This is a genomic window from Frigoribacterium sp. UYMn621 (assembly GCF_040549525.1).
Lineage (GTDB): Bacteria > Actinomycetota > Actinomycetes > Actinomycetales > Microbacteriaceae > Lacisediminihabitans.
On the sequence record NZ_JBEPTM010000003.1, the window covers coordinates 227,652 to 339,395 of the forward strand.

Sequence of the window (111,744 nt, forward strand, 5' to 3'; positions counted from 1 at the left end):
TCGCCAGAATCCTCGCGTCGTGAGCGTCGATTCGGCACGGAAGCCCCGACTGTCCCGCGATGTGATCGTGCTCGGGGTCATCGCCTTCTTCGTGATGGTGGGCTTCGGCGTCGTTGTGCCGGTGCTGCCCGTCTACGTGCGCAGCTTCGGCGTGGGCAACGCGGAGGTGGGGGCCGTCGTCTCGGCCTTCGCTCTGATGCGTTTCGTCTCCAGTCCCTTCTGCGGTCGGATGATCGACTGGGCGGGGGAGAGGGCGATCCTCTCGATCGGGATCGGAATCGTCGCGCTCTCGAGCGGCCTCGTCGGCCTCGCCCAGAACTACCCGCAGTTGCTGATCCTTCGGGGCATCGGCGGCATCGGTTCGGCGATGTTCACCGTGTCGGCGATGACCCTGCTGATCGGATCGACCTCCACCGCGATGCGGGCACGGTCGATCGGGTTCTACCAGGGTGGGTTCCTCATCGGCGGGATGACCGGCCCGGCCCTCGGTGGACTGCTCGCGACGATCTCGCTCACCGCCCCGTTCTTCTTCTACGCCGGCACCCTCGCGGTCGCGGGCATCGTCGGCGTGCTGTTGCTGAAGCCCCGCACGGTCGCCGTGACCACGGACTCCGGGGCTGCCGTCAGCATCCCCTTCCGGGAGGTGTTGCGCGACCGCGGATACCGCGCCGCCTGCATCGCGAACTTCGCCCAGGGCTGGACCTCCTTCGGCGTGCGCAATTCGCTGGTGCCCGTATTGATCGTCGAGGTGCTTCGGGGGCCGAGCGCCTGGACCGGCATCGCCTTCGCCTTCTCCGCGGTCGCCCAGACCGTCGCGCTCGCGCCGGCAGCGCGGTTCATCGATGTGGTCGGCCGCAAGCCCGCGATCGTCGGATCCTTCGCGGTCGCCGCCGTGACCATCGCCGCAGTCCCCTTCGTCACGAACTTCCTCGCCCTCACCGCCCTCCTCTGCCTCTATGGCGTGGCGGCGGCGTTCATGGGCACGGCCCCTGCCGCGGCGGTCGGGGACGCCGCCGGTGCCGCTGGCGGTCGACCGGTCGCCGTATTCTCGATGTTCTCCGACTTCGGCGCCATCATCGGCCCGCTCGTCGCCGGCTTTCTCGCCGACACCGTCTCGTATCCGGTGGCCTTCGCGGTCGGCGCGGTCTTCTTCGCCGGAGCCTCTGCCTATGCCCTGCGGATGCCCGGCAGAACACGCACCCCCGTCACCACGTGACCCTCCCCGCACCCGCCTTTCGAGGTCGGTGCGGTCAGGGCGTCTCCCCGCGGCTGAGCAGGGCGACCACGTTCTCGATCTTCGCCGATCGCGTTGCCGCGCGCGTGACCGCGCCGATGCGGAAGAGGATCGCGAACCGGTTCTGTGAGGAGAGCGCGGCGAACGCGGCGGCGGCGACGGGTTCCGCCGCGAGAGCCGACCGCAGGTCTTCGGGAACTTCGGCGCCCTTCTGGCGATAGGCGGCGTCCCAGCGGCCATCGGCCCGGGCGCGCTCCACCTCGGCGAGGCCACCCGGTCGCATGCGTCCCTCGGTCATCAGGCGCGCGATGTGATCACGATTGACCTGCGACCACATGCTCCTGGCGCGACGGTGGGTGAAGGAGACCAGAGAGAAGTCGGCGTCGAAGGCATTGGTCTGCCCGTCGATCCAGCCGTGGCAGAGGGCCACGTCCAGCGCTTCGGCGTAGACGATCCCCGGCATCGTGGACCCTTTCTTGCGCAGTCTGAGACGCACGCCCGAGGACTCCGATCCCTCCGCCTCCAGCCAGGCCTCCCATTCCGCGGAGGTCGCGAAATGCATGACCGGCTTCGACGCGTGGGCCACCATGCGCCCATGGTATTGCGCGGTCGTCCCGTTTCGCGAGGAAGAGATACGAGGAGCAGACTGGGACCATGGAATACACCTCTCTCGGAAACAGCGGCCTCGAGATCTCGGCCGTCACCCTCGGCTGCATGAGCTACGGCGAGCCGGATCGCGGTAATCATTCGTGGAGCCTGCCGGAGGAACAGAGCCGTCCGTTCATCCGCCGCGCTCTCGAACTGGGCATCACCACCTTCGACACGGCCAATGTGTATTCGAACGGCTCGAGTGAGGAGATCGTCGGCCGCGCCCTCCAGGACTTCGCGACTCGAGAAGAGGTCGTGATCGCCACCAAGGTGCACGGGAAGATGCGCCCCGGTCCCAATGGGGGCGGACTGTCCCGCGGGCACATCATGGAGCAGATCGACGCGAGCCTCCGTCGCCTCGGCACGGACTATGTGGACCTTTACCAGATTCACCGCTGGGACCCCCGGGTGCCGATCGAGGAGACCATGGAGGCACTGCACGACGTCGTCAAGTCGGGCAAGGCCCGGTACATCGGGGCATCCTCTATGTTCGCCTGGCAGTTCGCCACCGCCCAGCACGCGGCAGATCTGAACGGCTGGACCCGCTTCGTGTCGATGCAGGACCACTACAACCTCATCAATCGCGAAGAGGAGCGGGAGATGCATCCCTACTGCCTCGACCAGGGAGTCGGAGTGCTGCCGTGGAGCCCGCTCGCCCGGGGAAAGCTGACCCGGGACTGGGATGCCTCCTCCTCACGCTCGGAGACCGATGAGTTCGGAAAGACGCTCTACTCCCAGTCCGAGGACTCCGACCGTCGGGTCGCGGATGCCGTGGCATCCGTCGCGGAGGCGCGCGGGGTCGCGCGCGCGCAGGTGGCTCTCGCGTGGGTGGCCCAGCAGCCGGCGGTGTCCTCGCCGATCGTCGGGGCGACGAAACTCTCGCATCTCGATGACGCGGTCGCCGCAGTCGAGCTCGATCTCACGGATGCCGAGCTCGCGGTGCTGACCGAGCACTACATCCCGCACTCCGTCGCGGGGTTCTAGTCCCTCAGCGGGCGTCGCGTCCGGTGAGGGCGAGCAGGCGAACCTGCAGGGAGGCATCGGCAGGCAGCGGCACCGGTGCGGCGAACAGGCCGCTCGCCGCGAGGGTGTCGCGTTGCGGTTCGAAGACCGTCCAGACCGCGGCGACGAGATCGTCGTCGAGGGTCTCGTCGGCGCCGACCGCCCGTGCCAGGTCCCAGGAGTGGATGGTGACGTCGCTCACCTGCTCTCGCAGGTACTCGTGGGCCGCGACGGTGTCGAAGGAGAGGCTCACCGGCGCGTCCGGTGCTGCGGCGTCCCAGGCCGAGGTGGCGGCGAGGGAGTACAGCCGCCACTCCGCGCGAAGATCGTCACCGAGAGGCTGGATGCGACGCTGTGCCTCCGCGACGGAACTGCCGGCGAGCAGATGCGGCACCCACTGCTGCTCCTCCACCACGTGGCCGACCAGGTCGCGCACACTCCAGTCGGTGTCGGGAGTGGGAGCATCCCAATCCGTCACCTGGCCGAGACGCACACCGAATTCGCGGTGGGCCTGTTTCTGCAGGGAGAGCCAGTCGTAGCTCGGGGCTGTCGATTCGCGCGGTTCCATGCTGGTGTCAACGCAGCGCCCGGGAATGAATTCCCCGGCGGCGCATCACTAGGTGCCGTCGCCGACAGCGAAGGTGCGGCTATTGGACGACATGCTCAGAGATCCGTCATTCACCCAGTAGTACTCGTAATACACCGGTTCGGCGACGCCCTGGTCGTCGGGGGACGGTACCGTCTCCGCAGTACTCAGCCGCAGGCGCAGGCCCTCGGCGGAGAAGCGCGATTCTGAGACGCAGGTCAGGCTGTTGGTGTGGTCGGGGAGCACCACCGCAAGGCAGACCAAGCCGGAGACGGTGCGCGCGACGTAGGTGAGGGCGTCGCGGGGGGTGGAACCGAAGTTGCCGAAGGATCGGATCGTGGATGGTGCGATACCGGAGCCGAGCAAGACTGCCGGTACATCTTCTGGGGTTTGCGTTGAGTCGAGCACCGCGAGTCCTGGCGAGGGGCTGGGGGCCGCGCTGGCGCTCGTCGCGGCGGGCCCCGGTGGGCCCTCCGGTGGTTGCACGCGCCCGAGAATGAATCCTCCCGCCGCAAGCAGGAGCCCGACGACGGATGCCGCCGCGATGAGCCCAATCGGCCGCGACGGCCGCGTGAACGGCTCCGCTGTCTCGTGCGGGAGGATCTCGGAGCGCGGTTCTTCTTGCCGAGCGTCAGTGATGACCGCGGCGACGCGGGGCTCGGGGATGTCGTTCGGCTGGGTCAGGTTGCGCAGCTGGCGTTCGGCATCCCGGAGTTCGAGTTCATTGGCGCGCAGGCGCAGGGATGCTCCGGAGTCCGGGTCGACGGCGTCGACCAAGGGGGGACTCCGCACCCTCGCGAGAGTAGACCTGGCGTCGGAGAAGTGCGATCCGCGCTCGCAGCGGAGCGGCATCCGTATCGTCGTCCATGAGCGATAGTCCTCATCGGTGGTGCAGGGTGAGTACCACCGTACGCCCCGCCGTAGGCTGGAAAGCGGAAAGGCCCTACTCGATGAGCACAGATTCCGGCAGCACCCCTATCGATCGATCGCGGACGGTGACCTGGGAGGATCCGCTGGTCGGGGCCGCTCTCGCCAAGACGATGTCCGGTCTCGAATACATGCAGGGACTCCTCGATGGCAGCATCCCCGCACCGCCGATCGTGAACCTCATGAAGATGAGGCCGGTGGGGGTCGAGGTGGGCAAGGTCACCTTCACCTGCGACCCCGACGAATCGCACTACAACCCCATCGGCACGGTTCACGGCGGACTGGTCTGCACCCTGCTCGACTCGGTGCTCGGATGCGCCGTTCAGACGACGTTGCCGAAGGGCCAGGGCTACACCTCGCTCGAGATCAAGATCAGCTACCTTCGTCCGGTCACCGCGGACACCGGCGAGCTCACCGCTGTCGGCATCGTCACGAAGCCGGGAAGCCGGGCCGCCTTCGCCGATGGCACTGTTCACGACTCGAACGGTAAGCTCATCGCCACCGCGAGCAGCACCCTTCTGGTGTTCCCCGTCTGAACGGGGTAGTGACCGCTCTGACAGCCGTGACTTCTTAGACTGGCAGTGTGAGCGACACGCACGGGCACAGCCACTCGCACGGCCTGGATCCTCAGGCCGGCCGAGCGAATCGCGCGCGCCTGCTGATCACCATCGGCATCGTCGCCGTCGTCCTCGTGGCGGAGGTGATCGGCGGCATCCTCTCCGGCTCGCTCGCGCTGTTCGCCGACGCCGGTCACATGCTCTCCGACCTCACCGGGCTGCTCGTCGCGCTGGTCGCCCTGACCATGGCGGCTCGTCCGGCCACGGATGCCCGCACCTTCGGTCACCGGCGCGCAGAGGTGTTCGGGGCGCTCGCCAACGGGCTCATCCTGCTGGTGGTAGTGGGTTTCGTGGTCGTTGAGGCGGTGACGCGGCTTGTCGAGCCGACGGTTGCGGCCGTGCAGGCTCCCCTGATGCTGGGGGTGGCCGTGCTCGGGGCGATTGCGAACACCGCCGGGCTTCTCGTGCTGCGCGGCGGAGCGAAGGATTCGATCAACATGCGCGGCGCCTATCTCGAGGTGCTCGGCGACCTGGTCGGATCCGTCGCCGTGATCCTGGCAGCCATCGTCATCCTGCTCACCGGGTTCGAGCGTGCCGATGCGATCGCCTCCCTCGCCATCGCCGCGCTGATCGTGCCACGGGCGCTCGGCCTGCTTCGGGACGTGATCCGCGTGCTCAGCCAGGGCACCCCCCGCGGAACGGATGTCGCGCTCATCCGCGAACACGTGCTGTCCAAGCCGGGCGTGGTGTCGGTGCACGACGTGCATGTCTGGTCGATCACGCCCGGGGCCGACGTGTTCTCCGCGCATGTCGTGGTGGATCGGGTGGTCTTCAGCGAGAACCGCACCGACCAGCTCCTCGACGCCCTCACCGAATGCCTCGCCGATCATTTCGACGTCGCACACTCCACCTTCCAGCTGGAACCGGAGGAGCACGCCGACCACGAGGCGGACCAGCACCGCTGACCTCGTCTGCGCGGCCCGGCCCGGTGCGCGAGCGCGGGCGCGAAAAAGGGCCCCCGCGATGCGGGGGCCCTTCCGAGGGAATGGGGACTACGCGGCCTGCAGAACGAACTGCAGCTCGAAGTTGATGCTGACGTCGTCGCCGAGGGTGAATCCGCCGGCCTCGAGGGCGGCGTTCCAGCTCACGCCGAAGTCGTGGCGGTTGATCTTGGTCGACGCGGCGAAGCCGGCCTTGGTCTGGCCGTAGCCGTCGGTGACGATTCCGCCGAATTCACCCTTGAGGGTGACGGGCTTGGTGACGCCACGGAGGGTGAGGTCGCCGGCGACGGTGATGTCGTCCCCGTCGAGAACCACGCTCGTGGAGACGAAGGTCATGTTCGGGAACTCGTCGGCCTTGAAGAAGTCGTTGGTGCGGAGGTGGTTGTCGCGGTCCTTCTGGTTCGTGTTGACCGAGGCGACCTCGATGCTGGCCTCTACCGTCGAATTCGCCGGGTCCTCGGCGGTGACGATGGTTGCGGTGAAGCGCTCGAAGGAGCCGCGCACCTTGCTGATGGCGAGGTGCTTCACCGAGAAGGTGACCTCGGAGTGGGTGGGGTCGAGCACCCAGGTGCCGGCGACGTAGGAGGGATGAGTGTCAGTGATGGTTGTCATAGTTCTATGCAAGTGCATGCACCTGTGTGTTATTCCCGAATTGTGTGTCAATTCACAGCAGTTCACGGACTGTTCCTTCGCCCGCCGTCTTCGTTAGCCTCGAACCATGCCCCGAAGCGTCGCACTCCTCCGCGGAATCAACGTCGGCCGGGCGAAGGCGATTCCGATGGCGCAACTCGCGTCGGTGTTCGACGCCCTCGGATTCTCGGATGTCCACACCGTACTGCGCAGCGGAAACGTGGTGTTCGGCTCGTCCGAGCCCCTGACCGAGGATGTTGCCGCCCGGATCGAGGCCGCTGTGCTCGCATCGACCGGGGTGCAATCGAGCGTGCTGATCCTTGGATCCGCGGCGTTTTGCGAGGTTCTCGATGCCAATCCGCTTGTCGACATCGCGACCGACGGCTCCAAGAGTTTCGTCACCTTCGTCTCGTCGATGCCGCCTTCGCTGTCCCTCCCGGATGCCGCCTCCCTCGCCCCCGAAGTGCTCGCCGTCGGCCCCGCAGCGGTGTACCAGTGGATGCCAGAGGGGAGCCTCCAAACCCGGGTGCCCCGGTCGTTCTGGAAGCAGTTCGACGCACCCGTCACAGCCCGTAACTGGAACACGGTCCTCAAACTTCGGGCCATCCTTCACAGCTGATCGCGCCACGCGCGGACACGCGCCTGACCCCTCCTTCACAGGGAACGTGGAGTTTTGTACCGAACAGTTGAACGCGGTATCGACGAGTAGTGCGGTCCGACGGTGAGAGCATTCCACCTGTCATGGATCCCGTCGAGAGCCCGTTTCCCACCCGTTTCGGGAAGCAACCACCGCCACGCGACGCCTCGTGTGTCGCCGCCTGTTGCCGCGCTGTCACCCTAGCGATTGCGCTGCTGCGGACAATCGGAGATCCTCATTTGCTGAAAAAACCCCTCGCCGCTTCTGCGCGCGCCCACATCCGTGCAGTCCCGGCGGTCCCCGCCGAACACAGTCCAGAACTCCCAGCCCTCAACGGTCGGTCCGTGCGCAACCTCCGTCATGTGCGTGCCGTGAAGGCGGTGCGCGGGGGAGTGGCCGCGGCCGCGGCATCCTTCGCGGTGGTCATCGCCCTCGGTTTCGGTGTGCCGGCCTACGCGGCGGCGACCGCGGCTCCGCCGGTGCACACGCTCCCGCTGCAGAGCCTCACCGTCGCCGCGGTGACCGCCTCGGTCGCCGTGGTGCGGGATGCCTACGGGGTCACCGTTCCGCCGCCACTGCAGTGGCCCGTCGATCCCTCGAGCCCGATCAGTGACGGCTTCGGCCCGCGGGTGTCTCCGTGCGCGGGCTGCTCGTCCCATCACGAGGGAGTGGACTACGACGCCGGCACCGGCGCACCCGTGCATGCGATCGCGGCCGGGACCGTGGTCGAGACCAATAATCCGGGGTGGGCTGCCCTCGGCATCCACGTGGCCATCCAGCATGTGATCGACGGGCAGACGATCACGAGCGCCTACGGTCACATGCAGGTGGGATCGATGCCTCTTCACGTGGGCGATACGGTCTTCGCGGGCGAGCTCATCGGGCGCGTCGGCAGCACCGGCGCAAGCACCGGGGCGCACCTCCACTTCGAGATCCGTCTCGGCGGCACGACGCCGGTCGATCCGGTGGCCTGGATGCACGCAAGGCTGGGCTAGTTCCGAGCGATCGGCGCACTCGCACAATTAGTCAGCTAGCTGAACGTCACTCCCAGACTCCTTGGATAGCGTGCACGGGTGACCCCTCTCACCGCCCCGTTCCGGTCTCGACTGCTTTCGGCATTCACCGGCGACGCGAGCGGACGACCGGACTGGGTCAGCCAGATCGAGGAGGGCGATGACGCCGGATTCTTCGGTGTCGGCTCAGCCGCGTGGGCGGTTCACGGCGGCATGGCGACCCTCGTCGCCGGCATCCGCGCCCTGCTGATGCAGACCCTCCACCCCGGCGCGATGGCGGGCGTTCACGACTGGTCGAGGTACAAGGAGGATCCGCTCGGTCGGCTCTCCGGAACCATCCAGTGGCTCATCGGCGTCACCTTCTCCGACACGACGATGGCGGTTCGAGAGTCCAACCGGGTGGGGCGCTTCCACGACCGGGTCGTCGGCACCTACCTCGATGCCCAGGGCGTGGAACGCCAGTATGCCGCGGGCGACCCCGAGCTCTTGTCCTGGGTGCACGTCGTCTTCACCGACGCGTTCCTCGGGAGCCACCTCGTCTGGGGCTCGGCGATTCCGGGAGGGCCCGACCAGTACGTCAGCGAGTGGACGAAGGCGGGCGAGCTCGTCGGCGTCGTCGACCCTCCTGCGTCGCAGGCCGAACTCCACTCGCAGCTCGAGGCCTTCCGCACTGCCGGCATCCTCAAGAGCGACGATCGGGTCGCCGAGGCCGTGCGGTTCATCCGCAAGCCGGGGCTGCCCCCCGGAATGCTGCCGTTCTACAACATCCTCTTCGCCGGAGCGGTCGCCTCCATCCCGCTCGAATACCGGCGGATGCTCGGCCTCCGCCGCGCGTGGTGGCCGGCGATCACGGCCACGCGCCTGATCCTGGTGCTCGTCGGCTCGTTGCTCGGTCGGAGTTCCACGAGCGAGGACGCGGCCCGCCGCCGGCTCGCCCGACTCGGGTTGCTCTGACCACTGTTGCGTCGACCACTGCCGCTGTCGCCGGCCGGGGGTAGATTCGGTCGTGCCATGAGACAGAGCAGACCGAACCGATGAGCAAGCAGGACGGCCGCGACCGTCAGGTCAGCGCGAGTTCGGTCGACAGCAGCACCGCGACGATCCTCCACGTCGACCTCGATGCCTTCTTCGCCTCCGTGGAGCTGCTCGACCGCCCGGAACTCGCGCACCTGCCCGTGATCGTCGCCGGAAAGTCGATGCGCTCGGTGGTGACGGCGGCCAACTATCCGGCGCGCAAGTACGGGGTGCGCTCGGCGATCCCGCTTTCGCAGGCTCTGCGGCTGTGCCCCAAAGCGATCGTTCTCGAGCCGCACTTCGAAAAGTACCGGCACTATTCGCAGCTCGTGATGGAGATCTTCGATGACGTGACACCCCTGGTCGAGCGGCTCGGAATCGACGAGGCATTCCTCGACGTGTCCGGGGCCGCACTGATCGGGAACCCCGCGGAGGTCGCGGCGGTGATCCGCCGGCGGGTGCACCAGGAGACCGGGCTCACCTGTTCGGTGGGGGCTGCATCCACCAAATTCGTGGCGAAGCTGGCATCGGGGCGTGCCAAGCCCGATGGCGTGCTCGTCGTGCCAGCGCACCAGACGCTGTCGTTCCTCCACCCGCTGCCCGTCGGCGCGCTGTGGGGGGTTGGAGCGGTCACCGAGGAGGCTCTCACGCGACGCGGCCTGCGTACGATCGGCGATATCGCGCGAGCCCCGCTCGCCGCACTGCAGCGCGCGGTCGGGGATGCCTCCGGCCTCAAGCTGCACGATCTCGCCAACGGGCGCGACCCCCGCTCGGTGACCACGGCATCCGTGGAGAAGAGCGTCGGCCACGAGGTGACCTTCGAGCAGGACACCGTCGACGCCGACGAGCTCCGCAGGGAGCTCCTGCGCCAGGCGAACGCCGTCGCGGTGCGGATGCGCACGGCCGGCTGGGTGGGGCGCACCGTCGTGCTCAAATTACGGTACGACGACTTCACCACGATCACCCGCTCGCGCACCCTCGCGGAGTCGACGGATGTCGGCCGCCGCATCTATGAGGAGGTCCGGTCGATCTACGACGCTCTCGGCCGCCATAACCCCGTCCGACTGATCGGGGTGCGCATGGAACAGTTGACGGAGGGTGACGGGCAGCAGCTCGGCCTCTGGGACGAAGACGAGGACTGGCGCGAGGCCGAGGACACCATCGACGCGGTGACCGCGCGATTCGGTCGTGGCATGCTGCGCCCTGCCTCGCTGCTGAAGGCCAGGGCACCGCGGGGCGACGCTCAGAACGCGCACCGCATCGACTACGAGCCGCCGCGCTGAGCCTGACGCACAGAGAGCGGGCGTCCCAACGCTCGGTGCAGAATGACGGGATCCGGGGTCGAACCCCGATCGAACCGCACCCCGTCAGCGTGCAGTCTTCTCCCGCCCCGGCTTAGCCGGCGTCAATAGGTGTTCTTGATCACAAAGTAGGAGCCGCGGATCACGCCCGCGAGTTTCGACTTCTGTCGCGCGAACTTGAATCTCGTGCCGAGTTCTTCGGGAACGTCCATCCCCTCCGAGAGTTTGAACCCGACCGCCCGCTTCCCTCCCTCATCCAGCGCGTACATCACATTGATCGACAGGCCGGACTCATAGAAGACATAGACCATGCGGTAGCCGCCGACCTCGAAAGAGGTCGCTTCCAGCGGGGGCGAGGAGATGACGATGTCGCGCTCTTCGGCGAGGATGCGAGTCGCCCACTCGAGGGCCTCGGCCTCCTCGTGCGCCGGGCCGACGCTGAAGACATGATCGTACTTGTTGCTGTAGTAGCGAGCCTCATTGGCCCGAAGGCCCGCCAGCGCAGACGCGACCGGACTCGACTCCAGCCCGGATGTCGATACGTTCTCGAAATCAACGTTGTGACGCATGCGAACTCCCTCTTCGATCATGCGAGTGTATTCCGCTGGTCGCGCGCTGGGCGCCCACTCCATCGAGAACCCGTGCCGCAAGCCCCCGTTACCTGGTGGCGGGGGAGCTCAGCGGGCGAGGATCGCGGCCGATCGCGCCCCGAGCAGGATTTCGGCGGAGGATGCCGCAACCGTGTCCGTGGTCGCCAACAGCACGGAACCGCCGTAGGGCAGCGCCACCGGGAAGTCGGCGAAGTTCACGAGGATGCTCGTGCCAGCGCCATCCGTATCGGTGCGGTGCAGGGCGAACCACTTCGCCTCGTCGTCGAATTCGGCAGAGAGTCGCGACATCCGCGGGTCGGTGAGATCCGGGCGGTCGCGGCGCAGGGCCGCCAGCGAGCGGTACAACTGCAGAAGGCGGGCGTGGTCGCCATCGGCCGGTTCGTCCCAGTCGAGCTTCGAACGCCGGAAGGTCTCGGCATCCTGCGGGTCCGGCACGACGGTCGGATCCCACCCCATCTTCGCGAACTCCGCGATGCGCCCCTCTGCGGTGGCCTTTCCGAGCTCGGGCTCCGGATGCGCCGTGAAGAACTGCCACGGAGTGCTCGCGCCCCACTCCTCGCCCATGAAGAGCATCGGGGTGAACGGGCCGGCGAGAGTGAGCACTGCCGCGATGGCCAGCTGGTCCGCATCGAGTTGGGCCGACAGGCGGTCACCGACGGCGCGGTTGCCGATCTGGTCGTGATTCTGGTTGGCGACGACGAGCCGCCAGGCCGGCATGTGCTCCGTGTCGATCGGATGACCGTGATCGCGCTCGCGGAACGACGAGTAGGTGCCGTCGTGGAAGAAGCCGTGGGTCATCACCTTGGCGAGGGAGTCCAGCCGGGCGAAGTCGGCGTAGTACCCGGTGGTCTCCCCAGTGAGGGCCACGTGGACGGCGTGGTGGAAGTCGTCGCTCCACTGGGCTTGCAGGCCGTACCCGCCGCTTCCGCCCTCGCGGGGGGTGATCAGCTTCGGATCGTTGAGGTCGGACTCGGCGATGAGGCTGAGCGGCCGGCCGAGGAAGGCGGACAGGGCATCGGTGCGCTCGGACAGCTCCTGCAGGAGGTGCTTCGGTGACTCGTCGACGAGGGCGTGCACCGCATCCAGTCGCAGGCCGTCCACGTGGAAGTCACGGAACCAGCCCAGCGCGTTATCGACGATGTACGACCGAACGGCCGGCTCATCGAGGTTGATCGAATCGCCCCAGGTGTTCGAGGAACCGGTGCGAAGGTAAGGGCCGAACCGGGGCAGGTAGTTGCCGCTCGGGCCGAGGTGGTTGTAGACGACGTCCTGGATCACCCCGAGACCGCGCGCGTGCGCGGCATCCACGAACCGCTCGTAGGCGGCGGGCCCACCATAGGTCTCGTCGACGGTGTACCAGAGCACCCCGTCGTAGCCCCAGTTGTGGTCGCCGTTGAAGCCGTTCACCGGCAGCAGTTCCACGAAATCGACCCCGATGGAGACGAGGTGATCGAGTTTCTCGATCGCGGAATCGAGGGTCCCCTGCGGGGTGAATGTGCCGAGGTGCAACTCGTAGATCACACCGCCGGCCAACTGCCGGCCGGTCCAGGAGGTGTCGCTCCACTCGAAGTCACTGGTGAAGGTGCGCGAGAGGCCGTGGACGGATTCGGGCTGGCGCCGGCTGCGCGGATCGGGCAGCGGCGTCTCTTCTCCGTCCACCAGATAGCCGTAGTCCGTGCCCGACACCCCCTCTGGCGCGGTCCACCAGCCTCCGGAAGTCGCCGTCATCTCGTGGCGCTCCCCGTCGAGCAACAGGGTGAGGCTCGAGGCCGCGGGAGCCCAGATGTCGAATGTCATCGCTTCAGTGGTCATCATCGTCCGCCTACTCGCTTGGGACCAGCAGTGCTACAGGGTACCGCTCGAGCACCTCGGAGAGCAGCAGGGTTCCGCCCTCGAATTGCCGGCCGGTGAAGACATCGGTCACGGGACGCCCGGCGACGATCACCGAGGTGTCGCCCCAACCGCCCTCGCGGTCGAGCCCGATCGGCAGGCGGGTCGCGATGGTGATCGCTTCGCCCCGGTCGAAGGCGACGACGTGCTTCGCCGCGGACCCGTAGGCCTCGATCGCGGCGTAGCGGGTGAAGAATTCCGGATGATCGCGCCGCAGCCGCAGGGAGCGAGAGGTCACGAGCAGCTTCGCGGCTCCCGACTCGTCGATCGGCGGGTGGGCTCCGGCGTCGATGGCGGCGAGGTAGAGCCGCCGTTCGTCGAAGTCGACCGGGCGCCGGTTGTCGGGGTCGACGAGGGAGGTCTCCCAGAGTTCACTGCCCTGGTAGACATCGGGCACGCCAGGCGCCGTGAGCTGGATCACCTTGGCCGACAGCGAATTGGACCAGCCCGGCTGCCGCACGGTGTCGAGCACGCCGTCGAGGATGCCGATGACGCGCTCGTCATCGAAGGCGGAGTCGATGAGCCGGTGCATCCGTGCCTCGAATTCCTCTCTCGGCGCGGTCCACTTCGTGGAGTTGCCGGCCTCTCGGGCCGCCTTCTCTGCATAGGCGTGCAACCGCTCCCGACTTGCGGGCCAGGCTCCGACGATCGCCTCCCAGAGGAGGGACTCGAGCGGGCCGTCCCCGAGGGGAACCGCGACACGCAACCGGTCGAGGGCCGCCTCCCAGTCCGCGGGGATCTCGGCCAGCACGCTGATGCGTGCCCGTACGTCTTCCCCCCGCTTGGTGTCGTGGGTGGAGAGGGTGGTGAGGGAGGCGGGGAAGCTCGCCTGCCGCAGCTGGTGGCGGCGGTGGAACTCGTCGATGCCGATCGAGAATTCGGACGGGTCTGCACCCACCTCGGTGAGTGATCCGAGCCGGGTGTAGCGATAGAACGCGGTGTCCTCCACGCCCTTGGCCATCACCATTCCCGAGGTCTGCTGGAAGCGCACGGCGGCCGGATGAGCCGGATCGCTGAGCGTCGGCAGCAGGGCATCGATGCGCTCCGAGAGTTCCGGCCGGTACTCCTTCGCCAGCCTCACCGCCTCGTGCAGGTGCTCGATTCCGAGCGGAAGGTAGGAGCGGTAGACCGGGAAGCAGGCGAGGAGTTCGGCGAGGGCATCCGCGGTCTGCTCGCTTGCGCCATCGGCACCGAGGTCGCGTTCGATGCGCAGCACCTCCGAACGCAGGATGCCGTCGGCGATCGCGCGCTTGGTGCCGTGGATGAGGCGGGTCCAGGACACGGGTTCGGTCGAGTCACGCAGCGTGGAGTCGAGCGCGTCGAGAGCCTTGCGGCCCGCGGGATCGACGAGCACCCGGTCGACATCGGCGAGGGCGTCATAGCCGGTCGTGCCGGAAGCCGCCCAGGAGGTCGGCAGTTGTTCGTCGCCCTCGAGGATCTTCTCCACGAGCACATACGCGCCGTCGGTGGCCGCGGCGAGCGCATCCAGATACCCGGCCGGGTCGGCGAGGCCGTCGGGATGGTCTACCCGCAGTCCGTCGGCGAGGCCCTCGGTGATCCAGCGGATGATCTCCCCGTGCGACTCGTCGAACACCCAGGGCGTCTCCACGCGGATGCCGGCGAGGGTGTTCACGGCGAAGAAGCGGCGGTAGTTGAGTTCGGCATCCGCCCGCCGCCAGTTCATCAGCTCGTAGTTCTGGCGGGAGTGGATCTCCGCCGGCGAGGCTCCGTCGTCGGCGGTGCCGGGAGCCAACGGGAAGCGATTGTCGTAGTAAGCGAGTTCGCCGTCGATGATCTGGAACTCGGGATCGGCTTCGTCTCCGAGCACCGGTATGCGCACCTTGCCTCCGCCGAAGACCCAGTCGACGTCGAAGGCCTCCGCATAGCGGGACTGGCGCCCGTTGGTGAGCAGATCCCACCACCAGACGCTCTGCTTCGGTGTGGCGACGCCCACGTGGTTCGGCACGATGTCGATGAGCACGCCGAGGCCGAGCGCTCGCGCGGCCGCGGAGGCGGCATCCAGTCCGTCCCTGCCGCCGCGCGCCGGGTCGACGAGGGAGTGGTCGACAACGTCGTAACCGTGGTCGGAGCCCTCCTCCGCCTTCAGGAGAGGGGAGAGGTAGAGCCAGTCGGCACCGAGATCGTGGACGTAGCCGGCGATGGTCGCCGCGGCGTTCAGGTCGAAGGACTCGCGGATCTGCAGTCGATAGGTGGAGGCCGGTATGCGCATCAGTGGGACTCCGGGATCCGCGGTGCGGCCGCTTGGGTTCCCGCCTGGGCGCTCAGCGAGGCCGCGACCGAGTGATCGATCTCCACCTCTGGGGCAATCCACGCCCGCAGCACGACGAGGGACTTCGCCACGACGGGCAGCACGTCCTTCGCCTTGCGCGGCTCGGTGTCGGCGAGCTCGCCGGAACTGTCGATCACGATCTCCCACGAGCCGGAGAATTCCTCGGAGGGCAGCGTGAAGTCCACCGATTCGTCACCCGCGTTGAAGAAGATGGCGAAGTTGAGGTCGGTGATGCGCTGTCCACGCAGGTCGCGCCCCTGGATGCCGTTTCCGTTGAGGAACACACCGATGGCGCGGCCGAATCCCGAGTCCCAGTTCCCGGGCTCCATCTCCTCGCCTCCGGGGGTGAGCCAGACGATGTCCGCGAGCGGTTCGCCCGCCCCTCTCTTGACCGGTCGCCCGTCGAAGAAGCTCTTGCGCCGGAAGGTGGGGTGGTCCTTGCGCAGCCGGGTGACCGCCGCGACGAACTCGGTGAGCGGGGCATCCGCCGCGTCCCAGTGCACCCAGGAGATCTCGGAGTCCTGGGCATAGGTGTTGTTGTTGCCCTGCTGGGTGCGGCCGAGTTCGTCGCCGTGCAGGATCATCGGAACGCCCTGCGACAGCAGCAGCGTCGCCAGGAAATTGCGCTGCTGGCGCGCGCGCAGGCCGAGCACCTCCGGGTCATCCGTCGGGCCCTCCACGCCGGAGTTCCAGGAACGGTTCTCCGACTCCCCGTCGTTGTTGTCTTCACCGTTCGAGTCGTTGTGCTTCTCGTTGTACGACACGAGGTCGGCGAGGGTGAAGCCGTCGTGCGCGGTGACGAAGTTGATGGATGCCACGGGGCGCCGCCCATCGCCCTCGTACAGGTCTGCGGAGCCGGTGAGTCGCGACGCGAATTCGCCGAGAGTCGCGGGCTCTCCGCGCCAGAAGTCGCGCACGGTGTCGCGGTACTTTCCGTTCCACTCCGTCCACTGCGGGGGGAAGTTGCCCACCTGGTACCCGCCGGGACCCACGTCCCAGGGCTCCGCGATGAGCTTCACCTGCGAGACGATCGGGTCTTGTTGCACCAGCTCGAAGAAGGTGGAGAGCTTGTCGACGTCGTAGAACTCGCGGGCGAGCGTTGAGGCGAGGTCGAAGCGGAATCCATCGACATGCATCTCGGTCACCCAGTAGCGCAGGCTGTCCATGATGAGCTGCAGGGAGTGCGGGTGACGCACGTTGAAGGAGTTGCCGGTGCCGGTGTAGTCCATGTAGAACTGCTGGTCGTCTTCGACGAGGCGGTAGTAGGCCTCGTTGTCGATGCCCTTGAACGAGATCGTCGGGCCGAGGTGGTTGCCCTCCGCCGTGTGGTTGTAGACCACGTCGAGCACGACCTCGATGCCGGCGTCGTGCATCGAGCGCACCATGCTCTTGAATTCCTGCACCTGCTGGCCGCGATCCCCGGTCGAGGAATAGCTGTTCTGCGGAGCGAAGAAACCGATGGTGTTGTAGCCCCAGTAGTTGCGCAGGCCCTTGTCGAGCAGGGTCGAATCCTGCACGAACTGGTGCACGGGCATGAGCTCGAGAGTCGTGATGCCGAGCTTCTGCAGGTGCTCGATCACGGCAGGGTGCGAGAGCCCGGAATACGTGCCGCGCTGCTCCGCCGGAACATCGGGGTGGAGCTCGGTGAGGCCCTTGACGTGGGCCTCGTAGATGACCGTGTCGTTGTAGGGGACGCGCGGATGACGATCGCCCGCCCAGTCGAAGAAGGGGTTGATGACGATGCCCATCATCGTGTGGCTGGCCGAATCCTCGTCGTTGCGAGACAGCGGGTCGCCGAAGTTGTAGGCGAACAGCGACTGGTCCCAGTCGAAGTCGCCGCAGGTCGCCTTGGCGTAGGGGTCGAGGAGAAGCTTGTTGGGGTTGCAGCGCTTGCCGGACTCCGGGTCGTATTCACCGTAGACGCGATAGCCGTAGCGCTGGCCCGGCTGCACCTGCGGCAGGTAGGCGTGCCAGACGTAGGCGTCGATCTCGAAAAGTTCGACCCGGGTCTCGACACCGTCGTCATCGAACAGGCAGAGTTCGATTCTCTCGGCCACTTCGCTGAAGAGTGCGAAATTGGTGCCGCTGCCGTCAAAGGTGGCGCCGAGGGGGTAGGCAGATCCGGGCCAGGTTTCCATGGGTTTTTCTCAATTCGATCAGGCTCGTTCAGCGGGGGCTTTCACCGTATCCTGCGGGCGCGGCGAAGGTCGAACCCTCGGGGAGCCTTGACAAGACGGGCCGAGAGTGAGTGGGGGTGCCGCGGGGGCGAAATTCCCCGATGGCGCGCGGCCAATCCGCAAGGATCCGGCAGCCTGACCGCGTTCGGATTGATGGTGCGAGGGTCGGTTTTCGAGCACAGCACCCGCGCGCGGCGCTAAGCTGGTTGTGAACACGGGAGTCCGGTGATGCCGGGCTGAGAGGGAGCTTCTCCAAGCTCCGACCGTCGAACCTGATCTGGATCATGCCAGCGCAGGGAGGCAGATTTTCTCTCCGGGTTGCAGCATCCGCGCGCAGCCCATACCCGTGCCCTCACTCACGATTGGGGCACGACAATGAACGCAACCGCAACATCCTCTCGGCCGACCGCTCGACGCATCGACCCGCGCTGGCGGGTGGTGGACATCGTCGTCGCGAGCGTGCTCGGCGTGGCCAGCGCCCTGGTCTTCTTCGCCTGGAACCAGGTCTATGCCCCGGTGACCGCACCGCTCGAGGCAGTGCTTCCTGGATCCCAGGCCCTCTTCTACGGCCTCTGGCTCTTCGCCGGGGTGCTCGGCGGGCTGGTCATCCGCAAGCCCGGCGCCGCGCTGTTCACCGAAATCGTCGCCGCCGTCGTCTCCGCACTCCTCGGCGCGCAGTGGGGCGGTTTCGCCACGATCGAGGCCGGCCTCGTGCAGGGTCTGGGGGCGGAACTGATCTTCCTGGTGTTCCTGTACCACCGCTGGAATGTGGTGGTAGCCATGCTGGCGGGAGCCGCGGCGGGACTCGCCATGGCCGTCAACGACATCGTCGGCTACTACCTGGCCTCCGGTTCCGCATTCCAGGCGATCTATACCGTTTCCGGCATCCTCTCCGGCGCAGTGATCGCCGGACTCGGCTCGTGGTTCATCGTGAGGGGGCTCGCGCGAACCGGTGCGCTCAGCCGCTTCGCGTCGGGCCGCGTCGCTGCTCGCTGACCAGAGCCATGTCATCACCACCCCTCACCCCGGCGACGCCGCTCGCTGTCGACGCCCGGGGGTGGGGATGGCGCCATGCCGGTCGTGAGGACTGGGCGGTGCGCGCCCTCGACCTGCGCATCGAGCCGGGCGAGCGGGTGCTGCTGCTCGGGGCGTCGGGGGCGGGCAAGTCCACTCTTCTGCAGGCGCTCGCCGGAGTACTCGGAGGCGATGAAGAGGGCGAATCGATGGGGGAGCTGCTCATCGGGGGAAGCGCTGCCACCCACGCCAGGGGACGGGTCGGGCTGGTGCTGCAGGATCCGGATTCGCAGGTCGTTCTCGCCCGGGTCGGCGATGATGTCGCCTTCGGCTGCGAGAACATGGGTGTTCCCCGAGAGGAGATCTGGCTCCGGGTGGAGCAGTCCCTGCGGGCGGTCGGATTGCCCCTTCCGCTGCGTCATCCCACGAGCGGACTCTCCGGTGGGCAGAAACAACGGCTCGCGCTCGCCGGGGTGATCGCGATGCGACCGGGTCTCCTGCTGCTCGACGAGCCGACGGCGAATCTCGACCCCGAGGGGGTGATCGAGGTTCGGGACGCGGTTGCTCGTGTGCTCGACGCATCCGGCAGCACTCTCGTGGTGGTCGAACACCGCGTGGACGTGTGGTGGCCCCTGGTGGATCGCGTGATCGTGCTCTCGCCGGGCGGGGGAGTCCTGGCCGATGGCACGCCGGAGCACGTCCTGCGCCGGGAAGGCGCGGCCCTTGCCGCCTCGGGAGTGTGGGTTCCCGGCCACCTGCCGCAGCCTCCGAAGCGCAGTCGCCGGCCGGGCGAGCAGCTGCTGCACACCGACGCCCTCGCGATCGGGCGTGGCCCGGTGCTTCAGACCGGCCTCGACCTGGTCGTGAGAGCGGGGGAATGTCTCGCGATCACCGGCCCGAACGGAGCGGGCAAGACCACTCTCGGGCTCACTCTCGGAGGGCTGCTGCCCGCCATCGACGGTCGCGTTGCCGCCGATGGTCTCGCCGGAGGTCTCGGCACCGATCCGCTGCGCTGGAAGTCCCGGGAGCTGGTCACCCGCATCGGCAGCGTGTTCCAGGATCCGGAGCACCAGTTCGTGAGTGGCACTGTCGCCGGCGAACTCGCGGTCGGGGCGCGAGCGACCGGACTCTCCGTCGCGGAGACGGCTCGACGCATCGATCCCCTGCTCGAACGACTCCGACTCGGGCACCTCACCGCGGCGAATCCGTTCACGCTCTCCGGCGGCGAGAAGCGTCGGCTGTCCGTCGCGACGGTTCTCGTCACCCGACCGCCGCTCCTCGTGCTGGATGAGCCGAGCTTCGGGCAGGATGCGCGCACCTGGGCCGAACTCGTCGCATTCCTCGCCGAACTCCTCGACGAGGGCAGCAGCGTCGTCGCTGTCACCCACGATGCCCACCTGGTCGACGCCCTCGCCGACACGGAACTGCGGATGTCGCGGGCCGGTCACCTGCTCGAGTCGAGGGTGCCCCGATGACGACCGCCGACATCCTCACCCCTCCGGCCGGAACGCGCGCGATCCATCGCATCAATCCGGTGGCCAAGCTCGCCGCGACCGCGGTCATCGGCATCGCTCTCGTGCTGTCGATCGACTGGGTCTCGGCATCCGTCGCGCTCACCTGCGAGGCGGTGCTGTTCTTCTTCGCCGGGCTCGGACCGCGGCAGTTCGTGCGCCGAACGCTGCCGGTGGCGGTGGCGGCGCTCTTCGCGGCGGCCACGATCCTGCTCTACGGGCGCGCCTCCGGCACCAGCCATTGGCGCTTCCTGCTGGTGAACGTGACCGACGGGTCGATCGAACTGTCTGTGGCCACCCTGCTGAGAGTGCTCGCCATCGGCCTTCCGGCCGTGGTGCTCTTCGTCACTGTCGATCCGACCGATCTCGCGGACGGTCTCGCCCAGGTAGTGCGCTTGCCCTCCCGGTTTGTGCTCGGCGCTCTCGGCGGACTACGTCTAGTCGGTCTGTTCGCCGAGGATTGGAAGTCCCTCGAACTCGCGCGCCGCGCCCGGGGGATCGCCGACCGGGGACGGTTGCGCCGTTTCGCCGGCCAGGCCTTCGCGCTCCTCGTGCTGTCGATCCGGCGGGGGAGCAAGCTCGCCACCGCGATGGAGGCCAGGGGCTTCGGCTCGTCGATACCGCGGAGCTGGGCGCGGGAGTCGAGGTTCGGCTGGCGGGAGGGGATGCTCGTTGCGCTGGCTTTCCTGATCGCGCTCGCCGCGGTCGGCACCTCGGTCCTCACCGGCCACTGGAACTTCCTTGCCGGGGCCTGACGGCCCGGGCACACCAGCCCTCCTGGCGCGCCTCCGGCAGGCAGCCCGCCCGGTCGTGCTCATCGACGGCGGTTCCGGCTCCGGTAAGACCACTCTCGCCGAAGCCCTCGCCCCCGCTCTCGTCGCCCAGCTCGTGCGACTCGACGACATCTATCCGGGTTGGGACGGGCTGGACTCCGCGACCCTCGCGGTTCACGACGACGTGCTCGCCCCGCTCGGTCCCGGCTGGCGTCGCTGGGACTGGGTCACCGGCGCCGCGGCGGAATGGCATGCTCTGGACGCCACACTCCCGCTGGTGATCGAAGGCTCCGGATGCCTCAGCCGCGCCAATCGGGCCAGCGCCACCTTCGGCATCTGGGTCGAACTCGATGCCCCGACCCGCAAGCGACGGGCGCTTGCGCGGGACGGCGACTCCTACGCGCCGCACTGGGATCGCTGGGCAGCGCAGGAACGCTCCTTCGGCCTTCGTGAGCATCCCTGGGTCGTGGCCGACGTCGTTCTCAGCGACAAAGACGTCATGGGACTGGTCGACGAGCTAGCGTCATCGGTATGACTTCGCCTTTCATCACCGCCGTCCAACTCTCCGCCCTGCTCGATTCCCCGGTTCCGCCGGTCGTCCTCGACGCGAGCTGTGTGCTGCATCCGGCTCAGTTCGATGGCGACTATCGGCGTGACTCCGGGCGCCCCCGCTGGCTCGAGGCGCATATCCCGGGATCGCAGCATGTTGACGTGCCGAGTCAGTTCTCTGACAGTGCGGCGACCCTGCACTACACCCACCCCGAACCGGCGGCGATCGCGCGCGAACTGGCGGTCATCGGTGTGGGCGCCGCCGATTCCGTGGTGGTCTACGACACGACCGGCGGGCTCTTCGCTGCACGCCTCTGGTACCTCCTGCGCTGGATCGGTGTCGACGTGCGGGTGCTGGATGGGGGCCTCGCGGCCTGGACGGCGGCGGGTAATCCCACAGCGACGGGAGAGGAGCCCGTGCCGCTGCCCGCGCCCGCGTGGACCCCCTCGGCGACCCTCGAGTCGTGGGTGACCAAGAACGAGCTGGTCGAGCGATCCGAATCGGATGCTCGCCCCCTGGTCTGCGGGCTGCCCGCGGGCAGCTTCACCGGCTCCGACCCCTCCCGCTACTCCCGTCGCGGCCGGATCCCCGGCAGCGTGAATGTCTCCTCGCGTGACCTGTTCGCCACCGGCGGCACGGTGAAGAGCGACGAGTCCCTGCGGGAGGCCTATGCGGCCGAAGGCGTGACCGGCGACGAGGAAGTGCTGCTCTACTGCGGCGGAGGCATCTCGGCATCCGCCAACGCCCTCACCCTCGTCGAACTCGGCATCTCCGCCGTGCGCATCTACGACGGCTCACTGGAGGAGTGGTCAGCCGACGAGTCGCTTCCGCTCGCGCTCGGCTGAGCCTCGGCGGATGGGTCAGGTACCGGCTCGCTTGAGTGCCGACTCCAGCAGTTCGATGTCGATCTTCGCGTGCTCCCGCCCGATCGTGCTGGCTTCGTCGGCATTCCCGGCGGCGATGGCGTCGACGAGATTGATGTGATCGACGAGCGCGCGCGCCTCCATGGTCCTCATGCCCTCTGGCGATCCCCAGAGGTGCGCGGGGGCGGCGATACTGACACGCGATTCGAGTTCGATGACCACATCGCGCAGGGTCGCGTTGCCTGCCGCGTCAATGATGGCGAGGTGAAGCAGTTCGTCGGCTTTTTGTGACGGAAGCCCCGAACCCGCGTTGCGAAACGCGTTCAACCGCTCGTAGAGCACGGAGACATCCCTGTCACTCCGGTTCTCCGCGGCGGCACCGGAGATCACCCCGTACAGCCGGCTGAGCGCTTCGCTCGTGTCGCGGAGCGATTCCCACCGGGCCGACAGCGTACGGTGCACTGAAGCGCTCGACGAGGTCGGCCATTGTTCACGAACGAACGAACCGCCCTCGCGGCCGCGTTGGGTTTCGAGCAGTCCCCGCTCGACGAGCCGGGCGAGGGCCGCCCTCACCGTCATCCTCCCCACCCGGAGGGATTCGGCGAGCGCCCGCTCCGATGGCAGTCGAGACCCGGGAAGATACTCACCGATGGCGATCGCGGTGATCAGCCGGTCGGTAATCTCGTCGATCCGGGAGGCCGTAGCGATCGGTCGTTCGAGTGCGCCCGCTCTGTCGTCTCCCACCCATCCACCGTATCTCCGATCAGAGCGGATGTCTGTGCAGGGAGAGCAGCGCCACTGTAAAAAACCCCTCTCGTGTTACAACCGTATTAACTCCTTCGAAATGGTCTTCTCGTAAGACCATTGCGGCTTCACAATGATCAACAGCGTTTCCGTTCCCGGTAATTCATCGAAGAATCACCCCTCGTTCTGCAAGGAGCCACCTGAATGTCGACAGTGTCCAACCGACTTGTCCCGTTCCGCGAGTGGCAGACCTGGGTGCGCGTGACGACGCCGGATCGGCCTCGCGCCGGAACAATTCCGTTGGTGGTTCTCCACGGCGGTCCGGGTATGGCCCACGACTATGTGCGTAACCTGGCGGCGCTGGCCGATGAGACGGGTCGTACCGTCATCCACTACGACCAGCTGGGATGTGGACGAAGCACTCACCTCCCCGATGCCGCGACCGAATTCTGGACTCCGCAACTCTTCGTCGATGAGTTCGAGAACCTGCTGAGCCACTTCGGCTCGGGAAGCGTGCACGTGCTCGGTCAATCCTGGGGTGGGATGCTCGGGGCGGAGATAGCCGTGCGTCGGATTGGCCAGGTACAGAGCCTGGCGATCTGCAACTCGCCGGCGTCGATGCGCCTCTGGGCGGAGGGGGCTGCCGCACTGAGGGCACTGCTTCCCCGCGAGGTGCAAGATACCCTCGACCGCCATGAAGCGGATGGCACGGTCAGCGATCCCGACTACCTGGACGCCGCGGAGGTCTTCTATTCCCGACACGTCTGCCGGGTCATTCCGACACCACAGGATTTCGTGGACAGCGAGCTCCAGATGGAGGCCGAACCAACGGTCTACCACACGATGAACGGCCCGAACGAGTTCCACGTGATCGGCACCCTCCGCGACTGGAGTGTCATCGATCGCCTTGCCCGGGTGAACGTTCCGACGCTCGTGGTGGCCGGTGAATTCGACGAAGCGACGCCCGCGACCTGGCAGCCGTTCCTCGACCTGATCCCGGGATCCATCGGGCACGTATTTGCCGGGGCGAGCCACTGCACCCACCTGGAACAGCCTGCCGAGTTCCGGGCGGTCATCGCGCGCTTTCTCGACGCACACGACCCGCAGCACGACACGCAATAGCGCCCCATCCGCAGTTCCCCTTCACACCCGCTTGAGAAAGAGAGTCATCCATGTCGATCCGCAGTGATTCCCCGGGAGCCTCCGAGCTCAGCTCGCAGGAGCAGCTCGAGTCCTATGGCTACAAACAGGAGCTGAAGAGATCCGTTTCCACGGTCGACCTGCTCATCTACGGGCTGATCTTCATGGTGCCCATCGCACCATGGGCGATTTTCGGAACCGTCTACAACGCCTCCGCGGGTATGGTGCCGCTGGTCTACATCATCGGTCTCGTCGCCATGATCTTCACCGCGCTGGCCTACGCGCAGATGGCCAAGTCCATCCCCCTGGCCGGATCGGTGTTCTCCTATGTCGGCCGGGGCATCAACCCCACCTTCGGGTTCTTCGCCGGCTGGGCTATCCTGCTCGACTACCTCCTCGTGCCGACCCTGCTCTACGTGTTCGCGGCCGAGTCGATGATCGGTATCTTCCCCGGATCAGCGCGCTGGATCTGGGCCCTGATCTTCGTGGCCATTAACACTGTGGTGAACCTTCTCGGTATCTCTTCGCTCAAGCTGCTCAACCGCATCTTTCTGGCCATCGAGGTCGTGTTCATCGTGATCTTCGTGATCATTGCGGTGATCGCCCTCAACAACGGCACCATTCCCGGCGCCGAATTCACCACGGCCTCGGTCTGGGACTCGAGCAAGGTCACCGGCCCGCTCATCGCCTCTGCCCTCTCGATCGCCGTTCTCAGCTTTCTCGGCTTCGACGGAATCTCGACCCTCGCCGAAGAGTCGACGGGACGCCGCAACTCGGCGGGGAAGGCCATGATCATCGCCCTGTTCATCGTGGCGTTCTTCTTCGTACTCGAGACTTGGCTGGCGAGCGCCCTCGCGGCCGGCCGGCAGTCCTTCCCCGACAACGAGGTGGGAAACGCCTTCTTCAACCTCGTACGGGATGCCTCCAACAGTGGCTGGGCGACGGCATTCTTCGTCGTGAACGTGCTCGCCGTGGGTATTGCGAACGCCATGGCGGCGCAGGCCGCGACCTCTCGATTGCTCTACTCGATGAGCAGGGACCGCCAGCTTCCGAAGTTCTTGAGCAAGATCAACAGCCGCCAGGTTCCGCAGGCCGCGATCCTCACCGTCTCTGCGCTGTCGGCCATCCTGGTGCTCTTCTTCGTCGGGCAGATCGACGTGATCTCGTCGCTCGTGAACTTCGGCGCCCTCTTCGGCTTCATGCTCCTGCACGTGTCCGTCATCGTGCACTACATCGTGCGGAAGAAGTCGAAGAACTACCTGCTGCACCTTGTGGTCCCGGTCGTTGGATTCCTCATCATCGGCTACGTGCTGCTGAATGCCAACGCGGCCGCGAAGATCGGTGGGATCGTCTGGTTGGTTGTCGGACTCGGCGTCTATCTCTATTACCGGTGGTCGGGACGCAAGACACCGACCCTCGGCGAGGAGAACAACGAATTCGTGCCGGCTACCGGAGAGCGTGGGGAACTGTAGACCATGGATCATTTCCTCGACAAGAGTCACGGTAAGCCCGGGTTTTCCGCCTCCGAGTCACCGGCACTTCGTATCGCACCGGGCACCGGCGAGCGAATCGGCTTCGAGACCAGCGATGCTGTCTACGCGGAGCTTCACGAGCACCACGATATGGCTCGCCTGACGGCACAGATCAACCCCGTGACCGGGCCGGTCTGGGTCGAGGGCGCGATACCGGGCGACGCACTCAAGGTGACCATCCACGAGATCAGGCTGAAGGATTACGGCTGGTCGGTGAGCATCCCCGGGTCCGGAGCCTTGCAGCATGTGATGGGCGAGGAGATGTTCACCCGTAAGGTGCCGATCGACTCCGCGGGGGTCCACGTGACCAGCCGGCACGTGTTCGACGCCCGTCCCATGATCGGATGCATCGGCACAGCGCCCGCGCAGGGCTCGAACTCCACCCTCATGCCCTCCTACCCGCAGGGTGGCAACATGGATGTCACTGAGGTTCGCCCGGGTTCGGTGGTGTATCTGCCCGTGATGACCGAGGGCGCCCTCCTCTCGATCGGCGATATCCACGCGATCATGGCGGAGGGAGAGTCGTCATTCGTCGCGATCGAAGCCGAGGGCATCGCGGTAGTGAGCGTCGAACTCGTGAGCGGTATGAGTCTGCGCGCTCCACGAATCGAGACCGCCGACGAGTGGATCTTCGTCGGCCTCGGGGAGCCCGTGCAGGAGAGCATCCGCCGCGGCTACGAAGACCTGTTCGGCTTTCTGGTCGATGATCTCGACTGGGATCGCGGCGACGCGTACGCCGTATTGAGCGCCGTGGGTCACTCGCGGCTTGGCGGGCCGACCGGTGCGGTGGCACCCGACCCACTGCATCCCTTCGACGCGGTCGGGGCGGTGACACTGCACCGACTGCCCAAGAGCGTGCTGTGACCCTCAGCCCCACCCGAGCTCGTGCAGCTCGTCGTCGTCGATTCCGTAGTAGTGCGCGATCTCGTGCACGAGGGTCACGTGGATCTGATCCCTCAGTTCCTCGAGGTCTGCGGCGACGGCGAGCAGCGGCTCACGGTAGAGGATGATGCGGTCAGGCAGCTCCCCGAAACCGTAGTTGCCGCGTCGGGTGAGGTCGACGCCGTCGTAGAGCCCCAGGAGGTCGAGCGAGCCGTCCTCCGGGCGGTCCTCTGTCACGAAGACGACATTCTCGAGCCCGTCGACCATCTCGTCCGGCAACAGGTCGAGTTCATCGACCACCAGCCGCTCGAACTCTTCCGCCCCCAGCGCCTGCATCAGTGGTCCAGGCAGTCGACGAGAGATCCCTGCACGAAGCCCAGCCAGTCGTAGAGATCGAGCAGCGCCGGATCCTCCGACCCGAGATCGCCGTCCGCCTCGATACCCAACCGCGCCGCGATCGTGAGTCGGATATCCGTGAGCGACCGCACCCAGGCCTGGGCCGATTGCGCATCGACCTTCACCGCGGTCGGCGAGCTCGCCCGGGCTGCGGTGGCGAGGTCGGCGACGATGCGATGCGCGTTCGCACTCTTTCGGGAGGCCAGGTCGTCGGCGGTGAAGCGGCGGAATTCTGCGGATGCCTCCACGTCGTTCGGGTAGGCGTCCGGAAGCAGGCGCTCCAATGCCGGGTCGGTGTCGTGGTCGGCGCGAGAGTCGATCAGCTCGGACAGCTGGCTGGCAAGGAGCGAGAGTGTTCCAGCCTCGACCGGTTCGAAGACCGCGACGAACTGGTGGCGGGAGCGGCGAAAGGCCTTCACTCGTCCGCCTTGGCGAGTGTGGCCCACAGCCCGAAGTCGTGCATCGCTTCCACGTGGCGCTCCATCTCCTCGCGGCTGCCGGTGGCGACCACCGCGCGTCCGTCGTTGTGCACCTGCAGCATCCGCAGATCCGCTTCGGCCCGCGTGAAACCGAAATAGCTGCGGAACACCCAGGACACGTAATTCATGAGGTTCACCGGGTCGTTCCAGACGATGGTGACCCAGGGCGAGTCGAGCACGGTCGACTCGACCAACTCGGTCTGCTCGAGGACATCGGTCATAGGTCAACCCTCACACATGCAGAATGGCCCCGCGTTTCCGCGGGGCCATTCTCTTGACACACTGTTCTGCTGCACACCGTGCAACTCCCTGGGTGACCGACGGGGCTCGAACCCGCGACATCCGGCTCCACAAGCCAGCGCTCTACCAACTGAGCTACGACCACCATGCGTGCCGTCCACGATGATTCGCGACCGACACAACTCCACAAGCTTATTACAACCGAAGAGGTTTTGCTGCCGCGTCATCGTGGCGGGGTCGCGACTCGACTGCCGCTAGGAGAGGTGGGGCAGGAACTTCTCGACGACGGCGGCGGAAACCGCCTGGACGTCGTCGGTGGTGGGTCCCGGTTCGGCCACGAACACGGCCTTGCGGTAGTAGTCGAGCTCGCGGATCGATTCGAGGATGTCGGCGAGCGCACGGTGCCCCCCGTTCTTGGCCGGGGCGTTGAAGTACACGCGCGGGAACCAGCGTCGGGAGAGCTCCTTGATCGACGAGACATCCACATTGCGGTAGTGGAGATGGTTGTCGACGCGCGGCATGTACTTGGCGAGGAAGGTGCGGTCGGTGCCGATGGTGTTGCCGGCCAGCGGTGCGTGTTGCTCCGCGGGGATGAACTTCAGGATGTATTCGATCACGGCGAACTCGGCGTCCGCGAGGCTCACACCGTGGGGGATCGCCTCGATCAGACCCGACTTGGTGTGCATATCGCGCACGAACTCGCCCATGTTGTCCCAGGCGGCCTGGTCGGGCTTGATCACGATTTCGAAGCCGGGATCGATGATGTTGAGGTCGAAGTCGGTGATGACCACCGCGACCTCCACGAGCTCGTCGATGGTGACGTCGAGCCCGGTCATTTCGCAATCGATCCAGACGAGACGGTCGGTGTTTGCTGGCATCCGTGAATTCTATCGTCGGGCACCGATGCCGGCGGCTCGGGGCCGGGCCGGCATCGGCAGCGGGGGAGATCAGGCGGGTTCGCCGACGCCGATCGATTCTGCCTCGGCGAGAAGCGATTCCGGGCCGTTGTTCACGCGGCCGAGGAAGCGCACCCCCGAGAGCACCAGGATGGCGGCGATGAGCACGGATCCACCGGCGACGTAATACGGCACCGAGGGGCTGAACCAAATCGCGAGCTGAGCGGCGAGCGGCGGAGCGGCGGCCCCTCCGAGGAACCGAACGCCGGAGTAGGCGGATGACGCGACCGAGCGCGGCAATTCGGTCGCCTCCATCACGGATTCGGTGAGCACGGTGTTGAGGATGCCGAGCAGCAGACCACCGAGAACGACGCAGACGATGAGTCCGAGCGTGCTTCCCGCGAAGACGCCCGCCGCCACGAGGTCGAGGGTGAGCAGGGGAAGTACGAGCGTGAGTGCGGTGGTGCGCTTCATCCGGGCCGTGAGCAATGGTGCGATCCACACCGACGCGATGGCGACACAGAGTCCCCAGCCGAAGAAGATGAGCCCGAGCTGGAGGGCTGCGCTCTCCTTGGGTAGATCGAGCGCGAAGGGGGTCCAGGCCAGCAGCGTGAAGAATCCCATGTTGTAGAACAGCGCGGCACCGGCGAGTATCGCGAGGGCGGGGTTCCCCAGCGCCCGGAACGGGGCCGAGAACTTCGTGGCCACCCGGGCGGACCTGTCTTCCTTGCCGAGCAGCACGACGATCGCGACGAAGGCGATCGCCATGAGTGCCGCGGTGCCGAAGAACGGTCCGCGCCAGCTCACGCTGCCGAGCAGGCCGCCGAGGAGCGGACCGATCGCGATGCCGAGGCCGAGGGCGGCTTCGTAGAGGATGATCGCCGATGAGGTGCCGCCGCTCGCGGCACCGACGATGGTCGCGAGCGCCGTCGAGATGAAGAGCGCGTTACCGAGACCCCAGCCGGCGCGGAAGCCGATCACGGCCTCGACGCTGCCGCTGAGTGCGGCGAGCAGCGCGAACACGACGATGAAGGCCAGACCGATCATGAGCGTCTTCTTCGCTCCGATGCGGCTGGAGATCCAGCTGGTGAAGAACATCATCACGCCGGTGATCAGCAGGTAGCTCGTGAACAGCAGTTCGGTCTGGGCCGCGGTCGCGGAGAGCTCGTGGGCGATCGCCGGGAGGATCGGGTCGACGAGGCCGATACCCATGAAGGCGACGACACAGGCGAAGGCGACGGCCCACACCTCCTTTGGCTGCTTCAGGATGCTCGTTCCGGAGGGTTGTTCGTTGGCCATGTCAGGCCCCCTTTCGTGCGGGGTTGGTGAGGGATTCGAGGATGGTGACGGCGCGTTCGAGAATGTCGGTCTCGTCGGCGCTCAGCTCGGCGAACATCGGCTCGAGGGCCTTGCCGAGTTCGATGCGCCAGGCGGCGAGGGCATTCGTGCCCTTCTCGGTGATGGCGATCAGCCACGCGCGCGAGTCCGCGACGTCCGCGATCCGGTAGATCAGCTCGTCCTCCGCGAGGTTCTGGACGAGTTTGGTGATCGTCGGCTGGGTGACGCGGCTGGCCTTGGCGAGATCGCCGATGCGGTATGAGCCGTCGCTGGCGAGGATCGACAGGGTGCGCCACACGGCGGCGGGAGTCGTGCTCCCCGTCGCTTGCGCGGCGACCCTGGTGAGGCGGTTGGCCTCGACGATCAGTTTCTCGACGAGGGGGCGTTGTGTTTCAAGCATCCACCAAGTATATAGCCAAACTATATAGCTTGTCTATGTGTGGCTGTGGCTGTGGCCGCGAGACGGGTGAGGGCGCGGATGCACGGGTGCAGCGGGTGCAGCGGGTGCAGCGTGTGCGGGTACAGCGGACTTGCCGCGGTTCACTGCGTCCGAGAGCGGAGATCCCGCGCGACACGCCGCCTGGCGAGCGTGACACGCCGCGGTCGGTGAGGATGTCCGCTCTGGGCCCTGCGAGCCGGCATCCGTCACGACCCTAGGCTGGAGGCTGTGACCCTCCTCGCCATCCTGCTCCTCGTCAACGCCGCCTTCGCCGTGATCGTCTGGCCCACCTTCTACCGGAGGGTGGCGAAAGACAGCCGGGCACGGGATGCGTCGGGCGCGGCGACCCGGTTTCTCACCGTGCATCGGGTGATCGTGGGCATCGCCTACCTGATCGCGGCGGCCTCGGCCGTCGCCGCGATCGCCTCATTCTTCTGAGGTTGCCACCCGGTCGTGGTACTAATGGAACATGACTGACGCGCAACCGACCCTTTCCCACGGCGACACCTATATCGCCATCTACTCGGGCGGTCCCAATGACGGGCAGATCGACACCCGCATCTCCACCGACGGGGGATTCGACACCGAGATCACGGTGCTCACCGCTGTCGGAGGCAAAGAGACTCTCACGGACTACACCCTGGTCGACTTCACCGAGGTCGGTGGCCAGTACCACGTGAACTACACCTTCGACGCGAAGGACAGCGAGCCCTTCGATGCCCCGGAGGACCGCGGCGACCGCCAGTAGCCGATTCGCGCCGTGCAGCTCCTCTTCTTCTCTTCGGCCTTCTGCGATCCATGCATCCAGACCAGGGCCGTGCTCGACCAGGCGTCGAAGCTCGTTCCGGCGCTGAAGATCGCTGAGCTGGATGTCGCCGCTCACGGCGACGAGGCGGAGCGGGCGGGCATCCGCTCGACTCCGACGGTGATCGTGCTCGACGCGGATGGCGCGGAGGTCTTCCGCGCCGAGGGCGCCCCCAGCCTCGACCAGGTGCTCGTCGCCCTGGCGAAAGCGGTCTGAGTACGACTCAGTCGCCCGCGGGGATGGCCCCCCGGAACACTCCGATGACCTCGGAGAGGAATCGGGTCACCACTGCGCTCTCCTCCGCGGGGAGGGCTGAGGTCACCCGCGTCACCCCGGCGATCATGGGCTCCAGTGTTGCGAAGGCCTCCTGGACCGATGCCGGCGTCGGCACCACGACGACCTTTCGCCGGTCGTGGGCGTGCGGTTCGCGATGCACATGCCCGAGAGCGGTGAGCCGGTCGACCATGACCGTGGTGGCCGCGGTCGAGATGCCGAGGCGATGGGAGAGGTCCGTGGGGGTGAGGGGTCCGCTCGTCATCAGGTGTTCCATCGCGGACAGATCCGTGTCGTTGATGGACAGCGAGTGACCGACGTGCTTCTGAAAACGGGTCGAGAGAGCGGAGATCTCGCGGAGCTGCTCCGCGATGACCCGGGACGCGACGACGGGAGCGCTGACGTCTTCGGACACCTCGGGCGCAATCGGCTCCCTGGACTTGCGCAAATCTTCCATAACGGACATGCTAAACGATGTGATAGCTAAATAAACTAGCTACCAATCGATGTGGAGGAATCGTGACCGCGATCTGGCGTTTCATCAGCGGCCGACGGACGGCCTGGATCGTGCTGGTCGGCACCATCGTGGCCGTCGGCCTGCTCTTCTCCCTGCTGCCGAGGAATTCCGGCGACAGCTTCCCCAGCACCGGCCTCCCGTCGAGCAGCCAGGCCGCGCAGGTGGATGCCGCGCTGGCGAAGTTCCCCTCGGCGGAGCAGACCGCCGCGATCCTCGTCTGGAGCCGGGGCGACGCGACGCTCACCGCCTCCGATCGTGCAGCAATCGCCTCCCGGGCTACCGCCCTCGGCGAGCTCTCGACAGCTCCCCGGGCCACCGCCCCGCAATTCAGCGATGACGGGAAGGCCGCGATCTCGGTCGTGCCCCTCAGCGTGAAGGCCGTGGACAAGGATGTCGCGGGCACCGCCGACTCGCTCCGCACTGCGGCGGCCAAAGACCTGCCGGCCGGGCTCGACAGCTACCTCACCGGAGGCGTCGGATTCCAGGCCGACATCACCAACGCATTCGCCGGCGCCGACTTCAAACTCCTGCTCGTCACGGTGATCGTCGTCGCCGTCTTGCTCATCGTCACCTACCGCAGCCCCGTGCTCTGGATCGTGCCGCTCGCCGTCGTCGGCACCGCGGACGGTCTCGCCGGAGCCGTCGTCACTGCTCTGGCCAAGCCATTCGGCATCACGCTGGATGCCTCGGTCAGCGGCATCCTCTCGGTGCTGGTCTTCGGCGCGGGCACGAACTACGCCCTCCTGCTCGTCGCCCGCTACCGGGAGGAGCTGCTGAAGACCGAGGACCGCTCGGTCGCGATGCTCACCGCGGTGAAGAGCGCGGGACCGGCGATCGCGGCCAGCGGCGGCACCGTTGCTCTGAGCCTCATCACCCTGCTCTTCGCGGAGCTCGCCGGCAACCGCGCCCTCGGCTTCGCCTGCGCCATCGGCGTGGTCGTGGCGATCCTCTTCGCCCTCATCGTGCTTCCCGCAGCGCTCGTCGTGTGCGGCCGCGGACTGTTCTGGCCCTTCGTGCCGCGCGTGCGCGAGGCATCCGCTGTGGTCAAGGACGGCTTCTGGATCCGCCTGGGCCGCGGGGTCTCGCACCGACCGGTGATCATCACGGTGCTCTCCGTGGCCGTCGTGGGGGTGTTGACCCTCGGGCTGTCCGGCTTCTCGGTCGGCTTGTCCCAGACCGAACAGCTGCTCGGCAACCCCGAGTCGGTGGTCGCCCAGAAGATCGTCGACAAGTCCTTCTCGGCCGGTCTCACCAGCCAGACGACCGTGCTCGCCCCCGAGGATGCCGCGACAGATGCCACCGCGATTGCGAAGGGCGTCTCCGGCGTCGACTCCGTCACCCCGGGGGAGAGCGCCAACGGGCTGACCCAGCTCAACGTGTCCCTCACCAGCGCGCCGGGAAGCGATGCCGCATTCGCCACCATCACGAAGCTCCGCTCCGCCTACGCCGACCAATCCGGAGCGGTGGGCACCACCATCGTCGGGGGACGGGATGCCACGGCGCTCGACAGCCTCACCACCTCACAGCACGACCAGGACCTCATCATCCCGATCATCCTGGCGATCGTGTTCGCCATCCTCGCCATCCTGCTCCGGTCGCTCATCGCCCCCGTGCTCTTGATCGCGAGCGTGCTCGCGACCTTCTTCGCGAGCCTCGGCGCGGCGAACTGGATCTTCACCCACCTGCTCGGCTTCCCCGCCTTCAACACCAATGTGATCCTGTTCGCCTTCCTGTTCCTGGTGGCCCTCGGCGTGGACTACAACATCTTCCTCACCACCAGGGCGCGGGAGGAACGAGTACTGCACGGCACCTCGGAGGGGATGATCCGGGCGCTGTCGTCGACGGGTGCGGTGATCACGAGCGCCGGCATCCTCCTCGCGGCGGTGTTCGCGGTGCTGGGGGTGCTGCCGGTGGTGGCGCTCACCCAGATCGGCGTGATCGTCTGCATCGGGGTGCTCTTCGACACCCTGGTGATCCGCACCGTGCTCGTGCCGGCGATGGTGTTCATCACGAAGGACTTCTTCTGGTGGCCGTCGCACCGTCGTGCGCACAAGCACACATCATCGACGGACCCCGGCGCCCCCACGGAGACTAAAGTCGCGGTGGCACAGCGCTGAGCGATGCTCTTCGCGAGGTCAGCCGGAAGATGATCTCGATGGCGATACACCCCATAGCCGCCACGCCGAACGCCACAGCCAACAGCGGGCCGGTCGGCAGTGTGAACGCAAGGAAGGTGCGCACCAGCGGCACGAGGAAGCAGGCTGCCTGCACGGTCGCCATGGTGAGCAACAGCGCGTAGCGCCGTGCGGTCAGGGGGCGTGCCGACACCACGAGCACCCAGAATCCCACGATCGACAGCGCGATCGCCGCGGCGGTGGACATCTCGCTGTTCGAATACCCTCCGGAGAGTCGGGCGAATGCGAGCACCACCACGATCACCGTCGCGGTCACTGCTCCGGCCGGGAGCGAGAACGTCAGCGAGCGGTGCAGGAAACCCGGCCGATACGGCCTCTGTTGCGCCGCGAGCGCCAGAAGCAGCGCCGGGATGCCGATGGTGAGGCCGTCGGTCGGAGCGAACTGGCGGGGCAGGAAGGGGAACTTCCAGAGCAGCACCCCCACGACGATCGACAGCAGGATCGCGTAGGTGGTCTTGGTGAGGAACAGTTTCGACACTCGCTCGATGTTCAGGATCACGCGTCGCCCCTCCGCGACCACCTTGGGGAGCCGGGAGAACTGCCCATCGAGCAGGATCATGCGGGCCACGGCTTTCGTGGCCGATGCCCCCGATCCCATCGCGATGCCGATGTCGGCGGCCTTGAGGGCCAGCGCATCGTTCACGCCGTCACCGGTCATCGCCACCACGTGTCCGCGCTGCTGCAGGGCCCGAACCATCTGCCGCTTCTGCGCCGGCGTCACTCGGCCGAAGACCGAGTTCGTTTCGAGGACCTCGCCCATCGCCGCGAGATCTGCGGGGAGCTCACTCGCGTCATAACCGGAACCCTCGAACTGGATGCCCACCGCGCGGGCGATGGTGGCGACGGTGTGCGGGTTGTCCCCGGAGATCACCTTCAACTCGACTCCCTGCGCTCGGAAGTAGGCGACGGTCTCCGCCGCATCCGGCCTGACGGTCTCGGCGAAGGTGACGAGAGTGACCGGTTGCAGAGATCCGGGCAGGCGGTGTCCGGCGATAGCGGCGTCGTCCAGGTGATCGATGCTGTGGGCGAGCACCAGGGTGCGGAGCCCGCGGGCGAGGAGGTCGGAGAGCTGCTCCTGCAGGGCGGGATGCGTATCGGGGAGGTGCGCGAAGACCATCTCCGGCGCTCCCAAGACCCAGGTGCCCCGTGACGCCCCGTGCGAGATGCCGAGCGCGCTCCACTTGCGATCCGACGAGAACGGCGCGTATCCGCTCGGCCGCAGGTCTCCGGCCGAGAAGGCGGCCCGCAGGCAGCGCGCGGTCGCATTCGCATCGTCGTCGGCACCGAAGCAGCCCAAGACGGCCCTCCAGTCCGCCGACTCGGCACCAGCCAGCTCGGTGTCAGCCTCGATCGGATGGGCACCATCGAAGGCGATGGCGCCGTCGGTCAGCGTGCCCGTCTTGTCGAAGCAGAGGGTGTCGACCCTGGCGAGGATCTCGATGGCCGCGATCTCCTGCACCAGAACCTGGGATTGCGCGAGCTTCGCCGCCGCAAGGGCGAATGAGATGCTGATCATGAGGATCAGGCCCTGTGGGATGACACTGGAGGCGCTGGCCACTGTGCCGATCAGGGCCTCTCGCCAGTGCCCGGACCGGATCGCCGCATCCCATCCGCCCGCGGCCTGCATCTGCGCGTTCATGACGAGGATGATCAGGGGAGCCAAGCCCCAGCTCACCCACCGGACGATGCGATTGGCCGCATTGCGGAGCTCGGAATTGACCAGGGAGAAGCGCTTCGCCTCCGCGGTGAGTCGGCTCGTGTAGGAATCCGCGCCGACCCGCACCACGCGTGCCGTGCCGTGCCCGGCGGCGACGGCGGATCCCGAGAGCACCGTGTCGTCCGCCCGCTTTCCCACCGGGACTGTCTCACCGGTCAATTGCGACTCGTCGATCTCGAGACCGACCTCGCTCACGATCACCGCATCGGCCGGCACCTGGTCTCCCACCCGGAGCACGAGCAGATCATCGAGCACGACCAGTTCGGTGGCGATCTCGTGGATTTCGCCCCCGCGAAGCACCCGGGCCGGTGTCGCGTTGAGAAGGGCGAGGGAGTCCAGGAGTCGTTTGGCGCGGAACTCCTGAAACACCCCGATCAGCACGTTGGCCAGGGCGGTGAGCCCGAAAAGGCCGTCCTGCCAGTCGCCGAAGAGAATGAGCACCACGGTGCCGGCACCGACGACCGCGTTGAAGAGGGTGAACAGATTGGCGCGAAGGATGTGCCCGAAGCTGCGGCTGGATCCGGTTGGCACGATGTTGGTCACCCCCGCGCGGACGCGGACAGCCACCTCGGTGTGATTCAGTCCGCTGTCGGCCAGCCGCGTGGGATCGACCGTGGGGAGGGAGGGCCGCTGCGGGGCAGCGAACGGATCGGTACCGGGGAGGGACTGCGGTGAGGGCTCGATCGCCTCAATCTACTCGATGGCTCATTCCGGGGATGGCCGCTCGCACGGTTCTGTGCCCGCCCCTAGCGATATCCGTCCGGCAGGTCCAGACTCGGTGACCAGAGGACTGCAGCGCTGCGGACATTGCCTCAGACCCGTCGGGCAAGGGTCAGGCGAGAACTGGTGCGCGGCGCTGCAGCGACGGGCGACGCACGACCGCGTAGTAATCTGGGGACCGTCCTCCCCCCGTAGCTCAGCGGAAGAGCGTGTGGTTTCTACCCACTTGGCCGGGGGTTCGAATCCCTCCGGGGGGACCCAGCGTGAGTGCGTGCGTTGTTCTTCGGGCCCGATTCGGGTCAGCCGCGCCACTCGTCGTGCTGGTGCTCGTCGTGATGGTTCTCGTGGCTCTGGTGCTCGTCGTGCTGGTGCTCGTCGTGCTGGTGCTCGTCGTGATTGTTCTCGTGGTCACCATGATGGTCATCGTCGGAGCCGGAGTTCTGGTCCGCTCCAGAGTCGTGCGTCGCGTCCCCGTGCTCGGCATCCGACTCGACGAATTCACCGTCGATGATGTGCGATTCGGACGGGGAAGATTCGTTCTGCTCGGGCCGGGTGAGGTCGGGCTCCGTGTGCTCGGGCTCCGTGTGCTCTGGCGTGTTGCTCTGCGACTCTGCGGCTCCCTGCGGCGGAATTCCCCCGAAGATGGATGCCTCAGAGACATCGTGCGAGGAGGTGTCAGCCGGCTCCACCAGAGGATGCGGCTCGTCGCTCACGGGCACGGTGGCCTGAGCGGGCACGGTGGCTTCTGGGGAGCTGAAAGTCGGTTCGATCGGGTCCGTCGCGGGCGCCTCGGGCGTGGCGGTGGCTCCGTCGACCCGAGCGGCGTCGACGGCTGGCGCTTCGGCAGGCGACGGAACTACCCCGCGAGGAGGATCGACCTCTGTCTCGATGGTGGCCGGGACGGGGGCAGCCGCGGCAGCGAGGCCGGCGGCAGTGACTCCGGCGGCAGCTCCGGCGGCAGCTCCGGCGGCAGCGGCGTTGGTGGCAGCGGCGCCAGTGGTGGCGGCCGCGGTGGACTCGACCAGCGGAGCCTGGATCGGCGCGGGCGACGGCGGCCGGGTGAACGGGGTCGTTGTGACGGTGGTGATCGGGCCCGTCTCCGTGACCTGCTGCGCGGCCCATTTCTGCTGCTGGTGCACGAGCTCCTGCTCACTCGCGGAGGAGTCATACGCCCAGGAGTCGAGGTCGTTTTTGAAGAGCTTCTTGGCGCGGTTCGGGCGTCCCTGCCATTCGATCAGGCGGTCGCGGAAGACGAGCAGGGACTGCTCGGCCTGGAAGCTGAACGAGATGGCGTTGCGCTTCATCCCCGCGATCTCGTGGCGCGACCAGTCGGCGGCGAGCGCGGTTCCCGCGATCGGCAGAAGGCGCAAGCGGATCTCGGCGTCGCCGATCAGGTGGTCGATGTGCTGCTGCTCGGGCGCCGGGAGGGTGTTCCAGACCGCCGCCTTACGGGCCGCGCTGATGAGAGCGGTGACCGCGGATGCCCGCACCTCCCGCTCGCTCAGCTCGATCACCTTGCGGGCCGACGCGCGACCGATCGCGGCAGCGACGATGCCCGCCACCACGATGGCGACGAACGGGATGACCGCCGTCGACACGATGCGCCACCCGTCGTCGGAGTTGAGCCATTCGAGAAAGTCGGTCCACCATTGCATGGACGAACTTTAACCCGGCCACAGGCGACATTCAGCAATCGCTCGTGGCGAGTCTCCAACTGGTCTCGGACCGGTTCACCCGCGGCGACAACGGGGGCGAGCGGGATTCAGAAGCCGAAACAATCCACCGCGTCATCCATGCTCCAGAATTCGCCCATCTCCACGAAGCGGCGCTGGCGCGCGATGAACCGTTTGGCGCGGAAACGGAGTCCCGCGCGAACGCGGAACTGCTCGACATAGCCGAGCACGTCGCCCGAGGGGCGCGTCACCCGCCAGAGCTCGTCGTGCAATTGCACGAGGTGGAGCCCGGGGCGGGTGACGGCCTGGGAGCCGGTGAAAGCGAGAGTGGTCATGCGCGTTCCTTCAGGTCTCGAGGGTGCCCTCGAGTGTCAGCCGGCCCGGTTGTCTGTGTGGTGTTCACCGTAGGTGGGGCCGCCGACATCCGCGCCGCTACCGGTCGCTCGTACCGTCCACCGCGAAGGGCTCGATCGCGGCGACCTCATCGTCGGTGAGCGGAGCGCTCGACAGCGCCGAGATGTTGTTCTCCAACTGGGCGACGCTCGACGCCCCGATGAGAGCCGAGGTCACCTGCGGATGGCGCAGCACCCAGGTCAGCGCGAGTTGCGCGAGGCTCTGGCCGCGGCCCTTCGCGATCTCGTTGAGCGCGTTCGCCCGCTCGAGGTACAGCTCGCTGATGTCGTCGGAGTTGATCCAGCGACCCTCGGCTGCCCGCGAATCCGCCGGGATGCCTCTGAGGTACCGGTCGGTGAGCATGCCCTGGGCGAGGGGCGAGAAGACGATGCTGCCCATGCCGAGCTCATCCAGAACCGGAAGGAGACCCTCGGTCTCGATGTGACGGTCGAACATGTTGAAGCGCGGCTGGTGGATGAGCAACGGGATCTTGTGCTCGGCGAGAGCTCTGTAGGCGGCGACGGTCTGCTCGGTGTTGTAGTTCGAGATGCCGGCGTAGAGCGCGCGACCAGAGGTGACGGCGGTAGCGAGCGCGCCCATCGTCTCCTCGATCGGGGTCTCCGGGTCGGGGCGGTGGGAGTAGAAGATGTCCACATAGTCGAGTCCCATCCGACCGAGGCTGGCGTCGAGCGAGGAGAGCATGTACTTGCGCGATCCCCACTCGCCGTAGGGACCGTCCCACATGTCGTAGCCGGCCTTGGTGGAGATGATGAGCTCGTCGCGGTGCGGGCGGAAGTCGTCGGCGAAGATGCGGCCGAAGTTGGTCTCGGCGCTTCCCGCGGGCGGTCCGTAGTTGTTCGCAAGGTCGAAGTGGGTGACGCCGAGATCGAAAGCACGGCGCAGGATGGCGCGCTGGGTCTCGATCGGGCGGTCGAAACCGAAATTGTTCCACAGTCCGAGAGAGACGGCGGGGAGCTTCAGGCCGCTACGCCCGACGCGGTGGTAGTCGATGGACTGGTAACGGTCTTCGTGTGCGACATAGGTCATGCTCCAAGCCTAGAGGCGGCTGTGAACGCGGAATTGCGGGGCGGCGGTGGATGTTGGATAGAGAGGCAGCGATGCTGCCATCCCCACCCACGGAAAGTAGGCTCCTCGCATGCACACATTCGTTCTCGCCGGTGGCTGTTTCTGGTGCCTCGACGCCGTCTATCGCACCCTCCGCGGTGTGAGTGACGTCGTCTCGGGTTACACCGGAGGCAGCACCAAGAACCCGGACTACGACGCCGTCTGCACCGGGATGACCGGTCACGCCGAGGCCGTCGCTGTCACCTTCGACCCGGAGATCATCCCCGCGGATGTCATCCTCGACGTCTTCTTCTCGCTGCACGACCCGCGCCAGCTCAACCGGCAGGGCAACGACGTCGGCACGCAGTACCGGTCCGCGATGTTCTATGCGGACGACGCGCAGAAGCTGCAGTTCGAGACGGCGCGCGACCGGGCATCCGAGTACTGGGATGGCGGCCTCGTCACCGAGATCTCGCCGCTCGGCACCTGGTACGAGGCCGAGAAGTACCACCAGGACTTCTTCGCGAAGAACCCGGGCCAGGGCTACTGCATGGCGGTCGCACTGCCCAAGGTCAACAAGATCCGCAAGTCCTTCGCGGAGTACGTGCTCGCGTCCTGATCGCTAGCCCAGGATGGCGCGGAGTGCCTCGATCTGCTCGATGCGCTCTGACCGCGAAGGCGCAAGCGGCTTCACCGAGATCGTCGTGACCCCGGAGGCGAGGAGCGCGTGCACGCGAGCGCGCACCTCGCCTTCGGTGCCGATGAGTGCCGTGCCCGAGACGAGCTGCTCCGGCAGGGCCGCCGCCGCCTCGGCTTTGCGGCCGGTGAGGTACAGCTCCTGAACCTTCGCCGCCTCGTCGTCGAAGCCGTACCCGACGGCGAGATCGTTGTAGAAATTCGCCCCCCGCGCACCCATTCCCCCGACGTAGAGCGCGACGTTCTGCCGGTACGCCTCCACGGCCCGGTCGGGATGGTCGCCGAGGTAGAAGGGCATCTGGGCCGTGACGTCGAGAGGCCCGAGATCGGGAGAGCGTCGAGCCCTTCCCTCCGCGAGGGCGGCGCCCCACGCGGCATCCGCCTTCTCCGGCAGGTAGAAGAGCGGAAGCCAGCCGTCCGCGATCTCGGCAGCCTGTGCAACGGCCTTCGGGGTGAGGGCGGCGATCGAGATCGGGATGGCCTCGCGCACCGGCTGGTTGATGATCTTGAGCGGCTTGCCGAGACCGCGGCCCTGGCTCGCGGGCAGCGGAATCGTGTAGTGCGCGCCGTGGAAGTCCAGGCGTTCGCGTCGCCAGATGGCGCGACAGATCTCGACGTTCTCGCGGATGCGGCCGAGGGGCGCGCTGAACGGCACGCCGTGGAATCCCTCGATCACCTGGGCTCCGGAGGACCCGATCCCCAGTTCGAACCGGCCGCGGGAGACCGAATCGAGTCCCGCAGCCGTCATCGCGAGCAGCGCGGGCGTGCGGGAGAAGATCGGCAGGATTCCGGAGGCGAGGGTCATGGTCGAGGTGATCGCGGCGAGGTACCCGAGCTGGCTCACCGCGTCGAAGGAGTAGGCCTCCGCCACTGTGACGAGGTCAACCCCGACCCGCTCGAATTCGGTGACCTCGGCCGCGTTGGTGGTGAAATCATCGGCATAGTCGAAGACGACTCCGAGTCGGGTGGAGGGCATCGGTGGTCTCCCAGAGTTCATGAAATTGACAGTTCGCGCATCGTGACGTTCGCGGCACGCAGACTTAGGCTATTCCTGCCGACATGGATCGGCAGATGTGAACAAAAGGAGCTCAATGATGAGCAACACAATGCAGTCAACATCCGATTCCCACATCCTGACGGGCAACCGCTGGGTGGCGATGGGCCCGGCCGGCGCGGTGGGGTCCGTGCACAGCGTCGAGGGTGGCTTCACGTTCAAACTGATGACGGATGCCGGCTACCGCGGCATCTATCCGACACTGGATGTCGCCAAGAGCGCGCTCTACGCGAGCCTGCTCCCAGGCTCGGAGTGGCCGGAGTTCCGAGAGCACTGAGCACTCGGTAATTTCCTGTTGGCGTGTCGCGCCGCGGTCACTTACAGTCGACTATCGAACAAAGTTTCGAATGTCGGAGGTGGGAAAGATGACGCTGGTTGGCGCGACCGTGACTGTGTGGACCGGAGCCGAGGGCATTCCGGAGCAATTCGTGTGGGCTGGCAGCCGTTTTCGCGTGACGGACACTCCCACTCCTCTCGATGTCGACTACGCGGCCATCACCCATCCCGGCGCTATGCCGCTCGGGTGGCGTTTCCAGGGCACCTCCGACAGCGGGGATTGCCGCATGTTCGACGTGCTCTACGACGCGGCCCGGGGAGAATGGCAGCTCCTCCACACCTACCTCTGAGGCCGGATTCTCCCCGTGCCCGGGGGGATGAGTCGGCCGGGGTTCGATACCGGACCACACTTGCCGCATGACCGACACCATCACACTCACCGGCTTTGTGGCCACCGTCCCGAATCACCTCGTCACCGGCGAGGGGCTTCCCATCACCAGCTTCCGGCTGGCCTCCACTCAGCGTCGTTTCGACCGCTCCCGCAACCTGTGGGTCGACAACGGCACCAACTGGTACACCGTCACGTCGTTCCGGCAGCTCGCGCTCAATGCCAACAGCTCGATCAAGAAGGGCGAGCGGGTGATCGTCACCGGCCGCCTTCGCATCCGGGACTGGGCCGCCGGTGACAAAGCGGGCACGTCCATCGAAATCGATGCGGATTCGATCGGTCACGACCTCACCTGGGGCACGGCGTCGTTCACCCGCGGCCTGTCGGGCGCCTCCGTCGATTCCTCCACGCGGGCGGAGGCGGGCTCTGCGGCACCCGATCCGTCCGCCGCAACCGGTGCGGTCTCCCTCGACAACGGCTGGCCGACCGCGACCCCGGGCGCTCCTGAGGAGGCGGAGACGCACGATGTCGATGATCTGGTCGGCGCAGCGGTGCCGGGCACGGAGGCGCCGTTCTAAGCGCCCTCAACCGCGACGTGCGGCACGACCGTCGCCAGCAGTTGGTCGCGCGCGACCTGGGTCCCGACCGTGGCCTGCAACTCGACCCGTCCGGCGGTCGTCGCCCGCAGAACGTGCTCCATTTTCATGGCCTCCACGACGATGATGGCCGCACCCTCCTCGACGAGGTCGCCGTCGTTCACCGTGATCGCCACCACGGCACCGGGCATCGGAGAGCGCAGTTCGGGCACGGCTATCGTGTCGGCGGCAGCGCGTGGAGCCGTCGACACCCGGCGGACTGTCCACGACCGGCCGTCTTCGACGAGGGAGAGAAGGTCATCGCAGAGGGACCAGTGCGATTCGACCGACCGGCCTCCGATGGTCGTGCGGGTGACCGGGCCGTCCGCCGCTTCGGTGAGTCGGACGACCGCGGGGAGCGGGGGCTGTTCGTTCACGCTCACCGAGGCCAGCTGGGGCGTGCCCCACACCGCGACAACCTGCTCGGCCTCTCTGCCCGAAACCCGGAGGCGGAAGACGGTCGGAGCGTGAGCGCCGATCCTCCATCCGTCCCTGGCCTGCCACGGCGACTCCGGGGCCTCATGGCCGGCCACCGCGAACAGGATGAGGGCGGCGCGCGCGAGCAACCCGTCGTCGACGGTGGCGAAGTCGAGGGTGGCGAGACGGCGGCCGATGAGTTCCGTGTCGAGTCGCCCCGCCGCGACATCCGCGTCCGCGAGCAGCAGCCCGAGGAACTCGATGTTGGTGGTGACGCCGACGATCGCCGTCTGCCGCAGCGCGCCACGCAGGCGAGCAATGGCACCGGCACGGTCGGGAGCCCACGCGATCACCTTCGACAGCATCGGATCGTAGTCCGCCGACACCTCGAGTCCCTCGATGAGGGAGCTGTCCACCCGGATGCCCTCGCCGCGCGCTTCGCGCAGCCCGACTACCCGGCCGCCCGAGGGGAGGAACCCGTTCTGCGGGTCTTCCGCGTAGACACGCGCCTCGATCGCGTGCCCGGTGAGGCGCACCTCCGCCTGGCCGAAGTCGAGGGGGTCACCGGCCGCGATGCGCAGCTGCCATTCGACCAGGTCGAGACCGGTCACCAGCTCCGTCACCGGGTGCTCCACCTGCAGCCGGGTGTTCATCTCCATGAAGAAGAACTCCTCCGGCGCGTCCGCGGAGACGATGAACTCCACAGTGCCGGCACCCCGATAGCCGACACTGCGGGCCGTCTCACAGGCGGCCTCGCCGATCCGTGCGCGAGTCGCCTCGTCAAGGAGGGGGGAGGGAGCCTCCTCGATCACCTTCTGGTGGCGCCGCTGCAGCGAGCACTCGCGCTCGCCGAGGTGCACCGTCGTGCCCTCGTTGTCGGCGAGCACCTGCACCTCGATGTGGCGCGGGCGCGAGACGAATCGCTCGATGAAGATCGTGTCGTCGCCGAAGGACGACAGGGCCTCGCGTCGGGCCGACGCGATCGCCTCGTGCAGTTGCTCCGGGCCGTCGACCACATGCATGCCCTTGCCGCCGCCGCCGGCGGAGGGCTTCACCAAGAGCGGGAATCCCACCCCGATCGCCGCCGCGGCGAGCTCTGAGTCGCTGAGGTCGGGGTCCGCGACACCGGGAACCACCGGCACTCCCCGGCCGGCGACCTGCTTCTTGGCGCGGATCTTGTCGCCCATCACCGCAAGGGCCTCCACGCCCGGACCGATGAAGACGAGGCCGGAGCTGGTGCAGGCCTCGGCGAAGTCCGCATTTTCGGCGAGGAATCCATAGCCGGGGTGAACCGCTCCGGCTCCGGTGTCGAGGGCGGCCTTGATGATCCTGGGGATGTTCAGGTAGCTGTCGGCCGCGCTGGCCGTGCCGATGCGCACGGCGACATCCGCCAGCGAGACGTGCAGGGCCCCGGCATCCGCGTCACTGTAGACGGCGACCGAGCGGATACCGAGCGAACGCAGCGTGCGGATGATGCGGCAGGCGATCTCGCCGCGATTGGCAACGAGCACGGTGTCGAACATGGCGTGTGAAGGCATCCGGGTCACATCCGAAAGACGCCGTAGGAGACGTCGTCAAGGGGGGCGTGCGAGCACACCTCGAGGGCGAGGCCGACGACGGTGCGGGTGTCGGCCGGGTCGATGATGCCGTCGTCCCAGAGACGGGCCGTGGAGTAATAGGGGTTGCCCTGTCGTTCGTATTGCTCCGTGATGGGGGCGCGGAAGGCCGCATCCTCCTCCTCGGTCCAGGTCGCCCCGCTCGATTCCGCCTGCTCGCGACGGATGGTGGCGAGCACAGAGGCCGCCTGCGGGCCGCCCATCACCGAGATGCGACTCGCCGGCCACATCCAGAGGAATCGCGGGGAGAAGGCGCGGCCGGCCATGGAGTAATTGCCCGCGCCGAATGATCCGCCGACCACCACCGTCAGTTTCGGAACCCGGGCGCACGCGACAGCGGTGACCATCTTCGCCCCGTGTTTGGCGATGCCCCCGGCCTCGTATTCGCGCCCGACCATGAAGCCGGTGATGTTCTGAAGGAACAGCAGGGGGATCTTGCGTTGGTCGCACAGCTCGATGAAGTGCGCGCCCTTCTGGGCCGACTCGCTGAACAGCACCCCGTTGTTGGCGACGATGCCCACCGGATGGCCGTGGATGTGAGCGAATCCGGTGACGAGGGTCTCGCCGTAGTTCTTCTTGAACTCGTGGAATTCGCTGCCGTCGACGACTCTCGCAATGATCTCGCGCGCGTCGTAGGGCGACTGCAGGTTCGTCGGCACGACCCCATAGAGCTCGAGCGGGTCGACCGACGGTGGGAGTGGATCGCGCAGATCGTAGGGGCGGGGTGCGGCGGGCGGAAGGGTACCGACGATGTCCCGCACGATTTCGAGCGCATGCTGGTCGTTGTCGGCGAGATGGTCCACCACGCCGGAGAGGCGGGCGTGGGTGTCTCCGCCGCCGAGGTCCTCCGCCGTGACGACCTCGCCGGTGGCCGCCCTCACGAGCGGAGGTCCGCCGAGGAAGATCGTGCCCTGGCTCCGCACGATCACGGTCTCGTCGCTCATCGCGGGCACATAGGCGCCGCCGGCGGTGCTCGAGCCGAGCACCGCGGCGATCTGGGGGATGCCGCGGGACGACATCCGCGCCTGGTTATAGAAGATGCGGCCGAAGTCGTCGCGGTCGGGGAAGACTTCGTCCTGGCGAGGCAGGAAGGCGCCGCCGGAGTCGACGAGGTAGATGCAGGGAAGCCGGTTCTGCGCCGCGATCTCCTGGGCCCGGAGATGTTTCTTCACCGTGAGCGGGTAGTAGGTGCCGCCCTTCACCGTTGCGTCGTTGCAGACGATCATGCAGTGTCGACCGTTGACAAGGCCGATGCCGGTGACCATGCCGGCCGAGGGCGCTTCGTCGTCGTACAGTCCCCAGGCGGCGAGCGGTGCGATCTCGAGAAAGGGGCTTCCGGGGTCGAGGAGGTAGTCGATCCGATCCCGAGGCAGCAGCTTTCCGCGGCCGGTGTGGCGCTCGCGCGCCCGCTCGGATCCGCCACGGGATGCTTCGGCCAGCCTGGCCCGCAATTCCGCCGCCAGCGCGCCCTGGGCTGCCGCATTCGCCTGGAACTCGGCACTCGCCGGTCGTGCAGTGCTGGACAGAGTCTCCATCGACCATTCCGTTTCAGTTAGCGGACGCTAATTGAAACAGGTTAGTGGCGACTAACTGGAAAGTCGAGCGCAGGGGTGTCGATGGTGGCAGAAGCGGACGAATTAGAATCGCGACGGGGGATCGGCCCCGCACAGCGACTGGGGAGGTCGACCGGATGTCAGCCAGGGGCCGCCTACTGCTCGCCGCACCGGTGCTCGTGCTGGCCGCCGCCCTCGCGGGGTGCTCGTCCGCAGCGCCCGCGCCATCCGCCGTGGCGTCATCGGCCACCGCGCCACCATCGGCCACCGCGAGCCCGGGCCGCTCGGCGGCGCCCGCACCGGCGCCGAGCTACCGGCCCGACGGCACCGCGCAGGCGAACAAGGCCTGGTTCGATGCGGTCAACACGAAGCTCTTCGCGGCGAACGCCGGAGCGAACGGGCGGGCGATCATCGACTCGCTGGTCTCCGCGGGCTTCGACAAGGCAGCGATGCAGGTGACACCCGACAAGACGTCGATCAACGGGGGAGTCGACTCCATCCTCTTCTCGGTGAAGATCGGCGACTCCTGCCTGCTCGGCCAGCACGGCGGGGGCGGGTACAGCAGTGCGGTCGAAAAGGCACTGGGGAGCGGGCTCTGCCTCATCGGCAAGACCCGCACGATCGACTGGTAGCGAGCCGGCCCGCAGCCGTCTGGTGGTCGCGAGTTGCGCGGTCGCGGAGGCGCGTTCGGAGTCTCCGGGCGGAGATCCCCGCGACACGCCGTCTGCAGGGCGTCGCGCCCGGCGTGTCGTCGCATGATCCGCTGTCGGCCACGCCCGGGCGGACCCGCGGACCCGCGGACCCGCGGCTCCCGGCATCGAATGGCGGTGTTCGAAAGGCTGTCCTGACCCGCGAACGTGATCGGTGGGACACACCCGATCGGCCGGCAGCGCGGCACGAAACATCCGGCCCAAAACGGGCGGGCCGAGCTGAGCGGATGATTCTCGGGCGGTTCGGGTGGCGCAGGACAGCCACCTAAACTTGGCGCATGGCCGAATTCATTTACTCGATGGTCCGCGCCCGCAAAGCGGTTGGCGACAAGCTCATCCTCGACGATGTCACGATGTCGTTCTTCCCCGGCGCCAAGATCGGCGTCGTCGGGCCGAACGGTGCGGGCAAGTCGACGATCCTCAAGATCATGGCGGGCCTCGATACCCCGTCCAACGGTGAAGCGCGACTGAGCCCCGGCTACAGCGTGGGCATCCTGATGCAGGAGCCGGAGCTCGACGAAACGAAGACCGTGCTCGAGAACGTGCAGGAGGGGGTCGGCGAGATCAAGGCGAAGGTCGACCGCTTCAACGAGGTCTCGGCCGCCATGGCGGACCCGGATGCCGACTTCGACTCGCTGCTCGCCGAGATGGGCGTTCTGCAGGAGGCCATCGATGCCGCCGACGCGTGGGACCTCGACTCCCAGCTCGAGCAGGCGATGGATGCCTTGCGCACACCTCCCGGGGATGCCACCGTCGCGAACCTGTCCGGTGGTGAGAAGCGCCGCGTCGCGCTCACCAAGCTGCTGCTGCAGAAGCCGGACCTGTTGCTTCTCGACGAGCCCACCAACCACCTCGATGCCGAGAGCGTCTTGTGGCTCGAGCAGCACCTCGCCCAGTACCACGGCGCCGTCCTCGCCGTCACTCACGACCGGTACTTCCTCGACCACGTGGCCGAATGGATCGCCGAGGTCGACCGCGGCCACCTCTACCCCTACGAGGGCAACTACTCGACCTATCTCGAGAAGAAGGGTGCTCGCCTCGAAGTGCAGGGCAAGAAGGACGCCAAGCTCGCGAAGCGCCTGTCGAGCGAGCTTGAGTGGGTGCGCAGCAACGCCAAGGGCCGTCAGGTCAAGTCGAAGGCACGCCTGGCACGCTACGAAGAGATGGCGAGTGAGGCCGAGAAGACCCGCAAGCTCGATTTCGAAGAGCTGGTCATCCCGATCGGCCCGCGTCTCGGCGCCCAAGTGATCGACGCGAAGCGACTCGAGAAGGGCTTTGACGGCCGGGTGCTCATCGACGGCCTGAGCTTCACCCTTCCCCGCAACGGTATCGTCGGCGTCATCGGCCCGAATGGGGTGGGAAAGACCACGCTGTTCAAGACCATCACCGGGCTCGAGTCCCTCGACGGCGGTGACCTGAAGATCGGCGACACCGTCGACATCTCCTACGTCGACCAGGATCGCGGCGGCATCGACCCGACGAAGACGCTGTGGGAGGTCGTGTCCGACGGGCAGGACTACATCCAGGTGGGCAAGACCGAGATCCCGAGCCGCGGCTACGTCTCGCAGTTCGGCTTCAAGGGCCCCGACCAGCAGAAGAAGGCCGGTGTGCTCTCCGGTGGAGAGCGCAACCGCCTCAACCTCGCCCTCACGCTCAAGCAGGGCGGCAACCTGCTGCTGCTCGACGAGCCGACGAACGACCTGGACGTCGAGACACTGGGCAGCCTCGAGAACGCGCTGCTCGAGTTTCCCGGCTGCGCCGTGGTCATCACTCACGATCGGTGGTTCCTCGACCGCATCGCGACCCACATCCTCGCCTACGAGGGTACGGAAGAGAATCCGGGCAACTGGCACTGGTTCGAGGGCAACTTCGAATCCTACGAAGAGAACAAGATCGCGCGACTCGGACCGGATGCGGCGAAGCCGAACCGCTCCGCGTACCGCAAACTCACCCGGGACTGACGCCCGTGACGCGGCTGCACATCCCGACGGTGCTGCGCTGGGGCGACCTCGACGCGTACGGGCACGTGAACAACGTCGAGATCCTGCGGCTGCTCGAAGAGGCACGCGTTCAGGCACTGTGGATGCCCGATGACGAGGCGGAGCGCCCGGGCACGCCGCCGAGCGCGGTGCTGGATGCCCGGCTCGGGTCGCCGACGCTGAGCATCATCGCGCGCACCGAGATCGAGTATCTCGCGACCATCGACTACCGTCGCAGCCCCCTCGACATCCAGGTCTGGATCGGACGTCTCGGCGGGGCGGATATCGACGTCTGCTACGAGGTCCGGTCGCCGATCGGCGCCGAACCCGCCGAACTGTATGCCCGGGCCACCACCCGGGTGGTGCTGTGCGACTCGCAGACGATGAGCCCACGACGACTCTCCGCCGAGGAACGAGCGGCCTGGAAGCCCTACGTCGAGGACCCTCTGGTCTTCAGCAGACGCTGAGGTCTGCGGCGGATAGCGCGCTATTTCGGGTTCTGGGTGAACGAACCCGTCCAGATCGCCCGCACGCCGGACTCGCCGATCTGCACCACCGTGACCACCGAGCCGACGGCGAGCACGACGACGATGACCGCGAGTGCGACGGTGATGACGAGTCGCGCGGTCTTGCCGGGGACCCGGGCGGCGAACTTCGCATCCGGTGCCGTGACGAAGCGGAACCAGAACCACTGGATCGCGGCGAAGAGGAAGGTCGCGGCGGCCCACGGAAGCAGGGTCTTGCCGATCGCCGCATGGGCCGCGACGAGATCGGTTCGCCCCACTCGAGCCTGCAGCCACTCACCGGCTTCCGTGGTGATCGGCACGGAGATCAACGCCGCGAGAGCGATGATCGGCGTCACGACACCGAGCCGGCGGCGGGCGGCGGGCCAGAATGCGGTCAGGACCGTGCAGAGGGCCGCAAGGGGCACCACGATGACCACGAAGTGCACGAGCAGCACATGGACGGGCAGCCCGTTGAATTCGAAGTCCATCAGGCGGTGACCACCGAATCCCCGGAGACCGTGACCGAGACCGGGGTGAGGCCGGTCTGCGCGGGACCGTTGAGCACGGCACCGGTCTCCGCGTTGAACTGGGACCCGTGGCAGGGGCAGTCGAACTCCTTCGCCGCAGCACCCACCGTGCAGCCCTGATGAGGACAGATCGCGCTGAAGCACTTCACGGTGCCCGCGGTGGGCTGGGAGAGAAGCACCGGCGCATCCCCGATCGTGGCCGATTTCGTGCCGCCGACGGGGATGTCGGCCACCTTCGCCACCTCGGTGCCGGCAGCGACCTGGGGCGCCTGGGGTGCGGAACCGGGACCGCCGGCGGTTCCGCCGGGGGCGGGAGAACTGCAGGCCGCAAGTGCGAGAGCGCCCGCTCCGACGACGGTGGCGCTGCCCGCGCTGATCAGGGCGCGACGGGTGAGAGACGGTGATGCAGTCATGGGCTGATTCCTCCGGGGGATGAGTGGAGAGCGACGAGAAAAGCCTCCCACCTGAACGCTCGGGCGCGAGCGCGATTCGGGTCGATTCGGCTGGGAATGAACCGAGAGGGCGCAGACTTCGGTGTGAGCGGCATGACTGCGCCGACCGCCCGCCGAATGCGCGCACGCTGCTCGCGGGCGGGCCGCGACGCCGCCAGCGACATCCGGCTCAGGTCGGGAAGGCATACTGGCAACATGACCGATGCGGATGGGATCAGCCCCGGCCTGAAGGAGATGCTCGCGGCGACGATCGCCAGGCTCGAGGGCATGGCCATCGGCGACGAGGCGATCGCCACCCTGCGTCCGGCACGTCGCATCGGCTTCATCCCGCGGCCGGCCGTGATGGATGGCGTGGGGCGCGCCTGGCGGCTCGGCGTGCTGCTCCTCGACCGGGACTGCCGGCTGTTCGCCGTCGGGGGAATCACCCGCGCCATCGAACTGACCCACGAGACCGTGTATATGAACGCCGAAGCGCTGCATCGCCGGGAGCTTCGGGTCGCCGCAACCCGCGGTGGTTTCGCGCTCGGCGACACCGTGAACTTCGACGTGACGGAGATCGCCCTGGATGCCGCGAGCCTGCGGGCCGAGTCCGGACCGCTGTCGCTGCGCGGTGACACCGTCATGGTGCGGTGGGTGGCAGGCGAAGGCGACCAGGGCCTTGCGAACCTCGAGTCCTATCTCGCGGAACGCACGAGCATCCTCGCCGGGGACTGAGAGGCCTCAGTCCCGTCGCGGCACCCGCACCATGCCTTCCTGGGCGACGCTCGCGAGAAGTGCGCCGTCGCGGCTGAAGATGCGCCCGAGCGAGAGTCCGCGACCGCCGGTGGCGTTGGGGGACTCCTGCACGTAGAGCATCCACTCGTCCACCCGTCCGAAGCGGTGGAACCACATCGCGTGGTCGAGACTGGCCGCCTTCAGACCGGGAGTCGACCAGGCGACTCCGTGACGACGGAAGATGGGTTCGAGGATCGAATAGTCGCTCGCGTAGGCGAGAGCGGCGCGATGGAGGTCGGGGTCATCCGGTAGTCGGCCGGTGGCCTTCAGCCACACGGCCTGGTGGGCCACATGGGGACCGTCGACGGTGAGGAATACGGGGGAGGGCACGTGGCGCATGTCGAACGGGCGGCCCTCGGCCCACTGCTTGGCGATCGGATGGTCCACGGCCCCGAGCACCTCGGCCGCGGTCGGCAGGTCCTCCGGCTGCGGCAGGTCTGTCGGCATCTCGACCTGATGTTCGAGGCCGTCATCGGAATCCTGGAACGACGCGATCATCGAGAGGATCGGCAGCCCGCCCTGGTAGGCCTGAGTGCGTCGCGTCGAGAACGATCGACCGTCGTGGATGCGGTCGACCGAGAAGGTGATGGGCAGCTCGACGTTGCCCGGCCGAAGGAAGTAGCCGTGAAGCGAGTGCACGGTGCGCCCCTCAGCGAGGGTGCGCTGTGCGGCCACCAGCGACTGGGCGAGCACCTGACCGCCGAAGACGCGGCCGAGGGCCGACCACTGGCTCTTGCCGATAAAGATGTCTTCACTCGTGCGCGCGCGGGTATCGGTGAGATCGAGCGCCGAGAGCAGGTCGACGAGTGGGTCGGTCATGGTCTTCTCCCGTGGTCCGGCGGTGACGGGGCAGCGAGATCCCCGGCGCTCCTATAGTTTAGAGAGCAGATGAGCCACACATTTTCCCTCGTTGACTCCCTCTCCCTCGGCGACCTGCAGGTATTCCTCAGTCGTGCCCAGCGCGTGGAGGATGGTTCGGTGCGCCTGATTGCGGGGCAGGGCGTGCTCGCGGTCTATGTCGCGATACTCGTGCCGGCCGGGCTGCTCGACGAGAGCCCGACGGTGCTCGGACTGCGCACCTTCGCCCTGAGCGCGCCGGATGACGCGGCGCCGGACTCCTTCGACGCGGTGGTGCCGGTGCGGTCGCTGCTCGAACGACTCAATCGGCTTCAGGGAGAGATCGTCGATCCGACCGCTCCCGTCACCATGAACCTGCCCATGCAGGTGAATACCGTCACCTGGGCCGCGATCTCGCCGCCCCGGGGCGGGTGGAAAGCCCTCGAGTCGGTGGAGGCATCCGTGCTCGAGGCCGTTGCGAAATCGGGCATCGACGAGGTCGCCGCCGCGATTCCGACCGGCACCGGCGAGCAGATCGTGCAGCGGGTGCGCTCAGAGGTCTGGGGTCACCCGATCCCCGGATTCGAATACGTCCCGGCCGGAGCGGCATTCGCCGGGCTCTCCCTCGGCTTCCTCGGCGGGTCGGCCCCCGTGAAGATCTACGAGACCGGTCCCTGGACCCGACTCACCTCCGACCGTGGTCACGTGCTGGTCAAGCGCCGCGCCTGGAGCCTGCAGCGCTGATCGCCCGACGCGCCCGGAGTGACACGCGCGGACTAGACCCGCTCAGCCCGCTCGAGTGAGGGCGACGATCGGGATGATCCGATCCGTCTTCAGTTGGTATTCGGCGAAACCGGGGTTCGTGCTGCTGAACTTCGCGTAGAGGCGTTCGCGCAGTTCTCCCGTGACCTGCTCCGCTGTGGCGGTGTAGCTCTCGATCCCGTCGTCGGTCGCCGCCTCCACAGAGACCGTCGGATGTGCGACGAGGTTGTGGAACCAGGCCGGATTGGTCGGGGAGCCCGCCTTTGACGCGATCACGTATCTCGTGTCGCCCTCGGCGAAATACATCATGGGGGCGACGCGGCGTGTGCCGGACTTCGCGCCCGTCGTCGTGAGCAGCAGCAGGTGCGCTCCGGCGAATGGCCCGCCGACGACTCCGTCGTTGGCGTGGAACTCGGCGATGATCCGGTCGTTGAAATCAGTCATGCTGCCATTGTGCCCGCTCAGAGCGCACGCGAGACGGCGCGGCCCGCCACCCGACCCGAGAACAGGCACCCGCCGAGGAAGGTCCCTTCGAGGGAGCGGTAGCCGTGCATGCCTCCACCGCCGAATCCGCTCGCCTCTCCGGCCGCATACAGGCCCGGGATCGGCTCGCCGGTCGCGGCGAGGGCGCGGCCGTCGAGATCCGTCTCGATGCCCCCGAGGCTCTTGCGGGTGAGGATATGCAACTTCACCGCGATCAGCGGCCCGGCCTTCGGATCGAGAATCCGGTGCGGCGTAGCCACCCGGATGAGTTTGTCGCCCCGATACCGTCGCGCCTGCCTGAGAGCGTTGACCTGCGCGTCCTTGGAGAAGTCGTTGGCCAGTTCGCGGTCGCGGCCCTCGATCTCCTGCCGCACCCTGGCCGCGTCGATCGCCACCTCCGGGCTGAGCTTCTGCATCCCGGCCAGCAGCTCGTCGAGGGTGTCCGCCACCACGAAATCGGCTCCCTTCCGCTTGAATGCCTCGACCGGCCCCGGTGCCCCGGGCCGCAGCCGCTTGGCGAGAAGGCGATAGTCCCGGTTCGTGAAGTCGGGGTTCTGTTCGCTGCCCGAGAGCGCGAACTCCTTTTCGATGATCTTCTGCGTGAGCACGAACCAACTGTGGTCATGGCCGGTCGCGACGATGTGCTCGAGGGTGCCGAGGGTGTCGAAGCCGGGGAACAGTGGCACGGGCAGGCGGCGGCCGGTGGCATCCAGCCAGAGTGACGACGGTCCGGGGAGGATGCGGATGCCGTGGCGCTCCCACACCGGCGCGTAGTTCTCGATCCCCTCCACGTAGTGCCACATGCGGTCGCCATTGATGAGGTGCGCGCCGGCTTTCTCGCTGATCCCGAGCATGCGGCCGTCCACGTGCGCGGGCACCCCCGAGAGCATCTTCTGCGGTGGCGTGCCCATTCGCGTCGGCCACTGCTGGCGCACGAGGTCGTGGTTGCCGCCGATGCCGCCGCTCGTCACGATGACGGCAGAGGCACGCAGTTCGAAGTCGGCGGCCACCTCCCGGTTCGAGGGCGCGCCGCGTTCCGCGGCATCCGCAGCGAGCACGGCGCCGCGCACCCCGACGACCGCCCCCTCGTCGACGATGAGTTCGTCGACCCGGTGGCGGAATGCCAGGGTGACCAAACCGCTGTCCACTCCCGCACGAACGCGGCGTACGAAGGGGGCGAGTACCCCGGGGCCGGTTCCCCAGGTGATGTGGAATCTCGGCACCGAATTGCCGTGTTCGAGGGCCGTGTAGCCTCCGCGTTCGGCCCAGCCCACCACGGGGAAGAACCGCACGCCTTGTTCACGCAGCCACGCTCGCTTCTCTCCGGAGGCGAAGTCGAGATACGCCTCGGCCCACTTCCGCGGCCAGGCGTCTTCGTCGCGGTCGAATCCGGCAGTCGCCAGCCAGTCTTGCCGCGCCAGCTCGAGTGAGTCGCGCACACCGAGGCGGCGTTGCTCGGGGGAGTCGATGAGGAAGATTCCGCCGAATGACCACCAGGCCTGCCCGCCGAAGCTCGCCTCGGGCTCTTGCTCGAGAATCGTGACCCTTCTGCCGGCGTCGACGAGTTCGGCCGCGGCGACGAGGCCGGCCAGGCCGGCACCGACGATCAGAACATCAGTGGTGGATGGGTCGGGCATCCGGTGGCTCCTTCGTCACGGTGTTCTCGCGGTGCGCGTGGTGCAACGCTATCGGTACCCGAGATCGGTTCGACTCCTTCGTGAGGGTTGTCTCGGCGTCGAACCAGAACTCGTGCGTCGGGTGTGCACCGAGTACGCCCCGGCACGACAGGACGAGGTGCCGGAGGACCGCTGGGCCGGACCGGCCGGCGTCAGGCCCGGAGACCGGCCCGGGCCATCGCCTCGAGAATCTGACCGGTGCCGGCGGAATGACCGCTGTGGGGGGTCGAATTGATGAGTCCGAAGGTGGCGTGGGCCTTCACCCGCAGGGCGGCGGCGGGGGTTTCGGGGTCGAGCCGCGCAAGCACCCCAACCCAGAGCTCGACATAGTTGCGCTGAAGGGCACGAACCTGGTGCTGGTCGGCGGGGGCGAGGCTCTCCAGGTCGCGATCCTGCACGCGGATGACATCGGCATTCGCCAGCGCGAACGCGACGTGGAACGCGATGAGCTCGTGAAGGGTGGCCGTGGCATCCGAGCCGCCGTCGATCACGGTCGTGCCGCCGTCGAAAAGCCCCTGGCTCACGTCGATGAGCAGTGCGGCAAGCACGGACTGCTTGCCGGGGAAGTGCCGGTAGACGGCCGGCCCGCTGACTCCGGCAGCGGAACCCAGATCCTCCATCGAGACTCGATCGAAGCCGCGTTCGGCGAACAGCCGGGCGGCGGAGTCGAGCAGAGCCGTGCGGCGGTCGGCCTTGGCGCGAGCCCGTGGGGTCTCGCGAGAGTCGGTTTCGACAGTCATCCGAGCCCTCCGATCGTGTGGATTCACACTCTAGTGTGGACAATCCAGTTAGTCATCACTAACCTGATTGAGTTAGTCAAGACTTACTGAAGCGCGCCCGAACTGTCGATGGAGACACCATGCACTTTGACCTCACCGATGACCAGCAGCGAGTGAGTGACCTCGTTCGCGACTTCGCCGACCGGGTGGTCGCCCCGGTGGCGGCGAAGCACGACGCCGAGCACAGCTTTCCCTACGAGGTCGTCTCCCAGATGGCCGACCTCGGACTCTTCGGGCTGCCCTTCCCCACCGAACTCGGCGGCCAGGGCAAGGACTACTTCACCCTGTGCCTCGCTGTCGAACAGTTGGGAAGGGTCGACCAGAGTGTCGGGGTCACCCTCGAGGCCGGCGTGGGGCTCGGGGCGATGCCGGTGTTCCGCCGTGGCACCGACGCGCAGCGCGAGGAGTGGATGCCTCAACTCGCGAGCGGCCGAGCGCTCGCCGGGTTCGGACTCACCGAAGCCGATGCCGGGTCGGATGCCGCGGGTACCAAGACCACCGCCGAACTCGTCGACGGGGAATGGGTGATCAACGGCACCAAGCAATTCATCACCAACTCCGGCACAGACATCACCCGGCTGGTGACGATCACCGCGGTGACGGGTGAATCCACGCAGGAAGACGGATCGATCAAGAAGGAACTCTCCGCGATCCTCGTGCCGACACCGATCGCCGGATTCACCGTCGAGCCGGGCTACGACAAGGTGGGATGGCACGCGAGCGACACGCATCCGCTCAGCCTCCGCAACGTGCGCGTGCCGGAAGCGAATCTGCTCGGCGAGCGGGGCCGCGGTTTCGCCAACTTCGTGCAGACCCTCGATGAGGGCCGCATCGCTGTGGCCGCTCTCGCGACCGGCGCCGCTCAGGGCTGTCTCGACGAATCGGTGCGCTACGCCAAATCGCGCAATGTGTTCGGGCGCAGCATCGGGTCCAACCAGTCCATCTCCTTCAAGATCGCGCGAATGCAGGCGCGTGCCCACACGGCCCGCCTCGCGTACTACGATGCCGCGCGCCGTATGCTCGCCGGGAGGCCGTTCAAAGCGCAGGCCTCGATCGCGAAGATGGTGGCGGGGGAAGCGGCGATGGACAACGCGCGCGACGCCACCCAGATCTTCGGCGGATACGGGTTCCTCAACGAGAATCCGGTCGCGAGGCAGTACCGTGACTCGAAGATCCTCGAAATCGGCGAAGGGACCACCGAAGTGCAGCTCATGGTGATCGCGCGAGACCTCGGATTCTCCGACTGATGGATGGCGCGCACCGGGACATCCTGCAGCGCGGGCTCTGGTTCGAGGAGTTCGAGCTCGGCGCCCGCTACCTCCACCGCCCGGGACGCACCGTCAGCGAAGCCGATAATGTGCTCTTCACGACGCTCACCATGAACACTCAGGCGCTGCACCTCGATGCGGCGTTCGCCGCGACTCAGCCCTTCGGGCAACGGTTGGTCAACTCCATGTTCACGCTCTCGACGATGGTGGGGAGCTCCGTGGCGCAACTCACCCAGGGCACACTGGTCGCAAACCTCGGGTTCGGCGACATCACCTTCCCGGCACCACTCTTTCTCGGGGACACCCTGTACAGCTCCACGGTGGTGGAGGAGAAGAGGCTGTCGAAGTCGCGCCCGGGTCAGGGCATCGTGGTGCTTCGTCACAGCGGCCGGAACCAGGATGATGTGGTCGTGGCGACGGCGGTGCGCTCCACGCTGGTCTGGTGCGAGGGCGCGTCGTGACCTTCGACCTCGGCCCCGCACTGCTGTTCTGCCCGGCCGACCGTCCCGATCGCTTCGACAAGGCGGCGGAGCGGGCGGATGCCGTGATCCTCGACCTCGAGGATGCCGTGGCCACCGGCGACAAGGCGGCGGCCCGCGAGACGCTCGTTGCCCATCCGCTCGATCCGGCAACCACGATCGTTCGGGTGAACGCGGTGGACTCCGGATACTTCGACGACGACCTCGCCGCGCTCGCCTGCACCGGCTACCGCCGGGTGATGCTCGCGAAGGCGGAGACGGCGGTCCAGGTGGATCGGCTCTACGGTTTCGAGGTCATCGCCCTGTGCGAGACGGCCGCCGGCATCGTGAACGTCGCCTCGATTGCGGCCGCGCCCTCGGTGGTCGCCCTGATGTGGGGCGCAGAGGACCTCGTGGCCTCCCTCGGGGGAACCTCGAGTCGCGATGGCGACGGACGCTATCGCGCCGTCGCCGTGCACGCCCGTTCGAGCATGCTTCTCGCGGCGGGAGCAGCGGGCAAAGCCGCAATCGACTCGGTATACGTCGATATCCCCGACCTGTCCGGTCTGGAACGGGAGGCGCGGGACGCCCGGGCGAGCGGTTTCTCGGCCACCGCGTGCATCCATCCGAGCCAGGTGTCGGCGATCCGGACCGCCTATCTCCCGTCACCGGAGGAAGTCGCCGCCGCTACCGCGATGCTCGCGGCGGCCGAGGGGGAGCGTGGTGTCTTCCGCTTCGATGGACGCATGGTCGATGAGCCCGTCCTGCGACACGCGCGAGCGGTCCTGGCGCGCGGGACTTCACAGCCTTAGCGGCCGAAGGCGGTCGCGGCCGGGCAGTCGAAGGGGTCGCCGCCGGCAGCCAGGCCGACGCGGTTGAGGTAGCGCACCACGATGGCGTAAGACGCGCGCAGCGAGGTCTCCGTATAGGGGATGGCGTGCGCCTCGCAGTATTCGCGGGCGATCTCGCGTGCCTTCTTCAGGTGCGGGCGCGGCATGTTGGGGAACAGGTGATGCTCGACCTGGTGGTTGAGTCCGCCCATGAAGGTGTCCATCGCCCAGTTGCCGCGGATGTTGCGGGAGGTGAGCACCTGGCGCCGGAGGAAGTCGACCGTGGAGTCGTGGGGCAGCACGGGCATCCCCTTGTGGTTGGGCGCGAAGGATGCGCCCATGTACACGCCGAAGACGGCCAGCTGCACGCCGATGAAGGCGAAGGCCATACCGGGCGAAAGCAGCAGGAAGATGGCGACGATGTAGAGAGCGATACGGGGGACGAGCATGGAGATCTCGAGCGCCCGACGATCGACCTTCGCGCGACCGAACACCGTGCGGAAACCGGCGATGTGCAGGTTGACACCCTCGAAGATCAGAATCGGAAAGAACAGGTAGCCCTGGCGGCGGGTGAACCAGGCATAGAGCCCACCGGCCTTCGCCGCATCCTCGGGCACGAACGAGACGAAGTCCCGCTCGATGTCGGGATCCTTGCCGATGATGTTGGGGTTCGCGTGGTGGCGGCTGTGCTTGGTCATCCACCAGGAGTAGCTGATGCCGACGAAGAGGTTGGCGATCAGTCGTCCGGCCAGGTCGTTGGCCCTGCCCGATTCGAAGACCTGGCGGTGGGATGCCTCGTGGGCGAGAAAGGCGAACTGGGTGAGGATCAGTCCGAGGGCTGCGGCGAGCAGCAGCTGGAACCAGGATTCGCCCAGCAGGACCATCCCGGTGACGGCGGCCGCGAGTGCCCCGAGAAGAGCGGCGAACATGCCGTAGTAGAAGCCCCGGCTGCGCTGAAGAAGGCCGGCATCCCGGACGGTTCGAAGAAGGGCCGAGTACTCGGTCGTCGGATTCGAACGGTCGCCGCGTGGCTTCGTCTTGGTGAAGGTGACGACGGGAGTGCTGGTGGTCGTGCTCATGCTGAGCCTCGCTCTGGTGGGTGGTCGATGGGGCGACCGGGATCCAGGGCAACCTGTATCCACGGTAACCGGTAGTTCGGAACTGACCGCTCCGCAGGTGGGATGTCCGGAGCGGACTCCCAGTCGCCGGTCAGGCTTCGCCGTTGGTCGAGAGCACGCGAGTGGTCGAGAGCGTGCGAGCAACGGGCGCGGGCCGGGGCGGTGGCCCGGTGATCTCGAAACGATCGGCGGACGTCACTCCTCGAAGGTGTTGACCATCGCGTGTGCCGCGCGGTCGAGGTACCCCCAGAGCGTGGCGTCATCGAGCGGGGAGAGGTAGAGCCCGTCCACGGCGGCGCGCATGTGGTGCAGCCAGCGGTCGCGGGCATCCGGATTGACCGTGAACGGCAGGTGCCGCGCGCGAAGCCGCGGGTGCCCGCGCTGCTCGGAATAGGTGCCCGGCCCGCCCCAGTACTGCTCGAGGAATCCGGTCAGTCGTTGGATCGCGCCCTCGAGCTCCGGCTGCTCCGGATACATCGGCATCAGCACCTCGTCGGTACGGATGCCGTCGTAAAACGCGCGCACGAGCTGCTCGAATGCGGCCCGCCCACCGATCTTCTCGTAGAAGCTTCCCGTCGCGGCTTCGCCGTGTTCGCTCACGCGAAGTGTCACCGGGTTGATCTGCCCGCCGGGGATGCCGGGAATCTCGGTGCTCATGAGCGCGCCTTCCTCGGTGATTTCGGTTCCGCTGTCGTCGCTATCGGATTCGGGGCCGTCCGTGGCGGACGCGCCCCCTTGACGCTCTCCGCACCTTCGAAACCGCTCAGCACAATGCTGTTGAGGGCCGGCAGTCTGATGCCCATCGCGTCAAGTCCGGACTTGAGTCGTGCGCGCAGGTCGCGCGCGACGTCGTCCTTCGTTCCCGGTCGCGTCTTCACGACCAGCCTGATCACGATCGCCTCGGCCGAGATCGACTCGATGCCCCAGATCTCGGGCTTCTCGAGGATGCGACTGCGCCACTTGAGGTCGGCGGCCATCTGTGTCGCGATCCCGAGCATGCGCTCCTGTACGGCCGCGACATCCGCGTCGTACGGCACCGCGAGGTCGATGATGACCCGCGACCAGCCCTGCGACATGTTGCCGACCCTGATGATCTCGCCGTTGCGCACGAACCAGACGGTGCCGTTGACATCGCGGATCTGCGTGATGCGGATGCCGACGGTCTCGACGACACCGGTCGCCGGACCGAGGTCCACCACATCCCCGACGCCGAGCTGGTCCTCCGCGACCATGAAGAGACCGTTCAGCACGTCCTTCACGATGTTCTGGGCGCCGAAACCGAGACCCGCCCCGAGAGCGGCGGTGATGAGGGCGAATGACCCGAGGATGGTGGGATTGATGGTGGTGATCACCGAGAGACCCGCAACGATGACGAGTACGACGGCCACGATGTTGTTGAGCACACTGCCGAGGGTGCGGGTGCGCTGGACCACTCTCACCGCGCTGAGCGGGGAGGTGCTGAGTGCCTGGGTGTCTTCCACATTCTGGCGTTTCTTCACGCCCGTGACGATGCGCTTGACCACGCGGTCGATCACGAACCGCAGCACAACGCGCAACACGACTGCCACGACGATGATCACGATCACCTGCACGAGTGTCATCTCGTAGATGGACTTGACGGTCGCCCAGAAGGCGGTCCATCCGTCGATCGCTACCGCAGTCACCATGGTCACCGAGTTTACCGGCGACCGGTTGTGCGCTCCCTCCGCGGGCGGGTCAGGCGTCCCGTCGCTTCAGCAGAACGCTGGCGAGGATTCCGAACAGCGCGACCCAGGCCACAAGGACGAGCAGCCCCTGGGCGGGATCCAGCACGATCACATCGGGCACCTTCGGCGCCGGCGTTGCGGTGTAGCTGTACATCCGTGCCCCTGCGCTGCTTGGCAGTAATTCGAAGAGGTTCTGCACCCAGGCCGCCCGGGTCACGGCGGCGAAGATCTGCAACACGATCGGAGCCACGAAGATCAGTCCGAGTGCGGCCGAGATCCCCGCCGCACTGTTGCGCACGATCGCACCGAGGAACAGGGCGACGAGTCCGATGAGGGCCAGGAACGCCGCGCCTCCGACGATCGCCCCCCAGGCCCTGCCGTCGGACAGGTCGAGGGTGAGCCCCTTCCCGGTGAGCAGCCCCTGGGCGAGCAGCGCCGCGACCACGATGCTCACGAGGGAGATCACGAAGCTCACAACCGAGAACACGACGGCCTTGGAGATGAGCGCGGGAATCCGCTTCGGAACGGCGGTGAGGGTGGAGCGGATCATCCCGGTGCCGTACTCGCCCGTGATGACGAGCGCTCCGAGCACGGAGACGACGAGCTGGCTGAACGCGATGCCGATGGTGGAGAACTGCACCCAGTAGCCCTGGTCGATCGACGCTGTCGACGCTCCCTGTGGCTGGAACGAGACGGCCAGAAGCACTCCGAGGCCGATATTGATGAGGATGATGAGGCCGTAGCACCACATCGTGGAGCGGAGGGAGGAGAGCTTGATCCACTCCGAGAGCAGCAGCCCGCGAAAGCTGAGTCCCGATCCGTGAGCGACGTAGGCCTGGGTGGTGGTCATCGTGGGGTTCCTCCGGCATGGTATTCGACCTCGTCCTTGGTGAGAGCGAGGTAGGCGTCTTCGAGCGAACCGGCCTGCGGGGAGAGCTCGTGGAGCACGACGCCGTTTTTGGCGGCGAGCTCACCGATCTGCGCGGAGGAAAGCCCCGTCACCTGCATGAGTTGTGGTTCGCGGTGGGTGATCGAGATGTCGGGCGCGGAGAGAAGTGCGCCGAAGCGCTCCGCGTCCGGGGTGCGCACCAGCATGGCTGTTCCCGTGGCGAGCGCGAGGATCTCTCCCACCGGCGCATCCGCGATGATCCGTCCGCGCCCCAGAACGATGATGTGATCGGCGGTCTGCGCCATCTCGCTCATCAGGTGCGAGGAGAGGAAGATGGTGCGGCCCTCCGAGGCCAGGAACCGGGCGAGGGTGCGCACCCAGATCACTCCCTCGGGATCGAGGCCGTTGACCGGCTCATCGAGGATGAGCGTCGCCGGGTCGCCGAGGAGGGCGGCGGCGATGCCGAGCCGCTGGCCCATCCCGAGCGAGAAGCCGCCGACGCGCTTGCGGGCGACCGAATCGAGACCGGTGAGGCCGATCACCTCATCCACGCGCGCGCGTCCGATGCTGTGCGTGGCGGCGAGGGCGCGAAGGTGGTTGATCGCCGACCGTCCGGTGTGCACGGCTTTGGCGTCGAGCAAGACGCCAACCTCGCGGAGGGGAGCCCTCAGGGCGCTGTAGCTCTTCCCGTTGACGGTGACGGATCCGCTGGAGGGGCGGTCGAGACCGACCACGAGCCGCATGGTCGTCGACTTTCCCGCGCCATTCGGCCCGAGGAACCCCGTCACCAGCCCGGGTTTCACCGAGAACGTCACGTCGTCCACGGCGGTCTTCATGCCGTATCGCTTGGTCAGGCCGGTCGCTTCGATCACGAAATCATCCTCATGATTCGAGCCTAGCGAGGCCGTTTCCCGGGCGAATCATCCCTCCGGGGGATATTCGCCGCCGCGGGCAAAACGGGCGTGTGCGGTCATTCCGGGCGGGCATGCCGACCCGGGATGACCGCACACGCCCGCAATTGCGGCGAATGCGGAAGCGGTCTACGCGTCCTTCGCCTGCACGGCCAGGGCGCGCTCGACCCCGGCGAGGTTCTCCGTGACGAGTCGACGCAACGCCGGGACGTCCGGGTTGGCGGCAAGCCACGCCGTCGTCGCGTCGACGAGGGCGACGGATGCCAGCGGCGAGGGGTACAGCCCAAGCACGATGTACTCCGCGATCTTGTACGACCGCGTGGCCCAGATGTCGCCGATGGCCGCGAAGTACGGCTCGATGAGCGATTCGAGCACCGAGGGATCGTTCACGTGCAGGTAGCCCATGGTCACGTTGCGCACTATCGAGTTGGGCAGGGCATCGCTGTCGACGAGAGAGTCGAAAGCGGCACGCTTGGCCTCCGCTGTCGGGATCGTGGCGGATGCCCGTGCCGCGGCCTGCTGCCCGTTGGAGGTGTTGTCGGCGGCGAGCGCCGCGTCGATCTCCGACTGTCCAACGGCACCGAGCAGCACGAGTCCCTCGAGGATCTCCCACCCGAGGTCGGTGTCGATCTCCAGGCCCTCGAGCGGCGCGGAGCCGTCGCGCAGCCCGGCGAGGGCCGCGGCGTGCTCCGGCGTCGAGGCGTAGGCCGCGAAGAACTTGACGAACTGGAACTGCGCGTCGGAGCCGGGGGTCGCGTCCGTCGCGAGAGTCCACAGAGCGTCGCCGACCCGCGTCAGCGTCTCCGTGCGCCGCTCGGGAGCCACGTACTGCTTGGCGACGAGGCCGAGCTGGCTGAGCGTCGTGCGGATGGTCGTCGACTCGGTCTCGCTCGCGATATTGCCGAGGGCCAGACGCACGTAGTCGCTCGCGGCGCTCTCTCCGTCGCGGGTCGCATCCCAGGCCGCTCCCCAGACGATGGCGCGGGCGAGCGGGTTCTCGATGTGGGCGAGGTGGTCGATCGCCACGGCGAGCGAGTCGGCGTCGAGGCGGATCTTCGCGTAGGCGAGGTCGTCGTCGTTGAGGAGCACGAGCGCCGGCTTGGTCGTGCCGACCAGCTCCGGCACCTCGGTGCGCGCGCCGTCGACGTCGAGTTCCACCCGGTGGGTGCGCACGAGTGATCCATCGAAGAGGTCGTAGTAGCCGACGGCCAGGCGATGTGGACGGATGGTCGGGTAGTCGGCCGCGGCCGTCTGCACGATCGCGAAGGAGGTGATGACGCCCGTGGCATCCGTCTCGATCTCGGGTGTCAGTGTGTTGACACCCGCGGTCTCGAGCCAGAGCGCGGACCAACCACTGAGGTCACGCCCACTCGTGATCTCGAGCTCGGCGAGCAGGTCACCGAGCTCGGTGTTGCCGAACTCGTGCTTGGCGAAGTAGGCGGCGACACCGGCGAAGAAGGCGTCGATCCCGACCCAGGCCACGAGCTGCTTGAGCACAGATCCGCCCTTGGCGTAGGTGATGCCGTCGAAGTTCACCTGCACGGCCTCGAGATCCTCGATGGTGGCAACGACGGGATGCGTCGACGGCAGCTGGTCCTGGCGGTAGGCCCAGCTCTTCTCCATGGCCTGGAAGGTGGTCCACGCCTCGGTCCACTCGGTGGCCTCGGCCGTCGCGATGGTGGACGCCCACTCCGCGAAGGACTCGTTGAGCCAGAGGTCGTTCCACCACTTCATGGTGACGAGATCGCCGAACCACATGTGGGCGAGCTCGTGCAGGATCGTGACGACACGACGCTCCTTGATGGCGTCGGTCACCTTCGAGCGGAAGACGTAGGTCTCGGTGAAGGTGACCGCACCCGCGTTCTCCATCGCGCCGGCGTTGAACTCCGGCACGAAGAGCTGGTCGTACTTGGCGAAGGGGTAGGGGTACTGGAACTTCTCTTCGTAGTACGCGAAGCCCTGGCGGGTCTTCTCGAAGATGTAGTCGGCGTCGAGATACTGGCTGAGCGACTTGCGCGAGAACAGGCCGAGCGGGATGACGCGTCCGCTGCTGTTGGTCAGTTCGGAGCGCACGACCTCGTAGGGGCCGGCGACGAGTGCGGTCACATAGGAGGAGAGGATCGGGGTCGGCTCGAAGGTCCAGGTCGCGGACTCGCCGTCGACGATGGGTTCGGGGGTGGGCGAATTGCTCACGAGCTGCCAGGCGGCGGGCGCGGTCACGGTGAATCCGAACGTCGCCTTGAGGTCGGGCTGCTCGAAGACGGCGAAGACGCGCCGGGAGTCCGGCACCTCGAACTGGGTGTACAGGTAGACCTCGTTGTCGACCGGGTCGACGAAGCGGTGCAGTCCCTCGCCGGTGTTCGTGTACTCCGCGTCCGCGACGACGGTGAGGGTGTTCTCGGCCTCGAGGCCGTCCAGCTGAATCCGGATGCCGTCGCTCACCGCAGCGGCGTCGAGCTCGGTGCCGTTGAGAGTGACGGAGTGCACCGTGCGCGTGATCGCGTCGATGAAGGTCGATGATCCCGCGGTGGCATCGAAGGTGACGGTCGTGGTGCTGCGGAAGGTCTCCGGCCCCGTGGTGAGGTCGAGTGTCACGTCATAGTGATCGACGGAGACGAGCGACTTGCGCTCCTGGGCTTCGACGCGGGTGAGGTTCTCTCCAGGCAATTGCGGCTCCTTCGCTCAATGGATCGTGTCCAACGAAAGAGTCTAGTTGCGCCCGTCAGGGGGTCGGCTGAAGCTCCCGGGCCGGCGCTTCGGAGGCGATGGCGCAGTCCGCGATGGCCTCGCCGAGAAGCTGCCGGAGACGGTCGTCCGGATCCTGCACGCACGCGTCCGCGATTCCCACGACGGCGGTGCGGATGATCGCGTCGCTCATCAGCGGAATCGACCGAGGGTTGACCGCTCCCGCCGCCGCCAGGAAGTCTGCGGCCCAGGAGGAGGCTCCGGGGGTGAACTCCAGGGCACGACGGATGAGGGTGCGGCTCACACTCGCCGCGCTCTCGCCGAAGCCGGCCAGGAGTTCATCGCACCGCAGGAGTCCCGCTGCGAGGGCACGCTGGCGTCCCTCGCTCGCGATCGGCAGTGCGGCGCTCGCCGCGCGCGCAGCGAGACGGATGCCCGTGATCGTGCCAGAGCCGGTGAGACCGATGACCGCGGGGATGAGAGTGACGAGGCGACCGCGCGCCGCGTCCGAGGTGCAGTCGTTCACCATGCGGGCGAGGGAGGCGAGCGCCGGATCGGTGCAGGCGGGGTGGTCGCTCCAGGGCTCACCGGCCAGGTAGGAGGCGTACTCCATGAAGCAGGCGCCGCGCCGCGGCGTGCGATGTTTGCCTCGGGACAGCACCGGAAGCAGGTCTGGAGTTGTGCGCATGATGGCCTCCCGCGACTGACGATTTCTGTCAGTCCAGTGTGCGCCTTCGGGCCCCGCGAATCCAGACCCCGACCGCATTTTCAGGTGACTGAGGGTACCTTTCGATTCATGACTTTTTCTGCGCCCGCCCCGACCGCTGTCGACTTCTGGTTCGACCCCTCCTGCCCCTGGGCCTGGATGACGAGCCGGTGGCTCGACGAGGTGGCGGTGCTTCGCGACCTCGAGGTGACCTGGCACGTCATGAGCCTCGCCGTGCTCAACGAGGATGCCACCGATCTGCCCGAGCACTATCGCGAGTTCCTGCCGCGTGCGCTGCGGTACACGCGCCTGGTCGCGGCGGTCACCGAATTGCACGGCCAATCCGCGGTAAAGCCCCTGTACGACGCGCTCGGGACGCGCATCCATCCCGGTGCCCGCACCGATGCCGACGCGATCATCGCCGAGGCCCTCGCGGAGACCGGGCTCCCCGCTTCGCTCGCGGCCCTCGCCGACACCGACGAATACGACCCGCAGATGCGGGCCTCCCATCTCGACGGGATCGAGAGGGTCGGCCAGGATGTCGGCACGCCGGTGATCGCGGTCGGTGGCTACGCCTTCTTCGGTCCCGTGATCTCTCCCGCACCCAAAGGCGAGCAGGCAGCGACACTGTGGGATGGCGTCGTCGCGCTGGCGAGCTACGACGGCTTCTTCGAAATCAAGCGCTCCCGCACACGGGGGCCGGTCTTCGACTGAGCGCTGCCGGCCCGGCGAACCACGCCGCCGATCGTCACCGCGCGAGGAAACATGCGGGCGCGAGTGTCCTCCGTGGGCGCGGCGACCGTAAGGTTGGCCCATGGCAAGCACCGTTTTCGAACGATCAGCACCCGACGCCCGCATCATCACAGACTCACTGGCGGATGCCCGGCTCGCCCCGTTCTGGCTCGACGACCTCGGCCGGCGGGAGGCTTACCCGCGCCACTCCGGCACTGTGCACTACGACCTCGCCGTGGTCGGTGGCGGCTACACCGGTCTCTGGACCGCTTTGCAGGCCGTCGAGCGGGATCCGGGCACGCGCGTCATCGTGCTCGAGGCGAAGACCGTCGGCTGGGCGGCATCCGGGCGCAACGGGGGCTTCTGCGAGGCATCCCTCACCCATGGCGAGTCCAACGGACTCGCCCGCTTTCCCCGGGAGCTGCCGCAGTTGGACAGGCTCGGTGCGGAGAACCTCGATGAGATCCAGGCGACCGTCGCACGGCTCGGGCTCGACTGCGACTTCGAGCGCACGGGCTCGCTCGCCGTGGCCACCGAGCGCTACCAGCTTGCCGAACTCGGGGCCGCCCACGACGGCGATGGCGAACTGTACTACGACGCCGCGGGAATCCGCTCCCTCGTCAATTCACCCACCTACGAGGGCGGACTGTGGAGCCGGCACGCGACGGCGCTCGTGCATCCGGCGAAACTCGCCGCGGAGCTCGCCCGGGCCTGTGTGGAGGCGGGAGTCGACATCCGCGAGAACTCGCCGGTGCGCGGCATCGACAGCGAGCTGCCCACCGGCGCGGTGACCCTCGCCACCGATGGCGGCTTCGTCAGCGCCGAGCGGGTCGCCCTGGCCACGAACGCCTTCCCGTCCCTGCTCAAGCGTTACCGGCTGCACACCGTGCCGGTGTACGACTACGTGCTCATGACCGAGCCGTTGACGGATGCCCAGCTCGCCTCCATCGGTTGGGAGGGCAGGCAGGGCATCGCCGATCTGGCTAACCAGTTCCACTACTACCGGCTGAGCGCCGACAACCGCATCCTCTGGGGCGGCTACGACGCGATCTACCACTACGGCGGACGCATCCGCGCACGCTACGACGACCGGCCGCAGTCGTTCCAGAGACTCGCCAGCCACTTCTTCACCACCTTCCCGCAGCTCCAAGGGGTGAAGTTCAGTCACCGCTGGGCCGGAGTGATCGACACCAGCACGAGATTCTGCGCCTTCTTCGGGCTCGCCCGTCGAGGGCGGGTGGCCTACGCCGCGGGCTTCACCGGTCTCGGAGTGGGAGCGAGCCGTTTCGCCGCCAACGTCATGCTCGATCACCTGTCGGGGGAGCCGACCGAGCGCACGGAGCTCGAGATGGTGCGCTCGACCCCCCTGCCGTTCCCGCCGGAGCCGGCGACCTACGCCGGCGTGCAGGCCACCAAATGGGCACTCGACCGGGCGGATCACAACGGCGGTCGCCGCAACCTGCTTCTGAAGACACTGGATGCGGCCGGGCTCGGTTTCGATTCCTGATGTTTCGGGCGTCGGCGGCCGGCAGTAGCGTGTGGGCATGAACCAACAGGATCTCTTCCTCATGTCCGACGCCGCCCTGCGGGAGGTCATCGATATGGTCGATGCCGACCAGCTCGCCCTCGCCGCCCCGGCCGACTGGTCCCGTAAGCCGAACCCGAGCCTGCGCGACATCCTCGCTTATCACGCCTTCGATGAGGCCTGGGTCCCGGACGTTCTGGCCGGGCGCACCGCGGAAGAGGTGGGCACGCGTCACGACGGCGATCTGCTCGGTGACGACCCGATCGGCAACTACGGCGAGATCAACGACGCGGCGACAGAGGCCGTCACCGGCGATCTCGACCTCGCGCGCACGGTTCACCTGAGTTACGGCGATTTCCCCCTCGGGGACTACCTCGTGCACACGAGCACGTATCGGGCATTCCAGGCGTGGTCGATCGCAAAGTTCATCGGCCTCGACTACTCGCTGCCCGATGCGCTCGTCGACGGACTGTGGGAGATCGTGGGGCCGCAGATCGACGGCTTCCGCGCGATGGGGGTGTTCCCGCCCGAGATCACGGTGCCGGACGACGCGGATGCCGAGACCCGGCTCCTCGCTCGCGTCGGATACTGGGTTCCGTGACGATCCCGGATTCCGCGGCCGGCCCGGGAGACGCCGCGGTCGCCGCCGGTGAGGTGCAGATCATTCTGGAGCCGGTCGCGCTCGAGCAGGTCCTGGACGGTGCGCCGAGCACCGGCTTCACGACCATCACCACTCTCGGTGACCTCGAAGTCGGGGTGTGGGAGATGACGGTGGGATCGATGCGGGATGTCGAGACCGACGAGGTGTTCGTCGTGATCGCCGGTCGCGCCACGGTCAGCTTCGACGCCGACGACCGGGTGATGGACCTCTCCGCGGGATCGGTCGCCCGACTCTCGGCCGGCGAACGCACGGTGTGGACGGTGACCGAGACGATTCGCAAGGTCTACCTCGCCTAGGTGTTCTTCCGTGGCATGTAAGCCCCGAGTGCATCGCCTAAATTGGGAAGCATGCGCATCCATATCGCCACCGACCACGCCGGGCTCGAATTCAGCGAGGATCTGCAGCAGCACCTCCGTGCCGCCGGCCACGAGGTCGTCGACCACGGCCCGAAGGTCTATGACGCAGTGGATGACTACCCGAGCTTCTGCATCAACGCGGCGCGCGGCACCGTCGCGGACCAGGAGGCCGGCGTCGAGGCCCTGGGGATCGTGTTCGGCGGGTCGGGAAACGGCGAGCAGATGGCGGCCAATAAGGTGCTCGGCGCCCGTGCCGCCCTGGTCTGGAACGTGTCGACCGCGTTGCTGGCCCGCCAGCACAACGATGCGAATCTCATCGCGATCGGAGCGAGGCAGCACAGTGTCGACGAGGCGAAGCTCTTCATCGACACCTTCATCGGCGAACCATTCTCGGGTGAGGAGCGGCACGCTCGCCGCATCGCCCAGCTCTCCGAGTACGAGGCGACGGGCCTGATCGCCGGCCACGAGATCGACTGACAGTGCCAGAAGGCCATTCCGTCCACCGCATCGCCCGCCAGTTCGCCCGACACTTCGTGGGCAAGCAGACCGCCGTGTCCTCGCCGCAGGGCCGCTTCGCCGAGGGAGCGGCACTGCTCGACGGGCACAGCATGATCGACGCACGCGCCGTCGGTAAACAGATGTTCCTCGAATTCGACAACCACCTGTGGCTTCGGGTGCACCTCGGGCTCTACGGAGCCTGGGATTTCGCCGGCGACTTCACCGCGGATGCCACGGTCGCATCCGCCAATGGACGCATGGGCCAGACCAACCAGCGCGGCACGATCGTGGACCGGGATGCGGCCGAAGACTCGCTCTCGAGCATCGGCGCCCCGCGGCGCACCCGGCTGCGGATGTCGGAGCAGGAGGTGCTGCGCGACGCGGACACACCCTTCCCTCCCGACCCGATCGGCGCCGTTCGCGTGCGCCTGCTCACCCACGACACTGTCGCCGATCTGCGCGGACCCACAGCCTGCGAGGTACAGACACCGGAGCAGGTGGAAGCCTCCATCGCGAAACTCGGCCCGGATCCGCTGGTCGACAACCAGAAGGCGGGGGAGGAGCGGTTCGTCGGCGTCATCCACAAGAAGCCGACCCCGATCGCGCTGCTGCTCATGGACCAGTCGGTCGTCAGTGGCATCGGCAATGTCTATCGCGCAGAGCTGCTGTTCCGGGCCAGACTCAACCCGCACACCCCCGGAAAACTCGTGCCGGAGGAGACCCTGCGTGCCCTGTGGCGGGACTGGTGTCGGCTGCTCGCCATCGGCGTGAAGACCGGCCAGATGCTCACGATGGATGGACTCACCCCGGCGGCCCGACGCAAGGCTCTCGCGCACCGGGATGACCGGCACTGGGTCTATCACCGCGCCGGCCTGCCCTGCCGGGTGTGCGGCACGAACATCGCCTTGGAGGAGCTCGGCGGGCGCAAGCTCTACTGGTGCCCGACCGACCAGGCCTGAGTTTCTCTGCGCCAGAATGGGACCATGCGCTTCACGCCCGACTACCTGCTCACGGACCCGGACGAGGTGAAGCGGCTCATCCGCGAGAACCCCTGGGCCACGATCGTCTCCAGCCCCGCGACCGGAATGGTGGCCTCGCACTATCCGGTGTTGCTCGAGGAAGACGCCGAGGGCATCAGCATCGTCAGCCATGTCGGGCGTCCGGATGAGAGGCTGCATGAACTGGGCCAGCACGAGGTGCTGGTGATCATCCAGGGCCCGCACGGGTACGTCTCACCCGGATGGTACGAGTCCGAAGACTTCGTGCCCACCTGGAATCACGTCACCGCCCACCTCTACGGCACCCCTGAACTCCTGTCGGATGACGAGAACTTCACGGTACTCGGCCGGCTCGTCGATCATTTCGAACAGCGGATGCCCCAGCCGGTGTCGCTGCAGATCGATGAGTCCGCGGCCCGTCACATCGCCACCGGTACCGTCGGGTTGCGGTTGCGGGTCACGCGATTCGACGCCCGGCTCAAGCTGAGCCAGAACAAGGAGCCCGCCGTGGTCGAGCGAATCGTGAAACACCTCGAGGGTGACGGGGCCTACTCGAGCCCCTCGCTCGCTGCCGAGATGCGACGCGCGAACCCGGTCATCGCGTGACCGGGCTTGTGCTGCGCAACGGCCGAATCGAGGGGGCCGAGCCTGTCGATCTCCTCCTCGAGAACGGAGCCGTCACCCAAATCGGCTCGGGTCTCACCGCGAGCCGGTCCATCGACCTCGAGGGGCGTCATGTCGTGCCCGGGCTCTGGGACGACCACGTGCACCTCAGCCAGCATGCCCTCGCCCAGCGCCGGGTGGATGTGTCGGCGGCCGGTTCCGCAGCGGAGGCCGCGGCGATCATGGGCGCCGCCGCCATCGTGCGACCACCGGAGCCCGGGGTACCCCTTGTCGGATTCGGTTTCCGCGATGGACTCTGGCCGGACCTCCCGACGGCCGCGGTGCTCGACGAGGCAACCGGCGCGCTGCCGACCGTTCTCGTCAGCGGGGACCTGCACTGCTGCTGGCTGAACAGCGCGGCGCTCGACCGGTTCGGCTTCGGCGGTCACGCGACCGGCATCCTGCGGGAAGACGACGCCTTCCGGGTGACGGATTCGCTGCAGGATGTTCCGGACAGCGTGCTCGACGGCTGGGTGGCCGAAGCAGCCGCGACCGCGGCATCCCGGGGTGTCGTCGGGGTCGTGGACTTCGAGATGGCCGACAACCTCGCGGTCTGGGCCCGCCGGATGGCCGGAGGTTCGCGCGCCCTGCGGATCTCCGCCGGGATCTACACCGAGCACCTCGATGCGGCGATCACCGCCGGCCATCGCACCGGTCAGATCATGCCCGGCAGCGGTGAGCTGCTCGCGGTCGGGCCGTTCAAGATCCTCATCGACGGGTCCCTCAACACCCGAACGGCCTTCTGCGTCGACGAGTACCCGGGGCTCGAGGGGCATCAGCACTCCCACGGCATGCTCACCGTTGCTCCCGATGACCTCTTGCCCCTGTTGCGGCGGGTCTCGGGCGCGGGGCTTCTGCCCGCGGTGCATGCGATCGGCGATGACGCCAATCGCATCGCTCTCGACGCCTTCGAGGCAGCGGGATGCCACGGGCGCATCGAGCACGCTCAGCTGCTGCGCGACGCGGACCTTCCGAGGTTCGCCGCGCTCGGGGTCACCGCCAGCGTGCAGCCGGAACAGGCCATGGACGACCGCGATGTCGCCGACCGCTACTGGTCGGGCCGCACCTCTCGCGCCTTCCCGCTGCGGAGCCTCTTCGACGCGGGGGCGACAGTGGTGCTGGGGTCGGATGCGCCGGTCGCCCCGCTCGATCCGTGGATCACGATCGCCGCGGCGGTCGCACGGGCGCGCGACGGGCGCGCCGCGTGGCATCCGGAGCAGTCGATCACCGCGGCAGAGGCTGTTGGGGCATCGGCACACGGGCGGCGTCGTGTCGGCGCGGGGGATGTCGCCGACCTCTGTGTCGTCGACACAGACCCCCTCACGGCCAGTGGCGACGAGCTGCGCACGATGCCGGTGTCGGCGACCCTGATCGCCGGCCGGTTCACCCACGACACGCTCGGCGGGTAGCGGCACGCTCGGCGCCTAGCGGCACGGTCGGCGCCTAGCGGCACGTCTGGCGGGAGCTACTCCCGCTTCGAGAGGTGCTCGTGCACCCCGAGCCAGGCCCCGTCATCGAAGGCCAGCACAATCGTCTCGCGTTCGTGCGAGGTCTCCGCGACCCCCGCGACCTCGGCGTCGGTGTCGACATCGTGGCTGAACACCGCTACCGTCCCGAGCAGTTGGATGCGACGATTCGACGACCTGCACCCCCGCACGTGGAATCCCTCGGCCTCCCACTCCGCCCACAGCTCCTCGTAGGCTTTGCGGGCTTCGAGGCGGTGGTCAACGTTGTGGAACAGGAATGTGGCCTCCGGGGAGAATCCTGCGAAGTAGGCATCCCGACGGTGGTGGGCGAAGTCGTCGATGATGCGGTCCGCTGCGGCCAGGGCGTCCGCCTCGGTCGGCACGGTGGCGTCCATCATGACGCCGCTTCCGTCCGGCGGGCGGCGATCCGGGCTGCTGTGGAGGTGTGATCGGTCTCGATTGGGCGGGGTTCGCCCGGCAGGCTCCGCACTCCCCGCGGGCCCTCGTCCCCGAAGACGTAGCGCGGTTCGGGGAACAGCCAGAGAGCACCGAGGTACAGCACCGCGCCGGATACCACCGCAACAGCGAGGCTGAGGTCGATGCCGCCGCCGACGTTGATGAACGGTCCAATGATGATCGGCGGGTAGTTCGCGAAGAGCAGGCCGAGGGCCGCCGCGCCGAGCCACGCCACCATGCCGCGCCAGTTCACCCCGTTGCGGAACCAGTAGCTGCCGCCGATCTCGCCGCGGTTGAACACCTGGAGGTCACGGGGACGGAAGCTTCCGCGTCGCACGATGTATCCGATCGCCATGATCACCATCCACGGAGTCGTGGTCACGATGATCGCGCCCACGAAGGCGTTGACGGCGCCGAGCAGGTCGAAGAAGATCCGGCCGGTGAGGATGAACAGGAAAGCCACGACTCCGATGCCGATGGTGGCCTGCACCCGGCTGAACTTCGGGAACACCGAGGAGAAGTCGAGCCCGGTGCCGTAGAGCGAGGTGGTGCCGGTGGAGAGGCCGCCGATGAAGGCGACGACCATGAGCAGCACGGCGTACCAGATGGGTGAGGCCTGGATCAGTGCGACGACGTAGTCGCTCTTGCCGGCGACGATCGTGGCGGTCGCCACCCCGAACAGGAAGGGGATGAGGGTGAGCAGCTGCCCGAACAGCGTCGCGGCAAGGAGCTTGCGCGGGGGCGTGTTGCGCGGGATGTAGCGGGCCCAGTCGCCGAGGAAGGCGCCGAACGAGATGGGGTTCGATGCCACGATGAGGGCCGCGGCGACGAAGGTCGCCCAGAACCCGCCGAGGGCGAAGCCTTTCGGCCCGGGGTCGTAGGAGCTGTCGAAGGTGCCGCTGAAGGCGACGATCGCGAGCAGGATCAGGATGGTGTTGGCGATCACCGCTGTCTTGTTCACCAGCAACATGAACTGGAATCCGAAGACCACCACGACGATCACGATCACGCCGATGACACCGTAGACGAGGGTGCGAAGGCCGAGCGAGTCGGGGATGCCGCCGAGCCGGGTCAGCGCGCCAACGAGCGCGTCACCGCTCACCCAGACCGAGATCGAGTAGAACGCCACCGCCGTGAGGAGTGAGAGGAATGAGCCGACGATCCGACCGCGCACACCGAAGAAGGCGGCCGACGAGACGGCGTTGTTGGTTCCCGTCTTCGGGCCGAACAGTCCCATCGGCATGAGGAAGATGGTGCCGAGCAGCACACCGGAGACCGTCGCGAGCACCGCCTGCCAGAACGAGAGTCCGAGCACGATGGGGAAGGTGCCGAGCAGAACGGTGGCGAAGGTGTTGGCGCCGCCGAACTGGATTCGCAGCAGGTCGAGCCAGGTGGAGGTGCGGTCGGCGTCGGGAATCGTGTCGACCCCATGGACCTCCACCTCGGTGATCTTGGGGCGCGCGTTCAACACCTCGGTGGGGGAGTCGGGGCGGATATCGGGGCGTGTGCTCATGTGAAGTGCTTTCGACGAAGCGAACGGGCCCGGCGAGGGCTCGAGGGTTGGCCCGACACTAGCGGGGTGTTGTTCCATGTGCAATAGTTTTTGACTATGAAGCTAAAAGCGGTCGTCGATCTCTCGCTGGTGGTCAATGCCACGACGCAGGTCTACCCCGGCGATCCCGTGCCGCGATTCCGCCCCCACTCCACGATCGAGCACGACGGATTCAACCTGCTCAGCGTCTCGATGGGGTCCCAGACCGGCACCCACGTCGACGCGCCGTTCCACTTCGATGCCGACGCGCCCAAACTCGATGAATTGCCCCTCGACCGGTTCATCGGTCCGGGCGTGGTCGTCGACGCCCGGAGAGCCGGGGCACGCGGGCGCATCACGTGGGACTACTTCGCCGGGCTCGAACATGCGCTGGTGGCCGGGAGCATCGTGCTGCTCCACACCGGGTGGAGTGCCCACTACGGCACCGACGAATATTTCGAGAATCCCTTCCTCGATGCGGACGCGTGTGCACGCCTCATCGCCCTCGGGGTGCGCACCTTCGGGATCGACGCGATCAATATCGACGAGACTCCCGATGACGACCATCCCGGCGAGGGCTTCCCGGTGCATCACCTCATCGCCGATGTCGCCGGTGTGATCAGCGAGAATCTCACTAACCTTCAGTCGATCGACTTCGAGGACCCGCTCATCTCCCTGCTGCCCATCGCCTTCGAAGCCGCCGATGGCGCTCCCGTGCGCGCCGTCGCATTGCGGGTTGCCGACTGACCTTTCCGTCGCACGAACCCTCCAACAGGAAGAACCCCATGACAACACCCCTCGGACCATCGGATGCGAGCGTCTCGCCCCGATACGCCGGCATCGCCACCTTCGCCCGTCTCCCGCGGATCGAAGACGTGCCCCGCGCCGACATCGCGGTCGTCGGCGTGCCATTCGACAGCGGAGTGAGCTACCGTCCGGGCGCCCGGTTCGGGCCGGCGCACGTTCGCGAGGCATCCCGCCTGCTGCGCCCCTACAACCCGGTGCAGGATGTGGAGCCGTTCTCGACCCAGCAGATCGTGGACGCGGGGGACATCGCTGCCAACCCGTTCAACATCGAGGAGGCAGTCGCCCAGATCGAGGAGGCGGCAACGCGGCTCGGCGCCGACGGCACCCGCCTTCTCACCATCGGCGGGGACCACACCATCGCCCTGCCACTGCTCCGGGCCGTCACCAAGCGCACCGGCCCGGTAGCCGTGCTCCACTTCGACGCTCACCTCGACACCTGGGACACCTACTTCGGTGCCCCGGTGACCCACGGAACCCCCTTTCGTCGGGCCTCAGAGGAGGGGCTCATCGACCTCGAGGCGAGCCTGCACATCGGCATCCGCGGTCCCCTCTACAGCCGGCAGGACCTCACGGATGATGCCCGCCTCGGTTTCGCCGTCATCGCCGCCCACGAGTTCGAGACCGACGGCCTGGCGCGGGTCATCGAACGGATGCTCGCCCGGCTCGGCGACAGGCCGGTGTACATATCGGTCGACATCGATGTGCTCGACCCGTCCCACGCCCCGGGAACGGGCACCCCAGAGGCCGGTGGATTGACGAGTCGCGAGCTGCTCGCGATCATCCGTGCCCTCAGCCCGCTGACGATCGTCGGAGCCGACGTCGTGGAGGTCGCCCCGGCCTACGATCACGCTCAGGTGACGGCTGTCGCCGCCTCACACGTCGCGTATGAGATCCTTTCAGCGATGACACCCCGCTGATCCGACCGGAGAACCGTACATGCGAGCAGTCCACCCCGCGCCATCGGGATCCCCGCTCGCCATCGGCGCCAAGCTGCGGGCGACGAGACTGGCGCAGTCCCTCACCATGGCGGACGTCGCCACGGCGAGCGGGCTGAGCACCGGCTTCATCAGTCGGGTGGAGCGCGATGAGACCTCACCGAGCGTGTCGACCCTCGTCACGCTGTGCCAGGTGCTCTCGCTCAAACTCGGTTCGCTGTTCGAGCCGCCGGAGAACGAGGTCGTCGCGCTCGCCGAGGCACCGCGCATCAACATGGGCGGCATCGGCGCGGTGGAGAAGCTGCTCACTCCGCGCAGCGAGGCTCGGGTGCAGTTGCTGCGGTCGGTGCTCGAGCCCGGCGCGTCCGGAGGGGAAGAGCTCTACACGATCAACTGCGACGTCGAGGTGCTTCACGTTGTGCGGGGGAGCCTCCGGGTGCGGTTGGTCAGCGGTCGGGTCGATCTCGCGGAGGGGGACACCATGACCTTCGCCGGACGCGAACCGCACTCCTGGGACAACGAATCCGACGCCGAGACCGAGCTGATCTGGACCATCGTCCCGGCGGCCTGGAGCGGATCCTCCTAAACCGGCGAGCTCTGCACGCCCGGGGGCTAACCCCACTCCACACCGGTGTGGCTACCGGATGTCGCGCGGCGCGGCCGTTCGCGAGGCTTGCTCCATGACCTCCACCGACTCTGCCACTCTGGACCCTGTGACCATCACAGTTCCGCGCCCGCGATCCCTGTACGGGAGTCTCTGGCGCGCTGTGCCGCGGGAGCTCGGGTTCCTGCTGCTCACCCTTCCCCTCGTCATCGTGTCGTTCACGGTGCTGGTCACCGGCATTTCCACCGGCTTCGGCACCCTGGTGACCTTCTTCGGCATCTTCCTGATCATCGGTTCGCTCTGGGCGGCGCGCGGATTCGGGATGCTCGAACTCCTGCGCCTCCGCTGGGCGGGTCGTCCCGCCATCGCCGGCCCGGACTGGACGAAACCGACCGCCACAGGCTTCTGGGCGAGGCTCTTCGGCACCCTGCTCAACCCGCACTACTGGCTCTACCTGTTGCACGGCCTCGTCGTCAACTTCGCGGTCGGACTGTTCACCTGGATCCTGTCCTTCACGTGGACCGTCGTCGCATTGTCCGGCCTCAGCTACTGGTTCTATTCCCGGTTCATTCCCACCGGGCGCGGGGACTGGCACGTTTCCGATTGGATCGCTCGAACCTTCGCCCCGGGCTGGACCCCCGATCCGGTGCTCGCCGACGACCTCGTCTTCCTCGCCATCGGGGTGATCTTCGCGGTCACACTGCCGTTCATCACCCGCGGAATGACGATGCTCCACTACCTGGTCGCTGTGGGGATGCTCGGACGCTTCCGCATCGCCGAGCTGCAGGGCGAAGTCGCCGATCTCTCGGCGTCGCGGACGGCCGCCGTGTCGGCCGAGGGGACCGCGCTCCGTCGCCTCGAGCGCGACATCCACGATGGGCCACAGCAGCGGCTCGTCCGACTGCAGATGGATCTGGCTGCGGCAGAGCGCCAGCTCGCCTCGGACCCGGATGCCGCGCGCACCCTCATCGCCGAGGCACGGGACCAGTCCCGTGAGGCGCTCGAAGAGCTTCGGGCGCTGTCGCGCGGCTTCGCCCCACCCATCCTGCTCGATCGTGGCCTGATCGCCGCGCTCGAATCCCTTGCGGTACGCAGCCCCGTGCCGGTGACGCTGGTGAACGCGCTTCCCACGCCGGTGCTGCTGCCACAGGAGATCGAGCGAAACGCGTATTTCGTGGCGAGTGAGCTGCTCACCAACGTGGCTAAGCATGCCTCGGCGACCTCGATCGCGCTGCGAGTCGGGCTGGGCGACGGAGGTGGCCTCGAGATCTCGGTGACGGATGACGGCCGGGGCGGTGCGACGGTCGTGGCCGGGCACGGGCTGGCCGGGCTCGAGGAGCGCCTCCGCGGTCTCGGGGGCCATCTGGTGCTGAAGAGTCCCGACGGCGGTTCGACCGTCGTCTCCGCTCTCCTGCCCCTCTCCTGAGCGCAGCTCCTGGCCCCCCTCCCGAACGCCGAGGCCACCGGCCCCTAGGGTGGTGGCGTGACCGAATCGACCGAAGCCTCCGCTCCTCTCCGAGTGCTCGTGGCGGACGACTCCGTCCTGCTGCGGGAGGGGCTGGTGCGCGTGCTCGTGGAGGCCGGACTCGAGGTCGCGGGCTCCTACCCGGATGCCGATTCGTTGCTCGCGCAGCTCGAGTCGATGAACCCCGACCTGATCGTGCTCGACGTGCGGATGCCGCCCACCTTCCGGGACGAGGGGGTGCGCGCCGCCATCCGAGCCCGGCAACTGATGCCGAGGCTCGGCATCCTGTTGCTGTCGCAGTACGTGGAGATCGCGTACGCGCAGGAACTGCTGTCTTCGGGCACCGGCGGGATCGGGTATCTGCTGAAGGATCGCGTCGCATCACTCGCGGAGCTCGAAGAAGCGATCGAACGGATCGCGTCGGGCGGAACTGTGCTTGACCCCGAAGTCGTTGCACAGTTACTCGGGCGCCGACACGACCCGCTCGGCTCGCTCACGCCCAGGGAACGTGAAGTCTTGACTCACATGGCGGAGGGTCGCACGAATGCGGCGATCGCGGCAGCCATGGTCGTCGGTACTGGGGCGGTGGAGAAGAACGTCACGTCGATCTTCCAGAAGCTGGGGCTCGACGATTCGGGCAACGACCACCGGCGAGTGCTTGCGGTACTGGCCTGGCTGCAGCGCTGATTGCTCAGGCTGCGGGTGAAGCGTCACTCAGCGAGCGGCCACCAGGTTCGACTCCTCGGCGTCGGGCGTCGCCATCTGGATCTCCGGTCGGTGTTCTTCGATCCGGTTCGTCCAGCTGAGGCCATTCCACCAGCGCAGCTGGGGAAGGCCGAGCGGGTCGCGGTACCAGCCGGCGGGTACGGGGGAGTTGTTCACTGAAGGCATCGGGGAGCTCCTGTGGGGATTTGCCCTACCGCAGGGGGCATTTCGGGTGCGGTGTGATCACGATAGTCCCCCTTAGGGGGGACAGCACAGACCCCCGAATGGGGGGTGTGGGAAATCCTCGGTTCGAGATGCGGCACGGGCTCTCAGCGGAGGGCGCGGATGCGCAGTGCGACGCTTTTCATCCCCAGGACGCTCTTCTCGAATCGGGCCGCGAAGACCACGACCGCGATGCCGACGGGCACGAACCAGAGCCACCATTCCACCGATTCGTAGATCACACGGATCTGCGGTGCGAAGGTCGCGACCGCATGCACCAGCACGACGACGACGGCGATCAGGAACGGCGCCTGCAGGCGGAGGATCGCACTCACGACGATGATCGCCACGGCCACCACCCCGAGGCCCACGAGCCTGAAGAGGGGCGGCTGGCCGGCGGTCGCGATGAGCGAGGGGAGGAGCAAGGCGGCGATCCCCGGTGCGAGCCACGGCCAGGTTCGGGCCGTCGACACCCGCGAGAGCGTGATCGCGCCGGTGAGGATGAGCGCAACGGCCACCGGCACGGAGGCGACCTCGACGACGTCGATGGCTCCCGTGACGAGGGCCCCGATGCCCGCAACAGCGGCTCCGGCGATCGCAATCCACGCGACCGAGTGCGTGAAGGGGGCGCGACGCAGGAGGAAGGCGACCACGTGCACGGCACAGAGGAGCAGTATCACCCCGACCGCCCGGATTCCGCCGAGGGAGGTCGCGTCGAGCGCGGCGAGCTCGAAGGCGAGGAGGATCACGAGCGCGAGCACCCCGAGCACCTGGCTCGCCACGGCGCGCCAGGCTGCGCTGTAGTCCCCCCGATCCCGAGCCTGACCGATCGCGGCCACGAGCAGCAGGACCAGACCCGCCACCAGCACGCCGTCGAGTCGGATGTCGGGTGCACCGGGTTGCGTGACGAGGGTTGTACTCTGACCGACTTCGACGGTGATGACCCCGAGTGCGCCGGCGAGGCCGATCGAGTCGAGATAGGGGCGCGCCGCGGTGGTGCCGCGAGGGATGCTGCCCACGAGCAGCAGTGCTGCCGAAATTGCTCCGGTCAGAAGGGCGCGAAGCGGTGGACCGGTCGCTCCGCTCGCCGCGAGCGGGAGAATTGACGCGAGCAGAGCCACGAGGGTGATCGCCGGCGCGACGAGACTCGGCCCGGACGCGGTCGTCACGGGCGTCGCGCGCCAAACCGACAGCGCCACGAGCAGGAGCACGCCAGAGAGCGGCAAGACGTAGGGTTCGAGATTCGTGATGCCGGAGCTCACGAGCTGCCACCAGAGTCCGGCCGTCGCCAGAGCGAGGGAGACCCAGCCGATGTAGCGTCTGGGGGACGCCGAACCCACCAGCCCGTCGGGACTCGTCGCCAGCACCAGGGCGACGAGCGCGGCGACGAGGAGCACGAGCCAGGTCGCCGAGTCCTGGCGGGTCACGCCGACGACGACGCTCGGAACGGCGACCAGAAGCACTCCGAGTTCCCGCGCCCATCGTCGACCGAGCCGCCCATTTCGGTTCGGAGCCGCGTTTGTGTCTTCCGCTGCGAGCTTCCCTGGTTCGAGGGTGCTCGGCCGGACGCGGCGAGCCGCGACGACGAGGGTCCCGACCGCGGCGAGAAGGGCGGCGGTGATCGGCCCGACCGATCGAACGAGTTCCGGCAGCCCGATCACCCGGGCGAAGGAGTCCACCACCAGCGAGAGCACGGGGGAGAGCGCGATCGATGCGACGACCCGTTCGACTGCCAGCCCCGAACCCTTCGTCCCCGAACCTGCCAGCTCCCGGCCCGGTGGGCGCGACGCCACGAGGAGCAGTGCCACCAGGAGGGCCGCACTCGCCGCAAGGCTCGTGCCCGGTTCTGGCAGCAGCAGCGACATCCGTTCGCTCGCAGAGAGCGACCAGAGCGACAGGGCGAGCACGCCGAAGGAGGCCGTTGCGGCGGCGAGGCCGACCCAGAACACCACCCGCCGATCGAGCCGTGAGAAACCCGCCGTCAGCCGGAACGCGGAGACACCGATCAGCACTATCGCGGCACAACCGACGAAGCGCAGGGCGTTGGAGGAATCGACAGGGGAATCCGGCTGAAGAGGGAGAGCCAGTTGGCGTGCCGCCGCGGCCGACCCGATGAGCACGATGATCGCGGCGGTGCCGGCCGCCGTGGCGCGACCGAGGGGACTGCCCGGGAGAAGCCGTGAGGCGAGGAGCAGCGCCACAGCGGCGAGCGAACCGATCCACCAGGTGGAGGTGCTGCCCCAGGAGACGACATAACCCAGCACCCCGGAGACGGCGAGGAGCACCATCGCAGGCGCTCGAAGCCGGGTGAAGCGCCGGTAGCGATGAGAGAGCAGAAGCCCGGTGAGCGCCACCGCGGCACTCACGAGCCACGCGGCCACGACCGCGGCCACCGTGACCGCGAGCGGAACGGCGACGACCAGGACGACGGCGGCGAACCCGCCAAGGATGCTGTCACGAGACCGGACGGCACCGCCGGCCGCCCAGACCGCCGCCGTCATCAGTCCACAGGCCGCCAGCGCCGTGACCGCGAGCACGTCGAGGCTGGTTGCGCGAAACACTTCGTCGTTCGGCCCCAGCGACCAGGCCGACGAGATGCTGCGGGATACCGCGCTCACGACGGAGGAGACGCTCACACCCAGGGGGTAGAGCAACGCGAACGCCGCCACGGTTGCGGCCGAGACGGTGGCGACCGCGAGGCTGCGGCGATGCGTGATCACGGTGCCCGGGGAGTGTCTGGATCGCCGCCAGAGCCATTCCCCCGCGAGGGTGGCCAGCACGGCCCAGACCGGGGCGAGGATCACGACCGCGGTGAGGTCGCCGAAGCGGAGTGCTCCCGCGGCAACGGCCACTGCTGCGCTCACCCCGGCGACAGCGGCGAAGACTCTGGCGAAGCCAGCGGCGACGACGGTGGCGGCGGAGACGGTTGCGGCGGAGACGGTGGTGGGGAGCCCAGAAGGATCGCGGGGATCTGAGCCCACGAGCCTGGCCTGAAGGGCGCTGAGCACCGCCACCACCAGGTACGCCGGTGTCGACGCCCAGGGCCGGCCGGGCGCCAGCGTCGCGGCCGCGACGAGCGCGCCGACCAGGGCTCCGCCGGTGAAACCGAGCACCAACAGGCGCTCGGCACGACCGGAGAGGGCCGCTCGTGTGGCGGTCGCCGGGCGCCCGGTGAAGCGATGCGCGACGCCCGCCAGTGCCGCAGCGGCGAACGCGACGAAGACCCGGGTGCCGTCATCCGCGCCATCGGCCAGTCCGCCGACCACCAGGGCGGTCCCCGGAACCATGGCCACGAATCCGATCAGGTGGGCGGTGCGGAGACCGGAGAATCGGTGCCACGCCAGGAAGCCCGCTGCGGTCACGAGCAGGGTCGCTCCCCAGAACGCAGTGACGTCCGTCGACCCCAACGAGAAGAAGTCGTTGGCGCGGATGGCGAAGGCGTCGAGATAGACGAGAACCACCGCGAGCACCGCGATGCCCTCGGCGGTCGAAGCGAGAGAGCGGCGGCGCAGCGTCGAGGCGACCACGAAGGAGGCGATCGTGACGCCGGCGATGACGAGCGATCGGCCCAGGATGCCGAAATTGATGAAGGCATAGACGAGGAAGAAGATCGCTGCGACCGACAGGAGTGAGATGCCGACGATGAGCAGGATCACCTGCACGCTCGAGCGTCGGGGAGCCGGTGCCCTCGGGTCGGTCGTCTGAGGGTGTGCCCCCTCGGGGGCAGACGGCTCCGGTCGAGTCGCCCCGCGGACGTCGGCGGGGGTGCCGCCCGCTCGCGCAGCGGGCGCCAGCGGAGCGGAAATGAGGGCACCGAAGGAGTCCGTTGCAGCCGCCGACAAGGCGGGGGCATCATCCCGCGCCCGCATGCTCGCCTCCCGCTGCGCCTCCCGCTGCGCCTCCAGCGCGACTATGGCCCGCCCCGTGTCGTAGCGGATCCTGCCGATGACCTCGAGGCGTCGGTCGAGGAGCTCTGCGCTCTGCTGGGAGAGGGTGGCGAGCTCGGCGGCTGCGGGATGAGAGAGGTCCAGTCGGCAATCCTGGCAGGCCCCGTCTACCAGCGGCGAGAAACAGGCGGGGCATCGCGCGGCGTCGGTGAGGTCGGCGGGAGTGCGCGGGAACAGCACACGGCCGGCGAAGCGGCGAAGATCGAGCCCGGTCGGCGTGCCTCCAGGGGCACCCGGAGCGCTCGGTGGATCTGTCTCGGCCATGTCTTGGTTCCCCCTCGAACGGCGTCCGATCAGGTTAGTGGCTGGCGAGCGCGAGGATCAATCAGCTCGCGATTCGGTGCAGGAACGGATGGCCCAGGCCGAGGTGGAAGAGTGGAGGGCGTGACCGCTCCCGCCAAAGCCCCCCGGATGCCGTTCCTCTCCCTCCCGCCCCTCGACGAGACCGACGGCACACTGCTCACCCGCAGCGACGAGAGGGACCGCGAGCACTACGGGGAGAGCGACCTCACCGGATACGACCTCACGGCCAGCCTCTTTACCGAGTGCGACTTCTCGGCGGTGACCCTTGACGACGCACAATTGCGGGGCGCACGGTTCGTCGAGTGCCGCCTCTCGGACTCCTTCGCCCCCTCGCTGCTCGCCGCGCGCACGACCTGGCGTGAGGTGGTGATCGTCGATCCCCGCTGGGGTTCGGCGGAACTCTTCGAGGCGAACATCACCTCACTGCATCTGCGTGGGGGCAAGATCGACTACCTCAATCTGCGCACATCCACCATCACCGACCTGCTGATCGAAGACTGCACGATCACCGACCTCGATCTCGGAGGCTGCCGCGGCACGCGCATCGCCCTGCGCAACTGCCGGGTGGAGACTCTGGATGTCACCAGGGCGACGCTGGCGGATGTCGACCTCAGATCGACGAGCCTCGCAACGGTGAACGGACTCGAGGGCTTGAGGGGTGTCACGATCGACGACTACCAGCTCTCCCTGTTCGCCCCGCTCCTCGCTTCCCACCTCGGTCTCATCGTCGACTGATGCACACCACCGGCGCGACTCGGCGATCAGACCGCGACCAGCGCACGAAAGGGCTCCGCCGGCAGAGTGACCCGCAGGGAATCCCCGGGGAGCACCACCCCTCCGCTGAGCACGATGCCCATGATGCCCGCCCGTGACTGCGTGCGGCCCGACTCATCCACCCCGAACACCGCCTTCACCAGTCCGGGCTGGAAGCCGTTGATCTGGCTGCAGGGGCTTCGCTTGCCGGTGATCTCGATGCTCGCTTCGCCGCCCAGGTGCAGGATGCTTCCGGTGGGCAGCCCCATCAGGTCGATTCCGCGCGTCGTCACGTTCTCGCCGAGCTCACCCGGTGCGATCACCCAGCCGGCTGTCGCGAGGTCGTCATAGAGCTCGACGCCGATCAGGTGAACCTGGCAGAGATTGGCCCGCGTCGGGTCCTTCTTCACGAGATACCGGTGCTGTGTCGTCGCCCCACAGTGCGCATCGCCGTCGATTCCGAGACCGTCGAGGAGCACTATCCGGTCCACCACGGGCTTGCTGAACCGGTGACGGTCATCTCGGCTCACCGAGACCACGGAAGGAGTGCGCATATGGTCATTCTCGCAAGCGGCGCGGCCCTCATCATTCGCATTTTTCTGAAAGTACTCGGAAGTCCTAGTAAAAATACTCGGAAGTCCTAGTAAATTGGGGGAGATGTACGGAGTAACCGAAGACCAGGCGGCGATCGTTCAGATGGTGCGCCAATTCGCCACCGAATCGCTCGCGCCGCACGCGACCGAGTGGGACGAGACCCACCACTTTCCCGTCGACGTGCTGCGCCAAGCGGGCGAGTTGGGCATGGGCGGCATCTACTCTCGGGAGCAATTCGGCGGATCGGGTCTCAGCCGAGCCGACTCTGTGCTCATCTTCGAAGAGCTGGCCAAGGGCGACACCACGATCGCGGCCTACATCTCGATCCACAACATGGTCACCTGGATGATCGACAGCTTCGGCACGGACGAGCAGTGTGCCGAATGGGTGCCGCAGCTCGCCTCGATGGAGGCCCTCGGCAGCTATTGCCTCACCGAGCCCGGGGTCGGATCGGACGCCGCCGCCCTCAGTACCCGGGCGGTGCGCGACGGAGACGACTACGTGATCGACGGCGTCAAGCAGTTCATCTCCGGAGCGGGGACATCGGCGTTCTACATCGTGATGGCACGCACCGCCGATACCGGCAGCCATGGCATCAGCGCCATAGTGGTGCCGGACGGCACTCCCGGACTCAGCTTCGGACCGCTGGAGAAGAAGATGGGCTGGCATGCCCAGCCGACCAGGCAGGTCTTCTTCGACGGGGTGCGGGTGCCCGTCGCGAACCTGCTCGGCCAGGAGGGCGACGGATTCGGTATCGCGATGAGCGGGCTGGACGGCGGGAGGGTCAACATCGGCGCCTGTTCGCTGGGAGGCGGCCAGGTGGCGCTCGATAAGAGCGTCGCGTACCTCAAGGAACGCAGGGCCTTCGGAGCTCCACTGATCGAGCAACAGGCACTGCTCTTCCAGCTCGCCGACATGGACACCGAACTCGAATCGGCACGCACGCTCCTCGCCCGGGCGGCGGATGCCCTCGACCGCGGCGATGCGGACAAGGTGCGGCTCTGCGCGATGGCGAAACGGGTCGCGACCGACGCGGGATTCAGCGTCGCCAACTCGGCCATCCAGCTGCACGGCGGCTACGGTTATCTGGCGGAGTACGGACTGGAACGCATCGTGCGAGACCTGCGAGTGCACCAGATCCTCGAAGGGACCAACGAGATCATGCGACTCATCATCGGCCGAAGCCTGGCGGAAGCCTGATGGGCCAGGGGACGTCGACCGACGAGGACGTGCTGGTCGAGCGCCGCGGACGGCTCGGCCACATCGTCGTGAACCGGCCGAAGGCGATCAACGCCCTGACTCACGGGATGGTGCAGACCATCGCGGCGACGCTGGATGGGTGGGAGCACGACGACTCCGTGTCGACAGTTCTCATCACGGGCGCGGGGGAACGAGGCCTGTGTGCCGGCGGTGACATCGTCGCGATCTACACGGACGCGAAAGCCGGCGGTGACGAGTCGGCGAAGTTCTGGGCCGATGAGTACGCGCTCAATGCCCACATCGCCAGGTACACCAAGCCCTACGTGGCAGTGATGGACGGCGTGGTGCTCGGCGGAGGGGTGGGGATCTCCGCGCACGGATCCGTGCGCATCGTCACCGAGCGCAGCAGGGTGGGCATGCCGGAGACGGGAATCGGGTTCGTTCCGGATGTCGGCGGCACCTTCCTGCTCTCGCGCGCGCCCGGAGAGCTCGGCACCCACCTCGGACTCACCGCCGGTACGGTCACCGGGGCGGATGCGATCGCCCTCGGCCTCGCCGACCACTTCGTGCCGAGCGAGGCGCTCGCCGGCCTCGCCATCGCGCTGGAAACACGCGATGCTGCGGAGGCGGTCGCCGCCGTTGCCACGACTCCGCCGGTATCCGCTCTGCTCGAGCAGCGGGAGTGGATCGATGCCTGCTACGCCTCTGACGACGCCACGGAGATCGTGGAGCGGCTTTCGGCCTCACCGGTCGAAGCCGCCAGGGCCGCGGCATCCGCGATTCTCGCCAAATCGCCGACGGCGGTGAGCGTCACTCTGGAGTCCCTGCGCCGGGCACGAGCGCTCGGAACGCTCGAGGAGGTGCTCGACCAGGAGTTCCGCGTCTCCGTGCGTTTCGCTCGGGGCACGGAGCTCGTGGAGGGCGTGCGCGCCCAGGTGATCGATAAGGACCGCACCCCGCACTGGTCGCCGCCGGCTCTGGTCGACGTGACCCGGGGCGATATCGAGGCCTACTTCGCGGGCCTCGACGGCAGCGAACCCCCGATTCACGAACTCGGCCTGTCATCGACGACAGCCGCCGCAGACAGGAGAACCCCATGACCAGAATCGCTTTTCTCGGACTCGGCAACATGGGCGGCCCGATGGCCGCCAACCTCGTGAAGGCCGGTCACCAGGTGGTGGGCTTCGACCCGGTGCCCGCCGCGCTCGACCACTCCACGCAGAACGGCGTCACCGCCGCGCCGGATCCGGGCTCGGCAGTTTCCGGCGCCGAGGTGGTCATCACGATGTTCCCGAGCGGAAAGCATGTGATCGACGCCTACTCCGATGGGCTGCTCGCCGCAGCAGCCCCTGGCACCCTCTTCATCGACTCCTCGACGATCGACGTGGAGGATGCCCGCACGGCACGGTCCCTCGCCGTCGCCGCGGGCCACCGGGGGATGGATGCGCCGGTCTCGGGCGGTGTCGGGGGAGCGGCCGCCGGCACCCTCACCTTCATGGTCGGAGCGGATGTCGCGGACTTCGCCGCGGCGGAGCCGATCCTCTCCGTGATGGGCGGCCGGATCGTGCACTGCGGAGACTCCGGTGCAGGCCAGGCCGCGAAGATCTGCAACAACCTGATCCTCGGCGTCTCGATGATCGCCGTGAGCGAGGCATTCGTGCTCGGTGAGAAACTCGGCCTGTCGAACCAGGCGCTCTTCGATGTGGCGTCCACGGCCTCCGGCCAGTGCTGGGCCCTCACGACCAACTGCCCGGTGCCGGGACCGGTGCCGGCGAGCCCCGCCAATCGCGACTACCAGCCCGGTTTCGCGGGCGCCCTGATGGCGAAGGACCTCGGGCTCGCGCTCGGGGCGCTGGAATCGACCGGCACCGCCGCCGAACTCGGGCCGCTCGCGGCATCCATCTACCGGCGATTCGCGGACGAGGGCGGCGCCGGCCTCGACTTCTCGGCCATCATTAACACCATCCGTGAGAACTCCGAGGGCAGGGCAGCATGACCGACTACGAGAACATCCTGCTCGAACGACGCGGACGCGTCGGCCTCATCACCCTCAACCGGCCGGAGGCGCTCAACGCTCTGAACCTCGCCCTGATGAACGACGTCGTGGCGGCCGCGACCGAGCTCGATGCGGACGCCGGGATCGGAGCCATCGTGATCACCGGATCGGCCCGCGCCTTCGCCGCCGGAGCGGACATCAAGGAGATGTCGACGCAGAGCTACATGGAGATGTATCTCGCCGATTGGTTCTCCGGGTGGGACAGGCTCGCGGCCGTGCGCACGCCGCTCATCGCCGCGGTCTCCGGGCACGCCCTCGGCGGGGGATGCGAGCTCGCCATGATGTGCGACTTCATCATCGCCTCCGACACCGCCAAGTTCGGCCAGCCGGAGATCAAGCTCGGCGTGATCCCCGGCATCGGCGGCTCCCAGCGGCTCGCCCGGGCGGTCGGCAAGGCCAAGGCCATGGAACTCATCCTCACCGGTCGCACCATCGACGCGAACGAGGCGGAGCGGGCCGGTATCGTCGCACGGGTCGTGGCCGCCGACATGCTGCTCGACGATGCGCTCGCCACCGCGACGACCATCGCCGGCATGTCCCTGCCGATTGCGATGCTCGCGAAGGAGGCCGTGAACGCGGCCTTCGAGACCACGCTGGATGCCGGCATCCGATTCGAACGCCGGGTCTTTCATTCCGTATTCGCCACCGATGACCAGAAGGAGGGGATGCGCGCCTTCATCGAGAAGCGCTCCCCGCACTTCACCAACAGCTAGGACGCCCGCATGCCAGACACCACCCTCCTTCCCGGCGCAGTCGATACCTTCGCCACCACCCCGGGCCCCGACCAGCCCATGTGGATCGGCGGTGACAAGGTCGAGTCCGCCACCGGCGAGTGGCGAGAGGTCACCAACCCCGCCCACCGGGGCAGCGTGATCTGCCGCGTTCCGGCAGCGGGGGTCGAAGACGTCGACCGCGCGGTCGCCGCAGCGCGCGCCGCGTTCCCGGCCTGGCGCGCCCGGCACTTCACCGAGCGGGCGCGGGCCCTCGCCCTCATCGCGGACGAGATCGAAGCAAGAGCGGAGGACTTCGCCCGCCTCACCGCCCTCGACACCGGCAATGCGCTGCGCACGCAGGCCCGCCCGGAGGTGACCACCCTCGTCGCGCTCTTTCGCTACTTCTCCGGAATCGCCGGAGAGGTGAAGGGCACGACGCTGCCCGCCGGAGACAACCAGCTGCAGTACACCCGTCTCGAGCCGCTCGGGGTTGTGGCCTGCATCCTGCCGTGGAACTCGCCCCTCATGATCGCGGGCTTCAAGGTGCCGGCGGCGCTCGCCGCGGGCAACACGGTGATCCTCAAGGCTGCGGATGACGCCCCGCTCACGATCCTGCTGCTCGCGGAGGTCTGCAACCGCCACCTCCCCGCCGGTGTCGTCAACGCGCTCACCGGTCGCGGTAGCCTCATCGGTTCTGCTCTCGCGACGCACCGCGGCGTCGACAAGGTCTCCTTCACCGGCTCCACCGAGGTCGGTCGCGGGGTCGGCCGCCAGGCGGGGGAGCGCCTCGCACATGTCTCGCTCGAGCTGGGGGGTAAGAACCCCTCGATCGTGTTCCCGGATGCGACCGCGACACCGCAGGACACCGACGAACTCATCGACGGATTGCTTCTCGCCTCGCGTTTCACCCGCCAGGGACAGAGCTGCACGGCCGGATCCCGCCTCTTCCTGCACGAAGACATCTACGACGAGGTTCTCGACCGTCTCGTCGGTCGCCTCGGCGCCCTGACGGTGGGGGATCCCCTCGATGAGGCATCCGATATGGGCGCGATCATCAACGGCAAGCAGCACGCCTCTATCGACGAGTATCTCGCGGACGGTCGGGCGAACAGCGCGATGACGGTGGCGCTCGGCGGGTCCGCGCCGACGGAAGGTCCGCTCACCGAGGGTTTCTACCACCTGCCGACGGTCTTCGCCGGTGCTCGCAACGACTTCCGTCTCGCCCAGGAGGAGATCTTCGGGCCGGTGCTCGTCGCCATCCCGTGGCGCGAGGTCGACGACGTGGTGGCCATGGCCAACGACTCCCACTACGGGCTCGCCGCCTTCCTCTGGAGCCACAACCTCGATGCGGCGCTGGGCACGGCCCATCGCGTCGAGGCCGGGTGGGTGCAGGTGAACCAGGGCGGTGGCCAGGTGGTCGGCCAGTCCTACGGCGGCTACAAGCAGAGTGGAATCGGGCGCGAGGTGTCGCTCGAGGGCATGCTCGCCGGATTCACGCAGACCAAGCAGATCAACGTGCGGCTGCGGGGATGAACGCCCCATTGCCCCTCGAGGGCATCACGGTGCTCGACCTCACTCGCGCGCTCGCCGGCCCCTATGCGACAGCCCTCCTCGCGGACATGGGAGCGACGATCACCAAGGTCGAGAGCATGAGGGGCGGAGATTCGACGCGAGGGTGGCCGCCGTTCGAGAACGAACACAGCCTCTACTTCGACTCCGTGAATCGCGGCAAGTCCTCCATCGCCCTCGACTTCTATACTCCGGAGGGTAAGGCGCTCCTGCGCCGACTGGCCCTCGCTTCGGACGTCGTCATCGAGAATTTCCGTCCCGGCGTCATGGCCGATCTGGGGCTGGATGCCGCGGGGCTTCGGGCCGAGAAGCCCTCGATCGTCATCGCTTCGGTGAGTGGCTTCGGCAGCACCGGACCGCTCAGCCAGACGGCGGGGCTCGACCAGGTGGCTCAGGCGATGTCGGGGATCATGTCGGTGACGGGCAAGAACGCGAGTGAGCTCTACCGCGTCGGCATCCCGATCATCGATATCTATGCCGGCGTCTTCACCGCGTTCGGTATCGTCGCGGCCCTCGTGGGGCGGGAGCGCACCGGAGGCGGCCGTGAGGTGTCTACCTCGCTCCTCGAGGCGGCTATCGCAATCTCCGCGTTCCAGGGGCAGCGTTACCTCAGCACCGGGGTAGTGCCGGAGCCCCAGGGCAATAACCATCCCGTGCTCGCGCCCTATGGCATGTTCGCCACGGCGGACATCCCGATCATCATCGCGGTCGGCAATGACAAGCAGTGGGTGGACCTGTGCGCGCTCGTCGGCGACCCGCAGCTCTCCTCCGAGGCCGACTTCGCCACGGGTTCGCTTCGGCTCAGCCACAGGGACGCCCTCACCGCCCGCCTCGAAGTCGCCCTGGCCGCGCGCCCCGGACTCGAATGGGTCGAGGCGCTGCGCGACGCGCGCATCCCCACCGGTCCGATCTACAACTACCGGCAGGTCTTCGACGACCCGCAGGTGAAGCACCTGGACATGGTGCAACACGTGACAAGGGCCGACGGCACCGACCTCCCGCTGCTGCGGGGGCCCATCTCGGTGGACGGGCAGGCGCTTCCCATCCGCAAGGCCCCACCCATGCTCGGGGAGGACACCGAGGCGGTGCTCGCCGCGCTCGGACTCACCGAGCAGCAGGTCGCGGGGCTCCTCGCCTCCGGCATCGTGAAGACCGCAGCCGCGCAGACAGCCTCCTGACATGCCGGGGCTGTCCGTTCACCAGTCCGGAGTCGTCGCGACGCTGGTGATCGACAACGCTCACAAACGCAACGCCCTCTCGGCGGAGATGTGGCAGCAGTTCCCGCCGCTTCTCTCCCGGCTCGCGAGCGACGACAGCGTGAAGGTGCTGATCGTGCGCGGTGCCGGCGAGGACTTCTCGGCCGGTGCGGACATCAGTGAGCTCGACGGGATCCTGCATGCACCGACCGGTCAGGACGGCGGCTATCTGACCGAGGGCGAGAATGCCCTGGCCCGCTTTCCCCGGCCGACCATCGCGGCCATCGACGGATTCTGCGTGGGCGGCGGTTGGCAGCTCGCGGCGGCGTGTGACATCCGCCTCGCATCGAGCCGGGCGAGCTTCGGGGTGACTCCGTCGCGCATCGGAATCGTCTATCCGCTGTCCGGCATCGAACGGCTGGTGAGCGTCGCGGGGATTGCCGTCGCGAAATACCTGCTCTTCAGTGGCGACCTTGTGGACGCGCCGACGGCGGAACGCTGGGGCATGGTGACCTCGGTCGTCGAGCCCCAAGACCTGTGGAGTGAGGCCGCCAGTCTCGCCAACCGCCTGGCGGCGCGGTCGCAACTCTCGATCCACGCGATGAAGCAGATCGTCGATGCCATCGCATCGGGTGCGGATGCGTCGGCCGTGAATCTGCGGTGGCAGGAGGAGATCGCCGGCAGCGACGACCCGGCGATCGGTGCGGCCGCCTTTGCCGCGAAGCGGGCCCCCGTGTTCACCTGGGCGCCGAGACCCGCGGACTGACGGATCCCCGCGGCTTTTCCCTGTCGCGCACTGTCGTCGGCCTAGTGGTTGTGGTTGTGGTTGTGGTTGTCGTTGGCGGCGGCGGCGGGTCGAGAACTAGGCTGCACTCATGTCTCGATGGCCCGCAGGCTCCCCACGCCGGCGCGGCGAACTGATGCTCGGCATCGTTCTCCCCGTCACCGCCGGGGTGCTGGCCATCACCGGGCTGATCCTTCTGCTCAGGCCGGATCCCCCCGCGAGTTTCGGGTGGTTCGCGTACGTGCCGCTCAGCACCACCACCTTCATGCCGATGCCGTGGTTCTCATCGACGCTGCACACGGTGGGCGCCACCCTGATCGGTGTCGGCATCGCCGTGATGGTCTTCTGTCTCGGCTGGCGGGTGGGCCGCCGGTGACGAGCGCCCGCCTTCGTCGGATCTCCGGCCTTTGCGGTGCGCTGCTCCTGATCGAGGCGATCGCGCTGTGGATCTTGCTCGCGACGGCTCCCACGCGGGTGCTCCTGCCGATCGCTCTCGACCTTGCCGCGGATCCGCACCGCTTCGAGCTCGTGCGCCTCGACCTCGGGTTGGGTGCCGTCGTGCTCTGCCTGCTCGTAGGGGTGGCTCGCCTGCTCGCGATCACCCCGGGGATCTTCCCGATCTATTCCGCGCAGGCGTCCCGCGATCGCCATCCGGCGCGCTGGATCGAGTTCGCCTTCAGCTCGTCGATCGTCGTGTTTCTCGTCGCCCAGCTGAACGGCATCACCGACATCGGTACCCTCGTGCTCAGCTATGCCGCGACGAGCGCGATGACCCTGTTCTTCGTGCTCGAAGAGCGCGGCCCACGACCGGCAACAGAGCGGATGCTTCCGCTCTGGTTCGGCGCCGCGATCGGCATCGTGCCGTGGGGGGTGATCGCGTTCCATCAGATCGCCGGATTGCTCGTGGGACAGCCGCCCTCCGGTCTCGGCCGCGTCGTCACGCTGGTGATGCTCGGGTTCTCGTTCGCCTTCTTCATCGTGCACTGGCACTCCCTCGCCCACCGGCTCGACCAGCCGCGGATCGAGTCCGGTCTGCCGTCTGCTGGGGAGGCCGTCCACATCGTGCTCAGTCTGGCGAGCACCTCTGTGTTCGCCTGGCTCGTGGTGGTCGGCGTCGTGAGCGGCCGTCTCTAGAGCCGAGGAGTTCCGCTCACCCCGGAAGGCGCGGTGCGTGGCGGACTTTATAGTGAGGTGGTGATGAGTCTGACGGATGTGCCCGGCCTCACCGGCATCCGTCGTCGCCTCCTCGCCATCACGCGTCGTCTTCGGCAGGCGGCCAAGACCGAGGTCTACGCGTTCTGGCGACGCCGCGCGCTGCGCCCGACGATGGTCCTGTACGAGTCCTTCGCCGGCAACGGGATGCTCTGCAATCCGGAGGCGATCTTCCGAGCACTTCTCGCCGACCCGGAGTTCGCCGATGTCACCCACGTCTGGGTGCTCGCGAGTCGGAGAGAGAACCCGGCTGTCGCGCGGGAATTCGCGCGATCGCGCTCCGTGCGGTTCGTCCGCCCCGGTACGTTCGGTTACTTCAGGGCACTCGCCACCGCAGGTTTCCTTGTCAACAACGCGACATTCCCGACCGAGTTCGGCAAGCGCAGCGGCCAGGTCTATCTGAATACCTGGCATGGCACTCCGCTCAAGCGCATGGGCTTCGACATCGGGGATCCGGCCACCCGCGTGGCCAACGTCATCCGCAACCTCCTCTCGGCCGACTACCTGCTCTCGGCCAGCCCGTTCATGACGGAGCACATGTATGAGAACGCCCACCGCTTGGGCAACATCTATAGCGGGCGGATCATCGAGGAGGGCTATCCGCGGATCGATCGGCAATTCATGGCTGAACCCGCCGCCGCCGCGGTGCGAGCGGGTCTGGAAGCCGGGGGATTGGATCTGCGCGGTCGCCGCATCATCCTCTACGCGCCCACCTGGAAGGGGACCTCGTTCTCCCGTCCGGAAGACGACATCAGCGAGCTGGTGTCCCGCATCGAAGAGCTCGAGTCGCTGATCGACACGACGAAGTACGTTGTGCTGCTGAAGACCCACCAGGTGGTGCACCGCTTCGCGGCGGACATCCCTGGCCTCCGCGATCGCGTGGTTCCGAACGAGATCCCCTCGAACGTCATCCTCGGCGTCACCGACATGCTCGTCACCGACTATTCGAGCATCTTCTTCGACTTCCTCGCCACCGGCCGGCCGATCTTCTTCCTCGCCCCGGATCTCGCGGACTACAGCGGCTACCGCGGCCTGTACATCGAGCCGGAGCACTGGCCGGGTCCGGTGGTGCCGAGCGTCGGTGCGCTCGCCGGTGCCATCAACGAGTTCGACCACGGCGGCGTAGACGACCGGGTGGCTGCGAACTACCGGGCGATGCAGGCACGGTTCGTCGCGCGCGAAGACGGCAACGCCACCCAGCGCATCCTCGACATCGTGTTTCGCGGCAAGCCCGAGGGCTATGCGGTTGCGCCGCTCCCCGGGGATGGGCGGCAGAGGATCCTCATCGCCGCCGGAAGCATGAGGCCCGGGGCGATCACCGCCGAACTCGTCGCGCTGCTCGACGTGATCGACCACTCGCGGTTCGACGTGTCGGTGATCTTCCCGCCGCTGCGCTCCCGGCCCGTGCTCGACCAGCAGCGGTTGTTGGATCCGCGGGTGCGGCAGTTCGCCCGGGTCGGCGGCATGAACGGATCGAAGCTCGCGCTCGCCCGATTGCGGTCGACGCGCGCGGCAGCGGCCGGTTCGCGAACTCGCCGCGGGACGTCTCCCGTGCGCAACGAACTCCGGCGGCACGAACTCTGGCGGGACGAGCTCTGGCGGGACGAGTGGGATCGATGCTTCGGGGGTGCCGCCTTCGACTTCGCGCTCGACTTCGTCGGCACCAGCCCATTCTGGGCGAGCCTGATGGTGCAGTCGCCCGGCTCGGAACGCTCGATCTGGCTGAGGGAGGACCCGGCCTCGACGTCGGCCCCGGAGACCGACACCCCCGGTGGGCCCGAGATCGCCGGGATCCGTCCCATCTACGACGCCTTCGATCGTCTGGTTTCGCCCTCGCTGTCGCGCCATCCCGCCCTTCGAGAGGTGACCGTCGCGGAGCCCCTGATCGGCGGCGAGAGCATCCTGGCCCGAGCGGACCTGCCCGTACAGCGCAACGAGGGTGATCCAGCGCTACCCGACTGGCTGGGTCGCGGCGGCTTCGGAGACGCGACCGGGGCGACCCGGATCTTCGTGTCGCTCGGCCGGCTCAGTGTGGAGAACGACCCACTTCGACTGGTTCGTGCCTTCGCGCTGGTGAATGCCGCTGCGCCGACCTCGCGACTGCTCGTGGTGGGGGATGGCCCGCTAGCGACGATCCTCGCCGCGGAAGTGGCCGCCCGCGGCCTCACGGGCGTCGTGGCTCTCGTGGGGTACCGATCCAACCCCTTTCCCCTCCTGAGGCGGGCAGACTGCTTCGTCTTCGTCGCCGGGAGTGCCAGAAACCCGAGGGTGATCGCCGAAGCGCGGGTGCTCGGATTGCCCGTCGTCCGGGTCATCGGCGCGGAAGTCGGCGCCGCACCCCTCTCGGGCATCCTCGAGGTCGAGCCGGAAGACCGGGCCATCGCCGACGGCATGCTCGAGTTCCTCGCGGGTCGGGTGGGACCATCGTCAATCGATTGGGTCGCGCACGACGATCGGGCGATCGAGAGCTTCTACCGGGCGATCGGGGGGATCCCGGCGATCGGCACGATCAGGGACGCGTGAGTTCCAGCGTGACACTCGTGTGTTGCGGGTACTCCGCCACGACCACGAATCCCTGCGCCGCCAGCATCGATCGGCCGTAGGTAGCGGCCTCTTTGCCCGGGAGGCGGTATTCGACCAACCAGACCGTCTTGGTGGAGCGATACACCGAGTCGAGTCGTGAAGCGACAGTCGTCGTGGGCACCACCGCATCGTGCCAGTTGCTCGTGTCGTACCAGGGGGTCTTGAGCGCGATATCCGTCAGGCCTGTGAATGGGGCCGGGTAGGTGCGCATCGCCAGTCGGGTAGCGCGCGACGGGCGGCTCCCCTCGTCGAAGAGTATGCCCTGACCGGGCTGCGCGTGAGCCTTGATGGTCTGCGCGATCTGCGCCCAGTCGCTGTTGTTCTTGGCGAAGGGTGTGCGTTCGCTGAGGTAACTGATCGAGGAGGCGCTGACGACGACGGCGAGCAGAACGATCCCCAGGATGCGCGGGCGGAGTCGCGCCAAGAGCCATCCGATGAGGAGTGCTGCGCCGGGCACCGCGAACGAGAGGTACCGGGAGGAGTAGACCGCGTGCACGGAATTGGCGGCGAGCAGGATGGCCGGGGGGCCGAGCAGCCAGGTCGCCGCAAGAGGAACGAGGGCCGGAGTGCGGGCGCCGGAGGTGGGGTCGGGATCCGCGCCATCGAACCAGTCGCGGTTTCGGCGCGAGGCCACCGCCCAGACGGCGATGGCGGCTGCGATGAGGATCCAGGCGAGGGTGGCCAACAGGTTGTTCCCGAACCACTGCGTCACGACCAGAGTGCGGATGTTGGTGGAGTCGCGGTTCGCCAGGAACGCGATCTGGCCGCTCTCCGCGATACCGAAACCGATCACCGGCCCGGCGAGGAGTATGCCGCCGAGCGTCGCCCGTGCCCAGGCGCGCAGGATGGCGGGACGCCGTTGGGACAGCACGACCACCGCATGGGCGACGATGATCAGGAGGCTGAAGAGGAACAGATACCCGCACGCGGCCAGTCCAACGGCGTAGACCACCCACAGTCGCTTCTCCGGCCGATCCCGGCCGACGATGTGAAGCAGCAGGATCGTCAGCCAGACGACGGCGGCCGTGCTCATGGCATAGCCCCGTGCCTCTTCGCCCATGTAGGTGATGCGAGGCAGCATCAGGGCGATGATGCCGGCGAAGACGGCGACCCGGATTCCGCCGAGGCGCGAGCCGATCACCACGACACCCGCCACGGCGATTCCGACGGCGATGGCGCTGGGGAATCTCACGGAGAAGGGAGAGGCGCCGAACGCCTGCACCCAGAAATGCAGGAAGAAGTAGTAGGTGCCGTGCACGGCGTCAACGCTGCCGAGCATGCGGAACAGCGAGGGAAGCGAACGCTCGGCGGACAGGACGCTTGCCGCCTCATCGCCCCACAGGGAGGGGATCCAGGATCCCCAGGCGGAGACGGCAGTCGCCACGGCGCCGAGAAACAGAGCAAGGCTCGACCGGACAGTCGGCCGCCATCCCGCACGGCGGGCGAGGGTGGACGGAGAGCTGCCGGAGCGGTCAGTAGCGAGCGACACGGTGGTGGAGTCTCTTTCGTTCGGACGAGCTGTCGGCACGGTCTTCGACACCCAGGGGATCGCTAATCGATGCATCCTCATCGTCGTCCTGTTCGTCCCCGACCTCTGCGAGGAGCGCAACAACCGCCCAGACGCACAGCGCAGCAACGATGACGAGAACACCGACACCACCGAATATCAGCCACACCATAGAGCGCCTCCTGGGATCTCGAATCCGTCGGGACCACCCTGCCAAGCGCTCTCCCAGATGGCTCTAAGACTGCGGGTTGCCTCGCGGCGAGAGCGTGCCGCGCATTCTTAGAGCAGCGCATTCTTAGAGCTTTGTGTGGAGCCGAAGAGAAGTACTATACATACTGCTGTGCTGAACGGCCGGTTCGAAACAGGGAGCGCCATGAAGCGAGTGATCCGTCTGATCCGCCAGTTGCTCAGGCTCGTGGGCGGGGCGAGCCGGGCCGAACTCCAGGCATTCGCCCGACGGGGTGGAGTGCGCGCAGAGGTCGTGTTGTACGAGTCCTTCGCCGGCAACGGTGTGCTGTGCAACCCCGAGGCCATCTTCCGTGAGATCCTGCGATCTCCCGACCTCGCCCACCTTCATCACATCTGGGCGCTCGACAGCCTCAGGGAACACCGGGCGGTGCAGGCCGAGTTCGCCGCCGATCGGCGCGTGCGCTTTGTCAGGCGTCGCTCCCTCGCCTACGTGCGTGCCCTCGCGACGAGCCGCTACCTCGTGAACAACGCGACCTTCCCCGCCGAGTTCAGCAAGCGGCCGGGGCAGGTCTACCTGAACACCTGGCACGGAACACCATTGAAACGCATGGGCTACGACATGCCCAACGGCGCTCTCGACTCCGCGAACACGATGCGCAACTTCGTTGCCGCTGACTTCCTGCTGTCACAGAACCCCTTCATGACCGAGCAGATGTACGAGAAGGCCTACCGATTGCGCGGGGCCTTCCGCGGGCTCGTCATCGAAGCGGGATACCCTCGCGTCGACCGCCAGTTCCTCGGCGCCGAGGAGGTGATCGAGGTGCGATGCCGCCTCGAGGCCGAGGGAATCCCTCTGGGTGATCGCTCGGTGATCCTGTTCGCCCCCACCTGGAAGGGAACGGATTTCAGTTCGCCGGCGGACGACGCGAACGAGCTGTTCGAGCTGGTGCAGGAGATCCAGAAGCAGGTGGGACCCGCATTCCTGGTGCTGCTCAAGACCCATCAGGTGGTGCACCGCTTCGCGAGGGATCGCCCCGAATTCCGCGAGATTCTCGTGTCGAACGACCTGCCGACAAACCTGATGCTGGGCATCACCGACGTTCTCATCACCGATTACTCGTCGATCTTCTTCGACTTTCTCCCTCTCGAGCGCCCCGTCGTGTTCTTCACCCCGGATGATCTCGACTACTCCGCATCGCGCGGTCTCTATTTTCCGCTCGACGAGCTTCCCGGGCCGGTGGTGGCACACGTCTCGGAGCTCGGCGAGGCCATCCGGTCCAGCATCGCCGCGAAGGACCCGGGAGTCCCGGGAGTCTCGAAAGTCTCGGGAGTCTCGGACGTCCCAGAAGCCCAGTCGGGCCCGGCCGCCCGCTCTACCGAGTGGAAAGCGCGGTTCTCACCGGAAGACGATGGGGGAGCCGCTCGTCGTGTCGTCGACGTCGTCTTTCGAGGGAAGACTGATCGCGCTCGCACGCGGTCGCTCGCAGACGACCCCCGCACGTCGATGCTGCTGAGCATCGGGGGGATGCGTTCGAACGGCATCACCAACTCCGCGCTCAATCTGCTTGCTGCGATCGATCACGATGCCTACAACGTGTCGGTCGTCTTTAACCGGCCGCGCCGCTCCCAGCAACTGTCGAACCAGCAGCGCATTCCGCATCAGGTGAGGCAATTCCTCCGGGTCGGCGGCATGAACGGCAGCAAGGCCACGCACGTGTTTCGCCGGCTGCAGGAGCGCTACCCCGTGCTGAGGCGCAGGCCGGAGACGGCGATAGAGCAGCGGATGTGGCGCTCGGAGTGGGCGCGCTGCTTCGGCGACACGCAGTTCGATTCCGTCGTCGAGTTCAGCGGCTACACCGCGTTCTGGGCCTCTCTCCTGCTCCATTCCCCGCGGGCCTTTCGCTCCATCTGGTTGCACAACGACCTGTTCCTCGAGACCCGGCGATTCGTGGGGAGTCGTCGCCGCATGAAGCGCTCGCTGCCCGCGGTGTTCAGCGTGTACCGGGACTTCGACGCCCTGGTGTCCGTGTCGGAGAGCCTGAACAAGATCAACCGCGACGCTCTCGGCACGCGCTACGCGCTGCCGGAGGAAGCATTCGTCTTCGCTCGAAACCTCGTGGATGAAACCTACGTTCTCCAGGGGCTCCGTGCTCCGCTGTCATCGATCGAAGAGTTCGACGCGGACGAGGCTGCCGCGCAGGGCGGCGCCCGGGCTTCGAGCGACCGGGGCTGGATCGACGGGATGCTGCGCGACGACGACACCGTATGGTTCGTCAGCGTCGGCCGATTCTCGCCAGAGAAGAACCAGGCACGACTCATCCGCGCCTTCTCGGAGATCTCTCGCGAGACTCCCGCTGCGCGCCTGGTCATCGTCGGTCACGGACCCTTGCGCGATCACCTGCAGCGACTCATCGACAGCCTCGCGCTCTCGGAGGTCGCGTTCATCGTCGGACCGTTCGCCAACCCCTTTCCCATCCTCGCCGCGGCTGACTGCTTCGTGCTGTCGAGCGACTATGAGGGCCAGCCTATGGTGCTCCTGGAAGCGGCACTCGCGGGGCTTCCGATCGTCTCAGTGGAGTTCGATTCCGCTCGTGATGCACTGCCGGATTCCCCGATCCGAATCGTTCCGCAGAGCGACAGCGGCCTGGCCGACGGCATGCGGGCGTTCCTTCGCGGTGAGGTGGCCGCGGCAGCGCTCGACGGAGTGGCGTACAACCGGTCCGCGCTGGCGGAATTCTGCGCGGTGGCGAGTCCGCACCCGAAGGCGCAGCGGATCTCGTCGTAGCCGGGCCGCAGAGTCGCGGGAGGGATCAGTCGGACTCGGGTGACGCGGTCACGGTGCGTCGACGGATGATGATCGTGCGCACCGCGATCGGCACGACCGAGATCACCACGATCCCGATGAGCACGATGTCGATGTACTGCGAGACGAAAGTCGTCACCCCGGGCACGTGAGCGAGTCCGAAGCCGACCAGAATGACCAAGCCCGACCAGAGAGCGGCCCCCGCGAGGTTGAAGAGCGTGAAGAGCCGGCGTGACATGTGTCCCACACCGGCTGCGACGGGAGCGAAGGTGCGCACGACGGGGACGAAGCGGGCGATGGTCACCGCGACCGGTCCGAAGCGGGTGAAGAAGGCCTCCGTGCGATCCACACTCTTCTTGCTGAAGATTCCCGACTCGCGGCGTTCGAAGACCCTCGGCCCCGTGCGCCGACCGATCGTGTACCCGAGTTGATCGCCCAGGGCGGCGGAGACAGCGACGACCAGCACGACCAGCCACAGGGGTTGGCGGATGGCTCCGCTGAGAGTGAGCACCCCGGTGAAGAACAGCAGGGTGTCTCCGGGGAGGAAGAATCCGATGAGGAGGCCGGTCTCGGCGAACACGGCCGCGCAGACGATCGCGAGCCCCCAGATTCCGGCACCGGTGATGAGGGACTGGGGGTCGAGAATCCCGAGAGAGACGAGGGAAGAAGAAATCATGATGTTCCAGTCTGCCCAACGCGGGTCTAAGAAAGCTCCAAGCTAACGAATTCTCAGACGCTTCTTAGTGCCTCCCGTGGACCGTTGCTCTCGTGACAGTTCGCCCCTCACCCTCGCGCAGCCGGCGTCTGGCAGCGACCACCGCGAGCAAAGTGCCGGAAGTGACAGTGCTCTTCTGGGTCGTCAAAGTCCTGACGACCGGAATGGGAGAGACGACTTCGGACTTCCTGGTGCGTTCGATCGACCCGGTCGTCGCGGTCGGGATCGGAGCCGCTCTCTTCGCTCTGGCGCTGACCCTTCAGTTCCGCGCCGATCGCTACCGGCCGTTGGTCTACTGGCTCACCGTCGTCGCGGTCAGCGTCTTCGGCACGATGGCGGCGGATGTCACCCACATCGTGCTCGGCGTGCCGTACCTGGTCTCGAGCATCGTCTTCGGGGCTGTGCTCGTCCTGGTCTTCTCCCTCTGGCATCGAAGCGAAGGCACCCTGTCCATCCACAGCATCACCTCGCGCCGTCGCGAATTGTTCTACTGGGCCGCGGTGATCGTCACCTTCGCCCTTGGCACAGCGGTGGGGGACCTGACGGCGACGACGCTGCATCTCGGATATTTCGTCTCTGGCCTTCTGTTCGCCGTGGTGATCGCGATCCCGGCCGTGGCATTCCGGCTCCGACGGTTCGGCCCGATATTCGCGTTCTGGTTCGCCTATGTGGCGACCCGACCGCTCGGGGCATCCTTCGCCGACTGGATGGGCGTCTCCCACGCGCGCGGCGGACTGGGGTGGGGCACCGGGCCGGTGAGCGTCGTGTTGGCGCTCCTCATCGCGGCCGGGATCGCGGTCATCGCCGCCACCGAACGTCGCCGGCGACTCGCCGCGGTCGATTCCTAGCCCACGCGACACGCGGGTCAGCGCCGTCTCGGGTCGTGCTTGTTCGTGCAGTCGACGCCATGGGCGTATCGACCCTACGACTCGGCCGCGGGGCGCTGTTCTCGAGCCTGGGGAATGCGCAGTTCGATGGTGGTGCCCGCCGGAGATGTCTCCAGAACGTTCGCTGTGCCGCCGAAGCGCTCGACGGTGTCGCGCACGAGCGACAGTCCGATGCCGAAACCGGTATGCGTGGTGCCGCCCCCGCCGACGGCGGCTCCGGACCGGGCGAAGCGGTCGAAGATGCGACCCGGTTCGATTCCGGTGATTCCCGGTCCGCGGTCCCGCACGCGGACCACCACCGTGTTCTTGATCTCTTCGACGGTCACATCGATGGTCGATCCCGCGGGGGAGAAATCGAGGGCGTTGTCCAGGAGGGTCAGGACACAGCGGTGGATGCTGGTGGCCGGAACTGCGGTGGCGCACCCCTCTGCCGCCTCCAGGTCGATCGAAATCGAGCGTTCCGCAGCCAGGATGGACATCGAGTCGATGGCTCGCTGTGCGATGGGGGCCACCGCGATGGATTCGCCGCTGCCGGGGGAGCGGTCGAGCTCCGCGAGCGCGAGGAGATCGTTGACGATACCGATCAGGGTGCGGGTGTCGCGACGGAGATCGTTCACCGTCTGCGCCGACGGATCGCCGGGGGCCAGGCCGCGCTGCAGCAGTTGGAGACGCGCGTCGAGCACGGTCAGGGGGGTACGCAGCTCATGGCTGGCATCGGCGACGAAGGCCCGCTGCAGCCGCAGCGCGTCACCGAGAGGACGAACGGCACGGCGGGTGGCGAAGAAGCTCATCGTGCCGGCCAGGATGATGGCGATGGTGCCGATCACGAGTCCGCCGACCAGGATCTCCAGGCCGCCGACGTCGATGGTCGTCTCGTGCGATTCCCCCTGGGGGAACAGGCTGCCGGGCTTGAGGTGGGCGAAGACGAAGGTGAAGGCGGCGATGAGCACGACGAGCACGAGCGCGGTCGAGGTGATGGTGATCTGGAAGCCGACGGTGCGCGATGCCCGCCGAATCGCCCGGGCGTCCGAGTCATCCGTCTTGCGCGCGATGCCCCGTTTTTTCAGGGTGCCCCTCGTGCTCACGGGGCCCCCAAGCGGTAGCCCTGCCCGCGGACGGTGGTGATGAGGTCGGTGTCGGTCTTCCGGCGAACGTAGTGCACGTAGGTGTCCACGGTGCCCGGCTGGTCGGTGGAGCCGAAGACCTGGTCCAGAATCTGTTCGCGCGTGTAGGTGCGATGCGGATTCTCCGCGAACAGCCGGAGCAGCTCGTTCTCCCGCTCGGTGAGGATGGTGCGGCCGTCATAGGGCGAGTAGACGGTGCGGCTCTCCGGGTAGAACTCCCATAGCCCGATGCGCACGAACGGCCCCTCACCCGTATAGACCCTCCGGATCGACCGCAACCGGGCGAAGAGCTCGTCGAACTCGAATGGCTTCACCAGGTAGTCGTTCGCCCCGGCGTCCAGACCGCGAACCTTGTCTTGGATGGTGCCGAGCGCCGTGAGAATAAGCATGGGGGTCGTGATTCGCTTGCGGCGGAGGGTCTCGATCACCCCGAGGCCGTCGAGTCCCGGTAAGCGACGATCGACGATCATCACCTCGAACGTGCCCTCGAGCGCCACGGCGACCCCGGTGGTGCCGTCGGCGACCAGGGTGACGGAGTAGACCTCGTCGAGCACCTCGCGCAGGAGGGGACCGAGTTGGGGGTCATCCTCGATGAGCAGCAGGCGGGGCCGCGCGTCGGTCACGGGAGACTCGGGTGCACAGTCATCGTCATCTACCCAGTCTGCCCATTTTCCTCTAAGAATTCTCTAAAGAACATGGCCGGTGCCGATCGGGGTTCGTCGACTCCCGCGGTGACCCATCGCGTACCGAGCTCTAGTCCCGGTAGGACTTGCGCGGGGGTCGGTCGCCCCGGTCGTCGCCGCGGGCAGCGTCCTTCCGTGCCCCGCCCCGGTCGGCCCGGATCTCGATGAGCTTGCCGCTGATGCGGGTGCCCTTGAGTTTGTCGAGCACATCGCCGGGGAGGTTCGCCGGAAGGTCGACCAGCGAGAAGTCGGGAAGGATCTTGATGTGGCCGAAGTCCTCGCGACTGAGACCACCCTCGTTGGCGATCGCGCCGACGATCTGGCGCGGCTCCACCTTGTGCCGCTTGCCCACCTCGATGCGGTAGGTCGACATCGGCCCAGCGTTGGGTCGGGCGCGTCGCTCGGTGCGGTCCGCCCGCTCCGGGCGGTCACCGCGGTCCGGACGATCGCCCCAGTCGGCACGCTCGGCGCGGTCGTGGCGCTGCGCGCGCTCGGGGGAGAGAAGCAGCGGGGTCTCGCCCTGCGCGACGATCGCGAGCGCGGCTGCGACATCCACCTCTGGCACGTCATGGTGCGCGATGTAGTGGCTGATGATGTCGCGGAAGCCCGCGATGCGATCGCCCTGGCCGAGAGCCTCGGTGATGGCGTCGTCGAAGCGGGTCAGGCGGGTGACGTTGACATCCTCGACGCTTGGCAGCTGCATCTGGGTGAGCGGCTGGCGCGTCGCACGCTCGATGGCGTCGAGCAGACGACGTTCGCGAGGGGTGACGAAGCTGATCGCGGCACCGCTGCGTCCCGCACGACCGGTGCGGCCGATGCGGTGAACGTAGGACTCGGTGTCGATGGGGATGTCGTAGTTGACCACGTGGCTGATGCGCTCGACGTCAAGGCCGCGGGCCGCGACATCCGTGGCCACCAGGATGTCGAGCTTGCCCGACTTCAACTGGTTCACCGTGCGTTCGCGCTGGGCCTGGGCGACATCGCCGCTGATGGCTGCGGCGGAGTAGCCGCGCGCCCGCAGCTTCTCGGCGAGGGTCTCGGTCTCGTTCTTGGTGCGGACGAAGACGATCATTCCCTCGAAGTTCTCGACCTCGAGGATGCGCGTGAGCGCATCGACCTTCTGCGGATACGACACCATGAGGTAGCGCTGTGTCGTGTTGGCCGATGTCGTGGTCTTGTTCTCGACGGTGATCTCTTGCGGATCGTGCAGGTACTTCTTCGAGATCCGACGGATCTGCGGAGGCATCGTGGCCGAGAACAGCGCCACCTGCTTGTCGTCCGGGGTGTCGGCGAGGATGGTCTCGACATCCTCGGCGAAGCCCATTTTGAGCATCTCGTCGGCCTCGTCGAGCACGAGGTACTTGAGCTCGGAGAGGTCGAGGGTGCCTTTGGCGAGGTGGTCCATGATGCGTCCGGGAGTGCCGACCACGATGTGCACGCCGCGCCGGAGGGCGGAGAGCTGCACTCCGTAGGCCTGTCCGCCATAGACCGGGAGCACGTGAACGCCACGCATTCCGGAGGCGTACTGCTCGAAGGCCTCGCAGACCTGAAGGGCGAGCTCGCGAGTGGGAGCGAGCACGAGGGCCTGCGGGTTCTTTTGAGCGAGATCGAGGCGGGAGAGGATGGGCAGCGCGAATGCGGCGGTCTTTCCCGTGCCGGTCTGGGCGAGTCCCACGACATCCCGTCCGGCGAGCAGCGGAGGGATGGTCGCTGCCTGGATGGCCGATGGGGTCTCGTACCCGACATCCTTGAGTGCCTTGAGCACGGCGTCGGTCAGGCCGAGTTCGGAGAAAGTGAGCGTGGCGGCGGCAGTGGTTGCCTCGCTGGTCGTGGTGGTGTCAGCTGGCGTCATGTTCTAACGGTAGACGTTCGCCGGGCCACCGTGCCGCGCTGTGGCGGTCGATTCCCGTTACTTACCGCGGATTCGAACGGTGCAGGATGACCCGAGCGCACAGCGCGCACACGAGCGGGCCGACCGTGGCCGACCACAGCACCGAAGCGAGCACATCCGTCGGATAGTGCACTCCGTCGATCATCAGGGCGAACGCGACCAGGACTGCGAAGATCGTCCCCGCCACGAGGGCGAACGCTCGCCAGGGGCCTCGCGGGGCGAGGAACACGAATGCGACGACCACCGCGACGACGAACACCATGTGGCCGCTGGGGAACGAGGCATCGACCGGCTGGTGGGCGAAGGGATGCGACAGCGCGGTGGCATCCGGTCGCGGCCTGTGGATGAGGAATTTCATGACGGCGCTCGGCAGCCAGGTGACGGCCACTATGACGGCGAAGCTGAGAGCCACGCGGAATCGCCGAGTGATCACCAGGATGACGATGGCGATGACGGCGGTGATGATCACGGCCGGGATCGGGCTCAGCACCGCATAGAGTCCGGAGGTGAGGGCGCCAAGGCCGCCCGAACGCAGCGTGTTGAGTGCCTGCGAGGCCCCCCGGTCGAAGCCGGAGAGCAGGCCGAACCTGGTGACACCCAGCCCGAGGGCGGCGACGAAAACCACCCCGAGTACGGCGACAGCGGTGAGCGCCGGCAGCCGGCGACCGAGTGGTGACGGGGAGTTCTCGTCGACGAACGGGCGTATCTGGGGTGCCGGGGGGATGCTCACGTGCCCAATGTCTCCTCCGCTCTCTAAGAAATCCGCAAGTTTCGTGAGATCCGCGTTCGTCGTGGGTGTCCCCGACCGATCGAGAGACGGCTTCCAGCATCGAGGGCCCGGGTGGCAAGGTGTGTAGATGACCGAATCCACTGCTCGATCGCATCGACCAAGCAGACGCTCGGTGCTCGCCGGAACGGTGTGGGGGATCGCGGGGCTCGCGGGCGGAACGGCGCTCGGTGCCGCCCTGCCCAGCGCGACAGTCGCGGAGTCGGAACTTCCCGAGCGGCCGGGCGGCACCGGCTTCGATCACCTGGTGGTTCTTGCTTTCGAGAATCGATCGTTCGACAACCTCTTCGGATACCTGTATTCCTCTCTCGGGCATCCCGTGCCTGCGGGCCAGTCCTTCGAGGGATTGGAGGGGGGAGCCCGGTTCAACCTCGCTCCCGATGGCACCCGCGTCGACGCGCATCCCTATTCCGGGTCGACCGACGCGATCATGGCCAGCCCCTCGCCCAATGCCGGCGAGGAGTATGCGCACATCAATACTCAGCTCTTCGGCATCGTGGATCCGCCAGCGAACGCCACGGCCACCGTGCCGCAGGCGCCGTACAACGCGCCGCCGCCGGGAACGAAGCCCAGCATGAGCGGGTTCGTCACGGACTACATCAACAACCACGCCGCGAAGACCGGGGCACTCCTCACGCCGGACGAATACGGCGCCATCATGGGATCATTCACTCCCGACATGCTGCCGGTGTTCAGCACGCTCGCCCGGAGCTTTGCGATCTACGATCACTGGCACGCTTCGGTGCCGACCCAGACCTTCGCGAACCGATCCTTCATGCACGCATCCACCTCGAGTGGATTCGTGGAGAACAAGGGCGTCCAGGGCTTCGGCAAATGGATCGATCCGGCACTCAACGATGCGCCGACCGTGTTCAACCAGCTCGACGAGGCCGGGGTGAGTTGGGCGGTGTACTTCGACGAGAGCCAGCTCATCTCCTTCACCGGACTGATCCACGCGGCGCGACTCCAGCCCTACTGGAAGACCAACTTCCGCACCATGACCCAGTTTCACGCGGATGTCGCAGCGGGCACCCTGCCCGCCTACAGCTTCATCGAGCCCCGCTTGATCTACAACCACAACGACATGCACCCGGCCACCGAAGCCGTGACAGAACAGACAGTGGAGGGAAAGGTCATCCTGGGAAGCGGCTTTTCCGACGCAAGGGCCGGGGAACAACTGCTCCACGAGGTCTACACCTCGATCAGGAAGAGCTCGGCCGTGAAGGGCTCGAATGCGCTCAACACGATGTTCTTCGTCACCTTCGACGAGACGGGGGGCACCTACGATCACGTTCCCCCTCCGGCAGCAGAGCCTCCGGGCGATGGCGCACCGGGAGAGCTCGGATTCGGATTCGACCGGCTGGGTGCGCGAGTGCCGGCGCTGGCGATCTCCGCCTATACGCCCGCGGGAGCTGTCATCAACGATGAGATGCACCACGGTGCGATCCCGAGCACCCTGCGAGCCCGGTGGGGGCTGAAACCACTGACGGAGCGCGATCGTCACGCTGCGACCCTTAGCAGTGCCGCCACGTTGCCCGCGCCGCGTCAGCCCTCCACCTGGCCGGTGACAACCTCGCATTACGTGCCGCTCAACCCAGAGGCCCCGAGCGCAGCAGTCGGGGCGAAGCCGAATGCCGCGCTCACCCCGCCGGCGGTCGGATTGCTGAGCGTCTTGCTCGCGAAGTATGGGCAGCCGGGGGATCCCATCCCCAAGACCTATGCGGACGCAACGGAACTCCTCGAGAAGCATGGCCGCGAGCTTTTCGGCACCTAGGGCAGGGCTCTCCTCGATGCCGAAGCCGGGCGGGGAGCGTGGTGTTCTCTCCCCGCCCGGCCAGGGTGATCGGAATTACTTGCTGAAGCCGATCTTCGCCATGTTGAGGCTCAGAGTCGGTGTGATCGCCGATCCAACCACATTTTTGTTCATGAGGTAGTTCAGCGTTTCGTAGTGCGTGAAGATGAGCGGAGCATCAGTCGTCATCTGGGTACGAATCTTCTCGTAGAGGGACTCTCGCTCCTTCGTGTCACTGCTCGCCGCGGCCTGGTCGATGAGAGCATCGACTTGCGGGTTCGAGTATCCGGTGGTGTTGATGGGCCCGCCCGCTTTGATGACCAGGGAATAGAAGTTGTCCGGATCGATGGTGCGCTCCTGGTACGCGCTGGTGATCTGGTAGTCACCGCTGCTGAAAGCGTCGTACCAGACGGAGACATCGACTGCCTTGATCGACATGTCGATACCGATCTTCTTCAGTTCGTCTCGAACCACCTGCCCGGTTTTGAGCAGCTCTGGGTACTGGGACAGGCCGAGGTACTCGACCTTCAGTCCGCTGGCGTAGCCGGCCTCGTCCATCAGTTTCTTCGCCTTGGCGATGTCCTGCTTCGCACCAAAGATGCCGGACGCCTTGTACCAAGGTGACCCGGTGGGAACTTCCTCGAGACCGAGTTCGCCGGTGCCGAGATACGCGACATCTCGAATAGCAGAACGGTCGATGGCCAGGGCGATTGCCTGGCGCACCTTCGGGTCGTTGAAGGGCGCCTTCGTCGTGTTGAGCGCGAGGTAATCGGGAATTCCCGCAACCGGGCTCGTCACCAGGGTGAAACGCGGGTCTTTCTTGAGAGTGGGCACCTGCTGGAGAGGGACGGCATCGGCCCAGTCGATCTCACCGGACGACAGGGCGTCGATGCGACTCTGGTCAACTGGAAGGAACTTGAAGGTGATCGAATCGAGATGAGGAAGCCCCTTTTTGAAGTAGCTGGGGTTCTTCTTCAGCGTGATGTGGTCTCCCTGCACCCATTCGACGAATTCGAATGGGCCGGTGCCAACGGGGTGGCGGGCAGGGTCGGAGCTCTCGATTGCCTTCTTGTTCACGATCTCGCCGTTCGTCGCGAGGTTGGTGAGGAAGGGTCCGAATGCAGCCTTCAGGTGGAACACGACGCTGGTGGGCGTCGGTGCATCGATGGAAGCGATCTGGGAGTAGAGCCCCGCGTATGCACTCGCTGTGGCGGGGTTGAGCAGCCTCTCGAAGGTGTACTTAACGTCGGCCGAGCTGAATTTCTCGCCGTTCTGGAACGTAGCGTTGTCGACCAGGGTGAAGGTCCAGGTCGTCGCGTCATCCTGCTTCCACTTCGTGGCGAGGTCGGGCACGAACTTTCCGTTTGCGTCGAGGTCGATCAGCATGCTGAAGATGCCTTCGTAGACCTGCGCGCCCGTGTAGATCGACGATGTGGCGGGATCGAGCACATCGGGTTCGCCTGTGAGTGCGGCTCGAAGGTCGCCTCCGTCTTTGATACCCGATGACGACGTTCCACCGCTCGCCGACGGCGTCGAGCTGGTGCCGCATCCCGTCAGGGCGAGGGCCACGGCGAGTCCGGTTGCGGTGATGAGTGCGGCGATTTTTGCCCGGTGGCCCGTTGAGGGCCGGGGGCGGGAGTGCGTTTTCATTGGTGCCTCTTCCGAATGTGATGGACTAATTTGCGGTGCGGGTGACGAACTCGATGAAGCTGTGGTTGAACGGATCCGGCGATTCCCACAGGCACGCGTGCCCGCCGGGAACTGTCGACCAGCTGGAGCCGGGCAGGCTGGACTGGAGCTGAGCTGAGAGGCGCACGGGGATCAGGATGTCCTCCTCGCCGGCCAAGACCAGCGTCGGTGCGGTGATGTGGGCTAGCCGGTCGAGGGCGTCGTGGGTCTGGATGACGTGCAGTTGCGACAGGTACGCCTCGACTGTCATCGGCAGGGATGCCATGGCCTCCGCGAATTCGGCAGCGTCTTCTGGACGCTCTTGAAAGAACGGACCCGTGAATGCCCAGAGGGCGACATCCCGCATTACGAAGGGCACACCGAGTCCTGTGGCGAGATCAGCCCACATGGCGAACATGTTGAGGCAGAACGCGTCGGGCCTCGCATAGGTGCATCCGAGGGTGAGCGACTTGAGATCCTCGGGGAACGCGATCGCATACTCCTGGGCGATCATGCCGCCCATCGAGACACCCATGAGGTGGAAGTCTGAGATCCCGAGACTGTCGACGAGGGCTTTCGCGTCTTCGGCCATCATCGTGGAGCTGTAAGGACCGGCAGGCTTGTCGGAGTCCCCGATGCCCCGATTGTCAAATCGCAGCACGCGGAATCCCGCCTCGAGCAGCGCGGGTACTTGAAAGTCCCAGGAGTAGAGATCATCGGCGAGTCCGTTGATGAGAACAATCGTCTCTCCGCTGTTCTCCTCGCCGTCGAGACGGTAATTCAGGGTGATTCCGTTCACG

The 111,744-nt window shown here is 67.2% G+C and carries 109 protein-coding genes, 2 tRNA genes and 1 riboswitch (1 of these 112 cut by a window edge); of the genes, 60 read left to right on the top strand and 51 right to left on the bottom strand.

Translation table 11 applies throughout. The features are described 5' to 3' along the window. The first annotated feature begins 19 nt into the window (after positions 1 to 19). Positions 20 to 1,216, top strand: coding sequence for an MFS transporter (locus ABIB54_RS07420; RefSeq protein ID WP_354574878.1), 1,197 nt, complete (start codon positions 20 to 22; stop codon positions 1,214 to 1,216). Between the two features lie 34 nt (positions 1,217 to 1,250). Here ABIB54_RS07420 and ABIB54_RS07425 read toward each other — a convergent pair whose 3' ends face one another. Continuing rightward, positions 1,251 to 1,823, bottom strand: coding sequence for a YdeI/OmpD-associated family protein (locus tag ABIB54_RS07425; protein WP_354574879.1), 573 nt, complete (start codon positions 1,821 to 1,823; stop codon positions 1,251 to 1,253). Between the two features lie 65 nt (positions 1,824 to 1,888). Between ABIB54_RS07425 and ABIB54_RS07430 the strand changes: the two genes are divergently transcribed. Beyond that, positions 1,889 to 2,866, top strand: coding sequence for an aldo/keto reductase (locus ABIB54_RS07430; protein WP_354574880.1), 978 nt, complete (start codon positions 1,889 to 1,891; stop codon positions 2,864 to 2,866). 4 nt (positions 2,867 to 2,870) lie between these two features. Here ABIB54_RS07430 and ABIB54_RS07435 read toward each other — a convergent pair whose 3' ends face one another. Together ABIB54_RS07435 and ABIB54_RS07440 are read right to left on the bottom strand one after the other, a co-directional pair. Continuing rightward, on the bottom strand, positions 2,871 to 3,452 hold the full coding sequence (locus ABIB54_RS07435; protein ID WP_354574881.1) for a TIGR03086 family metal-binding protein: 582 nt from the start codon (positions 3,450 to 3,452) through the stop codon (positions 2,871 to 2,873). Between the two features lie 48 nt (positions 3,453 to 3,500). Beyond that, on the bottom strand, positions 3,501 to 4,262 hold the full coding sequence (locus tag ABIB54_RS07440; protein WP_354574882.1) for a hypothetical protein: 762 nt from the start codon (positions 4,260 to 4,262) through the stop codon (positions 3,501 to 3,503). Between the two features lie 158 nt (positions 4,263 to 4,420). Between ABIB54_RS07440 and ABIB54_RS07445 the strand changes: the two genes are divergently transcribed. Both ABIB54_RS07445 and ABIB54_RS07450 read left to right on the top strand, forming a co-directional pair. Then, a complete protein-coding gene (locus tag ABIB54_RS07445; protein WP_354574883.1) occupies positions 4,421 to 4,933 on the top strand; it encodes a PaaI family thioesterase in 513 nt (170 codons plus the stop codon). 47 nt (positions 4,934 to 4,980) lie between these two features. Beyond that, positions 4,981 to 5,919, top strand: coding sequence for a cation diffusion facilitator family transporter (locus tag ABIB54_RS07450; RefSeq protein ID WP_354574884.1), 939 nt, complete (start codon positions 4,981 to 4,983; stop codon positions 5,917 to 5,919). A gap of 87 nt (positions 5,920 to 6,006) precedes the next feature. On the opposite strand, the gene ABIB54_RS07455 is transcribed toward ABIB54_RS07450, so the two are convergent. Then, a complete protein-coding gene (locus ABIB54_RS07455; protein WP_354574885.1) occupies positions 6,007 to 6,567 on the bottom strand; it encodes a YceI family protein in 561 nt (186 codons plus the stop codon). A 106-nt stretch (positions 6,568 to 6,673) separates the two neighbouring features. Between ABIB54_RS07455 and ABIB54_RS07460 the strand changes: the two genes are divergently transcribed. The 4 genes from ABIB54_RS07460 to dinB all read left to right on the top strand — a co-directional run bounded on the left by ABIB54_RS07460 (position 6,674) and on the right by dinB (position 10,532). Continuing rightward, positions 6,674 to 7,204, top strand: coding sequence for a DUF1697 domain-containing protein (locus ABIB54_RS07460; RefSeq protein ID WP_354574886.1), 531 nt, complete (start codon positions 6,674 to 6,676; stop codon positions 7,202 to 7,204). Positions 7,205 to 7,566: 362 nt separating this feature from the next. Next, a complete protein-coding gene (locus ABIB54_RS07465; protein WP_354574887.1) occupies positions 7,567 to 8,217 on the top strand; it encodes a M23 family metallopeptidase in 651 nt (216 codons plus the stop codon). Between the two features lie 78 nt (positions 8,218 to 8,295). After that, on the top strand, positions 8,296 to 9,189 hold the full coding sequence (locus ABIB54_RS07470) for an oxygenase MpaB family protein (RefSeq protein WP_354574888.1): 894 nt from the start codon (positions 8,296 to 8,298) through the stop codon (positions 9,187 to 9,189). A gap of 80 nt (positions 9,190 to 9,269) precedes the next feature. Continuing rightward, positions 9,270 to 10,532, top strand: a complete 1,263-nt coding sequence (gene dinB / locus ABIB54_RS07475) for a DNA polymerase IV (RefSeq protein WP_354574889.1) — start codon at positions 9,270 to 9,272, stop codon at positions 10,530 to 10,532. A gap of 122 nt (positions 10,533 to 10,654) precedes the next feature. Here the strand turns inward: dinB and ABIB54_RS07480 are convergent, their stop codons facing one another. From ABIB54_RS07480 to glgX, 4 genes are all read right to left on the bottom strand, one after another. Beyond that, positions 10,655 to 11,119, bottom strand: a complete 465-nt coding sequence (locus ABIB54_RS07480; protein ID WP_354574890.1) for a DUF8821 family protein — start codon at positions 11,117 to 11,119, stop codon at positions 10,655 to 10,657. A 108-nt stretch (positions 11,120 to 11,227) separates the two neighbouring features. Then, positions 11,228 to 12,976: a malto-oligosyltrehalose trehalohydrolase gene (treZ, locus tag ABIB54_RS07485; protein ID WP_502917102.1), complete on the bottom strand. Its 1,749-nt coding sequence runs from the start codon at positions 12,974 to 12,976 to the stop codon at positions 11,228 to 11,230. A 7-nt stretch (positions 12,977 to 12,983) separates the two neighbouring features. Continuing rightward, the gene (treY, locus tag ABIB54_RS07490; protein ID WP_354574891.1) at positions 12,984 to 15,281 is read right to left on the bottom strand and encodes a malto-oligosyltrehalose synthase; all 2,298 of its coding nucleotides are present in this window, start codon (positions 15,279 to 15,281) and stop codon (positions 12,984 to 12,986) included. Beyond that, entirely contained in the window at positions 15,281 to 17,479 is a 2,199-nt protein-coding gene (glgX, locus tag ABIB54_RS07495) for a glycogen debranching protein GlgX (protein ID WP_354574892.1), read from the bottom strand. Before glgX ends, treY begins: the two co-directional genes overlap by 1 nt. 243 nt (positions 17,480 to 17,722) lie before the next feature. Next, positions 17,723 to 17,834: riboswitch (TPP riboswitch) on the top strand. Positions 17,835 to 17,893: 59 nt separating this feature from the next. On the opposite strand from glgX, the gene ABIB54_RS07500 reads away from it, so the two are divergent. From ABIB54_RS07500 to ABIB54_RS07520, 5 genes are read left to right on the top strand one after another with little or no spacing between them, the layout of a single operon-like run. Then, the gene (locus tag ABIB54_RS07500) at positions 17,894 to 18,514 is read left to right on the top strand and encodes an ECF transporter S component (RefSeq protein ID WP_354574893.1); all 621 of its coding nucleotides are present in this window, start codon (positions 17,894 to 17,896) and stop codon (positions 18,512 to 18,514) included. 8 nt (positions 18,515 to 18,522) lie between these two features. After that, positions 18,523 to 20,007 carry an ABC transporter ATP-binding protein gene (locus tag ABIB54_RS07505; RefSeq protein ID WP_354574894.1) on the top strand — a complete coding sequence of 495 codons (1,485 nt, stop codon included), beginning with the start codon at positions 18,523 to 18,525 and terminating at the stop codon, positions 20,005 to 20,007. Continuing rightward, the gene (locus ABIB54_RS07510; protein ID WP_354574895.1) at positions 20,004 to 20,798 is read left to right on the top strand and encodes an energy-coupling factor transporter transmembrane component T family protein; all 795 of its coding nucleotides are present in this window, start codon (positions 20,004 to 20,006) and stop codon (positions 20,796 to 20,798) included. The genes ABIB54_RS07505 and ABIB54_RS07510 overlap by 4 nt, the downstream gene beginning before the upstream one ends. Then, positions 20,785 to 21,351, top strand: a complete 567-nt coding sequence (locus ABIB54_RS07515) for a nucleoside/nucleotide kinase family protein (RefSeq protein WP_354574896.1) — start codon at positions 20,785 to 20,787, stop codon at positions 21,349 to 21,351. Before ABIB54_RS07510 ends, ABIB54_RS07515 begins: the two co-directional genes overlap by 14 nt. After that, complete coding sequence (locus tag ABIB54_RS07520) at positions 21,348 to 22,211, top strand: sulfurtransferase (RefSeq protein WP_354574897.1); 864 nt, start codon at positions 21,348 to 21,350, stop codon at positions 22,209 to 22,211. Before ABIB54_RS07515 ends, ABIB54_RS07520 begins: the two co-directional genes overlap by 4 nt. Positions 22,212 to 22,226: 15 nt before the next feature. On the opposite strand, the gene ABIB54_RS07525 is transcribed toward ABIB54_RS07520, so the two are convergent. Further along, complete coding sequence (locus tag ABIB54_RS07525) at positions 22,227 to 22,973, bottom strand: FadR/GntR family transcriptional regulator (protein WP_354574898.1); 747 nt, start codon at positions 22,971 to 22,973, stop codon at positions 22,227 to 22,229. Positions 22,974 to 23,177: 204 nt separating this feature from the next. On the opposite strand from ABIB54_RS07525, the gene ABIB54_RS07530 reads away from it, so the two are divergent. From ABIB54_RS07530 to ABIB54_RS07540, 3 genes are read left to right on the top strand one after another with little or no spacing between them, the layout of a single operon-like run. Then, complete coding sequence (locus ABIB54_RS07530) at positions 23,178 to 24,095, top strand: proline iminopeptidase-family hydrolase (RefSeq protein WP_354574899.1); 918 nt, start codon at positions 23,178 to 23,180, stop codon at positions 24,093 to 24,095. Positions 24,096 to 24,145: 50 nt separating this feature from the next. Beyond that, the gene (locus tag ABIB54_RS07535) at positions 24,146 to 25,585 is read left to right on the top strand and encodes an APC family permease (RefSeq protein WP_354574900.1); all 1,440 of its coding nucleotides are present in this window, start codon (positions 24,146 to 24,148) and stop codon (positions 25,583 to 25,585) included. 3 nt (positions 25,586 to 25,588) lie between these two features. After that, positions 25,589 to 26,509: an acetamidase/formamidase family protein gene (locus ABIB54_RS07540; protein WP_354574901.1), complete on the top strand. Its 921-nt coding sequence runs from the start codon at positions 25,589 to 25,591 to the stop codon at positions 26,507 to 26,509. 3 nt (positions 26,510 to 26,512) lie between these two features. Here the strand turns inward: ABIB54_RS07540 and ABIB54_RS07545 are convergent, their stop codons facing one another. The 7 genes from ABIB54_RS07545 to ABIB54_RS07575 form a co-directional block, all read right to left on the bottom strand. Beyond that, positions 26,513 to 26,863, bottom strand: coding sequence for a metallopeptidase family protein (locus ABIB54_RS07545; RefSeq protein WP_354574902.1), 351 nt, complete (start codon positions 26,861 to 26,863; stop codon positions 26,513 to 26,515). Continuing rightward, positions 26,863 to 27,342 carry a DUF2017 domain-containing protein gene (locus tag ABIB54_RS07550; protein ID WP_354574903.1) on the bottom strand — a complete coding sequence of 160 codons (480 nt, stop codon included), beginning with the start codon at positions 27,340 to 27,342 and terminating at the stop codon, positions 26,863 to 26,865. The genes ABIB54_RS07545 and ABIB54_RS07550 overlap by 1 nt, the downstream gene beginning before the upstream one ends. Further along, positions 27,339 to 27,623, bottom strand: coding sequence for an ATP-dependent Clp protease adapter ClpS (clpS, locus tag ABIB54_RS07555; protein WP_185201040.1), 285 nt, complete (start codon positions 27,621 to 27,623; stop codon positions 27,339 to 27,341). Before clpS ends, ABIB54_RS07550 begins: the two co-directional genes overlap by 4 nt. A 91-nt stretch (positions 27,624 to 27,714) precedes the next feature. Then, a tRNA-His gene (locus ABIB54_RS07560) sits at positions 27,715 to 27,787 on the bottom strand. A 109-nt stretch (positions 27,788 to 27,896) separates the two neighbouring features. Continuing rightward, complete coding sequence (gene orn / locus ABIB54_RS07565; protein WP_354574904.1) at positions 27,897 to 28,520, bottom strand: oligoribonuclease; 624 nt, start codon at positions 28,518 to 28,520, stop codon at positions 27,897 to 27,899. A 69-nt stretch (positions 28,521 to 28,589) separates the two neighbouring features. Further along, complete coding sequence (locus ABIB54_RS07570) at positions 28,590 to 29,837, bottom strand: MFS transporter (protein ID WP_354574905.1); 1,248 nt, start codon at positions 29,835 to 29,837, stop codon at positions 28,590 to 28,592. Position 29,838: 1 nt separating this feature from the next. Next, the gene (locus tag ABIB54_RS07575) at positions 29,839 to 30,276 is read right to left on the bottom strand and encodes a MarR family winged helix-turn-helix transcriptional regulator (RefSeq protein ID WP_354574906.1); all 438 of its coding nucleotides are present in this window, start codon (positions 30,274 to 30,276) and stop codon (positions 29,839 to 29,841) included. 267 nt (positions 30,277 to 30,543) lie between these two features. Here ABIB54_RS07575 and ABIB54_RS07580 point away from each other — a divergent pair, with 267 nt between their 5' ends. The 3 genes from ABIB54_RS07580 to ABIB54_RS07590 are packed head-to-tail and all read left to right on the top strand — an operon-like array spanning position 30,544 to position 31,336. After that, the gene (locus tag ABIB54_RS07580; RefSeq protein ID WP_354574907.1) at positions 30,544 to 30,753 is read left to right on the top strand and encodes an SCO4848 family membrane protein; all 210 of its coding nucleotides are present in this window, start codon (positions 30,544 to 30,546) and stop codon (positions 30,751 to 30,753) included. A gap of 31 nt (positions 30,754 to 30,784) precedes the next feature. After that, entirely contained in the window at positions 30,785 to 31,063 is a 279-nt protein-coding gene (locus tag ABIB54_RS07585) for an oligoribonuclease (RefSeq protein ID WP_354574908.1), read from the top strand. A gap of 12 nt (positions 31,064 to 31,075) precedes the next feature. Continuing rightward, complete coding sequence (locus tag ABIB54_RS07590) at positions 31,076 to 31,336, top strand: thioredoxin family protein (RefSeq protein WP_354574909.1); 261 nt, start codon at positions 31,076 to 31,078, stop codon at positions 31,334 to 31,336. Between the two features lie 7 nt (positions 31,337 to 31,343). Here ABIB54_RS07590 and ABIB54_RS07595 read toward each other — a convergent pair whose 3' ends face one another. Continuing rightward, the gene (locus tag ABIB54_RS07595) at positions 31,344 to 31,850 is read right to left on the bottom strand and encodes a MarR family winged helix-turn-helix transcriptional regulator (protein WP_354574910.1); all 507 of its coding nucleotides are present in this window, start codon (positions 31,848 to 31,850) and stop codon (positions 31,344 to 31,346) included. 62 nt (positions 31,851 to 31,912) lie between these two features. Here ABIB54_RS07595 and ABIB54_RS07600 point away from each other — a divergent pair, with 62 nt between their 5' ends. Then, a complete protein-coding gene (locus tag ABIB54_RS07600; RefSeq protein ID WP_354574911.1) occupies positions 31,913 to 34,027 on the top strand; it encodes an MMPL family transporter in 2,115 nt (704 codons plus the stop codon). Here the strand turns inward: ABIB54_RS07600 and ABIB54_RS07605 are convergent. Then, entirely contained in the window at positions 34,002 to 36,389 is a 2,388-nt protein-coding gene (locus ABIB54_RS07605; RefSeq protein ID WP_354574912.1) for an HAD-IC family P-type ATPase, read from the bottom strand. The genes ABIB54_RS07600 and ABIB54_RS07605 overlap by 26 nt on opposite strands. A gap of 338 nt (positions 36,390 to 36,727) precedes the next feature. Here ABIB54_RS07605 and ABIB54_RS07610 point away from each other — a divergent pair. After that, a tRNA-Arg gene (locus ABIB54_RS07610) sits at positions 36,728 to 36,799 on the top strand. A 42-nt stretch (positions 36,800 to 36,841) separates the two neighbouring features. On the opposite strand, the gene ABIB54_RS07615 is transcribed toward ABIB54_RS07610, so the two are convergent. From ABIB54_RS07615 to ABIB54_RS07625, 3 genes are all read right to left on the bottom strand, one after another. Next, positions 36,842 to 38,197: a hypothetical protein gene (locus tag ABIB54_RS07615; protein WP_354574913.1), complete on the bottom strand. Its 1,356-nt coding sequence runs from the start codon at positions 38,195 to 38,197 to the stop codon at positions 36,842 to 36,844. 107 nt (positions 38,198 to 38,304) lie between these two features. Then, a complete protein-coding gene (locus ABIB54_RS07620) occupies positions 38,305 to 38,550 on the bottom strand; it encodes a hypothetical protein (protein WP_185201030.1) in 246 nt (81 codons plus the stop codon). Between the two features lie 97 nt (positions 38,551 to 38,647). Beyond that, the gene (locus ABIB54_RS07625; protein ID WP_354574914.1) at positions 38,648 to 39,655 is read right to left on the bottom strand and encodes an aldo/keto reductase; all 1,008 of its coding nucleotides are present in this window, start codon (positions 39,653 to 39,655) and stop codon (positions 38,648 to 38,650) included. Between the two features lie 109 nt (positions 39,656 to 39,764). Here ABIB54_RS07625 and msrA point away from each other — a divergent pair, with 109 nt between their 5' ends. After that, a complete protein-coding gene (gene msrA / locus ABIB54_RS07630; RefSeq protein ID WP_354574915.1) occupies positions 39,765 to 40,292 on the top strand; it encodes a peptide-methionine (S)-S-oxide reductase MsrA in 528 nt (175 codons plus the stop codon). Positions 40,293 to 40,295: 3 nt separating this feature from the next. Here the strand turns inward: msrA and ABIB54_RS07635 are convergent, their stop codons facing one another. Continuing rightward, positions 40,296 to 41,345: an LLM class F420-dependent oxidoreductase gene (locus tag ABIB54_RS07635; protein WP_354574916.1), complete on the bottom strand. Its 1,050-nt coding sequence runs from the start codon at positions 41,343 to 41,345 to the stop codon at positions 40,296 to 40,298. 115 nt (positions 41,346 to 41,460) lie between these two features. On the opposite strand from ABIB54_RS07635, the gene ABIB54_RS07640 reads away from it, so the two are divergent. From ABIB54_RS07640 to ABIB54_RS07650, 3 genes are all read left to right on the top strand, one after another. Further along, positions 41,461 to 41,700 (top strand): methyltransferase, encoded by a 240-nt coding sequence (locus ABIB54_RS07640; protein WP_354574917.1) that lies wholly within the window; start codon positions 41,461 to 41,463, stop codon positions 41,698 to 41,700. A gap of 88 nt (positions 41,701 to 41,788) precedes the next feature. Beyond that, entirely contained in the window at positions 41,789 to 42,049 is a 261-nt protein-coding gene (locus tag ABIB54_RS07645) for a hypothetical protein (RefSeq protein ID WP_185201025.1), read from the top strand. 67 nt (positions 42,050 to 42,116) lie between these two features. After that, the gene (locus ABIB54_RS07650; protein WP_354574918.1) at positions 42,117 to 42,665 is read left to right on the top strand and encodes a single-stranded DNA-binding protein; all 549 of its coding nucleotides are present in this window, start codon (positions 42,117 to 42,119) and stop codon (positions 42,663 to 42,665) included. Here the strand turns inward: ABIB54_RS07650 and ABIB54_RS07655 are convergent. Beyond that, a complete protein-coding gene (locus ABIB54_RS07655; protein ID WP_354574919.1) occupies positions 42,662 to 44,677 on the bottom strand; it encodes an ATP-binding protein in 2,016 nt (671 codons plus the stop codon). The two genes, ABIB54_RS07650 and ABIB54_RS07655, sit on opposite strands and share 4 nt — an antisense overlap. A 5-nt stretch (positions 44,678 to 44,682) precedes the next feature. Continuing rightward, positions 44,683 to 46,290 carry a carboxyl transferase domain-containing protein gene (locus ABIB54_RS07660; protein ID WP_354574920.1) on the bottom strand — a complete coding sequence of 536 codons (1,608 nt, stop codon included), beginning with the start codon at positions 46,288 to 46,290 and terminating at the stop codon, positions 44,683 to 44,685. A 155-nt stretch (positions 46,291 to 46,445) separates the two neighbouring features. Between ABIB54_RS07660 and ABIB54_RS07665 the strand changes: the two genes are divergently transcribed. From ABIB54_RS07665 to ABIB54_RS07675, 3 genes are all read left to right on the top strand, one after another. After that, complete coding sequence (locus ABIB54_RS07665) at positions 46,446 to 46,940, top strand: DUF6993 domain-containing protein (protein WP_354574921.1); 495 nt, start codon at positions 46,446 to 46,448, stop codon at positions 46,938 to 46,940. Between the two features lie 356 nt (positions 46,941 to 47,296). Further along, on the top strand, positions 47,297 to 48,979 hold the full coding sequence (ettA, locus tag ABIB54_RS07670) for an energy-dependent translational throttle protein EttA (RefSeq protein ID WP_185201021.1): 1,683 nt from the start codon (positions 47,297 to 47,299) through the stop codon (positions 48,977 to 48,979). A gap of 5 nt (positions 48,980 to 48,984) precedes the next feature. After that, a complete protein-coding gene (locus tag ABIB54_RS07675; protein WP_354574922.1) occupies positions 48,985 to 49,464 on the top strand; it encodes an acyl-CoA thioesterase in 480 nt (159 codons plus the stop codon). A 20-nt stretch (positions 49,465 to 49,484) separates the two neighbouring features. Here the strand turns inward: ABIB54_RS07675 and ABIB54_RS07680 are convergent, their stop codons facing one another. Both ABIB54_RS07680 and ABIB54_RS07685 read right to left on the bottom strand, forming a co-directional pair. Next, the gene (locus ABIB54_RS07680) at positions 49,485 to 49,991 is read right to left on the bottom strand and encodes a hypothetical protein (RefSeq protein WP_354574923.1); all 507 of its coding nucleotides are present in this window, start codon (positions 49,989 to 49,991) and stop codon (positions 49,485 to 49,487) included. Beyond that, entirely contained in the window at positions 49,991 to 50,443 is a 453-nt protein-coding gene (locus ABIB54_RS07685; protein ID WP_354574924.1) for a Rieske (2Fe-2S) protein, read from the bottom strand. Before ABIB54_RS07685 ends, ABIB54_RS07680 begins: the two co-directional genes overlap by 1 nt. Positions 50,444 to 50,677: 234 nt before the next feature. Between ABIB54_RS07685 and ABIB54_RS07690 the strand changes: the two genes are divergently transcribed. Continuing rightward, on the top strand, positions 50,678 to 51,196 hold the full coding sequence (locus ABIB54_RS07690) for a hypothetical protein (RefSeq protein ID WP_354574925.1): 519 nt from the start codon (positions 50,678 to 50,680) through the stop codon (positions 51,194 to 51,196). 6 nt (positions 51,197 to 51,202) lie between these two features. Here the strand turns inward: ABIB54_RS07690 and ABIB54_RS07695 are convergent, their stop codons facing one another. Further along, entirely contained in the window at positions 51,203 to 52,075 is an 873-nt protein-coding gene (locus ABIB54_RS07695) for an acyl-CoA thioesterase (protein ID WP_354574926.1), read from the bottom strand. A 69-nt stretch (positions 52,076 to 52,144) separates the two neighbouring features. Here ABIB54_RS07695 and ABIB54_RS07700 point away from each other — a divergent pair, with 69 nt between their 5' ends. Beyond that, positions 52,145 to 52,837, top strand: a complete 693-nt coding sequence (locus tag ABIB54_RS07700; protein WP_354574927.1) for a DUF8185 domain-containing protein — start codon at positions 52,145 to 52,147, stop codon at positions 52,835 to 52,837. A gap of 42 nt (positions 52,838 to 52,879) precedes the next feature. Here the strand turns inward: ABIB54_RS07700 and ABIB54_RS07705 are convergent, their stop codons facing one another. From ABIB54_RS07705 to ABIB54_RS07715, 3 genes are all read right to left on the bottom strand, one after another. Continuing rightward, a complete protein-coding gene (locus ABIB54_RS07705; protein WP_354574928.1) occupies positions 52,880 to 53,299 on the bottom strand; it encodes a nitroreductase/quinone reductase family protein in 420 nt (139 codons plus the stop codon). Positions 53,300 to 53,316: 17 nt separating this feature from the next. Then, on the bottom strand, positions 53,317 to 54,975 hold the full coding sequence (locus ABIB54_RS07710; protein WP_354574929.1) for an FAD-binding dehydrogenase: 1,659 nt from the start codon (positions 54,973 to 54,975) through the stop codon (positions 53,317 to 53,319). 191 nt (positions 54,976 to 55,166) lie between these two features. Next, positions 55,167 to 55,754 carry a TetR/AcrR family transcriptional regulator gene (locus ABIB54_RS07715; protein WP_354574930.1) on the bottom strand — a complete coding sequence of 196 codons (588 nt, stop codon included), beginning with the start codon at positions 55,752 to 55,754 and terminating at the stop codon, positions 55,167 to 55,169. Between the two features lie 119 nt (positions 55,755 to 55,873). Between ABIB54_RS07715 and ABIB54_RS07720 the strand changes: the two genes are divergently transcribed. From ABIB54_RS07720 to ABIB54_RS07730, 3 genes are read left to right on the top strand one after another with little or no spacing between them, the layout of a single operon-like run. Beyond that, positions 55,874 to 57,040, top strand: a complete 1,167-nt coding sequence (locus ABIB54_RS07720; protein WP_354574931.1) for an acyl-CoA dehydrogenase family protein — start codon at positions 55,874 to 55,876, stop codon at positions 57,038 to 57,040. Then, complete coding sequence (locus ABIB54_RS07725) at positions 57,040 to 57,522, top strand: MaoC family dehydratase (RefSeq protein WP_354574932.1); 483 nt, start codon at positions 57,040 to 57,042, stop codon at positions 57,520 to 57,522. The genes ABIB54_RS07720 and ABIB54_RS07725 overlap by 1 nt, the downstream gene beginning before the upstream one ends. Beyond that, positions 57,519 to 58,331, top strand: a complete 813-nt coding sequence (locus tag ABIB54_RS07730) for an HpcH/HpaI aldolase/citrate lyase family protein (protein WP_354574933.1) — start codon at positions 57,519 to 57,521, stop codon at positions 58,329 to 58,331. The genes ABIB54_RS07725 and ABIB54_RS07730 overlap by 4 nt, the downstream gene beginning before the upstream one ends. Here the strand turns inward: ABIB54_RS07730 and ABIB54_RS07735 are convergent. The 7 genes from ABIB54_RS07735 to ABIB54_RS07765 form a co-directional block, all read right to left on the bottom strand. Further along, a complete protein-coding gene (locus tag ABIB54_RS07735) occupies positions 58,328 to 59,428 on the bottom strand; it encodes a fatty acid desaturase family protein (RefSeq protein WP_354574934.1) in 1,101 nt (366 codons plus the stop codon). The genes ABIB54_RS07730 and ABIB54_RS07735 overlap by 4 nt on opposite strands. Before the next feature lie 234 nt (positions 59,429 to 59,662). Further along, entirely contained in the window at positions 59,663 to 60,124 is a 462-nt protein-coding gene (locus ABIB54_RS07740; protein WP_354574935.1) for a globin, read from the bottom strand. After that, on the bottom strand, positions 60,121 to 61,134 hold the full coding sequence (locus tag ABIB54_RS07745; protein ID WP_354574936.1) for a mechanosensitive ion channel family protein: 1,014 nt from the start codon (positions 61,132 to 61,134) through the stop codon (positions 60,121 to 60,123). Before ABIB54_RS07745 ends, ABIB54_RS07740 begins: the two co-directional genes overlap by 4 nt. A 49-nt stretch (positions 61,135 to 61,183) precedes the next feature. Next, on the bottom strand, positions 61,184 to 62,023 hold the full coding sequence (locus tag ABIB54_RS07750) for an ABC transporter permease (RefSeq protein WP_354574937.1): 840 nt from the start codon (positions 62,021 to 62,023) through the stop codon (positions 61,184 to 61,186). Next, on the bottom strand, positions 62,020 to 62,934 hold the full coding sequence (locus ABIB54_RS07755) for an ABC transporter ATP-binding protein (RefSeq protein WP_354574938.1): 915 nt from the start codon (positions 62,932 to 62,934) through the stop codon (positions 62,020 to 62,022). The genes ABIB54_RS07750 and ABIB54_RS07755 overlap by 4 nt, the downstream gene beginning before the upstream one ends. A 168-nt stretch (positions 62,935 to 63,102) precedes the next feature. Continuing rightward, positions 63,103 to 65,640: an aminopeptidase N gene (pepN, locus tag ABIB54_RS07760; RefSeq protein WP_354574939.1), complete on the bottom strand. Its 2,538-nt coding sequence runs from the start codon at positions 65,638 to 65,640 to the stop codon at positions 63,103 to 63,105. 55 nt (positions 65,641 to 65,695) lie between these two features. Next, complete coding sequence (locus ABIB54_RS07765) at positions 65,696 to 66,346, bottom strand: hypothetical protein (RefSeq protein ID WP_354574940.1); 651 nt, start codon at positions 66,344 to 66,346, stop codon at positions 65,696 to 65,698. Positions 66,347 to 66,454: 108 nt separating this feature from the next. On the opposite strand from ABIB54_RS07765, the gene ABIB54_RS07770 reads away from it, so the two are divergent. From ABIB54_RS07770 to ABIB54_RS07805, 8 genes are all read left to right on the top strand, one after another. Then, positions 66,455 to 67,078, top strand: coding sequence for a mycothiol-dependent nitroreductase Rv2466c family protein (locus tag ABIB54_RS07770; RefSeq protein WP_354574941.1), 624 nt, complete (start codon positions 66,455 to 66,457; stop codon positions 67,076 to 67,078). Between the two features lie 100 nt (positions 67,079 to 67,178). Continuing rightward, positions 67,179 to 68,603 (top strand): NAD(P)/FAD-dependent oxidoreductase, encoded by a 1,425-nt coding sequence (locus ABIB54_RS07775; RefSeq protein ID WP_354574942.1) that lies wholly within the window; start codon positions 67,179 to 67,181, stop codon positions 68,601 to 68,603. A 37-nt stretch (positions 68,604 to 68,640) separates the two neighbouring features. After that, the gene (locus tag ABIB54_RS07780) at positions 68,641 to 69,222 is read left to right on the top strand and encodes a DinB family protein (RefSeq protein WP_354574943.1); all 582 of its coding nucleotides are present in this window, start codon (positions 68,641 to 68,643) and stop codon (positions 69,220 to 69,222) included. Then, positions 69,219 to 69,578: a cupin domain-containing protein gene (locus ABIB54_RS07785; RefSeq protein ID WP_354574944.1), complete on the top strand. Its 360-nt coding sequence runs from the start codon at positions 69,219 to 69,221 to the stop codon at positions 69,576 to 69,578. The genes ABIB54_RS07780 and ABIB54_RS07785 overlap by 4 nt, the downstream gene beginning before the upstream one ends. A gap of 51 nt (positions 69,579 to 69,629) precedes the next feature. Next, on the top strand, positions 69,630 to 70,115 hold the full coding sequence (locus tag ABIB54_RS07790) for a ribose-5-phosphate isomerase (RefSeq protein WP_354574945.1): 486 nt from the start codon (positions 69,630 to 69,632) through the stop codon (positions 70,113 to 70,115). Between the two features lie 2 nt (positions 70,116 to 70,117). Then, positions 70,118 to 71,095 carry an Fpg/Nei family DNA glycosylase gene (locus tag ABIB54_RS07795; protein ID WP_354574946.1) on the top strand — a complete coding sequence of 326 codons (978 nt, stop codon included), beginning with the start codon at positions 70,118 to 70,120 and terminating at the stop codon, positions 71,093 to 71,095. 24 nt (positions 71,096 to 71,119) lie between these two features. Further along, complete coding sequence (locus ABIB54_RS07800) at positions 71,120 to 71,740, top strand: FMN-binding negative transcriptional regulator (RefSeq protein ID WP_354574947.1); 621 nt, start codon at positions 71,120 to 71,122, stop codon at positions 71,738 to 71,740. After that, positions 71,737 to 73,206, top strand: a complete 1,470-nt coding sequence (locus tag ABIB54_RS07805) for an amidohydrolase (protein ID WP_354574948.1) — start codon at positions 71,737 to 71,739, stop codon at positions 73,204 to 73,206. The genes ABIB54_RS07800 and ABIB54_RS07805 overlap by 4 nt, the downstream gene beginning before the upstream one ends. 56 nt (positions 73,207 to 73,262) lie before the next feature. Here the strand turns inward: ABIB54_RS07805 and ABIB54_RS07810 are convergent, their stop codons facing one another. Both ABIB54_RS07810 and ABIB54_RS07815 read right to left on the bottom strand, forming a co-directional pair. Then, positions 73,263 to 73,661, bottom strand: coding sequence for a nuclear transport factor 2 family protein (locus ABIB54_RS07810; protein WP_354574949.1), 399 nt, complete (start codon positions 73,659 to 73,661; stop codon positions 73,263 to 73,265). After that, the gene (locus ABIB54_RS07815) at positions 73,658 to 75,232 is read right to left on the bottom strand and encodes a purine-cytosine permease family protein (protein WP_354574950.1); all 1,575 of its coding nucleotides are present in this window, start codon (positions 75,230 to 75,232) and stop codon (positions 73,658 to 73,660) included. Before ABIB54_RS07815 ends, ABIB54_RS07810 begins: the two co-directional genes overlap by 4 nt. Before the next feature lie 96 nt (positions 75,233 to 75,328). Between ABIB54_RS07815 and ABIB54_RS07820 the strand changes: the two genes are divergently transcribed. From ABIB54_RS07820 to ABIB54_RS07840, 5 genes are all read left to right on the top strand, one after another. Beyond that, positions 75,329 to 75,997 carry a cyclase family protein gene (locus tag ABIB54_RS07820; protein ID WP_354574951.1) on the top strand — a complete coding sequence of 223 codons (669 nt, stop codon included), beginning with the start codon at positions 75,329 to 75,331 and terminating at the stop codon, positions 75,995 to 75,997. A 38-nt stretch (positions 75,998 to 76,035) separates the two neighbouring features. Beyond that, positions 76,036 to 76,974 carry an agmatinase gene (speB, locus tag ABIB54_RS07825; protein ID WP_354574952.1) on the top strand — a complete coding sequence of 313 codons (939 nt, stop codon included), beginning with the start codon at positions 76,036 to 76,038 and terminating at the stop codon, positions 76,972 to 76,974. A 19-nt stretch (positions 76,975 to 76,993) separates the two neighbouring features. After that, on the top strand, positions 76,994 to 77,578 hold the full coding sequence (locus tag ABIB54_RS07830) for a helix-turn-helix domain-containing protein (RefSeq protein ID WP_354574953.1): 585 nt from the start codon (positions 76,994 to 76,996) through the stop codon (positions 77,576 to 77,578). 94 nt (positions 77,579 to 77,672) lie between these two features. After that, complete coding sequence (locus tag ABIB54_RS07835) at positions 77,673 to 79,022, top strand: sensor histidine kinase (RefSeq protein WP_354574954.1); 1,350 nt, start codon at positions 77,673 to 77,675, stop codon at positions 79,020 to 79,022. Between the two features lie 57 nt (positions 79,023 to 79,079). Beyond that, on the top strand, positions 79,080 to 79,748 hold the full coding sequence (locus ABIB54_RS07840; RefSeq protein WP_354574955.1) for a response regulator transcription factor: 669 nt from the start codon (positions 79,080 to 79,082) through the stop codon (positions 79,746 to 79,748). A gap of 27 nt (positions 79,749 to 79,775) precedes the next feature. Here ABIB54_RS07840 and ABIB54_RS07845 read toward each other — a convergent pair whose 3' ends face one another. Beyond that, entirely contained in the window at positions 79,776 to 79,952 is a 177-nt protein-coding gene (locus tag ABIB54_RS07845; RefSeq protein WP_185200985.1) for a DUF2510 domain-containing protein, read from the bottom strand. Between the two features lie 143 nt (positions 79,953 to 80,095). Further along, complete coding sequence (locus ABIB54_RS07850; protein WP_354574956.1) at positions 80,096 to 84,199, bottom strand: SCO7613 C-terminal domain-containing membrane protein; 4,104 nt, start codon at positions 84,197 to 84,199, stop codon at positions 80,096 to 80,098. Positions 84,200 to 84,319: 120 nt separating this feature from the next. Between ABIB54_RS07850 and ABIB54_RS07855 the strand changes: the two genes are divergently transcribed. After that, a complete protein-coding gene (locus tag ABIB54_RS07855; RefSeq protein ID WP_354574957.1) occupies positions 84,320 to 84,973 on the top strand; it encodes a pentapeptide repeat-containing protein in 654 nt (217 codons plus the stop codon). 26 nt (positions 84,974 to 84,999) lie between these two features. On the opposite strand, the gene ABIB54_RS07860 is transcribed toward ABIB54_RS07855, so the two are convergent. Then, the gene (locus ABIB54_RS07860) at positions 85,000 to 85,545 is read right to left on the bottom strand and encodes an MOSC domain-containing protein (protein WP_354574958.1); all 546 of its coding nucleotides are present in this window, start codon (positions 85,543 to 85,545) and stop codon (positions 85,000 to 85,002) included. Between the two features lie 103 nt (positions 85,546 to 85,648). On the opposite strand from ABIB54_RS07860, the gene ABIB54_RS07865 reads away from it, so the two are divergent. From ABIB54_RS07865 to ABIB54_RS07910, 10 genes are all read left to right on the top strand, one after another. Then, positions 85,649 to 86,785: an acyl-CoA dehydrogenase family protein gene (locus ABIB54_RS07865; RefSeq protein WP_354574959.1), complete on the top strand. Its 1,137-nt coding sequence runs from the start codon at positions 85,649 to 85,651 to the stop codon at positions 86,783 to 86,785. Further along, the gene (locus tag ABIB54_RS07870; RefSeq protein ID WP_354574960.1) at positions 86,785 to 87,885 is read left to right on the top strand and encodes an enoyl-CoA hydratase/isomerase family protein; all 1,101 of its coding nucleotides are present in this window, start codon (positions 86,785 to 86,787) and stop codon (positions 87,883 to 87,885) included. The genes ABIB54_RS07865 and ABIB54_RS07870 overlap by 1 nt, the downstream gene beginning before the upstream one ends. Continuing rightward, the gene (gene mmsB / locus ABIB54_RS07875; protein WP_354574961.1) at positions 87,882 to 88,781 is read left to right on the top strand and encodes a 3-hydroxyisobutyrate dehydrogenase; all 900 of its coding nucleotides are present in this window, start codon (positions 87,882 to 87,884) and stop codon (positions 88,779 to 88,781) included. Before ABIB54_RS07870 ends, mmsB begins: the two co-directional genes overlap by 4 nt. Further along, positions 88,778 to 89,554 (top strand): enoyl-CoA hydratase, encoded by a 777-nt coding sequence (locus ABIB54_RS07880; RefSeq protein WP_354574962.1) that lies wholly within the window; start codon positions 88,778 to 88,780, stop codon positions 89,552 to 89,554. The genes mmsB and ABIB54_RS07880 overlap by 4 nt, the downstream gene beginning before the upstream one ends. Before the next feature lie 9 nt (positions 89,555 to 89,563). Beyond that, positions 89,564 to 91,087 (top strand): aldehyde dehydrogenase family protein, encoded by a 1,524-nt coding sequence (locus ABIB54_RS07885; protein ID WP_354574963.1) that lies wholly within the window; start codon positions 89,564 to 89,566, stop codon positions 91,085 to 91,087. After that, positions 91,084 to 92,301, top strand: a complete 1,218-nt coding sequence (locus ABIB54_RS07890) for a CaiB/BaiF CoA transferase family protein (RefSeq protein WP_354574964.1) — start codon at positions 91,084 to 91,086, stop codon at positions 92,299 to 92,301. The genes ABIB54_RS07885 and ABIB54_RS07890 overlap by 4 nt, the downstream gene beginning before the upstream one ends. Position 92,302: 1 nt before the next feature. Then, positions 92,303 to 93,085, top strand: a complete 783-nt coding sequence (locus ABIB54_RS07895) for an enoyl-CoA hydratase/isomerase family protein (protein WP_354574965.1) — start codon at positions 92,303 to 92,305, stop codon at positions 93,083 to 93,085. Between the two features lie 109 nt (positions 93,086 to 93,194). Then, on the top strand, positions 93,195 to 93,479 hold the full coding sequence (locus ABIB54_RS07900; protein WP_354574966.1) for a hypothetical protein: 285 nt from the start codon (positions 93,195 to 93,197) through the stop codon (positions 93,477 to 93,479). After that, positions 93,476 to 94,237, top strand: a complete 762-nt coding sequence (heR, locus tag ABIB54_RS07905; RefSeq protein WP_354574967.1) for a heliorhodopsin HeR — start codon at positions 93,476 to 93,478, stop codon at positions 94,235 to 94,237. The genes ABIB54_RS07900 and heR overlap by 4 nt, the downstream gene beginning before the upstream one ends. Positions 94,238 to 94,300: 63 nt before the next feature. Next, positions 94,301 to 96,838, top strand: a complete 2,538-nt coding sequence (locus tag ABIB54_RS07910) for a CDP-glycerol glycerophosphotransferase family protein (RefSeq protein ID WP_354575057.1) — start codon at positions 94,301 to 94,303, stop codon at positions 96,836 to 96,838. On the opposite strand, the gene ABIB54_RS07915 is transcribed toward ABIB54_RS07910, so the two are convergent. Together ABIB54_RS07915 and ABIB54_RS07920 are read right to left on the bottom strand one after the other, a co-directional pair. Next, entirely contained in the window at positions 96,825 to 98,387 is a 1,563-nt protein-coding gene (locus ABIB54_RS07915) for a glycosyltransferase family 39 protein (protein WP_354574968.1), read from the bottom strand. The two genes, ABIB54_RS07910 and ABIB54_RS07915, sit on opposite strands and share 14 nt — an antisense overlap. Then, a complete protein-coding gene (locus ABIB54_RS07920) occupies positions 98,371 to 98,577 on the bottom strand; it encodes a hypothetical protein (RefSeq protein ID WP_354574969.1) in 207 nt (68 codons plus the stop codon). Before ABIB54_RS07920 ends, ABIB54_RS07915 begins: the two co-directional genes overlap by 17 nt. A gap of 201 nt (positions 98,578 to 98,778) precedes the next feature. On the opposite strand from ABIB54_RS07920, the gene ABIB54_RS07925 reads away from it, so the two are divergent. Continuing rightward, a complete protein-coding gene (locus tag ABIB54_RS07925; protein ID WP_354574970.1) occupies positions 98,779 to 101,379 on the top strand; it encodes a CDP-glycerol glycerophosphotransferase family protein in 2,601 nt (866 codons plus the stop codon). A 25-nt stretch (positions 101,380 to 101,404) separates the two neighbouring features. Here the strand turns inward: ABIB54_RS07925 and ABIB54_RS07930 are convergent, their stop codons facing one another. After that, positions 101,405 to 102,073: a DedA family protein gene (locus ABIB54_RS07930; RefSeq protein WP_354574971.1), complete on the bottom strand. Its 669-nt coding sequence runs from the start codon at positions 102,071 to 102,073 to the stop codon at positions 101,405 to 101,407. A 161-nt stretch (positions 102,074 to 102,234) separates the two neighbouring features. Between ABIB54_RS07930 and ABIB54_RS07935 the strand changes: the two genes are divergently transcribed. Next, the gene (locus ABIB54_RS07935) at positions 102,235 to 102,960 is read left to right on the top strand and encodes a COG4705 family protein (protein ID WP_354574972.1); all 726 of its coding nucleotides are present in this window, start codon (positions 102,235 to 102,237) and stop codon (positions 102,958 to 102,960) included. A 74-nt stretch (positions 102,961 to 103,034) separates the two neighbouring features. Here the strand turns inward: ABIB54_RS07935 and ABIB54_RS07940 are convergent, their stop codons facing one another. The 4 genes from ABIB54_RS07940 to ABIB54_RS07955 form a co-directional block, all read right to left on the bottom strand. Next, complete coding sequence (locus ABIB54_RS07940) at positions 103,035 to 104,084, bottom strand: sensor histidine kinase (RefSeq protein WP_354574973.1); 1,050 nt, start codon at positions 104,082 to 104,084, stop codon at positions 103,035 to 103,037. Next, positions 104,081 to 104,746, bottom strand: a complete 666-nt coding sequence (locus ABIB54_RS07945; RefSeq protein ID WP_354574974.1) for a response regulator transcription factor — start codon at positions 104,744 to 104,746, stop codon at positions 104,081 to 104,083. Before ABIB54_RS07945 ends, ABIB54_RS07940 begins: the two co-directional genes overlap by 4 nt. Before the next feature lie 130 nt (positions 104,747 to 104,876). Continuing rightward, entirely contained in the window at positions 104,877 to 106,658 is a 1,782-nt protein-coding gene (locus ABIB54_RS07950) for a DEAD/DEAH box helicase (RefSeq protein ID WP_354574975.1), read from the bottom strand. 61 nt (positions 106,659 to 106,719) lie between these two features. After that, positions 106,720 to 107,427: a phosphatase PAP2 family protein gene (locus tag ABIB54_RS07955; protein WP_354574976.1), complete on the bottom strand. Its 708-nt coding sequence runs from the start codon at positions 107,425 to 107,427 to the stop codon at positions 106,720 to 106,722. 127 nt (positions 107,428 to 107,554) lie between these two features. Between ABIB54_RS07955 and ABIB54_RS07960 the strand changes: the two genes are divergently transcribed. Then, positions 107,555 to 109,258 (top strand): alkaline phosphatase family protein, encoded by a 1,704-nt coding sequence (locus ABIB54_RS07960; protein ID WP_354574977.1) that lies wholly within the window; start codon positions 107,555 to 107,557, stop codon positions 109,256 to 109,258. Between the two features lie 75 nt (positions 109,259 to 109,333). Here the strand turns inward: ABIB54_RS07960 and ABIB54_RS07965 are convergent, their stop codons facing one another. Together ABIB54_RS07965 and ABIB54_RS07970 are read right to left on the bottom strand one after the other, a co-directional pair. After that, the gene (locus tag ABIB54_RS07965; protein ID WP_354574978.1) at positions 109,334 to 110,926 is read right to left on the bottom strand and encodes an ABC transporter substrate-binding protein; all 1,593 of its coding nucleotides are present in this window, start codon (positions 110,924 to 110,926) and stop codon (positions 109,334 to 109,336) included. 25 nt (positions 110,927 to 110,951) lie between these two features. Next, a protein-coding gene (locus ABIB54_RS07970; protein WP_354574979.1) for an alpha/beta fold hydrolase crosses the window boundary here: on the bottom strand, positions 110,952 to 111,744 show its 3' portion. The gene runs 14 nt beyond the window's last position; 793 of the gene's 807 nt are visible here — the last part of the coding sequence; its start codon lies off the right edge, out of view — the gene reads right to left on this strand; its stop codon occupies positions 110,952 to 110,954.

Bases quoted from the DNA above. Each gene is read 5' to 3' on its own strand.
- ABIB54_RS07425 (WP_354574879.1), bottom strand. From the start codon at position 1,823: ATGGTGGCCCACGCGTCGAAGCCGGTCATGCATTTCGCGACCTCCGCG.
- ABIB54_RS07430 (WP_354574880.1), top strand. From the start codon at position 1,889: ATGGAATACACCTCTCTCGGAAACAGCGGCCTCGAGATCTCGGCCGTC.
- ABIB54_RS07435 (WP_354574881.1), bottom strand. From the start codon at position 3,452: ATGGAACCGCGCGAATCGACAGCCCCGAGCTACGACTGGCTCTCCCTG.
- ABIB54_RS07445 (WP_354574883.1), top strand. From the start codon at position 4,421: ATGAGCACAGATTCCGGCAGCACCCCTATCGATCGATCGCGGACGGTG.
- ABIB54_RS07455 (WP_354574885.1), bottom strand. From the start codon at position 6,567: ATGACAACCATCACTGACACTCATCCCTCCTACGTCGCCGGCACCTGG.
- ABIB54_RS07460 (WP_354574886.1), top strand. From the start codon at position 6,674: ATGCCCCGAAGCGTCGCACTCCTCCGCGGAATCAACGTCGGCCGGGCG.
- dinB (WP_354574889.1), top strand. From the start codon at position 9,270: ATGAGCAAGCAGGACGGCCGCGACCGTCAGGTCAGCGCGAGTTCGGTC.
- ABIB54_RS07480 (WP_354574890.1), bottom strand. From the start codon at position 11,119: ATGCGTCACAACGTTGATTTCGAGAACGTATCGACATCCGGGCTGGAG.
- treZ (WP_502917102.1), bottom strand. From the start codon at position 12,976: ATGATGACCACTGAAGCGATGACATTCGACATCTGGGCTCCCGCGGCC.
- treY (WP_354574891.1), bottom strand. From the start codon at position 15,281: ATGCGCATACCGGCCTCCACCTATCGACTGCAGATCCGCGAGTCCTTC.
- glgX (WP_354574892.1), bottom strand. From the start codon at position 17,479: ATGGAAACCTGGCCCGGATCTGCCTACCCCCTCGGCGCCACCTTTGAC.
- ABIB54_RS07500 (WP_354574893.1), top strand. From the start codon at position 17,894: ATGAACGCAACCGCAACATCCTCTCGGCCGACCGCTCGACGCATCGAC.
- ABIB54_RS07505 (WP_354574894.1), top strand. From the start codon at position 18,523: ATGTCATCACCACCCCTCACCCCGGCGACGCCGCTCGCTGTCGACGCC.
- ABIB54_RS07510 (WP_354574895.1), top strand. From the start codon at position 20,004: ATGACGACCGCCGACATCCTCACCCCTCCGGCCGGAACGCGCGCGATC.
- ABIB54_RS07520 (WP_354574897.1), top strand. From the start codon at position 21,348: ATGACTTCGCCTTTCATCACCGCCGTCCAACTCTCCGCCCTGCTCGAT.
- ABIB54_RS07530 (WP_354574899.1), top strand. From the start codon at position 23,178: ATGTCGACAGTGTCCAACCGACTTGTCCCGTTCCGCGAGTGGCAGACC.
- ABIB54_RS07535 (WP_354574900.1), top strand. From the start codon at position 24,146: ATGTCGATCCGCAGTGATTCCCCGGGAGCCTCCGAGCTCAGCTCGCAG.
- ABIB54_RS07540 (WP_354574901.1), top strand. From the start codon at position 25,589: ATGGATCATTTCCTCGACAAGAGTCACGGTAAGCCCGGGTTTTCCGCC.
- ABIB54_RS07545 (WP_354574902.1), bottom strand. From the start codon at position 26,863: ATGCAGGCGCTGGGGGCGGAAGAGTTCGAGCGGCTGGTGGTCGATGAA.
- clpS (WP_185201040.1), bottom strand. From the start codon at position 27,623: ATGACCGATGTCCTCGAGCAGACCGAGTTGGTCGAGTCGACCGTGCTC.
- orn (WP_354574904.1), bottom strand. From the start codon at position 28,520: ATGCCAGCAAACACCGACCGTCTCGTCTGGATCGATTGCGAAATGACC.
- ABIB54_RS07570 (WP_354574905.1), bottom strand. From the start codon at position 29,837: ATGGCCAACGAACAACCCTCCGGAACGAGCATCCTGAAGCAGCCAAAG.
- ABIB54_RS07575 (WP_354574906.1), bottom strand. From the start codon at position 30,276: ATGCTTGAAACACAACGCCCCCTCGTCGAGAAACTGATCGTCGAGGCC.
- ABIB54_RS07585 (WP_354574908.1), top strand. From the start codon at position 30,785: ATGACTGACGCGCAACCGACCCTTTCCCACGGCGACACCTATATCGCC.
- ABIB54_RS07595 (WP_354574910.1), bottom strand. From the start codon at position 31,850: ATGGAAGATTTGCGCAAGTCCAGGGAGCCGATTGCGCCCGAGGTGTCC.
- ABIB54_RS07615 (WP_354574913.1), bottom strand. From the start codon at position 38,197: ATGCAATGGTGGACCGACTTTCTCGAATGGCTCAACTCCGACGACGGG.
- ABIB54_RS07620 (WP_185201030.1), bottom strand. From the start codon at position 38,550: ATGACCACTCTCGCTTTCACCGGCTCCCAGGCCGTCACCCGCCCCGGG.
- ABIB54_RS07625 (WP_354574914.1), bottom strand. From the start codon at position 39,655: ATGACCTATGTCGCACACGAAGACCGTTACCAGTCCATCGACTACCAC.
- msrA (WP_354574915.1), top strand. From the start codon at position 39,765: ATGCACACATTCGTTCTCGCCGGTGGCTGTTTCTGGTGCCTCGACGCC.
- ABIB54_RS07635 (WP_354574916.1), bottom strand. From the start codon at position 41,345: ATGCCCTCCACCCGACTCGGAGTCGTCTTCGACTATGCCGATGATTTC.
- ABIB54_RS07640 (WP_354574917.1), top strand. From the start codon at position 41,461: ATGATGAGCAACACAATGCAGTCAACATCCGATTCCCACATCCTGACG.
- ABIB54_RS07645 (WP_185201025.1), top strand. From the start codon at position 41,789: ATGACGCTGGTTGGCGCGACCGTGACTGTGTGGACCGGAGCCGAGGGC.
- ABIB54_RS07650 (WP_354574918.1), top strand. From the start codon at position 42,117: ATGACCGACACCATCACACTCACCGGCTTTGTGGCCACCGTCCCGAAT.
- ABIB54_RS07655 (WP_354574919.1), bottom strand. From the start codon at position 44,677: ATGCCTTCACACGCCATGTTCGACACCGTGCTCGTTGCCAATCGCGGC.
- ABIB54_RS07660 (WP_354574920.1), bottom strand. From the start codon at position 46,290: ATGGAGACTCTGTCCAGCACTGCACGACCGGCGAGTGCCGAGTTCCAG.
- ABIB54_RS07665 (WP_354574921.1), top strand. From the start codon at position 46,446: ATGTCAGCCAGGGGCCGCCTACTGCTCGCCGCACCGGTGCTCGTGCTG.
- ettA (WP_185201021.1), top strand. From the start codon at position 47,297: ATGGCCGAATTCATTTACTCGATGGTCCGCGCCCGCAAAGCGGTTGGC.
- ABIB54_RS07680 (WP_354574923.1), bottom strand. From the start codon at position 49,991: ATGGACTTCGAATTCAACGGGCTGCCCGTCCATGTGCTGCTCGTGCAC.
- ABIB54_RS07685 (WP_354574924.1), bottom strand. From the start codon at position 50,443: ATGACTGCATCACCGTCTCTCACCCGTCGCGCCCTGATCAGCGCGGGC.
- ABIB54_RS07690 (WP_354574925.1), top strand. From the start codon at position 50,678: ATGACCGATGCGGATGGGATCAGCCCCGGCCTGAAGGAGATGCTCGCG.
- ABIB54_RS07695 (WP_354574926.1), bottom strand. From the start codon at position 52,075: ATGACCGACCCACTCGTCGACCTGCTCTCGGCGCTCGATCTCACCGAT.
- ABIB54_RS07700 (WP_354574927.1), top strand. From the start codon at position 52,145: ATGAGCCACACATTTTCCCTCGTTGACTCCCTCTCCCTCGGCGACCTG.
- ABIB54_RS07705 (WP_354574928.1), bottom strand. From the start codon at position 53,299: ATGACTGATTTCAACGACCGGATCATCGCCGAGTTCCACGCCAACGAC.
- ABIB54_RS07710 (WP_354574929.1), bottom strand. From the start codon at position 54,975: ATGCCCGACCCATCCACCACTGATGTTCTGATCGTCGGTGCCGGCCTG.
- ABIB54_RS07715 (WP_354574930.1), bottom strand. From the start codon at position 55,754: ATGACTGTCGAAACCGACTCTCGCGAGACCCCACGGGCTCGCGCCAAG.
- ABIB54_RS07720 (WP_354574931.1), top strand. From the start codon at position 55,874: ATGCACTTTGACCTCACCGATGACCAGCAGCGAGTGAGTGACCTCGTT.
- ABIB54_RS07725 (WP_354574932.1), top strand. From the start codon at position 57,040: ATGGATGGCGCGCACCGGGACATCCTGCAGCGCGGGCTCTGGTTCGAG.
- ABIB54_RS07735 (WP_354574934.1), bottom strand. From the start codon at position 59,428: ATGAGCACGACCACCAGCACTCCCGTCGTCACCTTCACCAAGACGAAG.
- ABIB54_RS07740 (WP_354574935.1), bottom strand. From the start codon at position 60,124: ATGAGCACCGAGATTCCCGGCATCCCCGGCGGGCAGATCAACCCGGTG.
- ABIB54_RS07745 (WP_354574936.1), bottom strand. From the start codon at position 61,134: ATGGTGACTGCGGTAGCGATCGACGGATGGACCGCCTTCTGGGCGACC.
- ABIB54_RS07750 (WP_354574937.1), bottom strand. From the start codon at position 62,023: ATGACCACCACCCAGGCCTACGTCGCTCACGGATCGGGACTCAGCTTT.
- ABIB54_RS07765 (WP_354574940.1), bottom strand. From the start codon at position 66,346: ATGCGCACAACTCCAGACCTGCTTCCGGTGCTGTCCCGAGGCAAACAT.
- ABIB54_RS07770 (WP_354574941.1), top strand. From the start codon at position 66,455: ATGACTTTTTCTGCGCCCGCCCCGACCGCTGTCGACTTCTGGTTCGAC.
- ABIB54_RS07775 (WP_354574942.1), top strand. From the start codon at position 67,179: ATGGCAAGCACCGTTTTCGAACGATCAGCACCCGACGCCCGCATCATC.
- ABIB54_RS07780 (WP_354574943.1), top strand. From the start codon at position 68,641: ATGAACCAACAGGATCTCTTCCTCATGTCCGACGCCGCCCTGCGGGAG.
- ABIB54_RS07790 (WP_354574945.1), top strand. From the start codon at position 69,630: ATGCGCATCCATATCGCCACCGACCACGCCGGGCTCGAATTCAGCGAG.
- ABIB54_RS07800 (WP_354574947.1), top strand. From the start codon at position 71,120: ATGCGCTTCACGCCCGACTACCTGCTCACGGACCCGGACGAGGTGAAG.
- ABIB54_RS07810 (WP_354574949.1), bottom strand. From the start codon at position 73,661: ATGATGGACGCCACCGTGCCGACCGAGGCGGACGCCCTGGCCGCAGCG.
- ABIB54_RS07815 (WP_354574950.1), bottom strand. From the start codon at position 75,232: ATGAGCACACGCCCCGATATCCGCCCCGACTCCCCCACCGAGGTGTTG.
- ABIB54_RS07820 (WP_354574951.1), top strand. From the start codon at position 75,329: ATGAAGCTAAAAGCGGTCGTCGATCTCTCGCTGGTGGTCAATGCCACG.
- speB (WP_354574952.1), top strand. From the start codon at position 76,036: ATGACAACACCCCTCGGACCATCGGATGCGAGCGTCTCGCCCCGATAC.
- ABIB54_RS07830 (WP_354574953.1), top strand. From the start codon at position 76,994: ATGCGAGCAGTCCACCCCGCGCCATCGGGATCCCCGCTCGCCATCGGC.
- ABIB54_RS07835 (WP_354574954.1), top strand. From the start codon at position 77,673: ATGACCTCCACCGACTCTGCCACTCTGGACCCTGTGACCATCACAGTT.
- ABIB54_RS07845 (WP_185200985.1), bottom strand. From the start codon at position 79,952: ATGCCTTCAGTGAACAACTCCCCCGTACCCGCCGGCTGGTACCGCGAC.
- ABIB54_RS07850 (WP_354574956.1), bottom strand. From the start codon at position 84,199: ATGGCCGAGACAGATCCACCGAGCGCTCCGGGTGCCCCTGGAGGCACG.
- ABIB54_RS07860 (WP_354574958.1), bottom strand. From the start codon at position 85,545: ATGCGCACTCCTTCCGTGGTCTCGGTGAGCCGAGATGACCGTCACCGG.
- ABIB54_RS07865 (WP_354574959.1), top strand. From the start codon at position 85,649: ATGTACGGAGTAACCGAAGACCAGGCGGCGATCGTTCAGATGGTGCGC.
- ABIB54_RS07870 (WP_354574960.1), top strand. From the start codon at position 86,785: ATGGGCCAGGGGACGTCGACCGACGAGGACGTGCTGGTCGAGCGCCGC.
- mmsB (WP_354574961.1), top strand. From the start codon at position 87,882: ATGACCAGAATCGCTTTTCTCGGACTCGGCAACATGGGCGGCCCGATG.
- ABIB54_RS07880 (WP_354574962.1), top strand. From the start codon at position 88,778: ATGACCGACTACGAGAACATCCTGCTCGAACGACGCGGACGCGTCGGC.
- ABIB54_RS07885 (WP_354574963.1), top strand. From the start codon at position 89,564: ATGCCAGACACCACCCTCCTTCCCGGCGCAGTCGATACCTTCGCCACC.
- ABIB54_RS07890 (WP_354574964.1), top strand. From the start codon at position 91,084: ATGAACGCCCCATTGCCCCTCGAGGGCATCACGGTGCTCGACCTCACT.
- ABIB54_RS07895 (WP_354574965.1), top strand. From the start codon at position 92,303: ATGCCGGGGCTGTCCGTTCACCAGTCCGGAGTCGTCGCGACGCTGGTG.
- ABIB54_RS07900 (WP_354574966.1), top strand. From the start codon at position 93,195: ATGTCTCGATGGCCCGCAGGCTCCCCACGCCGGCGCGGCGAACTGATG.
- ABIB54_RS07910 (WP_354575057.1), top strand. From the start codon at position 94,301: ATGAGTCTGACGGATGTGCCCGGCCTCACCGGCATCCGTCGTCGCCTC.
- ABIB54_RS07920 (WP_354574969.1), bottom strand. From the start codon at position 98,577: ATGGTGTGGCTGATATTCGGTGGTGTCGGTGTTCTCGTCATCGTTGCT.
- ABIB54_RS07925 (WP_354574970.1), top strand. From the start codon at position 98,779: ATGAAGCGAGTGATCCGTCTGATCCGCCAGTTGCTCAGGCTCGTGGGC.
- ABIB54_RS07930 (WP_354574971.1), bottom strand. From the start codon at position 102,073: ATGATTTCTTCTTCCCTCGTCTCTCTCGGGATTCTCGACCCCCAGTCC.
- ABIB54_RS07950 (WP_354574975.1), bottom strand. From the start codon at position 106,658: ATGACGCCAGCTGACACCACCACGACCAGCGAGGCAACCACTGCCGCC.
- ABIB54_RS07960 (WP_354574977.1), top strand. From the start codon at position 107,555: ATGACCGAATCCACTGCTCGATCGCATCGACCAAGCAGACGCTCGGTG.
- ABIB54_RS07965 (WP_354574978.1), bottom strand. From the start codon at position 110,926: ATGAAAACGCACTCCCGCCCCCGGCCCTCAACGGGCCACCGGGCAAAA.